The sequence below is a fragment of the Microbacterium sp. ZW CA_36 genome (assembly GCF_044987475.1).
GTDB lineage: Bacteria > Actinomycetota > Actinomycetes > Actinomycetales > Microbacteriaceae > Microbacterium.
On the sequence record NZ_JBJDRL010000009.1, the window covers coordinates 1 to 100,348 of the forward strand.

The window sequence follows — 100,348 nt, forward strand, 5'->3', positions numbered from 1 at the left end:
CACCGCGCGCGAGCTCGAGGTGCTGCGGCTGGTGTCGACGGGCCTCACGAACCGGGGCATCGGCGCAAAGCTGTCCCTGAGCGAGAAGACCGTCGCGCGGCACCTCGCCAACATCTTCGGCAAGCTCGGCATCTCGACCCGAGCCGCGGCGACCGCCTACGCGTACGAGAACGGGCTGGTCTGACCGGTCGCGCGTGGAGGGCGTCTACACACAATGACCCATGCGCGGCGCCCACAGAACATGGGCTCTTCGCCCGACGCGGCGCGCGGGCGGGTGCACCTACCGTGGCGATATGGACATCCCGCTGATCGCAGGCACGGTATCGACCGTCGTCTTCGCGGTCAGCAACCTGCCCATGCTCCGCAAGGCCCTGCGCACCGGCGACGTCTCGTCGTACAGCCTGGCGAGCATCGCGATGATCAACGTCGCGAACGTCGTCTACTCGCTCTACGTGTTCAGCCTGCCGCTCGGCCCGATCTGGGCGCTGCACACGTTCTACCTCGTCTCGTGCGCCATCATGCTGGTGCTGTGCCTCGTGCAGCGCCGCGTCGCAGCGAGGAGGGAGGCGCCGAGCCGCGTGCCGGTGCCCGCCGTCACGGAGGGTCTGGAGCCGGTCACTCGCGTCCCCGAAGGCGATCGATCTCCCGGCGCTCGCGCTTGGTCGGGCGCCCCGCGCCGCGGTCGCGCTGCGCCATGATCGGCGTGGGATCGCGTGGCGGGGTGCGGTCCTCCATCGCGGTGGGGACCAGCGGGGCGCCGACCCGCTTGGAGATCGGCTGCTTCACGACGAGCATCCGGTCGAACCCGTCGATGCGCACGCGGATCTCGTCGCCGATCCGCACCGGCTGGGCCGCCTTCGCGCGCTCGCCGCCGACGCGCACGTGTCCGGCTCGGCAGGCGGTGGTCGCGGCCGAGCGGGTCTTGTAGATGCGCACCGCCCAGAGCCAGGCGTCCACGCGCACTGCTTTGCCGGCGGTCGAGGCATCCGTCATCTCGTCACCGCCGGTTCCTCCGCCGGGCGCCGCGCGCGGACGCCGACGAGCACGCCTGCGGCGATGAGGCTCTGGCCGACGCAGTACGTGAGCATGACGAGGGGGCTCGTCCAGTCCGGCATCGCGTCGGGAAGGAACAGCCGGAACGCGAGCACCGAGTCGGACGCGAGGAAGAACACGCCTCCCCACACGATGAGCGGGTGGCACCGGGATGCCGCGACCGCCGTGCCGCCCAGCACGAGCCCGTAGAGCGCGACGGCGACGGCGAGGCCGCCGAGATGCGGCCACAGCACCGCGAGGAGCGCGAGCCACCAGACGGCGTAGACGGCCGCCCACGGCGGCACGCGCCGGACCGCGAGCATCCGCCAGAACAGCCAGATGTAGCAGAGGTGGGCGAGTCCGAAGAAGAGCAGCATCATCGGCACGGTCGGCAGCCACGGCACGAACGTGCCCGCGCCGTCGCCCAGCCACGAGAGCCCGATCGCGACCACGAACAGGGTGTGGGCGCGCGTCCAGCCGGATCCGCGCGCGCCCCAGACGACCGCGAGGGCGAGGAGCGGCATGAGTGCGAGCTTGGTCGGCGGTGCGACCGCGGTCGAGCCGACCGCGAGCGCCGCCACATGCACGATCGACACCGCGATGTAGGGCACGAACCCGATCCACAGCCGACGCATGATCCTCCTCGACGCGCAGGGCAACCATAATCGTCGCATGACCGATGTGCTGGCCCGGATGGGGCTCGTTCGCATGTCCGCCCGCGACACCGGGGCGGCGCACCGCGCGTCGACGCCGCTCGAGCTGCTGTTCGACCTCGTGTTCGTCGTCGCCGTGTCGCAGGCGTCGCAGAACCTGCATCACCTCATCAGTGAGGATCATGTCGGTCAGGGCGTGCTCTCGTACCTGATGGTGTTCTTCGCGATCTGGTGGGCGTGGATGAACTTCACGTGGTTCTCGTCCGCGTTCGACACCGACGACTGGCTGTACCGCGTGCTGACGATCGTGCAGATGGGCGGCGTGCTGGTGCTTGCGGCCGGCGTGCACGACGCGATGGTCGAGTTCGACTACGTCGTGGTGACATGGGGCTACGTCATCATGCGACTGGCGATGGTGGTGCAGTGGCTGCGGGCTGCGGCATCCGATCCGCAGTCCCGCCGCACGGCGCTGCGGATGGCTCTCGGTGTGACGGTGGTGCAGGTGCTGTGGGTTGCGCGCATCTACCTGCTCGACCCGGAGTGGCAGTTCTGGACCTTCTTCGTGCTGGTATTGCTCGAGCTGCTGCTGCCGGTGTGGGGCGAGTCCGCCGGCCGCACGCGCTGGCACCCGCATCACATCGCCGAGCGCTACGGGCTCTTCACGCTGCTGCTGCTCGGCGAGAGCCTGCTGGCATCGGCCAACGCGATCTTCGATGCGCTCGGCGAGGGCGAGCATGTGTCGGAGCTCGTGACGCTCGCGATCTCGGGGATCGTGGTGACGGCCGGCATCTGGTGGGTCTACTTCGCCCGCGAGCAGCAGAGCCGGCTCGACAGCATGCGGTCCGGGTTCCGGTTCGGGTACCTCCATTACGTGATCTTCGCGGCGGTGGGCGCCGTGTCGGCGGGTGTCGAGGTCGAGATCGACGAGATCACCGGCCACACCGAGGTGTCGCCCGAGATCGCGGGCCTCGCCCTGACGCTGCCGATCGCGATCGTGGTGGCGGCGTCGTGGCTCGTGCTGCTGCGCGGCGCGCTGTCGCGCTGGGCCTCCGCGGCCGTCCTCACCGGGGCGGTGCTGATCGGGCTGAGCGGCCTGCTGCCGTCGTCGGAGTACGTCGTGGCGGCGGTTCTTCTCGCCGGAGTGGTCGTCGTGCTCGAGGTGGATCGCATCCGCCGGGAACGCGTCGCCGCCGGCTGACCGCGCCGGATGCCGCGAGCCGCCGTCAGCTCGCGAGTTCGAGGGAGACGATCGCGAGGTGGGGCTGCGGTCGGGCGACCTCGCGGAAGCCGGCCTCCTCGAACGTGGACAGCACGCCGTGGTACAGGTCGTTGACCGGGATCTTCTTGCCTGCGCCGGGATCCAGTGGGTAGGCCTCGATGACGCGTGCTCCGCCGGTGCGGGCGTAGTCGATCGCCGCGTCGAGGAGGCGCGCATTGAGGCCCTGCTTGCGGTGGTCTTTGCGGACCACGAAGCAGCTCACCGTCCACACCGAGTCGTCATCCCACGGCTCTTCGGAGTGTGCGGTGAAATTGCGTGTGCGGCCGATGCGCACCTGGCGCGTGCGGGGACCGACCCGCACCCAGCCCGCGGCCTCGCCGTCGACGTAGGCGATGAGGGCCGGTGGCGGCCCGGCGTCGATCTCGTCGCGCAGCCGCCCCTCGCGCTCCGGCCGCGACGTCTTCTGCCACTCGCTGTTCGGCATCATCCACCACTGGCACTGGCAGCCGTACCCGTCGCCGCCGCCGCTCAGCGCGTGCTGCGCGTCGTCGAAGCGATCTGCGGTGGCCGGCTCGATGGTGATCGTGGTCATCCCGTGACGGTAGTCCGTCCCGCCGACACCGGCAACGGACGGACGGATGCCACGCCCGGGCGCACGCCGGTTCGCGGGGTGTCCGCAGAGCGGGTAGGATGGGGGAGTTGTCCGCGCGCAAGCGGGGGCATCGGGATGTGGCGCAGCTTGGTAGCGCACTTGACTGGGGGTCAAGGGGTCGCAGGTTCAAATCCTGTCATCCCGACAGATAGCCCTGATGAGGATTCGCTCCTCATCAGGGCTTCGTCGTTTCCGGCTTCCGTCCGGGCGTGGTCAGAGCACGCTGGCCAGCTGGTCGAGGTCGTCGTCGGGCAGTTCGTCGGCGACGGCGGCGACCGATGTGCTCACGAGGTCGGCCCGGCCCGAGATGACGTTGAGGAACGCGGTGTCGGCGGCATCCCTGCCGGTCGCGATCCTCACGAGGGTCGAGCGCGGCGCAAGCGTCGTCGCATCGACCGCCCGCCACGCACCGTCCACCCACGCCTCGGCGACCGCGTGGAAGTCCATCGGGTCGAGCCCGGGCGCGTATACCGCGACCGACCGTGCCGGCACCCCCTGTGCGCGCAGCAGCGCGACGCACAGGTGGGAGTAGTCGCGGCAGACGCCTCGTCGCGCGAGCAGCGTCCGCACCGCGCCGTCGGTCGGAAGGGAGGAGCCCGGCACATAGCTCAGGCGCGTGCCGACCCACGAGGACACCGCCGTCAGAAGCTCGGCGGCGCCCCGGATGCCGCGGAACTCGGCGGCAGAGGTCTCGGCGAGCGCGTCCGACTCGGAGTACCTGCTGGGGCGCAGGTAGGTGAGGAGCTCCACGTCGTCGCGGGCCGTCGGCGTCGCCGCCCCCTCGATGGTCGCGTCGTAGCTCATCACCATCTCGCCGATGCCGCTCTCCACCCGATGCAGCCGCGTGGAGTGGACGTCGGTCAGCTCGGTGATGGAGACGGGTGCGCCGTCCAGAGTCGCGGTGACGCGCTCCCTGCTCAGCTCGTAGACGCCGGCCGCCGCGATCGAGAAGACCAGGTCGGCGGGCTCGGTGATGTCGAGGACGATGGTGCTGGTGACCGTGCGCTGCATCTGCCCAAGCCTGCCCTGAACGTCGCGAGAAAGCGAAAGTGACGGCGAACGCTCAGGTCCAGGCGGTGTCGATCGGGATGTCGTGGCCGAGGACGGCGGCCGCCGCGCGGTGGCCGGAGGCCAGCGCCGCGGTCACGGTGGCCGGGTCATCGGTCCAGGTCGCCTCGCCGGCGAGATGCAGGACGCCGCCGACCGGCGTCGCGAGATCGTCGTGGTCGGAGGTCGTCGAGCCCACGGTCATGTAGGCGTAGGACCCGTGCGACCACGGGTCGTCCTGCCAGTCGGTGACGTGCACGGATGTCGGGTTCTCGACGCGGTCGCCGTAGAGACGCCGCAGCTGCACGAGGATCGACTCGACGATCTCCTCCTCGGTCCAGTCGCGCGTCTCGACGGCCGCAGGTCCCGCGGCGAACGTCAGCAGCGTCGGGGTGTCGTGCAGCGCGGTCAGGTCGTACCACGAGTGCCACCACCGGCTCTCGGGCCCCTGCTGCCGGATCGCGTAGACGCCGTCGTCCCAGAACCGGGTGGGAAAACGCAGGAAGACCTTCTCGAAGGCGTTCATGCGCAGCCGGCTCAGCGCGCCGGCGACCGGCTCGGGGAGCGCACGCTCGATGACGAAGTCATCGGACTGCAGCACGCCGACCGGCACGGTGACGACGGCGGTGTCGGCCGAGAAGGCTCCGTGGTCGGTGGTCACGACGACCCCCTCCGCCGACCACTGCACGCGGGAGACGACGTGGATGAGGCGGATGTCGATGCCCTCGGCCAGTCGCCGCGGGAGGCGGTCGTACCCGTCGGGGAACACGACCTCGTCGCCGTCGATCGAGTCGTCGTCCAGGCCGTGGGCGGCGAGGTCCTCGATCCAGGCGCCGTACTGCTCCTCGGAGCGGTGCTCCAGGTACTCGCGCACGCGCTCGGCGCGTTCGGCGTCCCAGCCCTGCGCGGCGAGAGCGGTCTCGGTGACGTCGCGGTAGGAGGCGTCGGGGGCGGATGCCGCGACCACGTCGAGCAGGGCGGCGTCGAGCGCGTGGATGTCGTCGACGAACGCCTGCGCGGCGGCATCCGTCAATCGAACGCCGTCGGGTCCGTAGTACGCGATCGGACGACTGTCGGGCTGGTAGCCGCCGACGGTGAACTCGACGGTGCGCATGCCGAACGCCTCGGCCGCGGCGGCGACCGGCGAGCCGGTGATCCCGTGGATCCAGGACGCACCCATGTCGGTGACGAGCCCGAAGCGGCGGTCGGTCGACACCCGGCCGCCGACGCGGTCGCGCGCCTCGAGCACGACGACATCGCGCCCGGCCTCGACGAGCAGCCGGGCCGCGGTGAGCCCCGCGACCCCCGCGCCGACGACGATCGTGTCGAAGTGATCCATGTGCACCGTCCTCCTGCGCGCGCAGCACCGCGCGCTCCGACGCTATCGCAGGGGTGCCGATGTATCACCGTGCCGTCGGCGTGCTCTGGAGTGTCATCGCATCAACACCCTGGGGGAAATCATGCGCCTCGCATACCGCATCATCTCGTTCACCATCTGCGCGCTCGTCGCGCTGCAGGCGGCGTCCCACGCGTGGGCGTCCGCCGGGCTCGGCCTCTACATCGCCGAAGGCGGAGTGGTCGACGCGTCGGCCCAGGAGGGCCCGCCGCCGTTCCCGGAGGTCATGGGCTTCATGATCCACGGCATGAACGGCATGTTCGTCATCCCGCTCCTCGCGCTCGTCCTGCTGATCGTCTCGTTCTTCGCCAAGGTTCCGCGCGGCGTCGCGTTCGCGGTCGGCGTGCTCGTGCTCGTCGTTCTGCAGGTGACGCTCGGCCTGCTCGGCCATGGCATCCCGTTCCTCGGATTCCTGCACGGCATGAACGCGCTGCTGCTGTTCGCCGCCGCCCTGATCGCGGGGCTGCGCGCGTCGAAGAACCGGGTGTCGGCTGCTCAGGCGGCGACCACCACCACAGCCGGTGCCACCGTCTAGGACTGACCCTGCGCCGAGCCGGTGGGCGTGGTTCGCCCGCCGGCTCGCCGTGGTGGTCGCGGCGATCGCGCTCGCCGGCGTCGGCTGGGCATGGTGGGCCAGCATCCTGCCGGGGACGTACTCCGCGATGGATATGGGCGTGCCGGACTACGGCGGCGGACCCGGCTCGGCCGCGCTGCACGCGGGAGCGCACAGCGGCCGCACCGCCGACGACGCCGCGGCCGGTGCCGCGCCCGCGGCCGTCACCGGGACCGCGAACGACCCGGCCGCGATGAGCGTGACAGACCTCGTCGCCGATCCGGAGCGGCCGGCGGATGTCCGTGTCGAGCTGGTCGCGCGCGCCGAACGCATCACGCCCGACGGTGGTGAGCCGTTCGACGGCTTCACCCTCAACGGCGAGTCACCGGGTCCGGCCATCCGTGCGACGGAGGGGCAGCTGGTCGAGGTCGTGCTGCGCAACGACGACGTGCCGGACGGCGTCACGCTGCACTGGCACGGCGTCGACGTGCCGGCCGCGATGGACGGCGTCGCCGGCGTCACGCAGGACGCCGTGCGCGCTGGTGAGAGCTTCACCTATCGGTTCGTCGCCGAGCAGTCGGGCACGTTCTGGTACCACTCGCACCAGGTCTCCCACCCGCAGGTGGTCGGCGGTCTGTTCGGCGCCGTGATCCTCGAGCCCGCAGCGGGGACGATGGATGCCGCAGCCGACGTGGTCGCGGCGATCCACACGTATCCGGGCGGGCAGCGCACCCTCAACGGCGCGACCGGCGACGGGCACCACCGGGCGGAGCCCGGAGCGACCGTGCGCGTGCGGCTGATCAACACCGACAGCACGCCGACATCGGCGTGGGTGACCGGCTCGGCCTTCCGGGTGCTCGCGATCGACGGGCAGGATCTCCACGGTCCCGGCGAGGTGGAGGGGCGTGCGGTCGAGCTCACCGCCGGTGCGCGCGCCGACCTCGAAGTGCGCGTGCCCGTCGAGGGTGCGGTGCGCGTGCAGGTGCCGGGCGCGTCGCTGCTCGTCGGACCCGACGGGGCGCAGGCCGACACCTCGTCGGCGCCGCGCGAGCCGGTCGACGTCCTCGCGTACGGCGAGCCCGCCGACGCGGGCATCGACCCGGCCGACGCCGACCGCACCTTCACGTACGACATCGGACGACTGCCGGGGTTCCTCGACGGCCTGCCGGGGTACTGGTGGACGATCAACGGCGGCATCCTGCCCGCCGTCCCGATGTACATGGTCGACGAGGGCGACATCGTCGTGATGCGCATCGCGAACAACAGCGGCGAGGTGCATCCGATGCATCTGCACGGCCACCATCTGCTGGTGCTGTCGAGGGATGGGCAGCCGTCGACGGGCAGCCCGTGGTGGGTGGATTCTCTGGATGTCGAGCACGGCGAGTCGTACGAGGTGGCGTTCATCGCCGACAATCCCGGCATCTGGATGGACCATTGCCACAACCTGCCTCACGCGTCGGAGGGTCTGATGACGCATCTGGCGTACACCGGCATCACGACGCCGTTCCGGCTCGGTCGCGACTCGGGCAATGACCCCGAGTGAGCGATCCTCACCGATCTACCCCTCGTCGAGGCCGAGTGGGACGATGAACCATGACGCCTGGGGCCGAGCATCGCGAAGACACCGGCGATGCCCGCAGCGACGCGGCGCTCGCCCGGCGACTGCAGATCCTCGCGACCGAGCACTGGGGCCTGCTCGCCGCGCGCAGCACAGCGCAGAACGAGGTGCTCACCCGCATCAGCATCTACCTCACGCTCGTCTCGGCGGGCCTTGTCACCATCGGCCTGCTCGGGCAGGCGACGCAGTTCGGATCCTGGTTCCCGGTCGCCGCGCTGGCGATCCTCGGGTTCCTGATGCTGGTCGGTCTGCTCACGCTGATCCGCGTCCTCACGGTCTCGGAGGAGGACATGATGTACGTCCTCGCGATGAACCGGATCCGCGGCGGCTACGCCGATGTCGACCCGACGGCGGCCGAGTACTTTCTCGCCTCCACCCACGACGACTTCGTCGGAATGGCCGCCACCTATTCGTTCCTGCGGCATCGCGGCGGATTCGAGCAGGTGCTCGGCTCCTCGCTGATCATGAGCGGACTGGTCACGGGGTCGGTGGGAGGGATGTTCGCCGGCGGTCTGTGCGCCGCGCTGGGCATGCCCACGGGCGGAGCGGTGACCATCGGCGTCGTCGTGGGGCTGGCGATCGTCGCCGCCACCGCCTGGTACGGCGGGTATCGCTTCAGGGGGGCGTGGCAGACCTACACGCCGCGGCGACCGAGCGCGGGGCCGCCGGCGCAATGGGGACCGCGCTGACGCCACCGTCTCGAGGTCGTGAGAGTGTGGTGCCCGTGGCATCGCCTGCACTGCTCCCGTCGCACGGCCCGGCGCTCGTCATCCGCCAGGAGGAGCGAGCGGGTGCCGAGGCCGACCTCGAGCGATCCGTCGAGCTCCTGCGGGCCGTGGCCATGGGCGTGATCGCGCACGATCGCGTGGTGCGGCTGTACGCGCCCGCGCCGACGGTCGCGATGAGCCGCCGCGAGAGCCGCCTGCCCGGGTTCGCCACGGCGAGCCGCGCGTCGATCGCGCACGGCTTCGCGCCGGTCATCCGTCCCACCGGCGGCCGCGCGGTCGCCTACGACGAGACGTGCATCGTGTTCGACGTGATCCACCGCGAGGAGGACGGCGCCATCGACCAGACGCGGTTCTTCACGGAGATCGGCGATGCGCTCGCCGCAGCGATGCGCGGGCTCGGCGTCGACGCGCGGGTCGGCGACGTGCCGGGGGAGTACTGCCCGGGCGAGTTCAGCATCAACGCGCGGGGCGCTGTCAAGCTGATCGGCACGTCGCAGCGGGCGGTGCGCGGCGCGCGGCTGCTCAGCGGGATGCTGCCGCTCGACGGCGTCGAGCGGTTCACCGAGGTGCTCGTCGCCGTGAACGAGGCTCTCGGACTCGACTGGGATCCGGCGACCTTCGGCAGTCTCGGCGCGGAGACGACGCGGATCCCACGCGCGACGGCGGAGGATGCCCTGATCGCGGCGCTCGCCGGGGGCTGATCCGGTCAGCCGCCCGTCGAGCCGACCGGCTGCGGGATGCCGCCGCCGGCGGGACGCAGCGTCCGGGCGTAGTCCTCCTTGAGGACGGCGAGGTGGAACCAGGCCTCGACGTTCGCGACGCCGGGGATCGCCCGGATGCGCTCGAGGCTCGCGTACAGGGCGCCGGCGGAGGGCTCGACCAGCGTCGTGACGACGTCGAAGCGGCCGAGCGTGCGCGCGGCGAAGTCCACGCCGCGCCAGGTGCGGAGCGCTTCCGTCACGCGGTCGTCGGACCCCGCGAGGTTGAGGCCGACGCCCATCGAGAGCTGCCGGTGCGCGAGTCCGCGGGCCTCCACGGCGCTGATCTTGATCACTCCGCCGTCGACGAGCCGCTGCACCCGCGTCGTCACGGCCGAGGGGGACAGGCGCACGGCCTCGCCGAGCGCCCGGTAGCTCTTGCGGCCATCGCGCTGCAGCTGCTCGATGAGCGCGGTGTCGATGGCGTCGATGGTGACGTCACCGTGGTACTCCGAGACGAAGAACCCCTTGACCACGTCGGTGTAGATGAGGGTGTTGATGTCGGCCACTCCCGGCAGAGCCCGGATCTGCGCGAGCAGGTCGTGCAGGGCGGGCATCGATCCGAGCCGCACCTCGGTCACGAGGTCGTGGGCGCCCCCGACCGCCGACACGAGCACCGTCTCGCCGAGTCCGCGCAGGTGCAGCGCGACGGGCTCGACGCCGCCGCGGGTGCGGATGGAGACGTGTGCGAGCACGTGCTGGCCGAGGAACACCGGATCGACGGCGGCGACGACCCGCACGGTGCCGTCGGCCAGCATCGCGTTCAGGCGCGTCGAGACCGCAGCCCGTGACTGGCCGAGCCGGCCGGCCAGGGAGTGGATGCTGGCGCGGCCGTCGACCTGCAGCTCGCGGATGAGCTCGGCGTCGAAATCCATACCGATCCTCGATTCGTCGATTTTCCCGAGATCGCGCGCAGTGAGTCGCAGAAGTCGAGTCTAGGGCGGAACTCACCGGACGGGGCGTGTTGATCTGCGTGTTAGAGCCCTCAGAACGCCAGTCCGAAGCGCTCAGTGCTGGAGTTCTGCCCTTGCCACCGGCATCCGTTCGTCCCTACCATCCAATCCATCCCGACACATCCGCAAAGGAGCGGCCATGACTACGACCAGCAGCAGGGCGCGGCGCGCAGGAATCGCCGCGTTCGTCGGCACCACCATCGAGTGGTACGACTTCTACGTCTACGCGACCGCCGCCGCGCTCGTCTTCGGACCGCTGTTCTTCCCCAGTGGTGACCCTCTCGCCGAGACGGCGGCGGCGTTCGCGACGTTCGCCGTGGCGTTCCTCGTCCGACCCCTCGGCGGCATCATCTTCGGGCACATCGGCGACAAGCTCGGGCGGCGCGTGTCGCTCGTGATCACGCTGCTGCTGATGGGCATCTCGACCGTGCTCGTGGGATGCCTTCCGACCTACGAGACGATCGGCATCGTCGCGCCGATCCTGCTCATCCTCCTGCGGGCGATGCAGGGCCTCGCCGTCGGCGGCGAGTGGGGCGGCGCGGTGCTGATGAGCGTCGAGCACGCACCGGCCGGCAAGAAGACCTTCTACGGCGGCTTCACGCAGCTGGGCAACCCCGCCGGCGCGCTGCTGGCCTCGGGCATCTTCGCGATCATGTCGCGCTTCGGCGACGACTTCATCATGAACGGCGGCTGGCGCATCCCGTTCCTCCTGTCGATCGTGCTCATCGCCGTCGGCTTCTGGGTGCGCTACCGCGTCGAGGAATCGCCGGTGTTCGAGCAGAAGATCGAGGGCCGCAAGCAGAGCATGCCGCTCGCCTTCGCGCTGCGCGTCAACTGGAAGCCGATCCTCCTCGGCATCGGCGTGCTGCCGATCTCGACCGGCGGCTACTACCTCGCGACGACGTTCGCGACCGCCTACGCCACCGGCGAGCCGATCAGCATGAGCCCGCAGCTGATCCTCGACGCCATGACGATCGCGTCGTTCATCGAGTTCGTCGTGACGCTCCCCGTCGCCTGGCTCGGCGACAAGTGGGGGCGCAAGAACGTCATGTACATCGGCCTGGTGACCTCGGTGCTCACGTTCGTGCCCTTCATGCTGGTGCTGCCGGGCAAGGTCGAGCCGGTGATCTTCCTGATGGCGTCGCTCGTGCGCATCGCCATGAGCGCCACCTACGCGCCGATCGCCGCGATCCTCGCGCAGATGTTCCGCCCGCAGGCGCGTTACACGTCGATCGCGCTGTCGTACGGCGTCGGTGCGGCGATCTGGGCCGGATTCTCGCCCTGGTTCGCGACGCAGCTCATCGCATGGACGGGGAGCATCTGGTCGGTCATCGCGATGTTCACCGGCATGGCCGTGCTCGCCGGCATCTGCACGTGGCTCGCGCCGCAGCACTCCGACGAGGCGCCCGTGACGGACTCCTTCACGCCGCGCACCGACACCACGACGGCCCGCACCTCCTGAGCCCGACGCGGCCCCGCCCCGGCACGACCCACCACTGAGGTAGACATGCGAAAGCTCGCCCCCTTCGACCGCCCCGCGCAGCAGACCCCGCGCCTGCTGACGGCCGCCGCGATCCACACCGTCGACGCGCTCGACCGCACCGCCACGGCGATGCTCACCGATCACGGCCGGATCGTCGCGATCGGCACGGCGGCACAGTGCCGCGAGGCCGCAGTCGCCGCCGGCCTCGAACCCGAGGTCGTCGACCTCGGCGACGCGGTGGTCGTACCGGGGTTCGTCGACGCGCACGCGCACCCGCTCATGTACGGGCAGCTCATGACGTGGGTCGACTGCGGACCAGAGAAGGCGGGCAGCATCCCCGAGATCGTGGCGCTGCTGCAGGCCGCCGCGGCAGACCTGCCCGAGGGACGGCCGGTCCGCGGGTACGGCTACGAGCACCGCAATCTGGCGGAGCAGCGGCATCCCACCCGGTTCGAGCTCGACGAGGTCGCGAGCGATCGCGAGGTCTACCTCATGAACGCGTCGGGGCACGGCGGGGTCGTGAACTCGTACACGTTCGCGCAGAACGGCATCGATCGCGACACCGCGAACCCCGATGGCGGCGAGATCTTCCGCGACGCCGACGGGGAGCTGACCGGAGAGATCTCGGATGCCGCGTGCAACATGCTCACCGGCGTGCACGGCGTGAAGATCGGCCATCACGGTCCGAACTTCCATCTCGCCGATGAGCCGGAGGAGCACCTCCGTCAGCTCGATGCCGCGACGCAGCGCTTCCTGGCCGGGGGAGTGACGACGCTCGGCGACGCGCAGGTGTCGCGCCGCGAGTTCGACATGTACCTGCGGCTCGCCGAGGCCGGACGGCTGGACCTGCGCGTGTCGATGTACCTGCTGTCGCACCTGCTCGACGAGGCGCTCGAGATGGGGCTGGTCGGGCAGTTCGGCAACGCGCACCTGAGCTTCGCGGGCATCAAGCTGTACGCCGACGGCACGCTCGGCGGGTGGACGGCGTACTTCCCCGACGGCTACGTCGGCGACCCGTGCCGCACCGGGCAGCTGTACCACGAGCCCGCCGAGTACGCCGAGCTCATCCGCAAGGCGCACGCGGCGGGCCTGCAGACGGCGACGCACGCGCAGTCCCCGACCGCGATCGAGATGGTCGTCTCGGCGATCGAGGCGGCGCTCGCCGAGCGCCCCGACGACGACGCACGCCACCGGATCGAGCACTGCGGGCTGCCGACACCCGAGCAGATCCAGCGGATGGCGGCCGCCGGCATCCGTCCGGTGAACCAGACGCAGCACTACTTCAACTGGGGCGAGGGAGTCGAGCAGGCGATCGGCACACCGGGTGAGCGCTTCAACCCGCTCGGCGAGTTCGAGGCGGCGGGGGTGCCGTTCACGATCTCGTCGGACGCGCCCGTCGCCGAGCCGATCCCGCTCGAAGCGATCCAGACGGCCGTGACGCGCGTCACCCGCCGCGGGCACAAGCTCGGACCCGACGGCCTGCGCGTCTCGGCACTGGCTGCACTCCGCGGACACACGATCGAGGGGGCGGTGTCGCTCGGTCGCGAGGACGACCTCGGCTCGCTCGAGGTCGGCAAGCATGCGGACTTCGCGGTGCTCGGCGGCGACCCGCTGGCCGTGGACGCGTCGGCGATCTCAGAGATCCCGGTGCTCGAGACCTGGGTCGGCGGCGTGCGCCGATTCGCGGCATCCTGAGGCGGGGGGCTGACATGGACGCATACGACGAGATCGCGGCGCGGTACGCCGACACCACCGGCCGGGCCGTGCTCGAGACGATCCGCGCCTATGGCGTGACGGCGGTCTTCGGCATCCCGGGGACGCACAATCTCGAGCTGTACCGGCCGCTCGCCGACCTGGGCCTGCGCGCGGTGACCAATCGCCACGAGCAGGGCTCGGGGTACGGCGCCGACGGCTGGGCCCAGCAGACAGGCCTGCCGGGCGTGGTGATCACGACGTCGGGTCCGGGGCTGCAGAACGCGATGAGCGCCATCGGCACCGCGTTCTGCGAGTCGCGGCCGCTGCTGGTGATCTCGCCGGGCGTGCCGCTCGGCGCCGAGTTCCAGGACGTCGGCACGTTGCACGAGACGAAGGACGCGACAGCCATGGTCGGCGCGATCGCCGAGTGGTCGCGGCGCGTGACGAGCGGGACGGATGCCGTCGACGCCGTGCACGACGCCTTCGCGCTGTTCCGCACCGGGCGCCCGCGCCCGGTGCACATCGAGATCCCGCTGGACGTCCTGGAGGCGCCTGCCGGCGTCCCCGCGGCGGCACGGGCGGCGCGCCCGGTGCCGGCACCGGTGCGCGGCGACGCTGCCGCGGTGCGCGAGGCGATCGCCCTCCTGAGGTCGGCTCAGCGGCCGGTGATCGTCGCGGGCGGCGGGTCCACCCGCGCCGGCCGGCAGGTGACCGCGCTCGCGGAGCGGCTCGGGGCGCCGGTCGTCACGACCCTCAACGGCAAGGCGGCCGTCGACGAGCACCACCCCCTCTCGCTCGGATCGAACCTGCGGCTGGAGTCCGCCCGCCGCGTCGCCGAAGATGCCGATGTGCTCCTGGTGCTGGGGTCGAAGCTCGGCGAGGCCGAGCTGTGGACGCCCGGGCTCGAGGCGCGCGGAGCGGTCGTGCGCGTCGACATCTCGGCCGCGCAGCTGCACAAGAACCTCGATGCCACGGTCGGCATCGTCGGGGACTGCGCCGCAGTCGTCGAGGAGCTGCTCTCGGGGCTTCCTGCGGAACCGCGGCCGCCCCGAGACCTCGCGGACGAACGCGCCGCGATCGCCGAGGAGACCTGCGGCGTGCTCCCCGAAACTGTCGCCTTGGCGCAGGCGATCGCCGCGGCGCTGCCGCATGACGCCATCGTGGCGGGGGACTCGTCGCAGATTGTCTACATGGCGCTCGCGAACGTGCTGAGGCAGTCGGCGCCGCACTCGCTGCTCTACACGCCCACCTACGCCACGCTGGGCTACGGCCTTCCCGCGGCGATCGGCGCGCGCGTGGCGCAGCCGGCCGAGGGTGGGCGACCCGTCGTCGCGGTGGTCGGCGACGGCGCGCTCATGTTCAGCGTCAACGAGCTCGCCACCGCCGTCGAGCAGCGGCTCGATCTCACCGTGGTGTGCGTCGACAACGGCGGGTACGCCGAGATCAAGCAGAACGAGGTGGATCGTGGCATCCGCCCGGTCGGCGTCGATCTCGTGCAGCCCGACTGGGTCGCGCTCGCCCACGCGTTCGGCGCGACGGGGCGACGCGCCGAGAGCCACGACGACGTCGCGCCGGCGCTCGCCGCGGCGAGCGAAGCCGGCGGCGTGCAGCTGGTCCACATTCCGCAGACGCGCAGCGCCGCGAGCGCGACGCCGCCCACTCCGAAGGATGAGTCATGACCGAGCACCACGAGCCCGTCGGCCCCGTCGACGCGTCCGTCCACCCCCGCTACGCCGGCATCGCGACGTTCGCGCGACTGCCGCGCATCGAAGACGTGCCGCGCGCCGACATCGCGATCGTCGGCATCCCGTTCGACACCGGCGTCAGCTACCGCCCCGGCGCCCGCTTCGGCCCGTCGCACGTCCGCGAGTCGTCACGGCTGCTGCGGCCCTACAACCCGGCGCAGGACGTGTCGCCGTTCGCCGAGGCGCAGGTCGTCGACGCCGGCGATATCCCGGCGAATCCGTTCGACATCGGTGCGGCGGTCGCTGAGATCGAGCAGGCCGCCCTCGACCTGGGCTCCCGGGTCGAGCGCATCGTCACGGTGGGCGGCGATCACACGATCGCCCTGCCGCTGCTGCGGGCCGTGAACCGGAAGCACGGGCCCGTCGCGGTGCTGCACTTCGACGCGCACCTGGACACGTGGGACACCTACTTCGGCGCGCCCATCACGCATGGCACACCCTTCCGGCGCGCGAGCGAGGAGGGGCTGATCGACCTCACCGCGAGCTGCCATGTCGGCACGCGCGGGCCGCTGTACTCGAAGCAGGATCTCGACGACGACGAGCGGCTCGGGTTCTCGATCGTCTCGAGCGTCGACATCGAGGAACGTGGCATCGAGGCGGCGATCGAGCGGGTGCGGCGCCGCGTCGGCGACCGGCCGCTGTACATCTCGATCGACATCGATGTGCTCGACCCTGCGCACGCTCCCGGCACCGGAACGCCCGAGGCCGGCGGCATGACGAGCCGGGAGCTGCTCCGGATGCTGCGTGCCCTGAGCGACCTCGACATCGTGGGCGCCGACGTGGTCGAGGTGTCGCCGGCGTACGACCATGCGCAGCTGACCGGCATCGCGGCGAGTCATGTCGTCTACGAGCTCGTCACGTTGATGGCCGCCCGGATCGGCGCCGCGCGGACCGGCGGAGAGCAGGGCTAGCGCGCTCGCACCCCGTCTGCAACCCCCTGCACGGGCGGCGCCGCACGCCGCAGTGTGGAAGCAGATGCAGAGGAGGACGCCATGAGCGGCTATGCAGATGATGCGCGGAACCCGGAGCAGACGACAGGCGCCGGCGACGCGATGACCGGTGCGACGACAGACGCGACCACGGGTGCGACGCCAGGCGGGACGCCAGGTGCGATGCCGGGCGCGGCGGCGGAGGCCCACGAGTACAACGCCACGACGGATCACGAGGTGATCCGCAGGTGGGCAGAGGACCGTCACGCCACACCGGCGACGGTCGGAGGCTCCGAAGGCGACGGCATCGTCGGAGAGCTCCGTCTGGACTTCGACTTCGGCAACGACCTCGAAGACCTGCGGGCGGTCACCTGGGACGAGTGGTTCGTGGCCTTCGACGAGCGCGGCGACCAGTTCGTCTACCAGGAAACCACGCGCCCCGACGGGTCGCGTTCGAACGACTTCCACCTCGAGGAGCGGCGAGCGCGCTGAGCCGGACCGGGGCTGCGCGGGACAGACGCGCGGCCCCGGTGCGCGAGACTGGGCGCATGGGTTTGACTCGCGAGGCGGCCACGGTGTCGCGAGCGCGGCCGGGCACCCGCCGGCGCGTGCTCGCGGCGGTGCTGCTGGTCCTCACCATCGGCGCAGGGCTGGTCGTCCACGCGGCGCTGCCCGACAGCAGCGCGACCGATATCGTCGGAGACGCGCTGTACGCCGTCGCCGCCTACCTGGCGGTCGTGCTGATCGCTCCCCGGCTGCCCGCGCTCGCCGTGGGCGGCATTGCGATGCTCTGGTGCGTCGGCGTCGAGCTGTTCCAGCTCACCGGCCTGCCGCTCGCATGGGGCGCCGAGTTCGCCCCCGCGATGCTCGTGCTGGGGACGGTCTTCGACGCGCGCGACCTCGTCGTGTACATCGCGACCATCGCGGTCGCCACCGCGCTCGACGGCGTCGTCCGCTCCCGCACCCGAGCCGCGCGCTGACGGACGTCGGCGTGCCGGCCCCTCACGATGCAACGGGACGGATGCTGCGACCTCAGGCGCCGGCATCCGCTTGTGTGTCCGTGGCCCGGGCGCGGGCGACGACGATCCCGCGCTGCGATGCGGGGAACCGGTCGAGCATCGCACGCAGTTCGGCACCGTCGACGTCGGCGCCGAACGCCTCGGCGCCCGGCTCGAGCATGACGCCGGCGGCGAGCGGACCGGCGACCACCGGGTCGAATCCGAGATCGTCGACGAGCCGGGCCACGAGCGCCACGTCGTCGGCGTCGTCGCCGGCGACGGCGATCGCCTTGCGCCCAGGAGTGCCGGCGGGCCGGGCCTCTTCGTCGAGGTCGCGGTAGCCCATGTGGTTGAAGGCCTTGACCACCCGTGAGGCCGGAAGAAAACGCTGCACGGTCTCGCTGGTCGAGGTGCGCAGGTCGCCGAAGTCGGCCCGCAGCCCGTCGACCTCCCACCAGTAGTTCATGGCGTCGATGACGAGGGCGCCGTCCAGCCCATCGACCGGAAGGGCGCGGTGCTGGGGGAGCGGCAGCGCGAGGACGACCGCGTCGGCGTCGCGTGCGACGACGGACGCCGCGGCGGCGACCGCGCCCGGAGCCGCAGCGGCGAGGGTGGCGGCGATCCGAGACGGATCGCCCGAACCGGCGACGAGCACCTCGTACCCGGCAGCGACGGCGAGGCGCGCGAGCACCTGACCGACGCGTCCTGCGCCGATGATGCCGAGGACGCGGATCGCCCGGTCGGCCTCGCGGCGGTCCGGCGCCTGCCGCTGATCTGGGCCGTCACTGCTCACCGGCCCAGGCTAGTCATCGGCGTGGAGTTGCGGCATCCGTCCTCGCAACAGACCATGGGGGGATGGGGGATGCCGAGACAGACGGCCCGGCTGCGGTCGAGCCCGCCGCGCCGGACGCACGGCCGACGACGCCGACCACGGCGCGTCGCCCGCTGCGCGTCTGGCTGCTCGTGGCGCTCGCCGCAGTGGTCGTCGCCGGCGGGCTGGCGGCGGCGTGGCTGCTGCAGCCGCCTATGACCGACGCATCCGCTCCGCCGTCGCCCTCGCCGACCCGGACGGCGACCACTCAACCCAGCCCGACGCCCACGCCGACACCCACGCCCGCCGGCTTCCCGGCGAACACGGCGGGGTACGACGTGACGACCCTGCCGCAGGTGAACGTCTTCGCCGTCATCCCCGGGCTGGCCGTCGACGACGCGGCGTTCACCGCTCCGCTGCCCCTGCGCGCGGTCGCGCTCGGGGTCGGTGCGCCCGTGTGGGCCGATCCGACCGCGCAGCCGGTCGCGTACCTGCCGCACGAGTTCCCATTCGACGGCACAGCCGTGCCGGTCGTCGAGGAGCAGGAGCACTGGGTGAAGGTGCTGCTGACCGGGCGCCAGGCGGTGCCGTCGCAGGGCAGCCCCGCCCAGGTCGCCGGCTGGCTGCGCAAGAGCGACGTCGAAGTGGCGCCGAGCGACACGAGCGTCGTGGTGAGCATCTCGGGCCGCACGGTCGACATCGTCCGCGGCGGAGTGGCCGAGCGGATCGCGACGGACTTCGCGTGGGGCACCGACCGCACCCCCACGCCGATGGGACGCGCGTTCATCATGACGACCCGCGTCGTGCCCGAGTACGGGTACACGCGTGGACACCCGATCGTCTACCTGTCGGTGCAGTCGCCGACGCTCGACGGCTTCGGGGGAGCGGATGTCGCGGTCACGGCCTTCCACTACCACGACGACCGTTCGGGGCCGATCTCGAACGGATGCCTCCGCGTCGATCCGACGGCGATCACGAAGCTCTCGGAGCTGCCGCTCGGAACGCCCGTGATCGTCAACCCCTGAGCGGAACGCTCCGGGAATCGCGGGACGCAAAGGGGGAGCCGATCAGACGAACGGTCGGGTGACGTCGATGATGCGGCGCAGGCACAGTTCAACTGCCGCGCCTGCGGCCATCTCCGCCCGGCCTCCCGGCTCCGGGGCGCCCAGCGCGCTCTGATAGTCGGCGAGGGCCTCGCTCGCGCCCCGGAACCGGTCGGACGCCGCGGGGTCGCCGAGAGGGGTGGCGATCAGGTCGGCGGATTGCCGGATCGCGTGGGCGAGGCGCTCGCGCACGGCACCGGTCAGCGCGACGTCGTCGGACGCCTCCAGCTCGACCAGCAGGTCGATGAGCTCGCGGGTGAGGAACGCCGTGCGCTCGAGCGCGGCCATGCGGCGGGCGTTCTCCTCCCGCTCCTCCTGGTGACGTCGGCGGCGCGGATTCGCGCGGGCGCTCTCGTCGGCTTCGTCGACGACCTCGGTGACCGCCGACCGCGTCTCACCGAGGTCGTCCAGCGCCGCACGGAAGCGCTCGGGATCCAGCTGGTCGTCGGCAACGGCGTCCGCAGCGTCTCGCAACACCCCCGTGACGGCGTCGCGCAGCGCCGACAGCCGCTCGCTCGCACGGCGGAGGTACAGGGGAGGCACGATGATGAGGTTGACCGCGATGCCCACCACCACGCCGAACGCCGTCGTGCCGAGGTACGAGATCGAGAAGCCCTCGGGATCGCCGCCGGCGGCCAGCAGCACGAAGAGCGCTGCGAGGGCGACCCAGTCGCCGCCGGCGCCGAGCAGCCGCCACGCGCCGAGCAGCACGCCGACGCCGATGACCACTCCCAGCACCACACCGCCGGGTACCCCCAGTCGGAGGGCCGCGATGCCGCAGAGGCTGAGGGCGATGCCCAGCGCGAGTCCCATCAGCACCTGCCCGCCCACCTGAGCGGAACGGGCGATGGTCGGGTGCATGGTGACGAGCGCGCCGAGCGGGGCGTAGTAGGAGTACTGGTCCTCGGTGAACGGGATGAGCGGCGCCAGGTACCACGCCAGCACTGCCGCCAGCGAGGTCTTGATCGCCAGCAGCAGGCGCGGCTGATCGGCGAGGCGCGCGGTGTACGAGACGGCGCGGCGCAACGGCCGGGTGTGCTCGGCGATGGCGACCTCCCTCCCCGTCGGTCGCAGGCAAACGTACTCGCTCGACATGCCGTGCACACCGGGCTTGCGTGCGCCGGGGTCCGCCGGTAGCCGATCGAAGAGGGGTCCCTTGACGCCGCACCCCGTGGGATGCTGGGAAACACCCATCGTTCGATCCGGAGGATCCTCATGCAGCAGCGCGCACTCGGCCGCACCGGACGCTCGGTCTCGGCGATCGGGCTCGGCACCTGGCAGCTGGGCGCCGATTGGGGCGCGGTCTCTGAGGAGGACGCGACGGCGGTGCTCGCGGCATCCGTCGACAACGGCGTCACCCTCTTCGACACCGCCGATGTGTATGGCGACGGCCGCAGCGAGTCGATCATCGGGCGCTTCCTCGCCGCCCGGCCCGGCCACGGCATCACCGTCGCCACCAAGATGGGCCGGCGCCTGGCGCAGGAGCCCGAGAACTACACGCCCGAGAACTTCCGCGCGTGGACGGAAAGGTCCCGCCGCAATCTGGGTGTCGACACGCTCGATCTCGTGCAGCTGCACTGCCCGCCGACCGCGGTGATCGAGGACGACGCCACCTACGGCGCCCTCGACGACCTCGTCGCCGGTGGAGCGATCGCCGCGTACGGCGTATCCGTCGAGACGTGCGCACAGGCGCTCGCCGCCATCGCGCGGCCCAACGTGACCAACGTGCAGATCATCTTCAACCCGTTCCGGCTCAAGCCGCTCGACGAGGTGCTGCCGGCGGCCGAGGCGGCGGGCGTCGCCGTCTTCGCCCGTGTGCCGCTCGCGTCGGGACTGCTGTCCGGGAAGTACACGGCAGACACGACGTTCGCCGCCGATGACCACCGCACGTACAACCGGCACGGCGAGGCGTTCGACCGGGGCGAGACGTTCTCAGGCGTCGAGTTCGAGACCGGCGTCCAGGCGGCCGCCGAGCTCGCGGAAGCCCTGCCCGACGGTGTGACGCTGCCCGCCGCGACCCTCGCGTGGATCGCCTCGCGGCCCGGCGTCACCAGCGTCATCCCGGGCGCCCGCAACGTGCGCCAGGCGTCATCGAACGCGGATGCCGCAGCCCTCCTCGACGGTGCGCAGCAGGAGACCGGGTTCGACGTCGCCGCGTTCGACCGTGTCGTGCACGAGGTCTACGACCGCGATCTGCGGGACGCCATCCACCCGCTCTGGTGACCCGGGGCGTTTCGTCTCGCTTCGCTCGCTCAACGACAGGGTGCGTGCATGAGTTGCGGTCGTTGAGCGAGCGAGGAACGAGCGAGACGAAACGCCTCGAGTGTCCGCGAAGGGGGCGGGCGTGTTTCGTCGCTTCGCTTGCTCAACCATCGGCGCGGGACAGGCGGATGCCTCGGGCCGGCGTGAATCGCCGGGCCGAGGCATCCGTTCGCGCTCCGGCTTCTCCGCGTGTCAGGTGCGCTTCAGCTCCCGGCCGTGGACGATCAGCGCGTAGATCACGATGATGTCGAGCAGGATCATGATGAGGGACCACAGGGGCTGCACGGCGAGGAGTCCCATCTGGCTGATCGCGTTGATCGACACCAGGACGACACCGACGATGCGCGCCCAGGTGGCGCCCCGCAGCACGAAGATGCCGACCACGACAATGGCGGCGCCGATGATCAGATGCCACCAGCCCCAGCCCGCCGCGTCGAGCAGGATCACTGCTTCATCCGTGAGGAACAGATACTCGTTCGAAGGCAGCAGGATCGCCGTCAGTCCCAGGAGGGCGTCGAACGCGCCCGCGATGATCATGACGATCCCGGCGAACACCACCCATCCGGTCCAGCTCTGCTCTTGCGGATCGGTCATGGCGTTCTCCTTGCCCGAAGGCCCGCGCGGCTCTGCGTGGGCGGTTGCTCGAATGGTAGATCCGAACCACCGCGCCGCAAAGGATGAAGGACGCCCCGGCCCTCGCGTGTCGCGTGAGGCGAGGCATCCGGTCCGGTCGTTGAGCGAGCGAGGAACGAGACGAAACGCCTGGGCTTGCGAGAGTCGCTTGCCGCGTTTCGTCTCGCTTCGCTCGCTCAACGACCGAGAGGGTTACGGCAGCGGGTAGTCGACCACGAACTGCGGCGTGCCGGTGTTCGTGTTGTCGGCCTGCCCGCCCACGCCGTTCACGACGTGCTGGACCGTGCCTGCCGACAGGTTCACCGTCATGATGTGGTGCAGCTGCACGCCGGGCGCCTCGGGCACCTCGAACCCGTTGGCCGTCAGGATCGACGGGTTGTTCTGGTTGAAGACGTACACGCCTGCGCCGTCGAGGCGGTGCGTGGTGACGTCGTCGGCGACCTTGTACCCGGGGTAGCCGAGCGTGCCGTTCGGCTGCGTCCAGTCGGCCTGCGTCGGCGGGTCGTACGGCAGCTCGTTCTGGTACAGCACGACGCGGCCGTTCTCGCCGTTCCAGACCGTGTTGTACGTCTGGAAGTGCTCGACGAACAGGCCGGTCGCGGTCACGTCGTCGCCGTTGACGACCACGCCGACGGTGCCGGTGTTGGTCTGCCACCGGTCCGTGTCACCGTTGACGCCGTTCGTGAAGCCTTCGACGCCGTGGTCGCCGCGCCACACCCAGGTGTGGTCGATGAGCACGTCGTCGGCGTTCACCTCGAGCGCCGTGGTCGTCTTGCCGATGTGGGGCCCGCCGACGCGGAAGTACACGTCGCTGAGCGTGATCGGGTTCGCCGGGTCGAGCGCCTTGTCGCTGTCGGCGGCGCCCACGCGCAGCAGCACCGGCGAGAGCTCGGTGCCCGCGTCGATCGTGACGCCCGCGACGACGATGCCGTCGGCATCCTTCACCTCGAGCGGCACCGCACCGCCGACCGCGGTGAGGGTCGCATGCCCGAGCCCGAGCACGACGGTGTTCGCGCGCTTGACCTTGATCGTCTGGGCGATGTCGTACACGCCGGGCGTCAGGATCAGGTGCTGGCCGCGTGCGAGCGCGTTGTTGATGTCCTTCACCGAGTCGGCCGGGGTGGCGATGTAGAAGTCGGTGATCGGGATGCTGCGCCCCGCCGTCTCGCCGTCGGCCCAGGTGACGCCGCTCGACTCGTGCTGCGCCGCGGGCACCCGCACGTTGTAGCGACCGTCGTCGTCGACGTACAGGTACGGCTTCTCGCGGCTGACCGGCGTCGTGTCGAGCGTCGTGTACGGCGGGTCCGGGAATCCGGCGTCGTCGGGTGCGCCCACGACGCCCGAGAAGACCTGGTTCCAGACGGCGTTCGACCAGCCCGCGACCTCGCTGTTGCGGATCAGCCACTGCTGCTGCGAGCCGTTGATCACGTTGGGCAGGCGCGAATCGGCGATGAAGCCGCCGCTGGCGTACTGCGGACCGGCGGTGCAGTAGTCCATGAGCGACAGGTTGCCGCCCGCGACGTCGAGACGTCGCATCGAGACCGCCTGCGACACCGCCCAGAAGTCGGTGCCGGTGCGGCAGCCGCGGTCCGCGGCCTGGATGTCGATCGACAGGTTCGAGATCGTGCGCCAGAAGTTGACGAGCGCGAGGCAGTTGCCCGTGCCGCCGTCGGCGAGGCAGCGGTTGTAGACCTCGACGGCACCGTGGACGGTGACGTCCTCGGGCGACGCGCCCAGGCCTGCGATCTCGGTGTAGTAGCCGACCTTCACCTGCAGCGGATCCGCCGCCGACCCGTACTCGCCGGGCAGGAAGTAGACCGCCTGGCGTTCGGTGCTCATCTCGGCATCGACCTGCTGGGCGTGCAGGGCGTCGAGATCGGCGCGGATGTCGGCGACGGGCGTGTCGGGGGAGTAGATCGTCACGTTCGGCCCGAAGTCGGGGTGGAACGGGTCGACCGTGCGGGGCGGCGCCGCGGTGGCGGGCGTCGCCAGCAGCGCGCTCGCGATCAGCGCGGTGCCGGTGGCGACAGCCGCGATGCGCGCGGCGCGTGCCGTGCGTGCGGGCGGCGCCGTGAGGCGGGGAACGGGGGCGGGCATGGGGAGTCCTCTCCGTTGAGGGTGTGAGTGGCGGCGGGAATGCCGATTACTTACTGGAATGTAACCAACCATGGGAGCGGTCTCAAGCATCAATGTCGGAGAGCGTTTGCTCGTCCCGTCAGAAGTCGAGGCGCATCACGAGCCGTCGCTTCGTCGGATGCGACACCTCGCGGAAACCGGCAGCGAGGAACGGACCGACGGGTCCGACGTTGAGCTCGTCCCAGATGACGCTCGCGCCGCCGGTCAGCATCGGGTAGCCCTCGATGGCCGCCGCGCCGCGAGAACGGGCGTGTTCCGCGGCCGCGGCGACGAGCGCGTACGTGAGTCCCTGGCGGCGATAGCCCTTGCGCACGATCATGCAGGCGATCGCCCAGACGGTGTCGTCGTCGGGGTCTTCGTCGCGCCCCTGCCACGGCACGGGCGACCCGCGGACCCGCCCGTAGACGCCGCGCCGGTCCACCGCACACCAGGCGACGGGCTCGTCGTCGTGATAGGCGACGATGCCGATCGTCTCGGTCGCGCGCGGGTCGTCGCAGTGGGTCTCGGCGCGCAGGATCGCGGCGCGTTCCGATTCGGGCATGTACCACCAGTCGTGATCGCCCAGGCGCTGGCGCTGGCATTGGCAGCGCCCGGCGACGCCCGTGAGGATCGCCTGCAGGTCGTCCCACGACGCCTCATTGGCGGGCACGACGCGCAGTCCGCTCATGTCGGCAGGCTAGCGCCGCCTGCCGACACGGCGGGAGTAGGGTGGCGCTTGTGCCCCTCGCCCCTCGCGTCGCCGTGGTCATCCCGTGCCGGAACGACGCGGCATATCTGGATGCATGCCTCGCCGCGCTCGCGGCGCAGACGCACCCCGCCGACGTGTTGATCGTCGTCGACAACGCCAGCACGGATGCCTCGGCCGCCGTCGCGCGTGTCTACGATGCGGTCGTCGTGGAGGAGTCGTCGATCGGCATCTGGCCGGCCGCGGCGCGCGGCTACGACGAGGCGCTGGAGCAGGCCGACATCATCGCGCGGCTCGACGCCGACTCGCGGCCGCATCCCGACTGGATCGCAAGGCTGGTGCGCGCATTCGTGTCCGACCCGACACTTGGCGTGCTCACCGGCGGGGCCGAGTTCTACGGCGGGACGCCGCTGCAGAACTATCTCGGCGAGCGCTGGTACATCGGCGGCGGCCACTACTGGATCAAGAAGTGGCTCGGCATCCCGCTCGTCTTCGGGTCGAACTTCGCGATGCGTGCGCAGGTGTGGGAGCGCGTGCGCGACCACGTCGATCGTGACAACGCCCGCATCCACGACGACCTCGACCTGACCATCCGCCTGCGGCCGTCCGACGGCGTCCGCTACGACCCGCAGCTGCGCATGCCGGTGTCGGCGCGTCCGGTGCAGACCCTGTCGGGCCTGTCGCGCCGGGTGTTCAAGGTCGCGTCGACCTTCGCGGTGAGCTGGCCCGAGGGTGCAAAGTGGCGCCGCGCACAGCCGTCGGCAGGTTCCGCATCAGCCGCCGAGTGGGTTCCCGACGGCGACGACTGGGCCGCCGGCTACGGCCGCTGACGCCGTCCGCGTCCGCGCGCTGTCCCCACCTCCGTCGGCGCACATTTGTCAACCCCCAAGCGTCGCCGCTCGACGCGGTCTTAACCTTCGGCGTGGGAGGGGTTTTCGGCGTTGACGAATCCACCCCGACGCGAGAGAGACGGCGACCCGAGGATGGAGCAACCCGAATGCTCCGCCCCCGGGTCGCTTCTCGCGACACTGCGCGCCAGCACACCGGCGGGACGTCAGAACAGGGGCGTGCCGGCGACGACATACACGGCGGCCGCCAGCACGAGGATGTTCACCCCGACCGTGCCCCAGAACGCCCGGCGGAACGAGCGCTTGCGCGTCTTGTGCCGGAACAGCTGCTGCGCGACGATCGCTCCGGGCCAGCCGCCGACGAGTCCGAGCAGGAGCAGCGTCTGCTCCGGGACGCGCCCTGCGCTGCGGCGGGCCGCCGACTTGTCGATCCCGTAGGCGGCGAACGTGATGAGGCTCGCGGCGCCGTAGAGCGCCGGCACCCACCACGCGAGTCCGAACAGGAAGTACGCGACGGTGAACGCCGCGGCGAAGACGAGCAGCGTGATCCAGCTGAGCGCCGGGGGAAGCGGCTTCGAGAGGTCGCGGCCCGGCCGGTCCGGCGTGGCGAGTGGTGGCCGGGGGCGCGCGTTCGACATGCGCTTGATCCTATGGGGGAGGCCCGGCGTACGGTGTCAGCATGCATGAGCTCACCGAAGAAGCGCTGGTGGCGGCATCCGTCGATGTCGTGTGGCGCGAGTTCACCGTGGCGGGCCTTCTCGCCGAGTGGTTCTGGCCGCCCCGCTTCGAGACGACCGCGGTCGTCGAGGTGCGCGAGTTGGGTCGCTGGGAGGTGCGGTCGGCGCCGGCCGGCATCGCCGTCGAGGCGACAGTGCTCACGTTCGAAGCGCGGCGCGCGCTTCGGCTCGCGTGGCGGTGGGCGGGGGAGGAGCACGCGACCGATGTCGAGGTCGTGCTGGAGCCGGCAGCGGATGCCGCGACCCGCGTCATCGTGCGCCAGTCAGGTTTCGCGAGCGGCGAGGAGCGCGATCAGCACATCGACGGCTGGTCGAGCTGCCTGCAAAGGCTGGTGGACCGCCACGGTGGGCCTCCCGGCGAGCACTTGTGACGCGTGTCCCCGGCCGACGGTAGCGTCGGTGGCGTGATCATCGAGTTCGACAGCGATGTGTTCCGCTGGGCTGCACGGGAGGACTCCTCGTGGTTCTTCACGGTGGTTCCGCCTGAGCTGAGCGAGGAGATCCGCGAGATCCCGCGGCCGTACCGCGGATTCGGCTCCGTGCGCGTGCGCGCGCGGATCGGCGGCAGCGAGTGGACGACGTCGATCTTCCCGTCGTCGGACTCGGGTTCGTACGTGCTGCCGCTGAAGAAGGCGGTCAGGGATGCCGAGCAGCTCGTCGACGGCGGCCCCGTGACCGTGCGACTCGAGGTGCTGGACGGCTGAGCCCGTGAGCGGGCGTGGGTGTTCGTCCGTGGAGCGGTCGCCTCTCGGTAGATGATGCTCGCCGGTGAGGCATGGCCGGCGCGGGGTAGCAGCGGTGGCGTGCTCGCTGTTCCACGTTCACACTGGACATGAGGTGACAAGCAGAGCTATGGCACTCGCAGTCCCATCGGTCCGGTATGTTGGCCGCAGCGAGAATCATTCTGCTGGGGAGCATGATGTCGGACGGGTCTCAGGGGGGACCGCCGCCCGGGTGGTACGCGGACACGTCGCGCACCGACCGCCTGCGGTGGTGGGACGGTGCTGCCTGGACGGGCCAGTTCCGTCTTCCGGAATCGGATGCCGCAGCCCCGGCTGACCCGCCCGTCGACGCTGCCGCACCGATGAGTCGGGCGCAGCTGCGCGCATCGCGTTCGATCCCTGCACGCGAGGGGACGACTGCGAACGAGGTGCCCGCGGGCGGGGCATCGGTGGACGATGTGCCTCCCGTCGGAGCATCGGGCGGCGAGGGGCCGGTCGATGCGCCGGGTTCGGCACCGGTGTGGCCGGCCCCGTCGTCGCTGGCCGCCCCTGCGCCGGCACGGGATGCGACTCCGGTGCCGATGGACGCCGCGCCCGCGGCATCCGATTCCGCACCGGTCGTGCCGCCTGCTGCCACGGAGCCTCCGTCGCCCGGTCGACCGACGACCACCGAGGCGCGCGTGCCGCGAGCAGGCGGCATTCCCGACCAGATCGCGCCGCGCCGCACCGCGCCCGGCGACGATCGGATGCCGACGCCGATCGTGTACGAGCCTGTCTCGAGCTCGTACGTGGGTGGGATGCGGCCGCCGATTCCGGAGGCCGCGCCCGCGAACATCCCTGCTCGTGCGGCGATCGTGCTGATCGCGCTCGCGGCGATCGGCGGCGTGGCGGTGGTCGCGTGGCTCGCGAGCCGCGATCAGGCGATTGCCGGCATGGTGAGCCTGGTCAGCGTGGCGCTCGCAGCCGGCGCGTTCTTCCTCGCGATCGGCGGACTCATCGTCGCCCGGCAGCGGGGGACGAGTCGTGTCATGTCCGTGGTCGCCCTGGCAGTATCGGTCGTGCTCGTGGCATGGCTCGTCTTCGTCGCGACCGAGTTGGCGCTCGCGATTCTGGCCTGACGGATTCTGCGCTGCGGCGTGATGCAGGCGCTACGGCGTGATGCAGGCGCTGCTGCCTGATCCAGGCGCGTCGGCGATCCAGCCGCTACGGCGTGCTCCGGGCACGACGGAGTGAACCGGGCGCTGCTGCGTGATCCGGGTATAACGGCGTGATCCGGGCGCTGCTGCGTGATCCGGGCGCTACGGCGTGATCAGGCGCGTCGGCGAGCCAGCCGCTACGACGTGCTCCGGGCACGACGGTGCGACCCAGGAGCTAAGGCGTGATCCAGGCGCTACGGCGTGATGGAGGCGAGACGGCGTGATCCCGGCTCGGTTTGCGCGGCGTCGATGGGCGGTGTCACCAGGGCGCTGGTTCGGTGGGCACGGTGAGGGCCGTGGGGGAGACCCACCATGTTGCTCCGGTCACGTCGTCTCTGTAGAGCGTCCATTTGCTCTTCGACTTGAGTACGTGGTGCCCCTCGCAGAGTGGCGCGAGGTTGGTGTCGACCGTGGCGCCGCCGTGTTGCCATTCGAGTCGATGATCGATGTCGCAGTCGCGGGCGGCGCGTCTGCAGCCCGGTCCGATGCAGACCGTGTCGCGCACGCCGAGCCATCTTCGCAGTGCCTTCGGAACCCGGTAGGTGGTGCGGTCGACGTCGAGGACGGTGCCGTTGATCGGGTGCGTGAGGATCCGTACCCAGCTGGATGCCTCCCCGGCGAGCCGACGGGCGGTCTCGATGTCGATAGGGCCGTACCCGTCGAGGGTGGCGGGTTCGTCGTCGAGACCGAGCAGCGTCATCACCGGCACGGTGATCGCGACGGACGGGCGAGGCGCACGTGTGTCTGATCCGGCGAGCGCCACGGTCGTCATGAGGTCGAGAAGGGCGTCGGCGCGGAGCTGCGCGAGGGTTCGTTCCTCACCCGGCTGAACGCTCTGGTGGCGCGCGTGGGCGTCGGCGTGACCGTACATGGCGAACACCCGGTCGGCGGGGCCGAGCACCGTGAGCGTCGCCATGCCGTCGTGCTCGGCCTCGAACCACGCGTTGCGATCCTTTGCCGCCCGCTGGTGGCGCACTTCGAGGGACTCAGGGTGAACGCGCTCGCGGACCACGCGGGCGCGCAGCCGGAACTTGCCGGGCGGCAGCTTCTGCGCCGCCGTCTCGAGGGTCTCGTCGAACCGTTCGCAGGCTTCGGCGGCGTCATCGGGGAGCGAGGCCGCCAGCTGGGCCGCGGTGGCCGCATTCTGCGCTGGCAAGCGCCCGGCGCGAAATGCGTCCCAGATCCGAGGGCATCGCTCGCGGAGCGTGTCGGCGTGTGCGGCGCGGGTGCGAACCGCCTTTTCGGACATCCCCAACCGCGTCGCGACGTCGAGCGCTGCCGCACGCACGGCGATGTTGCGGCGTTCCGCGCGCACCGCGGCGACCGAGCGACCCTGCGGGTCACGCCAGTCGGGGTCGTGGGTCGGATCGGCTCCGACCCAGGGGTCGGGGCAGGCCGCGGCATCCGTCAGAATCAGCGCGATGGCGGCGTACTCGTCGGCGATGAGCACGCGGGCACGAACACTCAGACCCTCGAGCGCGGTGACCGCCGCGGTGTGGGCCTCGCCATTCGCGTAGAGCGCCGCGACGGCGACATCGGGGGGAGTCAGCGCCGGATCCTCAGGGTCGTCAGGCGCCCAGAACCAGTCGTCGGCATAGTCAGCGCGCCACTCCAGATCGTCGACGATGTTCGCTGAGATATCCACATGTAAAGGATACCAAGGTGCCCGCAAAATAGAAAGTATGTTCTAACGCCCACTTCCCGAAACGTCACGCTGTGGTGGCCGTCACACCTCTCCCGTGTCGGCGAGGCGCGCCGCGACTCACGATCACCCACGCGATCGTGACCGACGTGTAGACCAGCGCGCACACGGGCTTCGCGCTTGCCTGTCGGGCGCTGCACGGCGCCGACAATCGGACGCAGGAACGCGGCGATCGTCGTGAGAATCCCGACCGCAGACAGTGGGCTGAGGCGCCGCAAGTATCTCCCTACCGCCGGCATCGCACTCGGAGATGTGGTGAAGCGTCTTGAGGAAGTCCTGAGGCAACACTGCATGCGCTCGCGTTGACATGAAGGGGCTGAGTCTGACACCGTCGACGGCGGGAGGGGACCCGCGTTTGGGCGCGTGTCTCGAACCCAGCTCTGACAGAGTCTGGGAGTTCGTTACTGGGGTTACATGTGAACCGGTACTTGCTGTGCCGGCGGTCAGAGCTGACCAATCAATTCACACACTGGGGAGACACTGCGCCATGCGTGCACTTATCAAGAACTACATTGAGGCTGAGAAGGCCCGCCGCGAGGAAGATGGCGAGAAGGGCTTCTCGCTTATCGAACTGATCGTTGTCGTCGTGATCCTTGGGATCCTGGTCGCCGTGGCGGTGCCGATCTTCCTGAACATTCAGCAGTCAGCAAAGGACAATTCCCTGGACGCTGCTGCGTCGGACGGCGCCGTCATTGTCGCTGCAGCCATCGCTGATGCTGACTCGGATACACCCGTCGCCACTGCGGTGAACGCCGCCATCACCGCCAACAACGGTTCGCCCGATTCGGAATCCGATCTGGCCGTGACTGCGCCGACCGACCTCACCACCATCACCCTGACTAACTTCTGTGTCTCGGCAACAGCCGTAGCGGGTGGCCCCCTTGCAGGCGGTGCCCCGCAGACGGCCGGTCCCGGTTGCACAGCTCCCGCTGCTCCTCCCGCCGAGGAGGAGTGAGCTTCAGGTTCACCCGCACCCCGACGGGTGTTACTCGGATGGGTGTTTGAACGAGTTGTTCGCTCACGAGGGCCAGATGACGCGAGTCGCTGGCCCTCGTGGGATCATTAGCTTGGGGTTCTGCCACTTGGGGAGGTGGGCGGATGAGGGTTCGTGGGCGGTGTGATACTGCGGGATTCAGCCTTGTCGAAGTCATCATCGCGATGTTCCTGTTGGGCATCGTCGCGGTGGCGATCTTACCTGCGCTGTGGCAGGGCATAATCGCGTCATCACAGCAATCGTCGACTGCCACAGCAACGCGCTATATGAACTCCGTCATCGACGATGCGCGAGCGACGCCGACTTGCCCCTACCTCGAGTCGATCGCCTCACTCCCTGCCGTTACCGACGGGCGTGGAGTGCTGCTCTCGACCTCCACTAGCTCCGTCATCGGTTGTGCTGCCGGCGCCACCGCCACTCTCACCGTCACCATCGTCGGTGAAGGTCGCACACTTGCCACGAGCACGGCACTCATCTACATCCCATGACATTTCACACCGGTAGCGACGACGACGGACTCAGCATGGTCGAGCTGATCGTCGCCATCGTCGTGAGCGGAATCGTCATCATCGCGATCGCGACAATCTTCGTCAACTCGTGGCGCACGCAGGAACAGGTGACCAGCGTGACCCAGGCGACCAACCGCGGGCAGCTCGTCTCTTCGACGATCGAGCGGGCGATGCGCAACGCTCTGTTCTTCGACGTCACCGAAAGCGGCACGGTTCTGCGGGTGAGCACCTCGCTCACGGGTGATCTCAAATGCCAGGCCTTCCGCCTCACCGATCCGGGGGCTCAGCTCACCACCGATTCCGGCACGCTGTCGTCCCCCAGCACCGCGTGGCCGACCTGGCACACAGGTATCAAGAAGGAGGGCACAACGCCCTACTTCGTCCGCACGACAGCGAACTCACTGACCTACACGTTCAAGATCACGACCGACGCAGCGCCGGTCACGTTCTCGGCCGACATTGCGCCCCGGTCGATTCAAGAAGCAGGGAGCGACGGATGCTGGTGATCGAGAGGCCGCGCAGGACTCAACAGCGCACGGATGCACGTCCCGACGACGACGGGGCCGTGCTGGTGACCGTGGTGGTCGTGATGTTCGTCGGCTTCATCATCGCGGCGACCATCGCCGCGTCCGTGGTCTTCACGATCGGCGCGAACGTCGACAATAAGGACCGCACGCAGGCGTTCATCGCCGCCGAGTCGGGCCGCGATGTAGCTGTGGATTCGCTGGCGTCGGCGATCACCTCGACCGGACTCAACTGCGGTGCCGTGACCATGTCGGCGAACTCGACCGCCGGTGCCGCGCCGACGTACACCTACTCGATCCGATCCTCAGAAGCCGCCGACAGGCCCGACGCATGGGACGCGGCGGGTGTGACCGCAACCTGCCCGATACCCACGACGAAGTGGGTGGTCATCCGGTCCACGGGGACCGGTACCGATGACGCGCAGACCACCATCGACTCGGTCTACCCGTGGTACCACGGCCCGGCGACTCAGCCTGCGGGGACGCTCGCCTTCTTCGAAGGCGAGTTCACCGCCACCAAGTCGACCTACCAGGGCGACCTGGTGATTCGGGACGACGGCGACTACACCTGCAACAACGCGGACGGCGTCTCGATCCAAGGTGACCTGTGGGTGCTGAAAGGTGGCCTGTCGATCACGAAGGACTGCGTGATCACCGGAAGCGTCTACACCCGCGGGCTGATCGACACCAAGAACCACAAGCTGACCGTCGGCGGCGATCTCGTCTCGTTGGACGGATCGATTCTCCTGACAGCCAATGACATCAAGATCGGCGGCGACGTCTACGCGAAGGGCACGATCTCGACGAAGAACGGCTCGGGGAGCGTGAACGGCTCGTTCAAGACCGCAGCAACGGTGACCGATCACAAACCCGCTGACTGGAAGCGACTCGACGGCACAGCCGTGCCGGTACTGGAGAATCAGACGGTGCCGACGGTCACCCCGACGCTGGATCAGGTGTTCGCAGCGACGGCCTGGATCGAACTCACCAACACCGTGCCGTGGAGTACCGACTCGACCGTTTACACCGGATTGTGCTCGGCCGCCGAGCTGCAGACCGTGCTCACGGTGCCCGGAACCCGCGCCTTCATCGACATGACCAGTTGCACGGCTGGCGCCAGTCCGAACGAGATCACTGTCGCGCCCGGGAACTTCGCGCTCGCGCGCGATGCAATCCTGTATGTTCCCGCTACGAAGGGGATGAATCTCGACTTGACGGGCACGATCACGAAGGCGGCAGGTGACCCGCAGCTGTTCGTCGTTCACGCGGACGCGAACGGCAGTGACAGCAAGCCCACCTGCACCACGGGCTCCGACAAATTCACCGCGACTTCCACGATCGGTGTGCGCACCATGGTCTACAGTGCCTGCGGCATCACCAACTCCATGGCACTGACGATGACCGGACAGCTCTACATGGGCAATCTCGGCATCCACCTCAACGGCGGCACCTTCACGTGCACCCCCATGGAGTGGAAGCCCCAGATCGGCAAGCTCAGCTGCGGCGTCAAGGGGAGCGGCGGCATCTTCGACCCGACGAACACGGTGACGCGACTCGACAACCGCGCGTATCAGACAGAGCGCTAGCCGATGACAGAATTCACCATCTTCCTCGCCATCGTCGCAGGGGTCTTCGGCCTTCTCATCGGGTCGTTCCTCAACGTCGTCGCGTACCGCGTGCCGGCGCACATCTCGCTGATGCGCGAGAGCAGGTGTCCGCACTGCGACGTGCCGATCAAGCCGTGGCAGAACGTGCCCGTCGTGTCGTGGATCGCTCTGCGCGGGAAGTGCGCGAACTGCAAGGCGCCGATCTCGGCGCGCTACCCGATCGTCGAAGCGGTGACGGGAATCGCTTTCGCGCTGGTCACCTGGTGGGGCGTGGCGGTATACGAGGGGCTCCTCGGATCGACGCTGCTGACGTACCTCGCCTCACCGGCGTGGGACGGAGTGGTCCGACCCGGCGACGTGTGGGCTGCCGTTCTCGTCATCCTCGCGTTCCTCTACTTCGCGGCGATCTCGATCGTGCTGACGCTCATCGACCTCGACACCCACCGTCTGCCGAACAGCATCGTGCTGCCGAGCTACCTGGTGGCCGGCATCCTGTTCACCGTCTCGGCCTGGCTCACGGGCGACTGGGAACTGTTGCTGCGAGCCGCGATCGGCATGGCCGTGCTGTACGTGTTCTACTTCCTGCTGCGGTCGGTGCGACGCGGCGGGATGGGCGGGGGCGACGTCAAGCTCGCCGGAGTCATCGGCATCTACCTCGGCTGGCTGGGCTGGGGAGCCCTGGCCGTGGGCGCGTTCGCCGCATTCCTCTACGGGGGACTGTTCGGCATCGCACTGCTGCTGCTCCGGCGTGCCGGGCGCAAGACCGCCATCCCGTTCGGCCCGTGGATGATCCTCGGCGCCTGGACGGGAATGTTCGCCGGCGAAGCCGTCGGACGGTGGTACGTGAATCTCTTCGTCGGCGCGTAAGCCCGACGGACTTGGGGAAGGGAAGAACATGGCGAAGACGATCGTGGGGCTGGAGGTGACCGAAGAGAGCGTGCGCGCTGCGGAGCTCTCACTCGGTCGCAAACCCCAGCTCATCGCATACGGCGAAGTGCCGCTGCCGCCCGACGCTGCGAAGGACTCGGAGGTGCTCGACCCGGGCGCCGTCGCCGTCGCACTCCGGCAGCTGTGGACCGGCGCGAAGTTCAAGAGCAAGGATGCCGTGCTCGGCGTCGCCAGCCGCCGCATCCTGGTGCGCGAGTACACGACGCAGGCGATGCGGCCCGACCTGCTGCGCGAGGCCCTGCCCTACCAGGTGCAGGACCTGCTGCCGGTGCCCGCGAGTCAGGCGGTGCTGGACTTCTTCCCGCTCGCCCAGAACGGCGACCAGGTGTCGGGTCTGCTGGTGGCGGCCGTGTCGGACAGCATCGAGCAGATCATCTCGACCCTGTCGAAGGTCAAGGTGCGCGCGCAGGCAGTCGACCTGGCGGCCTTCGGACTCGCCCGTGCGACCGCCGCACTCGCGGCACCGGACGAGACTGTGGCGACAGTCGGCATCGGCGACCACACCACGCAGGTCGTGATCTCGCGCGGCGGGGTGCCGCTCTTCGTACGACTCCTGCCCATCGACGTCGCAACCGCAGCGGTTCGCCGGCACAGCGCGGAGATCGCCGAGCCGGAACTCGAGCTCGCCGCCGCAGGCGGGAACGGCCTCGGCTCCGCCGTCGCCGCCGGCCGCACGCGCGGTGCCATGCGCGCGGCGACGCCGCCGGGAGCATCCGACCTCGCCGCACGCGTCCGCAGCACGCTGGCGTTCTTCGGCAGCCGGCCGAGCGCCGCGCCGCTGACGCGCCTCTTCGTCACGGGCGCCGGCGCGGCGGTCGAAGGCGTGATGGCCGCACTCACCGCCGCCATCGACACGCCGATGACCATCGTGTCGGCCGGCGACGTCGTCTCGATCGTGACTCCGCCGCCCGCCGGCGACGTCTCGCTCAACCTCGTCGGCACCATCGGCATCGCACTCGGGGAGGCCGGCCGATGACCGCCATCCCGGCTCCGTTCGCGGGAGTGCCCCGCGTCAACCTGATGCCGCGCAGCGAGGTCGTGCGTCGCGAACGTGACAAGCTCGTGCGCCTCTGGGTGTGGGTCGTGCTCGGCGCCATCGTCGTCGCACTCCTCATCATCGCCGGCGCCTTCGCGTTCAAGTTCTTCGCCGACCAGCGCCTCGCCGCGGAGCAGGCCGAGACCAACGCGCTCCTCGTCGAGATCTCGTCGCTCTCGGAAGTGAGCCAGGCGCTCGCGACCGAGGCCGAGCTCACCGACTACCGCACCGAGGCCATGGCCGTCGACCTCGCCTGGACGCCGGTGATCGCCAAGATCTCCGGCATCCTGCCCGCCGAGACCACTCTCACCGCCTTCGACTTCGCCGCCGGCGGCGCGGCGCAGGGCGACGACCCGACCGCCGAGCAGGGTGTCGTCGGGACGGTCACGATCGACAGCCCGACACCGCTCGACATCGTCGCGATCATCCGGTCGCTGCGCGGTGTCGAGGGCGTGCTGTACGCCGACGGCCAATCCGTCACGTCGAGCCAGGTGTCGGAGGGGCGCTACGCGTACCTGCTCGACGTCGAGTTCGACCAGACCGTGTACTCCAATCAGTACGCGGCCGAAGAAGGGAGCGAGTGATGCCCAAGCACCTCGTCACCGCGCTCGGACTCATCGTCTCGCTCGGCGTCATCGCGCTCGGCGTGTTCCTGGTCGCCCTGCCGCTGTACTTCCAGGCGGTCGGCGTCGACGGGCAGACCGCCACCGTCGCGAACACCAACGCGATATACCAGGCCCAGGTCGACCATCTCACCGCCGAGGAGGAGAACCTCGAGCAGATCAACGCGGAGGTCTCCGGGCTCCGTTCGCAGATTCCCGCCACCGCGCAACTCGACGACGTCTTCGAGGTCGTCGGACGAGCGGCCGAGGCATCCGGAGTCTCCCTCACCTCCGTGACCGCCGGAGAGCAGGTGCTCTTCACGACACGCACCGGCGTCATCGACGGTGACGCCGCCGCCGCTGCGGTCGCGCCGGCGCCGGCACCCGACCCGACGCCGTCGGCGACCGAGGGCGCCGCCGACACCACCGCCGGAGCGACGACGGATGCCGCCGCCGGCGGAGGCATCGCGGCCGCGGCGGGACGTCAGCAGGTCGACTTCGTGATCAGCGCCAGCGCGACCGACATGGCGCAGGCGACCGCGTTCCTCGACGCGCTGCGCGCGGGCCCGCGCCTGCTCAACAGCATCACGGCGACCACGACGCAGAGCGGTGAGGGCACGTTCGACGTGCAGATCACCGCCCTGACCTTCATGGACGCGGAAGGGTGACGGCCATGGACGAGCTGGACTTCGAGACGCTCCTGGCACGCGGCGCGCGCTACCGGGCCTCCGATGTGCACATCACTGCCGGCGCGCCGCCGCTGCTGCGCGTGGACGGCGACCTGGTGCCGGTGCCCGGGTACCCCGAGGTGCTGTCGGACGAGTGGGTCGAGCGCACCGCGTTCGCCCTCATGAGCGAGGGGCAGAAGCGGGAGTTCCTGGAGCACGGTGAGGTCGACCTCGCCCACGCGACAGCGGGCATCGGTCGCTTCCGCACCAACGTGTACCGGCAGCTCGGGTCGATCGCGATCGCGCTGCGCTACATCCCCGACCGCGTGTACACCCTCGAAGAGCTCGGTGCTCCGCCGATCGCGCGCGACCTCGCACTGCGCCCCCGTGGGCTCGTGCTCCTGACCGGGCCGACAGGTTCGGGCAAATCGACGACCCTCACGGCCATGGTCGACATCGTCAACCAGCTGGTGGCGGCGCACATCATCACGATCGAGGACCCGATCGAGTTCCATCACCAGTCCAAGCGCGCGCTCATCCACCAGCGCGAGGTCGGCCGTGACACCAACTCGTTCGCCGAAGCGCTCCGGCGCGTGCTTCGCCAGGACCCCGACGTGATCCTCATCGGCGAGCTGCGCGACCCCGAGTCCATCTCGACGGCCCTGTCAGCGGCCGAGACCGGACACCTGGTGCTGTCGACGCTGCACACGCAGGGCGCCGCGAAGAGCATCAACCGCATCATCGACGTGTTCCCCGCCGACCAGCAGCATCAGATCCGCACGCAGCTGGGCGACACGCTGCAGGGCATCATCAGCCAGACGCTGCTGCCGCTCGCGCAGGTGAACGGCCGCACGATCGCAACCGAGGTGCTCATCAACACGCCTGCGGTGGCCAACATGATCCGCGAGGGTCAGGTCGCGCAGATCTACTCGGCGATGCAGGCGGGCTCCGAGATCGGCATGCACACGCTCGATCAGGATCTTCGCCGCCTCGTCGCCGACGGCACGATCGCCCGCAACGTCGCGATGGACTTCGCGGTCGACCCGAAGAGCCTCGACGGCGTCTACGTCAAGCCGCGCGACCTCGACGCCGAGGAGTGGGCGCACCACGCCGGCGAATGGCGGCAGGCGGATGCCGCGGCATCCGTCCCCGCGAATGCCGCCGCGGGAACGGGCGTCGGCATGGGCTCGCGCTTCGGTTCGCCGACGGTGGGCGGCCGCGTCGACCCGACGGCACGCGACGTCGAGTGGGGCGCTGCCGACGACACGTATCTGAACGACGCCGACTCGTGGGCCGAACTGGGCCTGCCGGCGCCCGAGAAGGGGGCCTGACATGGCCGTCGTACAGGAATTCGTCTACCGGGCCGTCGATCCGCGCGGCGGATCGGTCGTCAAGGGCACGATCGAGGCGGCGAGCGAGTCCGCCGTAACCGGCAAGCTCAAGGCGCAGGGGCTCACGCCTCTCGAGGTCACGCTCAAGTCGAACACCGGCCTGAACCGCGACATCAAGCTGCCGGGAGCCACCAAGACCGTCTCGGCGCGCACCCTCGCGGTGTTCTCGCGACAGATGGCCGGTCTCATCAACGCCGGCCTGCCGCTGATGCGGACGCTCGCGATCCTCATCGAGCAGACCGACGACAAGCGCCTGCAGCCCGCCCTCGTGCAGGTGCAGGCCGATGTCGAGTCAGGCTCGTCGTTCTCGGCGGCGCTCGCGCGGCATCCGCAGACCTTCCCGCCGCTGATGCTCAGCATCGTGAAGGTGGGTGAGGCCGGCGGCTTCCTCGGCAGCGCCCTGACGTCGATCGCCGATAACTACCAGCGCGACGCCGAGCTGCAGAACAAGATCCGCGCGGCCATCACCTACCCCGCGATCGTGCTCTTCATCGCGATCGTCGGCGTGCTCGTCATGGTGACGTTCGTCGTGCCGATCTTCGAGGGCATGTTCAAGGGGCTGGGCAGCTCGCTGCCGCTGCCGACGCAGATCCTCGTCACGATCTCGAACAACATGTGGTGGATGATTCCCGCCATCGTGCTCGTCGTGATCGTCGCGGTGATCTGGTGGCGCACCAATCGCCACACGCTGCAGTACCGGAAGGTCGTCGACCCGATCAAGCTGAAGATGCCCGTCTTCGGCAAGCTGACCACCAAGATCGCGGTCGCCCGATTCGCACGCAACCTGTCGATGATGCTGAACGCGGGCGTTCCGATCATCCAGGCGCTCTCGATCGTCGGCCAGGCGTCGAACAACTGGAAGATCGAGGAGGCCGTGCGCGACGTGCAGGAGTCGATCCGTCAGGGTCGCTCGTTCGCCGCACCGCTCGCGAAGGCCGAGGTCTTCCCGGCGATGGTGCCGCAGATGGTCTCGGTCGGCGAGGAGTCGGGCACGCTCGTCGACATGCTCTCGTCGATCGCCGACTTCTACGAGGACGAGGTCGAGACGGCGACTGCCCAGCTGTCGTCGACCATCGAGCCGATCCTCATCGTCGGTCTCGGCATCGTGATCGGCGGCATGGTGATCTCGCTCTACCTGCCGATCTTCACGCTCTACGGGGAGCTCGCACAGCAGTAGGCACGCGTTTCGTCTCGCTCGTTCCTCGCTCGCTCAGCGACCGGGGGTCGGAGCGGTGGGGTGCTTCGACGGGCACAGCGGCTGAGCAGAGGTGCCGGTCGTTGAGCGAGCGAGCGCCAGCGACCGAGACGAAACGGGTCGAGCCGCTCGGATGCGCCGGGAGCTGGCGGGCGCGTCATACGGTGACGCGGAGGACCTCTTCGATCGTCGTCAGGCCTTGCGCGACCTTGGACCAGCCGTCCTCGCGCAGCGAGATCATGCCCTGCTGCAGCGCAACCTGACGGATCTCGCTGCCCGTCGCTCGGGTCACGACGAGCGACTCGATCTCGTCGCTCAGCGTCATGATCTCGTGGAGCGCGACGCGGCCGCGGTAGCCGGTGTTCGAGCAGGCGGGGCACCCGGCTGCCCGGTACAGCTGCGGCAGATCGCCGGGGTCGTGCGGGAAGCCCAGCGACGTGAGCACCTCGCTCGTCTCGACGAGCGGCTCACGGCAGCGCATGCACAGCCGGCGTGAGAGGCGCTGCGCGATGACCGCCGACAGCGCCGTGGCGACGAGGAACGGCTCGCAGCCGATCTCGGTCAGGCGGGTCAGCGCGGACGGCGCGTCGTTGGTGTGCAGCGTCGACAGCACGAGGTGACCGGTGAGCGCCGCCTCGATGGAGATGTTCGCGGTCTCGAAGTCGCGGATCTCACCGACGAGCACGACGTCGGGGTCGGAGCGGAGGATCGACCGCAGCGCGGTCGAGAACGTCAGGCCGGCGCGGTTGTTCACCTGCACCTGGTTGATGCCGGCGATGCGGTACTCCACCGGGTCTTCGACGGTGATGACGTTGATCTTGGGGTTCGCGATCGCGCGCAAGGCGGTGTACAGACTGGTCGACTTGCCCGAACCGGTCGGCCCGGTCGCGAGGATCATGCCGTGCGGCTTCGTGATCGCCTCGCGGAACCGCTTCTCGTTGGTGCTCGAGAACAGGAGGTCGCGCATCGTCATGACCTGGCCGGTGTTGTCGAGGATGCGCATCACGATCTTCTCGCCCCACACCGTGGGCAGCGTCGCCACACGCAGGTCGACCGAGCGGTTCTCGTGCGTCACCGACAGGCGGCCGTCCTGCGGCTTGCGTTTCTCGGCGATGTCGATCGACGACATGATCTTCAGACGCGAGATGATGCCGTCCTGGATAGCCCGGTCGGCCTTCTGCATCTCGTGCAGCACGCCGTCGATGCGGAACCGCACGGTGAGCTGCTTCTCGCCCGGCTCGACGTGGATGTCGCTGGCACGGTCGTTGATGGCCTGCGCGATGAGCAGGTTCACGAAGCGGACGATGGGGGCGTCGTTGTCCTGCTCCTCGAGGGTCTCGGTGAACGCGGCCTGGTTCGACTCGCTGGACTCCTCGATCGTCATCGACAGCTCGCTGAGCTCTTCGTCGGAGCGGAGGAACCGCTCGAACATCTGCGTCAGCGCGTCTTCGGCGACGACGACCGGCTCGACGAAGAGGTCGGTGATGCTCGCGACGTCGTCGAGCGCGACGATGTCGGTCGGGTCGAGCACGCCCACGGTCAGACGTTCGCCCCGAAGGTCTACCGGGATGAGGCCGTACTTGCGGCACAGGTTGCCCGGCACGAGCGCGACCACATTCGGGTCGAGCGGCATGCTCGCGAGGTCGACGTACCGATGGCCGGTGTGCAGGGCGATCGCCTCGGCGACCTGCCCCTCGGTCACGAGCTTCGAGCTCACCAGCAATCGCTGCAGCTCGGGCCCGTCAGCGCCCCCCGCCTGCGCGATGGCGGCTGACATGTCGGCGGCTCGTACGGCTCCGGTGAGCACGAGCGTCTGTGCAAGACCTCTCACGGCAATTCCCCAATCCCCATGGACATACTATGTGGCCCGCGTCAAGCCTGGGCAGGGTCCCCGCGCGCACTCGATAAGGTGGCGCCATGGCGGACCTGATCGCGAAGGTGACGGCCTGGGCGCTGTCACTGCGGCTCGTACGGGTGTGGCTGCACTACGCCGAGCGGCGCGGCCCGATGCTCTCGGACAGCATCACCTACCGTTCCCTGTTCTCGGTGTTCGCGGGTGTGCTGCTGGGCTTCTCGTTCGCGGCCGTCTGGCTGAGCGACAACCCTGCGGCATGGAAGTCGCTCGTGGACGCGGTGGATGCCGCGATCCCTGGCCTCGTCGGCGAGGGCGGGATCGTCGACGTCTCCGACATCCAGGCGCCCGCTGGATTCACCGTCGCCGGGATCATCGCGCTCGTCGCGCTCGTCGGAGCGGCGATCGGCGCGATCGGGTCGCTGCGCGTGGCGATCCGCACCCTGGCCGACCGGGTGCACGACGACGTCTTCTTCGTCTGGGTGCTGCTGCGAAACCTGCTGCTCGCGATCGCGATCGGCGGCGGGTTCGTCCTGTCAGCGGGTGCGACCTTCGTGGGCACCTCGTTCATCGGAACCGTCCTCGACTGGCTGGGGATCACGCAGGACGACTTCGCGGCGATCGCCACGCGCAGCGTCTCGATCGTGGTCGTCTTCCTGCTGGACATGGCCGTCGTCGCCCTCGCCTTCGTCAGCTTGAGCGGCGTGCGCGCGCGTCCTCGTGCGCTGTGGTCGGGAGCCTTCCTCGGCGCGCTCGGGCTCACCGTCCTCCAACAGCTGTCGGGACTGTTCGTCGCCGGCGCCGGCTCGAACCCCCTCCTCGCCACCTTCGCCAGCCTCATCGCCCTGCTGCTGTGGCTGAACCTGTCGGCCCAGGTGATCCTGCTCGCGTCGACCTGGATCATCGTCAGCGAGCGCGAGCACGTCGACCGCGTCCGCGAGCGGTTCGGCTCGCCGACGTTCGCCCTGCGCCGGGTGCGTCAGGCGGAGGATGCCGTGCGCGTCGCCACCGAGGAGCTCGCGCACGCGCGCGCCGACGCCGACCGGGAACGGCTCGCCGCTCAGAAGAAGAAGGCGGACGAGCAGCCGGCCGCTCCGGCGGAACAGGAACGCGTCGGGGCCGGAAAAGAGCAGTCGTGAGCCACCAGGTGCCGACCTACACCGCCGAGCAGGTCCGCGCAGCCGAACGCCCGCTCCTCGACGCCGGTACGCCGCTCATGCGCCGCGCAGCACGCGCTCTCGCGGACGTCATCCGCGCGGAGCTGTCGTCGTCGCAGACCCCCACCACCATGACCAGCGCTCTGGAACCCGTGACTCTCGATCACCCCGACACGCCGCGCCCGCGGGTGCTCGTGCTCGTGGGCAGCGGCGACAACGGCGGAGACGCGCTCTACGCCGCGGCGCAGATCGCCGCTGTCGCCGACGTCGACGCGCTGCTGGTCTCCGACCGCTTCCACGAGTCAGCCCTCGCGGCCGCCGTCGGCGCCGGCGTGAGGAGGGTCGACCTCGCTGAGCTGGCCGACACCGCCCACCGCTACGGACTCATCGTGGACGGCATCCTCGGCATCGGCGCCTCGCAGGACCCGGCGCTGCGCGGCACCGCGCGCGAGGCGGTCACCGTGCTCCTCTCGACCGTCCCGCGCGCCGGGCGCCGGCAGCGCGTCGTGGCCGTCGACATCCCGAGCGGCCTGCACCCCGACACCGGGACCGCGGATGACGCCGTGCTCCCGGCATCCGTCACCGTCACCTTCGGTGCGGTCAAGGCAGGACTCGTCACCGGACGCGGCGCGGAGCTCGCCGGCGAGATCGTGCTCGTCGACATCGGACTCGGCCCGGCGCTGGAGACCGCTGAGCCGGCGGGGGAGGCATCCGTCTCGCGCGTCGTGCTGGCTCAGCCGGACTGATCAACCCGGGGGAGCGCCCGGGAACCGGTCAGAGACTCAGTCGTCCGAGTCGTCGTGCCCGCGGCCGTTGTTGCCGGGGAAGTCGGGGGAGTCCTTGTCGTGACCGAACGCATTGCCGTCGCCGCCCCTGTCACCGTCGCCGCGGTTGCCGTTGCCGGGGAAGTCGGGGGAGTCCTTGTCGTGACCGAACGCGTTGCCGCGGCCGTGGTCGTCCTTGTCACCGTCCCCGCGGTTGCCGTTGCCGGGGAAGTCGGGGGAGTCCTTGTCGTGACCGAACGCGTTGCCGTCGCCGCCCCTGTCACCGTCGCCGCGGTTGCCGTTGCCGGGGAAGTCGGGGGAGTCCTTGTCGTGACCGAACGCGTTGCCGCGGCCGTTCTCGCCGGGGCCGTCATCCGGCGCCACCGCGAAGGTCGCCGGCAGCAGCGCCGGGAGCGGGGCTCCGGTCGCGACGCTCGGCACCAGGATCGCGGCCGCCACGACGACGGCGATCGCGGCGCCCGTGAGGAGCAGCTTCTTGGAACCCATGACGCACCTCGGTCTCGGGCGGCGGAGGCAGCCGGTGCGGGGAGCGTACCACCGCCGAGGCGCGGTGCGAAGGTCCGACTCAGCGCGCGTAGCGGGTGACGAACGTGCGCAGCATGCGGCTCGGATGCGAGACCGCCGCGCGCCGCACCGCGGCGAGAGTGAGCTCGAGCTCGTCGGCGGCGAAGTAGCCGTAGTCGGCGTACGCGTGGATGCGCGTCGTGATGCCCTCGACGTCGAGTTCGGGGTGGAACTGCGTCGCGTAGACGTTCTCGCCGACCCGGAACATCTGCACCGGGCAGCCCGGCGACGACGCCAGCAGGGTCGCCGCGGCGGGCAGCTGCGAGATCGCCTCCTTGTGTCCGACGAACGCGTCGAAGGTCGTCGGCATCCCCTCGAGCAGCGGATCGGATGCCCCGGCCTCGGTGACCGTCACCGGCACGACGCTGATCGGCTCGGGGTAGGTGCGGTCGATCACCGCGTGCTGGTGGGCGCCGAGCGTGCCGATGCCGTAGCAGGCGCCGAGGAACGGGAAGTCGCGGTCCACGACCTCGTCGAGCAGGGTCGCGAACTCCGCCTCGACCCGCCGCTGCACCGCCGACTTCTTCTCGAGGGGATCGGAAGCGTTGAACGGTCCGCCGCCCACGAAGATGCCCGAGAGCGCATCGAGATCGAACCGCGGCATCGGCTCCGCCTCGAGCCGCACCCGCACGAGCTCATCGGGGGAGAGGCCGGAATAGCGCAGGAACAGCGCGTACTCCTCGTCGGCGGGCACGTCCTCGGCACGGGTGGCGAGGAGGACGAACGGCTTCACCGCACCAGCCTACGTGGGCCGGGGGCGCGTTTCGTCTCGCTGCGCTCGCTCAACGACCGTTCCTTTGACCCGGTCGTCAAGCGAGGAAGCGCCAGCGAGCGAGACGAAACGTCCCGTGCTCTGACCCGGTCGTCGAGCGAGGGAGCGCCAGCGAGCGAGACGAAACGCCACGAGTCGACGCGCAGCCTCGAGGAAGGACGACGGATGCCTCGATCCGGCGCAGCACGCCGGATCGAGGCATCCGTGATCAGTGTCCTACGAGGCGTACGTGACGAAGCCGAGCTCCACGGGCGACACGAGCTGCGGGTGCGCCGGCCGCACGCGGACGGTGTACCCGAACGTGCCCGTGACGCTGAGCGGCAGCGTGCCGGTGAAGGCTCGCACTCCGTCCACGCCCTCGCCGGTGGGGGAGAGGCGGTACACCGAGTGGTCGCGCGCGAGCGCGTCGTCCTCGTCGGTGCTGCCGTAGAGCAGCTCGACGGCGACGTCGTCGGGCGAGAGGCCGTCGAGCCGCACGTCGGCGCGCACCTCGAGAGCGTCGCCGGCCTGCGCCTGCGCCGGGATGCCGGAGCTGTCGACGCTCGCGATCGAGATCCGGCCCCAAGCGCCCTTGATGCGTCCGACGAACGCGGCGACCTCGCGGGCCAGGGCGAACCCGTTCGCGCGCAGCGCCACGTCGTGGGCGGCCGCCGGCACGTATAGCCGCTGGACGTAGTCGCGCACCATGCGGTCGCTCGTCGCCTTCTTGCCGAGATCGGTCATGGTGTGCCGCACCATGCCCAGCCACGCGGTGGGGATGCCGCCCTCGCGCTCGTAGAACTTCGGCACGAGCTGGTGCTCGATGAGGTCGTACAGGGCCGCGGCCTCGGCGTCGTCGCGCTCCTCGTCGTTCGACGCGGTGTCGGCGGTCGGGATCGCCCAGCCGTTCTCGCCGTCGAACCACTCGTCCCACCAGCCGTCGAGGATCGAGAGGTTGAGCGCGCCGTTGAGCGCGGCCTTCATGCCGCTCGTGCCGCACGCCTCGAGGGGGCGCAGCGGGTTGTTGAGCCACACGTCGCAGCCGGGGTACAGGTCTTTGGCGAGGGTGATGTCGTAGTCCGGCAGGAACACGATCCGCCCGCGCACCTTCGGATCGCGGCTGAAGCGCACGAGCTGCTGGATGAGGATCTTGCCCGAGTCGTCGGCCGGGTGCGACTTGCCGCCGATCACGATCTGCACCGGCCGCTCGGGGTCGGTGAGCAGAGCGGTCAGCCGCTCGGGATCGCGCAGCATCAGCGTGAGCCGCTTGTACGTGGGCACGCGTCGGGCGAAGCCGATGGTGAGCACATCGGGATCGAGCAGATCCTCCACCCACGAGGGCGTGTGGCCGTTGCCCGTGGACACGGATGCCGCCACCCGCCGCCGCGCCTCGGCGATGAGCCCGCCCTTCATCTGCTGACGAACACCCCAGAGCTCGGCATCCGTCACGGCAGCCCGGTCGGTCCAGTCGTGGGCGTCGGTGCGCGCGTCGCCCCACGCCCGCTCGCTCACGGCCTTGAGAGCGGGGTGCACCCAGGTCGGAGCGTGGACGCCGTTCGTGATGGACGTGATCGGCACCTCGTCGGCGTCGACGCCCGGCCACAGCATGCCGAACATGCCGCGGCTCACCTCGCCGTGCAGCACCGAGACGCCGTTCGCGTGCTGCCCGAGGTGCAGGCCGAGCACGGCCATGTTGAAGACGCCCTGGTCGCCGCCGTTCCAGGTCTCGAGGCCGAGCGCGATGGCACGCCCCGCGTCGAGGTTCTGGAAGAGACCGCTGGCGAGATAGTCCGCGATGAGGTCGCGCGAGAAGCGATCGATGCCGGCGGGCACCGGGGTGTGCGTCGTGAAGACGGTGCCCGCGCGCACCTGGGCGAGGGCCTCGTCGAAGCTGAGGGCGTCCTGCGTGATGAGCTCCGACATCCGCTCGAGTCCCTGGAACCCGGCGTGGCCCTCGTTCGTGTGATAGACGTCGGGGGCGGGGCGACCGTTCAGCTCGGACCACGCCCGCACCGCGCGCACGCCGCCGACGCCGAGCAGCAGCTCCTGCAGCAGACGGTGCTCGCCGCCGCCGCCGTACAGGCGATCGGTGACGCGGCGCATGTCGTCGGTGTTCGACGGTGTCTCGGAGTCGAGGAGCAGCAGCGGGATGCGCCCGATGTCGGCGATCCACACCCTCGCGTACAGGCGGCGGTCGCCCGGCAGATCGAGCGCGATCTCGACCGGTGCGCCGGCGCGGTCGCGCAGCAGCGTCAGGCCGAGGCCGTACGGATCGAGCAGGGGATAGGCCTCGCGCTGCCACCCGTCGTCGCCGATCGACTGGCGGAAGTAGCCCGCGCGATAGAAGAGCCCGACGCCGGTCAGCGGCACGCCCAGGTCGGACGCGCTCTTGAGATGGTCACCGGCGAGGATGCCGAGCCCGCCCGAGTACTGCGGCAGCGACCCGTCGACGCCGAACTCGGGGGAGAAGTAGGCGATGTGCGCCGGCTTGTCGCCCTCGAGCTGCTGGAACCAGCGGTCGCCCTCGAGGTAGGCGGTGAGCCGCTCGTCCTCTTCGCGGACCCGAGCGACGAACTCCTCGTCGTGCGAGAGCTCGTCGAGGCGGGATTGACCCAGCGCGCCGAGCATGCGGGCGGGGTTCGCGCCGATGTCGTCCCACAGGGCCGGATCCATCGAGGCGAACAATGCGTGCGTCGCGCGACTCCACGACCAGCGCCAGTTCGAGGCGAGGCGATCGAGCGGGGCGAGGGTGTCGGCCAGCACAGGGCGGACCGTGAACGTTCGGATGGCCTTCACGCTCGCGATTCTAGAGGCAGAATCTGGAAGCGCTTGCACCACGATCGCCGCCTCAGCGGAACGCCGGGCGTCGCGGCGGTGAACGTCGGCGGCACGGAGACACGTCGGCCGGCAGAGCGCAAGGGTGCGGATGGCGTCGGGCGCCGGGTCTACGCTGGGGGCATGGCCATCGCACGACTGCACGGAGGCCCGCTCGACGGGCAGCTCCTGCCCCTCGAAGACCCCCAGCTGGACCGCTTGATCGTCCCCTACAGCGAGACGCAGGTCGTCTACGAGCGCAAGGGGTCGCCCGAGAACACGGGCGACGGCGATGGGCCGACCGAAGCCGAGTTCTGGTTCATCGAGTCCGAGGACGACATCGATCCGTACAGCGACACCGCACGTGATCGGCGCTGACGAGCACCCTGCCGAACCGACCCGCCCGAGCCATTCGGTCGAGATCGAGCTGAAATTCGACGTCGACGACGACACCGCGCTCCCCGACTGGTCTGGTCTGCCCGGGGTGTCCTCGGTCGGCGCGGCCGAGCCGCGCGCCCTCGACGCCGTCTACCTCGACAGCGACGACCTCGCCCTCGCGCACGCCGGCTACGCGGTGCGCCGCCGCACCGGCGGCCCCGACGAGGGCTGGCATATCAAGGGCCCCCGTGACGCGGAGGGCGGCCGGGTGGAGCTGCACTGGCCGCTCGGCACCGACGACACGATTCCGGATGCCGTCGCCGACGCCCTCGCGGCCGTCGCCGCGACGTCGCACCTGGCGCCGATCGCCCGCATCCGCAACCAGCGCACGGCGTATGCCCTCTGCGACGCCGAGGGCGGCGTCGTCGCCGAGTTCGTCGACGACCACGTGATCGCCACCGACGAGCGGGACGGTGTGCAGCGCACCTGGCGGGAGTGGGAGTTCGAGCTCGGCCCCGCCGCACCCGGTTCCGCGGACGACCGCGCGGCGCTCTTCGCCGCCGCCGCACAAGCCGTGCAGGCGGTCGGCGGCCGGGAAGCGGCATCCGATTCCAAGCTCGCCCGCACGCTCGGCGACTGAGGAGTCGTAGCGGGTTTCGTCTCGCTCCGCTCGATCAACGACCGGTGGAGAGGCGTTTCGTCTCGCTTCGCGCGCGCGTCCGAACCAGCCCCCGGTCGTTGAGCGAGGAGCGCCAGCGACGAGACGAAACGCCCCGGACCTTTCGAGAAGGTCCGGGGCGTTTCCGCGTCAGCTGATCAGAGGTTGATCATGTGGCCGGCCAGGCCGTGGAAGGCCTCCTGCACGGCCTCCGACAGCGTCGGGTGCGTGTGGACGTTGCGCGCGGCCTCGAGAGCGGTGAGGTCCCACTTCTGGGCGAGCGTCAGCTCGGGCAGGAGCTCCGAGACGTCGGGGCCGATGAGGTGACCGCCGAGCAGCTCGAGGTGCTCGCCGTCCGCGATGAGCTTGACGAAGCCGATGGGCTCGCCCAGGCCGTTCGCCTTGCCGTTCGCCGAGAACGGGAACTTCGCGACCTTGACGTCGTAGCCGGCGTCGCGCGCCTGCTGCTCGGTGAGGCCGAACGAGGCGACCTGGGGCGAGCAGAACGTCGCGCGCGGCATCATGCGGTAGTCGCCGAGGGGCATCGTCTCGGCCTTGCCGATCGTCTCGGCGGCCACGACGCCCTGCGCCTCGGCCACGTGGGCCAGCTGCAGCTTGGCGGTGACATCGCCGATGGCGTAGATGTGCGGCACGTTGGTGCGCATGTGGTCGTCGATGTCGATGGCGCCGCGGTCGGTGAGCTTCACGCCGGTGTTCTCGAGCCCGAAGCCCTCGACGTTGGCGGCGAAGCCGATCGACATCATGACCTTGTCGGCGTCGATCGAGCCGGTGGAGCCGTCCTTGGCGGTGTAGGCGACCGTGACCTTGTCGCCGTGGTCCGTGACCGTCTCGACCTTGGTCGAGGTGAGGATGTCGACGCCGTAGCCCTTGTACTGGCGCGCGATCTCCTTGGAGACGTCGGCGTCCTCGTTGGGCAGCGCACGGTCGAGGAACTCGATGATCGTGACCTTGACGCCGTAGTTCACCATGACGAAGGCGAACTCCATGCCGATGGCGCCGGCGCCGACGATGACGATCGACTGCGGCAGGTCGCGGGCGAGGATCTGCTCCTCGTACGTGACGATGTTGCCGCCGATCTGCACGCCGGGAAGCAGGCGGACCTTGGAGCCGGTGGAGATGATCGCGTTGTCGAAGGTGACGTCCTCGGTGGAGCCGTCGGCCTTGGTCACGCGGATCGCGTTCGGACCGGTGAACGATCCGCGCCCCTCGTACTCGTCGACCTTGTTCTTCTTCATCAGGTAGTGGATGCCCTTGACGTGGGTATCGGCCACCTTGCGGCTGCGATCCCATGCGACCCCGAAGTCGAAGTGCACGTCACCCGAGATGCCGAAGAGATCGGCCTTGTGGTGGAACTGGTGCGCGAGGTCGGCGTTCTTGAGCAGAGCCTTCGAGGGGATGCAGCCGACGTTGAGGCAGACACCGCCCCAGTACTTCTCTTCGATGATCGCGACCTTGAGGCCGAGCTGAGAAGCACGGACGGCCGCGACGTACCCGCCGGGCCCCGCGCCGAGGATGGCGACGTCGTAGTGAGGCATGCTTCCAGCCTAGTGGTCGGCCGGAGGCTCGGAGCCGGGCTGCGAGGGGGCGACCGGAGCGCTCGCGGACGAGGCGGCGAGGGCCTTCTCGCGCCGCGAACGCGACACCAGCAGGTAGACCACGGCGGCCACCAGCGCGAGCGCCAGCACCCCTGCGATGACCCACGGCCACGCGCTCGGTGCGTCGTCGGAGGCAGGAGCGCTCGTCGCCGTCGGGGTGGGCTCGACGGTCTCCGTCGGCGCAGCGGTCGCCGTCTCGGACGGCGTCGGCGCCGTGGTCTCCGTGGGCGCCGGCGTGGGCGCCGGCGCACCCGCGACCGTGAACGAGAACTCGCCCGAGATGGGATGCCCGTCGCTCGAGACGACCTTCCACAGCACCGTGACCGCACCGGACGCCTCACCCGCGAGCGGCTGCGTCAGCACGTTGTCGTTCACGACCGGGGCGCCGGCGGTGAGCGCGGTGCCCGCGGCATCCGTCACCTCCACGACCGATGCCCCCTCGTCGTCGGCGATCTCGGCGCTGAACGTGAGCGTGAGCTGCGCGGGAAGAGCATCGAGACTGCTGTCGGCGGCGGGATCGCTGCCGAGCAGCTCATCGTGCGCCTGAGCGGGGGACGCCGTGCCCAGCACGACGGCGAAGGCGACCAGCAGGGCGGCGACGAGCGCCGAGACGGGGGCTGAGAGCCGCTTGTGAACTCTGTGTGACATCACGCGATCGAGCCTATCCGGCCCTTCGATCCGGGCGTTCCGAGGTCTAGCATGGCCGCAAGGCGGGGGATCTGCCCGCCGACCCGGTGACGGAAGGATGGCGGCGATGGACTCCATGATGATGGACGCCATGTCGAAGGACATGATGTCGATGCCCGGCATGGACACCATGGACATGTCGGTGATGCAGGCCTGTATGGACGCCTGCTCGGCCTGCGAGCAGGCGTGCACGGTGTGCTCCACGCAGATGATGTCGTGCGCGCCCGCGTGCATGAACTGCGCGGACATGTGCAACACGATGATGCGCGCCATGATGCGCATGCAGGGCATGACCCCGGCGGCGATGATGTCGATGCTCGACGCGTGCATCGCGATGTGCCAGGTCTGCATGGACGAGTGCATGGAGCACGCGGACCACAGCGAGGTCTGCAAGATGTGCGCTCAGGCCTGCCAGGCGTGCATGGACGCCTGCATGGCGATGAAGAACTCGATGATGGCGATGGGCTGAGGCCCGTCGCCTTTCTCATTCCTCCTGCGCGAAACCCCGCGCTGGAGACCGCAGGATCGCGGCAGGGCCGGTCAGGCTTCGGCGAGCTCCGCGCGGAGGACGTTGAAGCGCGCCCCGCCGACGGCGAGCACGTGGTAGCGCTCATGCAGCGCGACGGGCGTGCCCGGGGTCGCGGTCACCGCGGCGCCCACGCCGTTCCACAGCACGATCGACGTGGCGTCGGCCAGCGTCCGGACGATCACGAAACCGGAGCGCTCGTCGGACTCCTCGACGATGGCATCCGCCCACTCCGACGGCGTCGCCGACGCCAGGCGCGCCTGGATCAGGTGCAGTGCGTGGCCGGGAGCGAACGAGGAGCAGCTGCCGCCGTGGTCGCACATGCACGCCGCACGCTCACGCACCTGGAGGGGCGGGATGTGGCTGTGCGGGCTGGACACGGTGGTCTCCTTCTCGTTCGACGAATCGTCTACGGTCCTGCCAGGCTAGGCGGGCACGTGTTCCGGGGCATCTCGCGCGACACGCGGCGAAACATTGCAGTACGAGCGCTTTTCCGGGTGCGCCGAGGCTCCGCCTCACCCCGCGGACGCGCCGGAGCTCTCGGGAGTGCCGGTGGCGGTGATCGGGTGAAATGGGGCGCAACGACCTCGTCGCAGCCGAGGTCGATCGGATAGGCTGAACGGATAGAGGAGGAAACCGTGGAGCACGACCGCCGACCCGATCAGGGCGACATCCGCCGCGCAGCAGGGGCCGACGCACACGAGTCCGACCGTGCCGCCGACACCACGCAGACGTTCGGCCACGATTCCGATCTCTCGTTCGTGCCGTTCGGCAGCGAGCTCGGCGATGCGGAGCTCGACGCGATCGATGCCCTCCCCTCCGGTGCTGCACTGCTGCTCGTCCGTTCCGGACCCACCGCAGGCGCCCGCTACCTGCTGGACTCCGACGTGACGACCGTGGGGCGGCATCCCGAAGCCGACATCTTCTTCGACGACGTCACCGTCTCGCGCCGCCATGCCGAGATCACGCGCTCCGGCACGACCTTCGAGCTGGTCGACCAGCGCTCCCTCAACGGTACCTACGTGAACGGCGAGCGGGTCGACAGGGCCACGCTCACCAATGGCGCCGAGGTGCGCGTCGGAAAGTTCCGCCTCAACTTCTTCGTCTCGCCGGCCGACCTCGCCCGGGCGGCGGACGCCTGATGCCCGCGGCTTCCGCCCACGAAAGGGCGTCGTCCGCGGGTCTTCTCAGCATCGGGCAGGTTCTCGCACGCCTGTCACCGGAGTTCCCGTCCCTGACCTCGAGCAAGCTGCGCTTCCTCGAGGTGCAGGGGATCGTCACGCCGCTGCGCACCGAGTCGGGGTACCGCAAGTTCTCTCAGGACGACCTGGAGCGGCTGCGCCTCGCGCTGACGCTGCAGCGCGACCACTACCTGCCGCTGTCGGTCATCCGCGACTATCTCGAGGACGTCGACGCCGGTCGCGACCCAGCCACGCCGACCGCAGTGCCGCCTCCGTCGATCGTGCCCGCGCCGCGCCGCTACCGCCGCGACGAGATGCTCGCCGCCGCCGGTGCCGCCCCGCAGCTGCTCAACGACGCCATCAGCACGGGCATCATCGCCGGCGCCGAGTCGTACACGGAGCAATCCGTCACGCTCCTGCGCGCGCTCGTCGCCCTCGACCGGCACGGCATCGAGCCGCGTCACGTGCGTGCGCTGCGACAGAGCGCCGAGCGCGATGTCGCCCTCGTGGAGTCGGCACTCGCCCCGCTCCTGCGACGGACGGATGCCTCGTCCCGCGGTCGTGCCGGCGAGCTCGCGCCCGAATTGACCCGGCGTCTCGACGACGTTCGGGCGATCTTCGTGCGCGCCGCGCTCGACCGCATGCTCGCCTGATCAGCCCGTCAAACCGGGCGATCCGAACAGCGGGTGCCGAGCCCAGAACCGGTCGCGGAGCCCGTCCAGGCGTGCGACACGCCGACCTGCGAACAGCGGATGTCATTGCCGCGAGGGGGAGGCTGATCTAGCGTTGAGGTATTCGATTCCGGAGGGGGGAACGAGCATGACCGGAGACGTGGCTGCAGGTGAGCCATTCGGTGCCGAACTCCTCTTCACCGACGGACTTCCTGCGATGGACGACGAGGTCGGCTATCGCGGTGCCGTGGCGGCGAAGGCCGCCGGCATCACCTATCGTCAGCTCGACTACTGGGCTCGCACCGAGCTCGTGGAGCCGACCGTGCGGGGCGCCAGCGGATCGGGCTCCCAGCGGCTGTACGGCTTCCGCGACATCCTGGTGCTGAAGCTCGTCAAGCGACTGCTCGACACCGGGATCTCGCTGCAGCAGATCCGCACCGCCGTCGACCAGCTCCGTGCCGCCGGCATCCGCGATCTCGCCGGCACCACGCTCATGAGCGATGGCGCGTCCGTCTACCTCTGCACGTCGAACGACGAGGTCATCGACCTCGTCAGCCGCGGCCAGGGCGTCTTCGGCATCGCCGTCGGCAAGGTGCTGCGCGAGGTCGAGTCCGAGCTCGTCGAGTTCGAGTTCGAGCGGCCCGACCCCATGGACGAGCTCGCGGTGCGCCGCGCCGCCCGCTCCGCCTGACTCACGCGAGCGCCGGCTCGACCCGTCCTGGCTCCACTGTGGTGGCGCTGAAGGCCTGAGCCAGGTCGGCGATCAGGTCGGCCGGGTCCTCGAGGCCGATCGACAGGCGCACCAGCGCGTCCGAGGGCTTCGCGTCCGACGCCACCGGGCGATGTGTGAGAGCGGCCGGGTGCTGGACGAGCGAATCGACGCTGCCCAGCGACACCGCGTGCGTGAACAGCTCGACCGCCGCCGTCAGCGACGATGCGGCGTCGAAGCCGCCGGCCAGCTCGATCGCGATCATCGCGCCCGGACCCGACTGCTGAGTGCCCACGAGCCCGCGCGGGTCGCTCGCCGCGAAGCCGGGGAAGTGCACGTGCGCGACCTCGGGCCGCGTGGTGAGCCACTCTGCGACGACGCGGGCGCCCTCCTGCTGCGCCCGCATGCGCACCGGCAGCGTCGCGAGACCGCGGTGCAGCAGGTACGCGGAGAGCGGGTGCATGATCGCACCGGTGATGGCGCGCGTGCGGCGGAGCGCCGCGGCGAGCCGTGCGTCGCAGGCGACCACTCCGCCGACGACGTCACCGTGACCGCCGAGGTACTTCGTGGCGCTGTGCAGCGACAGTGCGGCACCGAGATCGAGCGGATGCTGCAGCACGGGCGTGGCGAACGTGTTGTCGACGAGCACGGGCACGTCGCCGGCCGCAGCGACGACGGCGCGGATGTCGACGAGTTCGAGCGTCGGGTTGGCCGGCGTCTCGAGCACGACGAGCGCCGTGTCGTCACGCATCGCCGCGGCGACCGCGTCGGGGGCGCAGAACGAGGTCTCGACGCCGAGCAGCCCCGATGCGAGCAGATGGTCGGTGCCGCCGTACAGAGGACGCACCGCCACGACGTGGCGGCGCTGGGACTCGTGCGTCAGCGCGAGCAGCACCGCGGTGACCGCGGCCATGCCCGACGAGAACGCCACCGCCTCCTCGGCGTGTTCGAGGCGCGCGAGGGCGTCTTCGAACCGGGCGACCGTCGGGTTCCACAGCCGCGCGTAGACGTTCGAGCCTCCTTCGAACGGGTGGCCGCCGGTCGCCAGCACCTCGTACGACATGCCGCCGAGCTCGATGCCGGGCAGCGGATTGGTCGACGAGAGGTCGAGGGGGAGTGCGTGGACGCCCAGCGCTGCGAGATCGTCGCGGCCGGCGTGCACGGCAAGGCTGTCAGGGTGCAGCGTCATCGATGCCATGGCGATATGGTCAGTGATCGAGAGCCGAATAGCAAGTCCTGATCACTCACTCGTGCACAAAGTGCGCAAAGTGTTCATCGAGTGAGCAGACTGGTCACCCGCGCGGATGCCGGGATGCCGGCATCCGTCGCCGTCAGGAGCGCGTGTCTTCGGGAACCGGGATGCGGCCGGTGCGCATGACGCGGTCGAGCAGCGAGTCGAAGTCGGCCGCGAGCTCCTGGGCGGAGTCGCCGGGCCAGATGTGCAGGGGCTTCGCAGCGCCCTGCGCCTGCTGCAGCGAGGTGCGCTCGGGAAGCTGCGGGCTCAGCACGAGGGGGCCGAACATGTCGCGCAGCTCCTTGATGCGGAACTGGTGCTCGATCGACTGGGGGCGCACGCGGTTGACGACGATGCCCAGCGGCTGCAGGCGAGGGGAGAGGCCGCGGCGGATCTCCTCGATGGCGCGGAGGGCGCGGTCGGCTGCGGCGACCGAGAAGAGGCCGGGCTCGGTGACGACGATGACGCGGTCGGATGCCGCCCACGCGGTGCGCGTGAGGGCGTTCAGCGACGGCGCGCAGTCGATGAGGACGAGGTCGTAGTCGGCCTCGATGGTGGCGAGCGCCTCTTCCATCTTCCAGACGTCGCGCACGCTCGGGTGCGGGCCGTCGAAGTTGATCGCGGACGGGCTGCCGATCATGACGTCGATGGTGCCCGGATGCACCTTCGCCCAGCCGCTGGAGGTGATGGCCTGGCGGACCGTCTTCTCCTTCGGATTGGCGAGGACATCGGCGACATTCAGTCGACCGGCGACTTGGATGTCCATGCCCGTCGATACGTCGGACTGCGGGTCGAGGTCGACGACGAGCGTGCGGACACCGCGGGCGAAGGCCGCCGACGCGAGTCCGAGAGTCACGGTCGTCTTGCCGACGCCACCCTTGAGCGAGCTGACGGATAGGACGTGCACAAGGCACCACGTTACCGTCCCCTAGGCTGTGAGCACACTCAGCCTGTTTCCAGAGGCCCACCCGCGCCGCCGCTCACGGAGGTCGAATGTTCCGCAAGATCCTGGTCGCGAACCGAGGCGAGATCGCCATCCGGGCTTTCCGCGCCGCGTATGAGCTGGGGGCCCGCACCGTCGCGGTGTTCCCGTACGAGGACCGCGGCTCGCTGCACCGGCAGAAGGCAGACGAGTCGTACGAGATCGGCGAGAAGGGCCATCCGGTCCGCGCGTACCTCGATGTGGACGAGATCGTGCGCGTCGCGAAAGAGGCCGGCGCGGACGCGATCTACCCGGGCTACGGCTTCCTGTCCGAGAACCCGGAGCTCGCCGAGAAGGCGGCCGCGAACGGCATCGCCTTCATCGGCCCGCCCGCGAAGGTGCTCGAGATGGCCGGCAACAAGGTCACCGCGAAGCACCACGCGGTCGCGGCGGGCGTGCCCGTTCTGCGCTCGACGGAGGCCTCGGACGACGTCGACGCCCTGCTCGGCCAGGCCGACGAGATCGGCTTCCCGATCTTCGTCAAGGCCGTCGCCGGCGGGGGCGGACGCGGGATGCGGCGCGTCGAGCGCAGCGAGGAGCTCGCCCCGGCACTCGCCGAGGCGATGCGCGAGGCAGGGAGCGCCTTCGGCGACGCCCGCGTCTTCCTCGAGCAGGCCGTGCAGCGCCCGCGCCACGTCGAGGTGCAGATCCTCGCCGACGCGACGGGCGAGACCGTGCACCTGTTCGAGCGCGACTGCTCGGTGCAGCGTCGCCATCAGAAGGTGATCGAGATCGCCCCGGCGCCCAACCTCGACCCCGCCGTCCGCGACGCGCTGCACGGCTACGCCGTCGCGTTCGCCCGGTCGATCGGCTACGAGAACGCGGGAACGGTCGAGTTCCTCCTCGAGACGGCCGGTCCTCGCACCGGGGAGGTCGTCTTCATCGAGATGAATCCCCGCATCCAGGTCGAGCACACCGTCACCGAGGAGGTGACGGATGTCGACCTCGTGCAGTCGCAGATGCGCATCGCCGCCGGGCAGACCATCGCCGAGCTCGGCCTCACGCAGGACCGCATCCAGCTGCGCGGAGCCGCGCTGCAGTGCCGCATCACGACGGAGGACCCGTCGCAGGGGTTCCGGCCCGACACCGGCCGCATCACGACTTACCGCTCCCCGGGCGGCGCCGGCATCCGGCTGGACGGCGGCACCACCGCCGCCGGCTCGCAGATCAGCCCGCACTTCGACTCGATGCTGGCCAAACTCACCTGCCGCGGCCGCGACTTCCCGGCCGCCGTCGCCCGCGCCCGCCGAGCACTCGCGGAGTTCCGCATCCGCGGCGTCTCCACCAACATCCCGTTCCTGCGCGCCGTCCTCGACGATCCCGCGTTCATCGCGGGCGACGTGAGCACGTCGTTCATCGACGAGCGCCCCGAGCTGCTCACCAGCAACCCGTCGCGCGACCGGGCGACCAAGCTGCTGAACTGGCTCGGCGACATCACCGTCAACCGCCCCTACGGCGACAAGCCCCTGTCGGTCTCGCCGGGCAGCAAGCTGCCCGAGATCGACCTCGCGGCGGCGCCGCCCGCCGGCGCGCTCGCCCGGCTGCGCGAGCTCGGCCCCGAGGGGTTCGCCCGCGCGCTGCGCGAGCAGAGCGCCCTCGCCGTCACCGAGACGACCTTCCGCGACGCCCACCAGTCGCTGCTGGCCACCCGGGTGCGCACGCGCGACCTCGTGCGGGTCGGTCCGCACGTCTCGCGGATGACGCCCGAGCTGCTGTCGGTCGAAGCGTGGGGCGGTGCGACCTACGACGTCGCACTGCGCTTCCTCGCCGAGGACCCGTGGGAGCGTCTCGAGGCGCTGCGCGGGGCGATGCCGAACATCCCGATCCAGATGCTGCTGCGCGGCCGCAACACGGTCGGCTACACACCGCGCCCGGTGGAGGTGACGGACGCGTTCGTGCGCGAGGCCGCGGCCACCGGCGTCGACATCTTCCGCATCTTCGACGCGCTGAACGACGTGTCGCAGATGCGTCCGGCGATCGACGCGGTGCGCTCGACCGGCACGGCGATCGCAGAGGTGGCGCTCTGCTACACCGCAGACCTGCTGGACCCGGCGGAGCAGCTCTACACGCTCGACTACTACCTGCGCCTCGCCGAGCAGATCGTCGACTCGGGCGCGCACATCCTGGCGATCAAGGACATGGCAGGGCTGGTGCGCCCGGCCGCCGCCGCGAAGCTCGTCACGGCGCTCCGCGAGAACTTCGACCTGCCGGTGCACCTGCACACGCACGACACCGCAGGCGGCCAGCTCGCGACCCTCCTCGCGGCCAGTGCCGCCGGTGTCGATGCCGTGGATGCCGCGGCGGCGCCGATGTCGGGAACCACCAGCCAGCCGTCGCTCTCGGCGCTCGTCGCCGCCCTCGCGCACACCGACCGCGACACCGGCCTGAGCCTGCAGGCGGTGAGCGACCTGGAACCGTACTGGGAGGCCGTGCGCCACCTGTACCGCCCGTTCGAGTCGGGACTGGCCTCGCCGACGGGCCGCGTCTATCACCACGAGATCCCGGGCGGACAGCTCTCGAACCTCCGCCAGCAGGCGATCGCGCTCGGCCTCGCCGACGACTTCGAGCTCATCGAGGACATGTACGCCGCCGCCGACCGGATCCTGGGCCGCATCCCGAAGGTGACGCCGTCGTCGAAGGTCGTCGGCGATCTCGCGCTGGCGCTGGTCGCGGTGCGCGCCGATCCCGCCGACTTCGAGGCGAACCCGCAGAACTACGACATCCCCGACTCGGTGGTGGGCTTCATGGCGGGCGAGCTGGGTGATCTGCCGGGCGGGTGGCCGGAGCCGTTCCGCACCAAGGTGCTCGAGGGTCGCACGATCTCGATCGACGTGCCCGAGCTGACCGCCGACGAGCGCGAGGGCCTCGGCGGCGACACGGCGCTGCGCCGTCGCACGCTGAACCGGCTGCTCTTCCCTGGCCCGGCACGCGAGTTCGAGAAGAACCGCGAGGCGTACGGCGACCTGACCGCGCTCGGCACGCCCGACTACCTCTACGGCCTCAAGCCGGGGGAGGAGCACGTCGCCGAGATCGACCCGGGCGTCCAGCTGTACGTCGGGCTCGAGGCGATCGGCGAGGCCGATCCCAAGGGCATCCGGACGGTGATGACGACCCTCAACGGCCAGCTGCGCCCGGTGTTCGTGCGCGATCGCAGCATCACGGTCGAGGCGCGCCAGGTAGAGCGCGCCGACACCACGAAGCCCGGGCAGGTCGCGGCACCGTTCTCGGGCGTCGTCACGCTCAAGGCGGCCGTCGGCGACACCGTGACAGCGGGACAGCCGGTGGCGTCGATCGAGGCCATGAAGATGGAGGCCGCCATCACCGCACCCGTCGACGGCGTCGTCGAACGCCTCGCGATCGCCGCGACCGCGCAGGTCGATGCGGGCGACCTTTTGGTCGTCATCCGTCCCGCCCAGTAGCCTGGAGGGCGGCATACGCCCGATATGCGCCCCGGCACCGGCACAGGCGCCGTCTTCCCAGGAGAACTTCGCAGTGACGCCCGATCGCACCGAACACACGCCCGACGAGCCCGAGAACGGGGTGCTCTCCGAGACGGGCAGCATCGACACGACCGGTCTCGGCATCCTGGGTGGTGCGACGGCGCAGGTGAACGTCGAGCTGCCGTCCGAGTCCGACGACGACCTCGCCGATGACGACGTCATCGACGACGAGGTGCCCTTCATCATCGAGATCCCCGCCGACGCGGACCTTCCCGTCATCGCGCCGACGCCGGCCGCGGAGTATCCGGCCGACACGACCGAGGCGGAGATCATCGAGACGAACGCCGACCTCGAGGAGTGGACCATCGAGGGCGACGGCTTCGCGGCCGCGCCCCCGGAGGAGGACATCGCCGACGCCGACGAGGTGCTCGAGGTGCTCGAGGCCGCCGAGACGGTCCAGGCCGAGGAGTACCAGCCCGCGGAGCAGGCTGCTCCCCCCGTGGCCGCCGAGGACGCGGACGCGTACGCCGTCGAGCACGAGCCGGGCGTCGCAGCGGAGAGCATCGAGCCCGCGTTCGAAGCCGCTGAGCCCGAGTCCCACGAATCCGAGCCTGCCGGCGACCAGCCGGCCGCGGCGGTCGTCGCCGCCGAGCCCACCGCCGCCGAGCCTGCCGTCGATGAGTTCGAGGTCGTCGACTTCGACGCCGTCGAGTTCGAGGACGCGGACTTCGATGAAGAGTTCGATCCCGCCGAGTTCGACATCGTCCTCGCCGAGGAAGAGGTCGAAGCCGCTCTGGCGGAGAACGCCGCAACGGGAGACGATGTCATCGCGACCGACGACACCGCGGAGGAGCCTATGAGCGCGAAGACCCCGGCCGACAACGGCGAGGACGCCGGCACGACGGATGCCGCGGCCGCGGCATCCGCGCCCCCGACGTCGCCCGCACCGCCGTCGGTCTCGGCCGCCGCCGCTGCCGCGAAGACCGCCACAGGCCCGACGCCCGCGACACGCCGCGCAGCGAACCACACCGGGGCGCAGCCCGTCGTCGAGCGCTCGGCCGTCGAGCGCGCCGCATTCCCGCGCGCAGACGTCACCCTGTCGTCGAAGCGCCTGGGTGAGTTCGAAGCCGACCGCGAGACCGCCGACCTGCTCACCGCCGACCGGCTGCTCGACCCCCACCAGGTCGTGCGGCCAGAGCCCGAGGGCGCCTGGCAGCATTTCGTCTACTCGATCTCGGGTCGGCGCATCAACCTCGGCGACAGCAAACGCGCGAAGGCCCGCAAGGATCTCGACCGTCGCATCGCAGCGCCGCTGACCGGCGGCGCGCGATTCGTGCCGGTGCTGTCCCGCAAGGGCGGCGTCGGCAAGACGACCGTCACCGCGCTGCTCGGCCAGGCGCTGGCGGACGCACGCGACGACCGCGTCATCGCGATGGACGCCAACCCGGACCGGGGGACCCTCGCCGAGCGGATCTCGAGGGACAGCGGCAAGACCGTCCGCGACCTGGTGCGCATCAGCCCCGAGGTCGTCGGCTTCAACGACCTGTCGAACATCGTCGCGCGCGACGAGACCCGGCTCGACGTCGTCGCCTCCGATGCCGACCCGCGCGTTTCGGAGGCGTTCAACGACGCCGACTACCGGAACGTCGCGGCACTCGCGGCCCACTACTACTCGGTCGTGCTCACCGACACCGGCACCGGCATCGTGCACTCGGTGATGGGCGCCACGCTCGATCTCGCCGACCAGCTCGTGATCGTCGCCGGGCTGAGCGTCGACGAGGCGCGCCTCGCGTCGGAGACGCTCACGTGGCTCGAGACGAACGGGTACGCGGACAAGGTGCGCAGCGCCGTCGTGGTGCTCAACAACGCACGCCCCGGGCAGCCGCTCGTACAGCTCGACGAGCTGGACTCGCACTTCCGCTCCCGCGTGCGCGCCGTGGTGCGCGTCCCCTACGACGCCCACATCGCGGCCGGCAGCGCCATCGTGTTCCGCGAGCTGCAGCCCGCGACGCGGGATGCCGCACGCGCTCTCGCGGCGACCGTGGTCGAAGGCCTCCGTTCGCTCGCTCCGGCGGCCTGAGGCGCCCGATGGCTGTTCGTCCCATCCGTGTCTTCGGCGACCCCGTTCTCACGGCGGTCAGCGCGCCCATCGAGAAGATCGACGACGGCGTGCGCGCCCTCGTCCGCGATCTCCTCGACACCGTCGAGCTCCCCGGCCGCGCCGGTGTGGCGGCACCCCAGATCGGCGTCGGCCTGCGGGCCTTCAGCTACAACATCGACGGCGACATCGGGTACGTCCTCAACCCCGTGCTGGTGGAGGTGTCGGGCGAGCCCGAGGCCATCGGCGAGGGATGCCTGTCGGTGCCGGGACTCTGGCACGACGCGGTCCGCTACCCCTGGGCGAAGGTCGTGGGCATGGACCTCGACGGCAACGAGCTCGTCCTGGAGGGGGAGGGGCTGCTCGCCCAGGCGCTGCAGCACGAGACCGACCACCTGGACGGCATGCTCTACCTGAAGCGGCTCACCCCGGAGGAGCGCCGCATCGCGATGCGCGAGATCCGCGAGTCCGACTGGTTCTGACGCCGGCCGGATGAACAGAAGCCCCGGGCCCTGAAGGGCCCGGGGCTTCGGCATCCGTCGCCGGAGTTACGAGAGCGAGACGTTCGTGGTGTTCACCGGCACGGCGTAGATCTCCTCGATGTCGCCGGCGAAGTCGGCGAGGATCACGTTGCGCTTGATGCTCATCTTGGGCGTCAGGTGACCGCTGGCCTCGGTCCATTCGCTCGGAAGGATCGTGAACTTGCGGATCGACTCCGCGCGGGACACCGTCGTGTTGGCGCGATCGATCGCACGCTGCACCTCGGCGCGCACCGCGTCGTTCTTCGCGGCATCGGCGAGGGACATGTCGGCGGACAGGCCGTTGTTCGACAGCCACGTCGGCAGCATCTCGGGGTCGAGCGTCACCAGCGCGGCGATGAACGGCTTCTGGTCGCCGACGACGACGACCTGGCCGACGATCGGATTGGCGCGGATCGGGTCCTCCAGAGCGGCGGGCGCGACGTTCTTGCCGCCGGCGGTGACGATGATCTCCTTCTTGCGACCGGTGATCGTGAGGAAGCCCTCGTCGTCGAACGCCCCGATGTCGCCCGTCTTGAACCAGTCGCCGTCGAAGGCGTCGGCCGTCGCCTCGGGGTTGCGCCAGTACTCCTTGAACACGTTGATGCCGCGCACCTGGATCTCGCCGTCATCGCCGAGACGGATGCCGACGCCGGGGATCACGGGGCCGACCGTGCCGATCTTCGACTTGCGGGCCTGGTTGACGGTCGCCGGCGCCGTGGTCTCGGTCAGGCCGTAGCCCTCGAGGATGGTGACGCCGAGGCTGTGGAAGAAGTGTCCGAGGCGGGGGCCGAGCGGCGCGGAGCCCGAGACCGCGAAGGCGATGTTGCCGCCCATGGCCGTGCGGAGCTTGCTGTAGACGAGCCGATCGAACAGCGCGAACTTGATCTTCGTGCCCAGCGGGACCTTCTTGCCCTCCTGCTTCAGACGGGAGTGCTCGACCGCCGTGTGCGCAGCGGCGCGGAAGATCTTGCCCTTTCCGCCGGCCTCGGCCTTCTGCTCGGCGGAGTTGTACACCTTCTCGAAGACGCGCGGCACGGCGAGGAGGAACGTCGGCTTGAAGGAGCCGAGCGCGGGCAGCAGCTGCTTGGTGTCGGGCTGGTGCCCGGTCTTCACACCGGCGTGGATGTCGAGGATGGAGATGAACCGCGCGAACACATGCGCGGTCGTGATGAACAGCAGGGTCGACGCACCCGGGGTGGCGAACACCTCCTGGTTGGACAGCGTCGCGTTGCGGGTGAGCTCGACGAAGTTGCTGTGCGTGAGGACGCACCCCTTGGGGCGCCCGGTCGAGCCCGACGTGTAGATGAGCGTGGCGATGTCGGCGCCGTTGGCGATGTTGCGCCGGCGCTCGATCTCGTCGTCGGAGACGCCGGTGCCCTCGGCGATGAGCCGGTCGAGGTCGCCGCTGTGCATCTCCCACGCGACGCGGATGAGCGGCAGCTCGTCGCGCGCCGCGGCGAAGCGGGCGGTGTGATCGGAGGATTCGGTGATGATCGCGATCGCGCCGGAGTCGGTCAGGTTCCACGCGATCTGCGCCGTCGAGCTGGTCTCATAGATCGGCACCATCACGGCACCGGCATAGAACAGCGCGAAGTCGACCAGCGTCCAGTCGTACGTGGTGCGGGCGATGAAGCCGACCTTGTCTCCGGGCTCGATGCCTCCGGCGACGAAGCCCTTGGCGAGCGCGATGACCTGCTTCTGGAACTCGGCCGCGGTGATGTCGCGCCAGCCGTCGCCATCGGGCACGGCGAACAGCGCGCGGTCGGGCGTCGCCTTCACGCGCTCGACCAGCAGGTCGGTGACGTTTGCCTGCGGATCGGCGGGGACGATGGCAGGGACTTCGAACTGAACCACGGCAGCTCCTTCGGTACCGGACGGATGAATCTCGGGTGGATCTCATCCGAGTCTAATCGGCCGTCACATCCCGGACAGTGGCGGGTGTGGACGAAGACCGCCTGGATAGACTTCAAGGCGCTGTCGTACGTGCGGCGGCCGGAGAGGGAGATCGTGCTCAAGGTCGGTATCGACATCGGCGGAACCAAGATCGCGGGAGGCGTCGTCGACTCCGACGGCGGCATCGTCGAACAGCTCCGCGTCGACACCCCGACCGACACGGCCGCGCTCGCGCAGGCCGTGGTCGACATGGCCCGGTACTTCCGCGCGACCCACCAGGTCGCCGCCGTCGGCGTGGCGGCCGCCGGCTTCATCGACCGCGACCGCGCCACCGTCATCCACGCGCCGAACATCGCCTGGCACAACGAGCCGCTGAAGGCGACGCTCGAAGACGGCATCGGCCTGCCGGTCACGATCGAGAACGACGCGAATGCCGCCGGCTGGGCCGAGTTCCGCTTCGGCGCCGGACGCGACGTCGACCACATGGTCATGCTCACCATGGGCACGGGCGTCGGCGGGGCCATCGTCCTCGACGGCAAGCTGTTCCGCGGCGGCCACGGCATCGCCGCAGAGCTCGGCCACACGCGCTTCATCCGGGACGGCCTGCTCTGCGGGTGCGGACAGCACGGCTGCCTCGAGCAGTACGCCTCCGGCCGCGCGCTCCAGCGCGAGGCCGGTGAGATCGCCGACGCCGGCGGGATCGGCGCGGCCCTGGCCGCCCACCGCGCCGAGCACGGCTCGATCAGCGGCCCGGCCGTCTCGCGACTTGTGCTCGCCGGGGACGCCGGCGCCGCAGAGGCCCTGCGCCGCGTCGCGACCGCGCTCGGCGAGGCGTGCGGCGGCTTCCAGGCGGTGCTGGACCCCGAGCTGTTCGTCATCGGCGGCGGCGTCGCCCAGCTCGGCGATGCGCTGCTCGAGCCGATGCGCCTGGCGTACGAGCGGTCGCTGCCCGGCTACGGCGACCGGCCGATCGCGACCTTCGCCATCGCGAGGCTCGTCAACGACGCCGGCCTGATCGGCGCCGCCGACCTCGCCGGCACAGAGGCGTAGCGGGATGTTCTACTGGCTGATGAAGTACGTGGTCATCGGGCCGATCGTCAAGGCGATCTGGCGCCCGTGGATCGTCGGCCGGCGCAACGTCCCCGCAGAGGGCGCCGCGATCCTCGCCAGCAACCACCTGTCGTTCGTCGACTCGATCTTCCTGCCGCTGATGCTCGACCGTCCGGTGTCGTTCCTCGCCAAGAGCGACTACTTCACGGGCAAGGGCCTCAAGGGCTGGGCGACGCGCATGTTCTTCAAGGGCACGGGTCAGCTTCCGATCGACCGCTCCGGCGGCAAAGCCTCGGAGGCCTCGCTCAACACCGGCCTGCAGGTGCTGGGCCGCGGGGATCTGCTCGGCATCTACCCCGAGGGCACGCGCAGCCCCGATGGCAAGCTGTACCGCGGCCGCACCGGCATCGCGCGCATGGCGCTCGAGGCGCACGTCCCGGTGGTGCCGGTGCTGATGGTCGACACCGACACGATGATGCCGATCGGCACCACGATCCCGCGCATCGTGCGGGTGGGCATCGTCGTCGGCGAGCCCCTCGACTTCTCGCGGTTCGCGGGTATGGAGGGCGATCGCTACATCCTGCGCTCGATCACCGACGAGATCATGGTGGCGCTGCAGCGGCTGGGCGAGCAGGAGTACGAGGACGTCTACGCGTCGACGGTCAAGGACCGCCTCAAGAAGAAGACTCGCTGACCGCCCGGCGAACGGGCGTCACGCGGCGCCGGCGCCGACCTCGTCACGGCTAGACTCGAGGGATGCTTCAGCAGCTCGACGCACTCGACCACTGGCGGACCCTGCCCATCAAGCAGCAGCCCCAGTGGTATGACGCCGAGGCGGCGGTCGCGGCATCCGCTGAGCTGGCCACACTGCCCCCGCTGGTGTTCGCGGGCGAGGTCGACAACCTGCGTGACCGCCTCGCCCGTGCCGCGTCGGGCCGCGCGTTCCTGCTGCAGGGCGGCGACTGCGCCGAGACCTTCGCAGGGGCGACCGCCGAGCAGATCCGCAACCGCATCAAGACGGTGCTCCAGATGGCCGTCGTGCTCACGTACGGCGCATCGATGCCGATCGTGAAGATGGGTCGCATGGCGGGTCAGTTCGCCAAGCCGCGCTCGAGCGACACCGAGACGCGCGGCGATGTCACGCTGCCGGCCTACCGCGGCGACATCGTCAACGGCTACGACTTCACCGAAGGCTCGCGCCAGGCGGACCCGCAGCGACTGCTGAAGGGCTACCACACGGCGGCGTCGACCATCAATCTGATCCGCGCGTTCACGCAGGGCGGCTTCGCCGACCTCCGCGAGGTGCACTCCTGGAACAAGGGCTTCGCACAGAACCCGGCGAACCAGCAGTACGAGCGTCTCGCGACCGAGATCGACCGTGCGATCAGGTTCATGGAGGCCGCCGGCGCGGACTTCGACGAGCTCAAGCGCGTCGAGTTCTACACCGGTCACGAGGGCCTGCTCATGGACTACGAGCGGCCGATGACGCGGATCGACTCGCGCACCGACACGCCGTACAACACGTCGGCGCACTTCCTGTGGATCGGTGAGCGCACCCGTGATCTCGACGGCGCGCACGTCGACTACTTCTCGAAGATCCGCAACCCCATCGGCGTGAAGCTCGGGCCGACGACGACGCCCGAGACGGCGCTGGCGCTCATCGACAAGCTCGACCCGAACCGAGAGCCCGGCCGTCTCACGTTCATCACGCGCATGGGCGCGGGCAAGATCCGCGACGCGCTGCCGCCGCTCCTGCAGGCCGTGCGCGATTCCGGCGCCACCCCGCTGTGGGTCACCGACCCCATGCACGGCAACGGCATCACCACGCCCACCGGCTACAAGACGCGTCGCTTCGACGACGTCGTCGACGAGGTGCGCGGCTTCTTCGAGGCGCACCGCGCGGTCGGCACCTTCCCGGGCGGCATCCACGTCGAGCTCACCGGCGACGACGTCACCGAGTGCCTGGGCGGCTCCGAGCACATCGATGAGGCCACCCTCGCCACGCGGTACGAGTCGCTCTGCGACCCGCGCCTGAACCACATGCAGTCGCTCGAGCTGGCCTTCCTCGTCGCCGAAGAGCTCGAGAAGCTCACCGCCCGCGCCTGACACACGCAGAAGATCCCGGATGCCTCGGCCGAGGCATCCGGGATCTTCGCTGTATCTGCGGTCAGAGCGCAGCGGCGATGCGCAGGGAGATCACGGTGCCGCGGGGCTCCAGGTCCTCGGCGTCGGGCTTCTGCGATTCGACCTGCGTGAACGGGTCGGGGAAGGCATCCCAGCGGGCGTCGTAGTCGATGGTGAAGCCGGCATCGGTGGCCGCGTTGCGGGCTTCGGCGAGCGTCATGCCGACGAGATCCGGCACGGCGAACAACGGGGGACCCGTCGACACCACGAGGGTCACGGTGTCGCCCGGGGCGAGCCAGCCGCCGTCCTCCTTGCCGATGACTCGGATGACGCGGCCCTCGTCGACCGAGTCGCTCGCCTCGGTCTGGCTCGGGTCCGCGACGACCAGCTCAAGGCCCTCGAGGGTGCTGCGGGCCTTGCCCTCGCTCTCGCCCGAGACGTCGGGCAGAGGGCCGAGCGACACCTGGAGCCGGGCGCTGTCACCCTGGTGCACGGTGCACCCGTCGATGCACGGGACGTCCTGCGAACCGTCGTCGGGTGCGCCGACGGGCCGGACGAAGGCGCCGATGACGGTCCCGGCGGCGGCATCCGTGAAGAACGCGGCGCTGTCGTCGGCGACCGAGACGGACTGCGCCGTGAAGGCCGATCGGGCGTCGGCCTCCGACATGCCGGCGAACGACGCGAAGGTGGCCTCGGCCGGACCGAGCGAGACGAAGACGTTCACCTCGGTGTCCTTGTCGACGCGTGTGCCCTGCGGGGGGTTCGTGCGGATGACCTGCCCCGCGGCGACCTCGAGGCTGTTCTCGCCCTGCTGCACGGCGACGAGGGAGTCCGCAGCGAGGATCTCGGATGCCTCGTCGAACGTCTTCCCCGTGACATCGGCGACAGCCACCAGGGATCCGGGTCCCGAGCCGAACCACCACCCGAGGCCGCCCGCGAGAGCCGCGAGCAGCAGCACGAGCACGATGAGCCAGGCGCCTCGCGAGCGGCGGCGCTGCGTGGCGCGGCGAAGGCGGCCGGCGTTGTCGACCTCTTCCATCGCGGCGGTGGGCCCGGTCGGCGTGCCCGGCAGCACGGCGGTGAGTTCACCCGTGGCCGTGGCGTCGTCGCGCACGATGCCGATCGGACCGGTGCGCGCGACGACGGGGGAGATGCCGAGCTCGCGCTCGATGTCGCGCAGGCGCTGCAGCATCTCGCGCGCGTCGAGCGGGCGCTCATCCGGCGACTTCTCGGTCGCCCACAGCACGAGTTCGTCGAGGGGTTCGGGCACGCCGGGGTTCTTGACGCTCGGCCGCGGCACGGAGTCGGTCGCGTGCTGGAAGGCGATCTGCATCGGCTGCTCGCCCTTGTAGGGCTGCTCACCGGTGAGCATCTCGTAGAGCATGATGCCGATGGCGTAGATGTCGCTGCGGGCGTCCGCGGTGCCGCGCGTGACGAGCTCGGGAGCGAGGTAGGCGATCGTGCCGAGCAGCTGCGCGCCCGACGCGGTGTTCGCGGTCGTGGCGCGGGCCAGCCCGAAGTCGCCGATCTTGATGCGGCCGTCCTCGGCGAGGAGCACGTTCTCGGGCTTGACGTCACGGTGCACGATGCCGGCCTTGTGCGCGGCGGCGAGCCCCGACAGCACGGCGTCGAGGATCGACACCGCCTGCGGCACGGTCAGCCGCCGCTGCTCGCGCACCAGCTCACGCAGTGTGATGCCCGGCAGGTACTCCATGACGAGGTACGCCATGTCGCCGTCCTGACCCTGGTCGAACACGTTCACCACGTTCGGGTCGGCCAGCCGGGCCGCCGCGCGGGCCTCCTGGATGAACCGGCTCTGGAACACGGTGTCGTCGCTCAGGTGGCCGTGCATGACCTTGAGGGCGACGCGCCGCTCGAGGCGCAGATCTGTGGCGACGTACACGGTCGCCATCCCGCCGCGGGCGATGCGAGCACGCACCCGGTACCGGCCGTCGACGAGACGGCCGATCAGCGGGTCCGTCTGCTGACTCGTGCTCACGCTGAGAGTCTACGGACGCGGGCCTGCGAGGAAGCGGAGCGCCTCACCCCGCGAGATCGTAATGTGACGCTTCCGGATCAGCCGAGCGCAGCGAGCCACGAGTGCGCCGGCGCCTCCCACTTCGCGTACGCGTCGGGATAGGCCGAGATCTGCACCGCCTGGGCGGCCTGCGTGAACGTCAGGCCCTCCCATCCGGCGATGTCGAGGAGACCGCGCGTGCGGGGTCCGTTCGGGTCGCCCGGGCCGCCGAAGAAGGCGCGGGTCGCGCGCGCGGCATCCTGCACCTCCGCCTCGGCGCCCCAGCCGTAGCTCGGGCGCTGCTGGAAGAGGCCGAGCGAGTCGCGATCGCCCCACGTGACGTTGCGCAGCGACGACTCCTGCATCGCCGTGCCGAGGGCGATCGCGATGCCGCGGTCGGACACCCCGAGTTCGCGGCCGATGCGCACGATCAGCTGCGCGTTGGCCACCTGCTCCGAGGTCAGCCCCGGCACGGAGGAAGCGGATGCCGGGATCCGGAGAGTCTGGCCGGGGTAGATGATCGAGGACCGATCGAGCCCGTTGGCCGACAGCACGGCATCGATGCTCACGCCGTACCGCTTCGCGATCGCGCTGACCGTGTCGCCCGCCGAGATCGTGTGCGTGCCGGCGGCCGGCGCGCTCGGAGCGGGAGCCGGCACGGGCGCCGGGGCCGGCGCAGGGGCGGATGCGGCGGGCGCCGCGGCGCCGGGAATCGTGAGCGTCTGGCCGGGGTAGATGATGGACGACCAGCCGAGCCCGTTGGCCGACAGCACGGCGTCGGTGGTGACGCCGTGGCGCTTCGCGATCGCGCCGACCGTGTCGCCCCCTTGCACGGTGTACGAGCCGTCGGCGGGTGCCGCTGCAGGGCTCGCCGGCGCGGGTGCGGCGACGGCGCTCGCGGCCAGCTTCAGTACCTGCCCCGGGTAGATGGTCGAGGACCAGCCCAGGCCGTTGAGCGCGAGCACGTCGGCGGTGCGCAGCCCGAAGCGGGCGGCGATGCGGCTCACGGTGTCGCCGCGCTGCACGGTGTACGTCGCGGGTGCGGCCTCAGCGGTCACGCGGGCGACGGCGGGAGCGGCGATGACCGCCGCGTGCGCGGCGATCCCCTCCGCAGGTCCGGCGAGCGCGCTGGGCACCGAGACGGTCGCCACTGCGGGGCCTGCGGAGCGGATGCCGCGCAGCACGTGGTCGGCGCTCTGAGCGGCGGCATCCGTCGGCGCGGCATGCGCGGGAACGGCCGAGAGCGTCAGCGCGATCGAGCCGGCGACGGCCGCCGGGACCCCGGCCACGAGCATCCGCGAGGCGGCGCTCCGATGGACATTCTTCCTGGTACTCCGCACCTGTCGCACGAGTTTTCCCCCCTCAGTCGACTCCGAAAACCGTGTCACGGAAGTCATATGGTGTCAACGCCTGTTATAAGAAGAGGCCTGTGTGACAGAAGTGGCTGAAGTGCGATGGGCTCGGCCTCGCTGCGATCTGAGATAGTTGCTTTCGTGACCTCTGACGCGCCCCGCTTCGAGACCGACTGGCTCACCCTTCCCGACCTCGTGGAGGTGCTCGGCGAACCCCTCGGTCGCGTGCGCCGGCTGCTGGACGAGTTCCACCTCGTCGGATCCAAGCGCGACGGCGTCCTGAAGGTCCCGGCCGTCTTCATCGTCGACGGGCACCCGCTGCCGTCGCTGCGGGGCACCGTGTTCGTGCTCCATGACGTGGGGTTCTCGGACGACGAGGTGATCGACTGGCTGCTGAGCCCCGAGGAGTCGATCGGAATGTCGCCGATCGAGGCTCTGCTCGCCGGTCGCAAGAGCGAGGTCCGTCGGGTCGCGCGCACCGTGGTCTGAGCGGCAGCGTCAGCCGCACCGCTCCGGGGTGCCGAAGGGCCGGTGCTCAGGTGGTGCGGACGGTCGCCGCACGAGCCAGATCCCGCAGCTCGCCGACGGCAGCATTGCCGAGCCGTGCTCCCGACAGGGCGCGATCGGCCTCGTGCGCGTAGTCGGCGATGAGGCGCTCGATTCGGTCGAGCGCGCCGGTCTCGACGATCGTCTGCTGCAGCGACGCGATCTGCCCGGCATCCAGGCCGGGATCGCCGATCAGCTCGTCGACGAGGCGGCGCGCGCCGGGAGCGAGAGCCTCGCGCGCATACGCGATGAGCACCGTGCGCTTGCCCTCTCGCAGGTCGTCGCCCGAGGGCTTGCCGGTGGCGGCCTCGTCGCCGAACACGCCCAGCACATCGTCGCGCAGCTGGAACGCCATGCCGAGGGGGTGCCCGAACGCGGCGAGCGCGGCTGCCTGCGCGGCGTCCGCTCCCGCGAGCGCCGCGCCGATCGCGAGCGGCTGCTGCACGCTGTACCGGGCGGACTTGAACGAGGCCACGCGCAGCGCCCGCTCGGCGTGGCGCTCGTCGGGCTCCGTGACGAAGGCGGACTCCTCGGCGATGTCGAGGAACTGACCGAGCGTGACCTCGCGACGCATCAGGGCGTACTCGCGGCGGGCGGCCGCCGCGCGGTCGGGCGACGTCTCGGCGAGCCCCTCTTCGAGGAGGTCATCGCTCCAGGCGACGAGGAGGTCGCCGAGCAGGATCGCACCCGACCGGCCGAATGCGTCGGCATCGCCGCGCCACCCGGACTCGCGGTGCCCCGCCTCGAGGGCACGGTGCGCCGCAGGGCGGCCGCGCCGCGTGTCCGAATTGTCGATGACGTCGTCGTGCACGAGGGCGGCGGCGTGGAAGACCTCGAGCGCCGCGGCCGCTGCCACGACCGGGTCGGGAGCGTCGCCGGCACGGGCCGACGCTTCCTCCACAGCCCTCCACCCGGCGATGCAGAAGCGCCCGCGGAGCCGTTTGCCGCCCGTCGCCGCATCGGCCGCGGCCGAGACGAACCGCGCCGCCTCGGCGCCGGCATCCGTCACGGACTCCCGCTGAGCCGAGATGAAGATGTCCACTCGCTGGGAAATGGCTTCGATCGGTTCTGCGGGTGCGGACACGGGCCTAGCCTAGTGAGGAACGGCACGCGTACAATCGAGCCACCGAAGTACAGAGGGGGATGCATGCCACTCTCCGAACAGGAGCAGCGCCTGCTGGACGAGATGGAACGCCATCTCATGCGCAACGACGCGGATGTCGTCAGCGCGCCCCGCGACGGACGCACCCTGAGCTATCGCAACATCGTCTACGGCACGGTCCTCGTGCTGCTGGGGCTCGGCGGTCTGATCGTCGGGGTCTCGCAGCAATTGATCGTCGTCGGTGTGATCGGCTTCGTCGTGATGCTGGGCGGAGTCCTCCTCGCCGTCACGCCGGGTCGCGGCCCCGGCAAGATACCGGCCGAGCCCGACCGACCCGCAAAACCACAGAATGCCTCCTCGTTCATGGACCGCATGAACGACCGATGGGACAAGCGGCAAGGGGAGCGCTGAGCGCCGCCGCCGGCTGAGTCCGCACGAGAAGCACCGACCTTCGGGTCGGTGCTTTTTTTGTTGCCCGGAAGCCGTGTCGAGGACCGCGGCAAGGGGGCGCGGGGGAGCGTCGGGCGATCCATTAGTAGCAAAGTGGAGGAGAGTGGAGTAAAGTGGCGAACAACCCGGGGGGGCCGGACGAAGGGGGTGTGATGTACCGATGCTGTTGGGCACGCACACACCCAAGCTCGATGACAAAGGACGCGTCATCCTCCCGGCCAAGTTCCGCGATGACCTTGGTGGGGGTGTCGTCGTGACGCGCGGACAGGATCGCTGCCTGTACGTGTTCAGCGAGAAGGAGTTCGAACGGGTGCACGACCGCATCCGTGAGGCCCCGCTCGCGAACAAGCAGGCGCGCGACTTCCTGCGCATGTTCCTCTCGGGTGCCAGTGCCGAGAAGCCCGACAGTCAGAACCGCATCACGATCCCCCCTCCGCTGCGCGCATACGCCGGCCTGGAGCGCGACCTCGTCGTCACCGGCGTCGGCGCTCACGCCGAGATCTGGGACGCCACGGCATGGAACACCTATGCCGAGGCCAACGAAGAGACATACGCCGAGCTGGAGCAGGAGGTGATTCCGGGCCTGTTCTGACGCGCCCTGTCGCCTGGACCCCGACTCCCAGCCGCTCCCGCCCTGTCGCCACTTCCCCGGTGCCAGGTCAGAGCGGATGGGGATCAGGATCCAGGGGGCGGAGCCCGCAGAGGCCCCGACGATCATGAACCTGCGCGACATCCACACCCCGGTCATGCTCGAGCGCTGCATAGAGCTGCTCGCACCCGCCCTCCAGCACGACGGCGCCGTCTTCGTCGATGCCACGCTCGGCATGGGCGGCCACTCCGAGGCATTCCTCGAGCGCTTCCCGAACCTCCACCTCGTCGGTCTCGACCGCGACACCGATGCGCTGCGCATCGCGGGGGAGCGGCTGGCGCGCTTCGGCGATCGCATCACGCTCGTCCACACCGTCTACGACGGGATCGCGGATGCCGTCACCTCGAGCGGCTTCGCCGCGGCCGACGGCATCCTGTTCGATCTCGGGGTCTCGTCGCTGCAGCTCGATGTCGCCGATCGCGGCTTCGCGTACGCGCAGGATGCCCCGCTGGACATGCGCATGGACCAGTCGGCGGGCACGACGGCGGCCGACATCCTCGCCACCTACGGCGAGGGGGATCTCCGCCGCATCTTCGAGCGGTACGGCGAGGAGAAGCTGGCCGGCCGATATGCCCGCGCGATCATCGCCGCCCGGGCGCAGGAGCCGATCGAGCGCTCCGGCCGGCTGGTCGAGATCCTCCAGGCGGCGACGCCCGCGGCCGTGCAGCGCACGGGGCATCCCGCCAAGCGCGTGTTCCAGGCGCTGCGCATCGAGGTGAACCGCGAGCTGTCGGTGCTCGAGCGCGCCATTCCTTCGGCCCTCGGCATCCTGCCGGTCGGCGGCCGCATGGTCGTCCTGTCATACCAGTCCCTCGAGGACCGGCTGATCAAGCGCGCCCTCGCTGAGGCATCGGCGTCCACGGCGCCGGCGGGTCTTCCCGTGGAACTCCCCGAGCACGCCCCGAGATTCCGACTGCTCGTCAAAGGTGCCGAGCTCGCCACCGACGAGGAGCGCGCGGTCAACCCGCGTGCGACGCCGGTGCGCCTCCGCGCCGCTGAGCGCGTGAGGCCCGAGCACGCGGAGGGTGCCGCATGAGCACGATCGCGAACGCCATGACAGCGGCCGGGCTCTCGGGCTCCGCCGCGCGCCGACCGGTCGGCAGTGCCGCCCCGGATCGATCGGATGCCCCGCGCCGGCGCCTGCAGGTCGTCGACGCGCCCGCCCGCCGGCGTCGACCCAAGCTCTTCTACGGGATCGTCGCCGTGATGGGGGCGTTCCTCATCGCCGCCGCGCAGATGTCGCTGTCGATCATGACGACGCAGAGCACCTACGAGCTCGCCGCTCTGTCGAAGGAGCAGCGTGACCTCACCTACGAGAAGCAGATCCTCTACGACGATGTCGCCGGGCTCAGCTCGCCCCAGTATCTGGCGGCGAACGCCGCCGCCCTCGGCATGGTGATCAACGAGGCGCCGAGCTACCTGCGGCTGAGCGACGGCGCGATCCTCGGTCCGTCCGAAGTGGCCATGGGGTCGTCGTCGGTGGACGCGATCGGTCGCGGCGCGGTGGCGAACGCCCTCATCACCGACACGCCCCTCGTCACCGTCCCCGACGCGACCATCGACGGTGTGCCCGTCGAGATCGCCGAGACGCCGGACGGCGGAGTCGGCAACACTCCGCCGCCGCTCACAGACGGACTGCCCACCCCGAGCACACACTGAACCGACGGCATCGCCGGCGGTCGACACGAGAACGCGAGACCAGAGCACGAGACGCACATGACGACACGAAGCACGAGAAGTCCCCGCCGCCGCACCGTCGTGGCCCTCGCCGTCGTCCTCGCCGTCCTCGCCGGATTCATCATCCGCCTCGTCGACATCCAGGTCGTGAACGCCGACGACCACATCAAGGACTCGCTCGACACCGCGTTCGCGGGCAAGCAGACGCTGTACGGCACCCGTGGCTCGATCGTCGACGAGACGGGGCAGACGCTGGCCGGCAGCATCCTGCGGTACGACTGCCAGCTCGATCCGCTGCTCATCACGCAGACCGACGCGGATGTGCTGGAGGAGAAGTCGGAGTCGCGGCTGTGGGCCGACGTGTCGAACGACGTCGCCGAGATCACCGGGCAGACGCCCGAGGACGTCCGCGCGATCGTCGGCACCGCGCTCGCGGATGACCCGGACACCCAGTACGCCGAGCTCAAGAACGGCGTGTCGACCGAGCAGTTCCGCGCCCTGGCCGACCTGAAGATGCCCTACATCACCTGCGTCTCCCACCCGGCGCGCGCATACCCCGACGGGGCCGTGGCAGGAAACCTCGTCGGGTTCATGGGCACGGACGGCGAAGCGCTGGAAGGTCTCGAACTGTCGCAGAACGACTGCCTCGCGGCAACCGACGGCGAGCGCCTCTACGAGCGGGGCAAGGACGGCGTCGTCATCCCCGGCACCGAGACCGAGGTGCCGGCGGCTGACGGCGGCACGCTGCAGCTCACCATCGACCGTGACCTGAACTGGTATCTGCAGCAGCTGATCGCCGAGCAGACGCAGAACATGGCCGCGCAGCACGGCTCGATCCTCGTGTACGAGGTGAAGACCGGAAAGGTGCGCGCGGCGGCCGAGTACCCGACCGTCGACCCGAACAACGTGGATGCCACTCCGGCCGACGATCGCACCAGCCAGATCCTGCGCGGCACCTTCGAGCCCGGTTCGACGTTCAAGGGCCTGACCGCCGCGACCGTCATCGACGCCGGCGGGCAGACGCCCGATTCGACCGTCGTGGCATCGGGGCTGGAGAACTTCCCGAACGGCGCGCGCGTGCGCGACTCGTTCCAGCACCCGGCATACACCTACACGCTCACCGGCGTGCTGATCGACTCGTCGAACGCCGGCATCTCGAAATTCAGCGAGAAGGTCGACAAGAAGACGCGCTACGACTACTTCAAGCAGTTCGGGATCGGTGACGGCACCTCGAGCGGGTACCCGCTCGAGGCGAACGGCCTGATCCATCCCGTCGAGGAGTGGGGCGCTCAGACCGCCTACAACACCGCGTTCGGGCAGGGTGTGACCACCACGATGCCCGAGCTCGCCCGCGCGTACGGCGCGATCGTGAACGGCGGCGTCAAGATGCCGCTGCAGATCATCGAATCCTGCACCAAGCCCGATGGGACCGTCGTCGAGCCAGAACTGGCCGAGCCCGAGCGTGTCATCAGCGAGAGCACCTCGGCGCAGATGCGAGAGATGCTCGAGAACGTGTTCCTGCAGGCTCCGTACGCCAAGACCGTGGAGATCCCCGGGTACCGCATCGGCGGCAAGACGGGCACCGGCGAGAAGGCGGACCTGGTCAACGGCGGTTACAAGGCCGGCGTGTACTACACGACGATGGTCGGCTTCGCTCCGGCCGACGACCCGCAGTACGTGGTGGTCGTCACCCTCGACGAGCCGACGAAGGTAACATCGTCTGCGGCCAACGCGACCGCGTTCCAGAAGGCCATGACCCAGGTGCTCAAGACCTACCGCGTCATGCCCTCGACGACGTCGCCGGAGCTGCTGCCCAAGTTCGGGTAGTCTCCCCACCCGACGGAGAGTTCCCTGATGATCGCGCTCACCATCGCCCAGATCGCCCACGCCGTCTCGGGCGAGACGCACCTCGCCGACGGCGACACGCCCGACACGCTGATCGAAGGCGCCGTCGACACCGATTCCCGACTGATCGGTCCGGGCGGCGTGTTCGTCGCGAAGCCCGGCGAGGAGACGGACGGCCACCTGTTCGTCGACGCCGCCGTCGGCAACGGCGCGGCGCTCGCGATCGTCGAGCGCCGGGTCGAGGCCGGCGTCAGCCAGATCGTCGTGCCCGACGTCGTCGCCGCCCTCGCGGACCTCGCACGCGAGGTCGTCTCGCGCGTGCGGGATGCCGGCGCGCTGCGGGTGGTCGGCATCACGGGCTCGAACGGCAAGACCACCACGAAGAACCTGCTCGCCCGCATCCTCGAGGGCGAAGGCGAGACCGTCTCACCGAAGGCGTCGTTCAACAACGAGGTCGGTGCGCCGCTCACGATGCTGCGCGTCACCGAGACCACGAAGTTCCTCGTGAGCGAGTTCGGCGCGAGCGCCCCCGGCGAGATCGCGCGCCTCGCGGGTCTGGTCGACCCCGATGTCGGCGTGGTCCTCATGGTCGGCATGGCGCACGCCGGCGGCTTCGGCGGCATCGAGGCCACCTTCCACGCCAAGTCCGAGCTCGTGCGAGCGCTGAGCGCCGGGGGAGTGGCGGTGCTCAACGCCGACGACGCCCGCGTCGCCGCGATGGCGCCGATCGCCGCCGAGCAGGGCGCGTCGGTGCGCTGGTTCGGCCGCGGCGCCGCTGCCGCCGACGTGCGCGCCGACGACGTCGTGGTGACGGCATCCGGAACAACCTTCACGGTGACCGCCGACGGCGCCTCGCTGCCGGTGCGCCTGCGGGTGCTGGGCGAGCACCACGTCATGAACGCCCTCGCCGCCCTCGCCGCCGCCACGACCCTCGGGGTGTCACTCACCGACGCGGTCACGCGGCTGGAGACTGTCGAGATCGCCGAGCGCTGGCGCATGCAGCCGCTCGGATCGGACCGCGTCCGCATCATCAACGACGCCTACAACGCCAGCCCCGACTCGATGTCGGCTGCGCTGCGCACCCTCGCGCAGATCACCGCTCCCGGCGAGCGCACCGTCGTCGTGCTCGGCGCGATGAGCGAGCTGGGCGAGTACGCCGAGGAGGAGCACGACCGGATCGGCCTGCTTGCGGTGCGGCTCGGCATCCAGCGCATCGTGATCGTCGGCGACGCCGCGCGCCGCATGTACCTCGAGGCCGTCGCGCAGGGCTCGTGGGACAACGAGGCCGTCTTCTTCTCGACCGCCGACGAGGCGTTCGCCTACCTGCAGGGCGAGCTGCGCGACGGCGACCGCGTGCTGGTGAAGTCGTCGAACTCGGCCGGGCTCCGGTTCCTCGGTGATCGTCTGGGAGAATCGTTCTCGTGAGATCTCTCCTTACCGCGGCGGCGATCTCGCTGGCATTCACGCTCTTCCTCACCCCCGTCTTCCTGCGGCTCTTCCGCAAGTGGGGATGGGGTCAGGTCATCCGCACGCCTGAAGACATCCGCAACCCCAATCACCAGACGAAGCGCGGCACGCCCACGATGGGCGGCACGATCTTCATCGTCGGCACGATCGTGGGCTACCTCATCGGCTGCTACGTCGGAAACAACCCTCCGACGATCTCCGGCCTGCTCGTGATCTGGATGATGGTCGGCCTCGGGGCCGTCGGCTTCATCGACGACTACATGAAGGTGCGCCAGCAGAAGTTCATGGGCCTGAGCGGCTGGCGCAAGGTCGCCGGTCAGGTCGCGGTCACGGTGCCCTTCGGCGTCGTCGCGCTCAACTTCCCGAACCAGTTCGACCAGACCCCGGCCTCGCCGTACATCTCGGTGTTCCGAGACGTGCCGGTGCTCGGCTTCATGACGCTCGGCCTCATCATCGGGTGGATCCTCTACCTCGCGTGGGTGACGTTCATCGGCGTGGCGTTCTCGAACAGCACCAATGTGACCGACGGGCTCGACGGCATGGCCGCCGGCGCCGGCATCTTCGTGATCGGCGCCTACAGCCTGATCGCGTTCTGGCAGTTCAACCAGGCGTGCTGGGGCGGTGAGGGTCTCTCCGCGGCGGCCAAGGCCGCGTGCTATCCGACCCGCGACCCGTTCGACCTCGCGATCATCTCGGCCTCGTTCGTCGGCGCGCTGGTCGGATTCCTCTGGTGGAACGCCCCGAAGGCCAAGGTCTTCATGGGCGACGTCGGATCCATGGCCATCGGCGGCGTCATCGCCGCGATGGCGATCCTCACCCGCACCGAGCTGCTCGCCGTGCTCGTCGCCGGCGTCTTCATCATCGGCCCCGGCTCGGTCATCCTCCAGCGCCTCTACTTCAAGATCACCCGCGGCAAACGGCTGTTCCTGATGAGCCCGTTCCACCACCACCTCGAGCTGCGCGGCTGGTCCGAGGTCACGATCGTGGTGCGCATGTGGATCATCGCCGGCCTCCTCGCCGTCTCGGGTGTCGGATTCTTCTACGTCGAATGGCTCTCTCGCACATGACCTCGGAACGCCTGTCCACCCTCACCAGCTGGAACGCAGACTGGAAGGGCCTGCGGGTCGCCGTGCTCGGACTGTCGGTCACCGGCTTCTCGGTCGCCGACACGCTGGCGGAGCTGGGCGCAGAGGTGCTCGTGGTGACGGAGAAGGCCGACGAGGAGTACGCGCGCCTGCTGCCGGTCATCGGCGCGCGGCTCTGGACCGGGAGCCTCGACGCCGTGCCCGCTGAGCTCGCCGAGTTCGCGCCCGAGGTCGTCGTGGCGTCGCCGGGCTTCGCGCCGCGGCATCCGCTCGTCTCCTGGGCGCGTGAGAACGACATCGCGCTGTGGGGGGATGTCGAGCTCGCCTGGCGCGTGCGCGACAAGGTGGTGCGGGCCGACGGCACGCCGGCCGACTGGATCCTCGTCACCGGCACCAACGGCAAGACCACGACCACGCGCCTCGCGGCGACGATGCTCGTCGCGGGCGGCCTGAGGGCGGCGCCCGTCGGCAACATCGGCACGCCCGTGCTCGACGCCGTGCGCGATCCTTCGGGGTTCGACGCCCTGGTCGTGGAGCTGTCGAGCCACCAGCTCTGGTACCTGGGGCTGCAGGACTCGCCGGACCCGGTCTCGCCGTGGGCCGCGGTCTGCCTCAACCTCGCCGACGACCACCTCGAGTGGCACGGCTCGTTCGAGGAGTACCGGGCCGCGAAGGCGCACGTGTACGACAGCACCCGCGTCGCGTGCGTCTACAACAAGGCGGATGCCGCCACCCAGCGCATGGTCGAGGACGCCGAGGTCATCGAGGGCGCGCGCGCCATCGGGTTCGACCTGGGGACACCGGGGCCCAGCGACCTCGGAGTCGTCGAGGGCATCGTCGTCGACCGCGCGTTCCTGGAGGACCGGCGCACCAGCGCGCTGGAGCTCACCACGGTGGACGAGCTCGCCTCGCTCGGCCTCGCGGCGCCGCACATCGTCTCCAACATCCTGGCCGCCGCCGCACTGGCGCGGTCGCTGGATGTTGCGCCCGCCGCGATCCGCGAGGCGCTACGGGGCTTCCGCCTGGACCCGCACCGGATCGAGGTCGTCGCGCGGCACGCCGGCGTCACCTGGGTCGACGACTCGAAGGCCACCAACCCGCACGCGGCCGCCTCATCGCTCGCGGCATACCCGGGCGCCGTGTGGGTGGTCGGCGGACTGCTCAAGGGCGTCGACATCTCCGAGCTCGTCTCGGGCCGCGGTGCGGGCGCCAAAGCCGCCATCGTGATCGGCGTCGACCGCGCGGCCGTCGTCGCCGCGTTCGAGCGACACGCCCCGGCGGTGCCGGTGTTCGAGGTCGAGGCCGATGAGACTGAAGGGGTCATGGCGCAGGTCGTCGAACTGGCGGCAGGGGTGGCGCGTGACGGGGACGTGGTTCTGCTCGCTCCCGCTGCGGCATCCTTCGACCAGTTCGCGTCGTACGCGGACCGCGGGCGGCGATTCGCCGCAGCGGTGAGGGAGCGGATCGGAACGGGGGACCCGGGTGACCACGACACAACCGCCGCGGGCCCGGCAGACCCCGACTCCGCCTGAACCACCGGCCCGCCGCGGACTCGCCGCGCGCGTGTCGCTGGGCCGGGTGTTCGCGCCCGTGCCGAGCGAGTTCCTGCTCATCGCCTCGACGGCGCTCCTGCTCACGGTCTTCGGGCTCGTCATGGTGCTGTCGGCGACGTCCGCCACCGCCACTGCGGCCGGCGAGGCGCCGTGGGAGATGGTGATCAAGCAGGTCGTCTTCGCCGTGATCGGCATCCCGCTGATGTTCATCGCGAGCCGTCTGCCCGTCGCGTTCTGGAAGAAGATGGCCTGGCCGGCGCTCATCTTCGGCGTCGCGTTCCAGCTGCTGGTGTTCACGCCCCTCGGCCACGGTGCCGACGGCAACCGCAACTGGATCACGATCGCCGGCTTCCAGGCGCAGCCGTCGGAGTTCCTCAAGCTGGGGCTCGCGCTCTGGGTCGCCTACGTGCTGTTCCGCAAGCGGTCGCTGCTGACGAAGTGGCAGCACGTGTTCATCCCGCTCGTCCCGGTGGCAGGGCTGGCGATCGCGACAGTCCTCGCCGGCGACGACCTCGGCACGGCGATGATCCTCGTCCTCATCGTGCTCGGCGCCCTGTTCTTCTCGGGCGTGAAGCTGCGCATCTTCGTCCTCCCCGCGATCGGCGCGGCGGCGGCGGTGGCGTACCTCGCCGTCACCAGCCCCGACCGCATGCGGCGGTTCATGAGCTTCCTCAACCCGAACTGTCTCGACGACTACTTCAACGACTGCTACCAGCCGCTGCACGGCATCTGGGGCCTCGCGAGCGGAGGCATCTTCGGGCTGGGGCTCGGAAACTCGCGCGAGAAGTACGACTGGCTCCCCGCCGCGGCGAACGACTACATCTTCGCCATCGTCGGCGAAGAGCTCGGGCTCATCGGGTGCGCGGTCGTGCTCAGTCTCTTCGCCCTCTTCGCGGTCGGCGCCTTCCACGTCATCCGCAAGACCGACGACGCCTTCGTACGGATCGCCGCCGGTGGCATCACGGTGTGGATCGTCGGACAGGCGCTCATCAACGTCGGCGTCGTGCTGCGCGTCTTCCCGGTGCTCGGCGTGCCGCTGCCGTTCATGTCGCAGGGCGGCACGTCGCTGCTGTCGGTCCTGATCGCCTCCGGCGTGCTGCTGGCGTTCGCGCGCTCGCTCCCGGCATCCATCGCCCGTCGTGAAGCGGCGATCGCCTCCGCCCGCGCGGCGCGCGAGCGGGCGAAGCTGCGCGCCGTCCGCTGAGCCGGGGCTGAGCGGGGCTGAGCCGAAGCGTCCCGTTCCGCGCCGTCAGCTGTTCTGCGGTTCCCGGGTTTGGGGCGCGGCGCGAGCGTTCGGGGCGCACGGCGTGCGCCCCGAACGTCCGCCGTGCGCCCCAAACCCGATGGAGGTCGGCCGGGTAGGCTCGGGGAGTGACGACGTACCTCCTGGCCGGCGGCGGCACCGCCGGACATGTCAACCCGCTCCTGGCGGTCGCCGATGCGCTGCGCGCCCGCGATCCGGAGGCCGTGGTGCTCGTGCTCGGCACTCGAGAGGGGCTCGAGGCCCGGCTCGTGCCCGAGCGCGGCTACGAGCTGCTGTTCGTCGACAAGGTCCCGTTCCCGCGCCGCCCCGACAAGGCCGCCGCCGCCTTCCCGGCGCGCTTCCCGCGCGCGATCGCACAGGTGCGTGCCCACATCTCCGGGCGCCACGTCGATGTCGTCGTCGGCTTCGGCGGCTACGCCTCAGCCCCCGCCTACGTGGCAGCCCGCCGTGAGCGCGTGCCGTTCGTCGTCCACGAGGCGAACGCGCGCCCCGGCCTGGCGAACGTCCTGGGCGCCCGTCGGGCCGCGGGTGTCGGCGTCGCCTTCGAAGGCACCCCGCTGAAACGGTCGACGGTCGTCGGGATGCCGCTGCGCCGCGAGATCGTCACCCTCGACCGCGATGCACTCCGCGCCGAGGCGGCCGCGCACTTCGGTCTCGATCCCGCGAAGCCGGTGCTCCTGGTGTTCGGCGGATCGCTCGGCGCGCAGCGCCTGAACGCCGCCTTCGGCGAGGGGCACCGCGCCGCGTGGCGCGACGTGCTCGACGCCGGCTGGCAGCTGCTGCACATCACGGGGGAGCGGTCCGAGCTGGTCGATCCCGGGGTCGCCGGCTACGCGCTGCGCCGTTACGTCGACCGCATGGACCTCGCGTTCGCGCTCGCAGACCTCATCGTGTCCCGCTCCGGCGCCGCGACCGTCAGCGAGATCAGCGCGCTCGGCATCCCGACGGTCTACGTGCCGTACGCCGTCGGCAACGGCGAGCAGGCTCTGAACGCCTCGTCCGCCGTCCGCGCCGGCGCGGCTCTGCTGATCTCGGATGCCGACTTCACGGGCGATCGCGTGCGCTCCGAGGTCGTCCCGCTCCTGGCCGACGACGCCCGGCGCACGGCGATGGCGGCGGCTGCGGCATCCGTCGGCACGCGCACCGGAACCGAGAACGTCGTCGCGATGATCGACGACGCGCTGCGGGCTTCAGGACGCGGGTGACGCCTCTCCGCCGCGCAGCGCGGCGGTGACGATCGCGAGCGCCTCGTCGGCGTCGAGGCGGAGGTCGCGCACCTGTGCGGCGAATGCGGCGGCGGCGCGCTGAAGCTGCTGCCGCGCAGGGTCGGCGTCGAAGGCGACGAACGTGCCGTTGCGGCCACGGGTCTCGATCATGCCGGATGCCTCGAGCTCGCGGTACGCGCGCGCGACTGTGCCGGGCGCGACGCCCAGATCCTCGGCGAGGCGGCGCACGGTGGGCAGTCGCTCCCCAGGACCGAGCTCGCCCGAAGCCACGGCGTCGACGAGGCCGGATCGCAGCTGCTCGAACGGCGGGACGGGGGAGGACGGGTCGATGACGATCATGCGGGACCTCCCACAGCGGCGGGGCGGCGCAGCCACTCCGGATAGAGGTCGGCGCGGAGGCGCCGACCAGTGCTCGGGTAGATGAATGTGAGGGCGATGAGCCCCCACGTGGGCACCTGACTCGCGAACGTGCTGAACAGTCCGTCTGCCCCCAGCCACAGGGCACCCAGCGCAAGTGCGCACGACAACCAGGCGGACAGCGCCGCCGAAAGTCGAAGCGCGCTGAGCGCCGTGGTGCGGAAGGCGTCGTCCCATGCGAGTTCGAGTGTGTCCGTGGCGGGCTGCGGCTGCGCCAGCACGAGTCGCTCCACAGGAGGCAACGCGACGAACACGACGACGGTGACGACCAGGGCGAAGAGCGCAGCGGCAGCGAACGCGTCGTCGACGCGGGAGGGCTGGCGGACCCATTGCAGGGCGAGCGCTGTGAACGCGAGCACCGCGGCGGCGGCGAGGACCCAGGGGAGCACGAGCCTGAAGCGATCGAGATAGTCGACCGCGCTGAGCGCACGGGCGCGGGCGACTCGCAGTGCGTCCGGTGCGGGCCGGAACAATCGCTCCCGGACGTTGACGACGGCCGAGGCGAACCCGGTCGCCACGAGCAACGGGATGACGACGATGATCGGAAACGCCGGGTTGGCGGCAACCGGAGTGAGCAGCAGCGGCGAGAGGATCACGGTCGTCGCCAGCATCGTGACGGCGGTCGTGAGGCTGCTGACGCGACTACGCCGAGCAACCGAGTCCCGCGTCGTCGTGCTTCCGTACGGAAGACGCACGCGCATGGAGAATCGGTCCGCGCGCGCGTAGGCGGACGTCTTCGACGACATCGCGACGACGAGTCCGATGCACAGCATCAGCATCACGAGGAGGAACGCTCCGTTGAGGGTGCGTGCGAGCTCTGGATCGATGTTCACACCTTCTTTGTACGCGTTCTGTATCAATGTGTCAACACAAAAGATGCCAGGGCTGAGGATGGTCCAGCGCGCCGGGGCCGCGGTCACCGCCGCCCAACTTAGGATTGACGGGCCATGATCAGACCCGATCTCAGTCTTCCCATCCCCGACGACATCGCCGCCGCCCACTTCATCGGAATCGGCGGATCCGGCATGTCGGGGCTCGCCCGCATGTTCCTGGAGCGCGGCATCCGCGTGTCCGGGTCCGATCGCGCCGACAGCAAGGGGCTCCGCGAACTCGCCGAGCTCGGGGCGACGGTCTACGTCGGCCACGACGCATCGAACCTCGCCGACGATGTCGACACGGTCGTGCACACCGGTGCGATCTGGCCCGAGAACCCCGAGTTCGTGCTGGCCAAGGAGCGCGGCCTGCACGTGATCCACCGTTCGCAGGCGCTGTACTGGCTCATCGGCGGGCGCCGGCTCGTGTCGGTCGCCGGTGCGCACGGCAAGACGACGTCGACGGGCATGATCGTGACGGCGCTGCGCGACCTGGATGTCGACCCCACGTTCGTCAACGGCGGGGTGATCGCGCAGCTCGGCGTCTCGAGCGGCAGCGGCCGCGACGACCTCTTCGTCATCGAGGCCGACGAGTCCGACGGCACGTTCCTGCTCTACGACACGTCGATCGCCCTCATCACGAACGTGGACCCCGACCACCTCGATCACTGGGGCACTCGCGACGCGTTCTATGCGGCGTTCGCCCGGTTCGCGAACGAGGCGCGCGAGGCGGTCGTGATCTCGTCCGATGACGCCGGTGCCCGACTCGTGGCCGCGCAGCTCACCCATCCGCACGTCGTCACCTTCGGCGAGGCCGAGGATGCGACGGTACGGGTGAGCGACATCGTCACCGAAGGCCCGGTCGCCTTCCGCATCAGCCACGGCGGGGCCTCCGTGGACGCGCAGCTGCCGATCCCCGGCGCGCACAACGCGATCAACGCCGCGGGAGCCGTGGCCGTGCTCCTGACGCTCGGCCACGAGCTCGAGCCGGCGGTGCGCGCCGTCGAAGGCTTCGCGGGCACCGTGCGGCGCTTCGAGCTGCACGGGGTCGAGCGCGGAGTGAGCGTCTTCGACGACTACGCCCACCACCCGACCGAGGTCGCGGCGGCCCTGGCGGCCGCCCGCACCGTCGTCGGCGACGGGCGCATCATCGCGATCCAGCAGCCCCACACATACTCCCGCACGAAGGACATGTACCAGGAGTTCGCCGACGTGCTCGAGCGCTACGCCGACCACACGGTCATGCTCGACGTGTACGGCGCCCGCGAGGATCCCGTTCCGGGAGTCACCGGCGAGCTCGTGAGCGACGCCTTCGCCGACCCGTCCCACGTGCACTTCGTGCCCGACTGGCAGGAGGCCGCCGACTATACGGCGTCGGTCGCCCGCGACGGCGACTACGTCATCACGCTCGGCTGCGGCAACGTGAACCTCATCATCCCGCAGGTCCTCGAGTCGCTCGCCCGCCCGGGCAGCGGCACGACGAGTCACGAGCCCACGAGCACGACGGAGTAGGACCCATGCGCCGTCCGTCGCCGTTGCCGCAGTCGCCGGTCGCCTCGCGCGGCACGGCGGATGCTGCCGCGCCGTCGCACCGCGCGCCGCGGCGAGGCACGGCGACGTCGGTCGTCACGGAACCCGCCGAGTCCGTCGAAGCGCCGCTGACGGAGAACGACGACACCACGGCGCCGGTCATCCCGCTCGCGCTTCCCACGGATCCTCCCGCGCCCGCCTCCGCTGCGGAGACCGTAAGCGCCGGGACGGATGCCGGCGACGTCGGTTTCCGCGAGGTCTGGAAGGCGTCGCGGGCCCGGCGCAAGGCGCTGCGCGCCGAGATCCGCCGCTTCACCGTGCGGCAGCGACGGCGGCGGGCGATCTGGCTCGGAGCTGCGGCATCCGTCCTCCTGCTCGCGCTGGGCACGCTCGGCGCCGCGTACAGCCCGCTGTTCGGCGTGGAGAAGATCTCGGTGGTGGGTGCGCAGCAGGTCTCGGCGGATGCCGTCTCGGATGCGCTGGCGGGACAGCTCGGCACCCCGCTGCCCCTGATCGACGAGAGTGCGGTCAAGGCGGAGCTCGTCGCCTTCCCGCTCATAGAGACCTACGCGCTCGAGGCCCGGCCGCCGCACGAGCTGGTGGTGCGCATCGTGGAGCGCACGCCGATCGGCCTCATCGAGACCCGCGCCGGCTACACGCTCGTAGACGCGGCGGGCGTGGCCCTGTCGACCACCGGCACACCCAGCCCGGGGACGCCGCTGCTCACGATCACCGGCGGCGTCGATTCCGATGCCTTCGCGGCCGCCGGCCAGGTGATGCGGTCGCTGCCCGAAGACATCCGGGCCCAGGTGACCGAGGTGGCCGCCTCGACGCCCGACGATGTCACACTCACGCTCGGCGGGTCGAACGCGCAGGTGGTGTGGGGGAGCGCGGACCAGTCCGCCAGGAAGGCGATGGTGCTGGCGACCGCCATGGCGGCGCGTCCGCCCGCGGACGTCCTCAGCTACGACGTGTCCTCGCCCGACGCGATCGTCATCCGCTGACCGCAGGCCTTCCGCCACGGCTTCCGGCACCGGATGCCGCGACACGCCGTCTCGGTCCGCACGCTGGCGCGGCATCCGCTTACTTTCGAGTCAAGGAATTGCATACCGGGCAATTCTTTATACCTCTACTAGAGGTTGAAGGTTTAGAAGGTCCAGGGCTACGGAGGCCGGCATGAGCCAGAACCAGAACTACCTCGCCGTGATCAAGGTCGTCGGCGTCGGCGGCGGCGGCGTCAACGCGGTCAACCGCATGATCGAGCTCGGGCTGCGGGGCGTCGAGTTCATCGCCATCAACACCGACGCCCAGGCGCTGCTGATGAGCGACGCCGACGTCAAGCTCGACGTGGGGCGCGAACTGACCCGAGGGCTCGGCGCAGGTGCCGACCCCGAGGTGGGTCGGCGCGCCGCCGAAGACCATGCCGAAGAGATCGAGGAGGCGCTGCGCGGCGCCGACATGGTCTTCGTCACGGCCGGCGAGGGCGGCGGCACCGGCACGGGTGGTGCCCCGGTGGTCGCGAAGATCGCCAAGTCGATCGGCGCCCTCACCATCGGTGTCGTGACCAAGCCGTTCTCGTTCGAAGGCCGCCGTCGTCAGCAGCAGGCCGAGACCGGCGTCGCGAAGCTCAAGGAAGAAGTCGACACCCTGATCGTGGTGCCGAACGACCGCCTCCTCGAGATCAGCGACCGCGGCATCTCGATGATCGAGGCGTTCGCGACCGCCGACCAGGTGCTCCTCGCCGGTGTGCAGGGCATCACCGACCTCATCACGACGCCGGGTCTCATCAACCTCGACTTCGCCGACGTCAAGTCGGTCATGCAAGGGGCCGGATCCGCCCTCATGGGCATCGGCTCGGCGAGGGGGGCCGATCGCGCCATCAAGGCCGCCGAGCTCGCCGTCGAGTCGCCGCTGCTCGAAGCGTCGATCGAGGGTGCGCACGGCGTGCTGCTGTCGATCCAGGGCGGGTCGAACCTCGGCATCTTCGAGATCAACGACGCGGCCCAGCTCGTCAAGGAGGCCGCGCACCCCGAGGCCAACATCATCTTCGGAACGGTGATCGACGACACCCTCGGCGACGAGGTGCGCGTCACGGTCATCGCGGCAGGCTTCGACGGCGGCGAGCCTCAGACGCGCATCGAGCCGATCACGGCCTCGCGCATCGTCTCGACGCCCGCCGTGCCGGCGACGCCCGCCGACGAGGCGGCGAAGGACCGCGACGTCGTCGAGCAGTCGGTCGTGCCCGTGTCGGTCGGCGCCGTCACCGAGTCCTCGTACGACACGGCCTTCGGCGACGACGACCTCGACATCCCCGACTTCCTCAAGTAAGCCCATCGGCACGCTCGCGGACCGCCCTTCGACAAGACCGGAAACCGTGGGAGATCTACGTTCACGCCTCGCGGCGATCGATGAGCGGATCGCGGATGCCGCACGCGCGGCGGGCCGCGATCCTTCGGAGCTCACCCGCATCGTCGTGACGAAGTTCCACCCCGCATCGCTCGTGCAGGAGCTCTACGAGCTCGGCGTGCGCAATGTGGGGGAGAACCGGCAGCAGGAGTTCAGCCGGAAGGTCGTGGAGACCGGCGAGCTCGCGGGCCTGCGGTGGCATTTCATCGGGCAGGCGCAGACCAACAAGGCGCGCGCGATCCGGGCCGCGGCATCCGTCGTCCACTCGCTCGATCGCGCCCGCCTCGCCGACGCGCTGGATGCGGCGGCCGAGCCCGGTGAACCGGCGCTCGACGTGCTGCTGCAGGTCAACCTCACCGCCGACCCCGGTCGCGGCGGCGTGGCGCCTGCGGAGCTCGAGGCCCTCGCCGCACACGCGGCAGCGCTGCCCTCGCTGCGGGTGCGCGGCGTGATGGCGGTCGCGCCGCTCGACGAGCCGCCGGCGCCGGCGTTCGCGCGCCTGAACGCCCTCGCGGGCGTCGTGCGCGCCGTCGTGCCCGACGCCGACTGGATCTCGGCCGGCATGACCGCGGACTTCCCCGAAGCGATCGCGGCCGGCGCGACACACCTTCGGATCGGTTCGGCAATCACGGGCCCCAGACCAGAACCCGGTTAACCTCGGAACAGATGAGCACTACGGAGGATCAGATGTCGAACCCGCTCAAGAAGACCATGGTGTACCTCGGACTCGCCGACGAGGAAGAGGTCTACGAAGAGCCGGCGCCCCAGCCGCGTGCTCGCAAGTCGGAGCAAGTCGTCGATAAGCCGGCCGCACCCGTGACCCCCATCCACCGGCCCGCGGTCGTCCGTCAGCCGGCGCCGGCGACGATCAACGAGATCCTCACGGTGCACCCCAAGCAGTACCGCGACGCCCAGGTCATCGCCGAGAACTTCCGTGACGGCATCCCCGTCATCATCAACCTCTCGCAGATGAGCGATGCCGACGCGCGCCGCCTGATCGACTTCGCCAGCGGCCTGTCGCTGGGCCTGTACGGACGCATCGAGCGCGTCACGAGCAAGGTCTTCCTGCTCTCGCCCGAGAACGTCGCCGTATCGGGCGATGGAGCCGTCGCGCAGGCCGATCCGGAGTCGGTCCCCTTCACTCAGCCGTAGTCTGGCTACGTGGCCGTCGTTCAACTCATCGCAGCGATCCTCAACCTCGCGCTGCTGCTCTATGTCTTCGTGTTGCTCTCGCGGCTGATCCTCGACTGGATCCCGTTCTTCAACCGCGAATGGCGTCCGCGCGGCGCCGGGCTCGTCGTTGCGGAGCTCATCTACACCGTCACCGATCCGCCCATCAAGCTGTTCCGGCGCTTCATCCCGCCGCTGCGGGTGGGCGCCATCGCGATCGACTTCGGGTTCGCGCTGACGATGCTGGGATGCTTCATCCTGCTCAGCATCACGCGCACGCTCGCCGGCTGAACCGGCGACGCGCCGCGACCCGGGCGTCGCCTTCGACACTCTCAGAACCGATGACTATGCTTTGCTGATACGAACGGCCGCCAGCCGGCGGCCGCCCCGACATCGGCCAGCGACCAGACGCTCGAAAGAGGAATCACCATGGCATTGTCCCCCGATGACGTCGTCACCAAGCAGTTCCAGCACGTCCGCTTCAAGGAGGGCTTCGACCCCGACGAGGTGGACGATTTCCTCGACGAGATCGTCGTGGAGTGGCGCAAGGCTCTCACCGAGAACGAGGAGCTGAAGGCCAAGCTGGCGGCGTACGAGTCGGGTGCCGCTCCCGCACGTGCCGCCGAGCCCGCTCCCGCGCCGGTCGCCGAGGCCGCCCCGGTCACCGGTGCCGCCCCCGCGGCGAGCGCAGGCATCATCGAGCTGGCCCAGCGCCTGCACGACGAGCACGTCGCCGAGGGCATCGCGCAGCGCGACCAGCTCATCTCCGACGCCAAGTCGCAGGCGGCCTCCATCGTGTCCGAGGCCGAGACCCGCGGCCGCGAGGAGCTCGCGAAGCTCGACCGCGAGCGCACCACGCTCGAGGGCCGCATCACCGAGCTGCGCAACTTCGAGCGCGACTACCGCGCTCAGCTGCGCAGCTACATCGAGGGCAAACTGCGCGACCTCGAGACCTCGGCGACGACGTCCGGCGCACAGCCGGTCTCGGCGCTGGGCCTCTAGGCCTTGACGCGTCGACCTCCCCTTCGTCAGGCGGCGGCCGGCATCATCATCGCGAGTCTCGCGGTGCTGGTGCTGGCCGCCGACCAGTTGGCGAAGTATCTCGCTCTCGAGAACCTGCCGTACCAGGAGCCCGTCGAGGTCCTCGGCGACTTCCTGAGCTTCTACCTGACACGCAATCCGGGTGCCGCGTTCTCGCTCGGCGCTGAGGTCACGTGGATCTTCACCATCGCGCTGGCCGTCGTGGCCGGCGTCATCGCCTGGCTCGCCGCGACACGGGTGCGTTCCCGGCTGTGGGCCGTCGCGCTCGGACTCCTTCTCGGCGGCGTACTGGGCAATCTGACCGACCGGCTCTTCCGCGACCCCGGGTTCGCGGTCGGACATGTCGTCGACTTCATCAACACGCCGTGGATGTGGTTCTTCCCCGGCATGTCGCCGGCGATCTACAACATCGCCGACATCTTCATCGTGTGCGACATGATCGCGATCGCACTGCTGGTACTCGTGGGGGTGCACATGGACGGATCGCGCGACCGCGGCCGCAATGACGAAGAGGAAACCGAGACCCTGCTGGGTGCCGAGGGCGATCAGTTCGCGCCGGGCGGCGCGGTGGCAGGCTTCGGGAGCGAGTTCCCGGTGGCGGATGCCGATGCCGGCGTCCCCGCCGACGAGCGCGGGCTCCCGCCGCTGAGCGAGAGCGAGCAGCTCGAGGTCGAGGCGGAGGCCGAGCGCGAGGCGGAGGAGTACGAGGCCGAGCCCGAGCACCGCCGCCCTGGGCGCGACGCCGAGATCTGACGTGGAGTCGCGGAGCCTTCCCGTGCCCGACGGGCTCGACGGCACGCGCGTCGACGCGGCGCTCGCGAAGATGCTCGGGTTCTCGCGCACCTTCGCGGCCGACGTAGCCGATGCCGGGGGCGTGTCGATGGACGGGCGGACGCTCGCGAAGTCCGACAAGCTGCGCGGCGGCGCGTGGCTGGACGTGTCGTGGGCGCCCAAGGAGGAGCCGCGCGTCATCCCCGTCGAGGTGCCCGACCTCGGCATCGTCTACGACGACGACGACATCGTGGTGGTCGACAAGCCCAGCGGGGTCGCCGCCCACCCGTCGCTCGGATGGGAGGGGCCGACCGTGCTCGGCGCCCTCGCCGCCGGCGGCTACCGCATCGCGACGACCGGCGCAGCGGAGCGCCAGGGCGTGGTCCACCGCCTCGACGTCGGCACGAGCGGTCTCATGGTGGTCGCCAAGACCGAGAGCGCGTACGTCGCGCTCAAGCGCGCGTTCAAGGAGCGCGAGGTCGAGAAGATCTACCACGCGGTCGTGCAGGGCCACCCCGACCCCCTCGCCGGCACGATCGACGCGCCCATCGGGCGGCATCCGTCGCACTCGTGGAAGTTCGCCGTGACGCCCGACGGCAAGGACTCCGTCACGCACTACGAGACGCTCGAGGCCTTCCCGGGCGCCTCGCTGCTCGAGATCCACCTCGAGACCGGCCGCACGCACCAGATCCGCGTGCACATGGCCGCGCACCGGCATCCCTGTGTCGGGGATCCCCTGTACGGCGCCGATCCGACGCTGTCGGCCCGGCTCGGCCTCACGCGCCAGTGGCTGCACGCGCATGAGCTCTCGTTCACCCACCCGAGCACGGGGGAGTGGGTCACCTTCACGTCGGCGTACCCGGCCGATCTCGCCCACGCGCTCGCGATCCTGCGCGGCGACTGAGCCCGACGCCGCCCGTCGTCACGGGGCTACGAGGGCTCACATCGATCAGCGACCGCCCTCGAAACGGGCGACGCCCTCGTCGCGCAGGGCGGCCTGGATGCGTCCGCGCATATCGTCCGAGAGCTGCAGGGCGGGCAGCGCAGCGAGGTCGTACCAGCCGACCTCGCTCATCTCCCCGTCCGCCGGGTAGGGGTCTCCCGACACGAAGGCGCACCGGAAGGTCAGGTCGAGGTAGTCGCTCTGGTCGCCGTTCTCGTACGTGACCCGCGGGATCTGATGCACCCATGCGAGGCGCTCGGCGCGGCAGGTCACACCCGCCTCCTCGAGCGTCTCGCGCACCGCCGCGTCAGCCGGCTCCTCTCCCGGATCGACGATGCCGGTGACCGGCGTGAGGGCGCCGTTGTCGCTGCGGCGGCCGAGCAGCACGTGGTCGCCGCGCAGGACGACGGCAGTCACGCCGACGAGCGGCAGCGGCCGGGTGCCGACGAATCGGCGCAGGTCGAGGACGAAGTCGGGCGTCGGCATGACATCACCCTAGAGCGACGCGCGCGGAGGCGGCGGGAACGGTGGACGATGTCGGATGCCGGGGGCACAGTGGTCGCATGACGATCGAGGTGCGGCCGGCCACGGTGTTCGAAGACGTCGCCGCTCTGGTGGGGCCGAAGAATCCGGCGTCCAACGTGTGCTTCTGCCTGAGCTATCGCATCCCCGCGAAGGAGGCGACCGCCCTGCGCGGACCCGAGCGGGCCGAGCGTGTGCGCCGGCTCATGGACGAGGAGGGACCGATCGGGGTGCTGGCGTACGACGGCGACGAGCCCGTCGGCTGGGCGGCGGTGGCGCCTCGCACCCGGACGCATTTCGCCACCTTCCGCAAGATCCCCCATGTCGACGACCTCGATGTGTGGTCGCTGTGGTGTTTCCGCGTTCGGCCGGGTCATCGCAAGCAGGGGGTGATGCACGCTCTGGTCGACGGTGCGGTGGACTTCGCGCGCACCAGCGGAGCCCCCGCGATCGAGGGGTACCCGGTCGACAACGGCGATGCCAGGGTGGATCTCACGATGGCCTACGTCGGCACGCAGCGCCTTTTCGAGCAGGCGGGCTTCGTCAAGGCGGCCGACACGACGTCGGTTCTCTCCGGATTCCCCCGTGTGCTCATGCGGCTCGAGCTCTAGCGTGGACGCGTGAACGACCTTCTGCGACGCCGCTTCACGCGGTCCACCACCCTGTACGTCGACCTCGTGGACGCGCTCACCGCCGAGCAGCTCGGATCACGGCTCGCCGTGCCGTCCGACACCGTCGGCCATCAGCTGTGGTGCGTGCTCGGCGCGCGCGAGAGCTATCCTCGCGCGACCCAGGCGGGGGAGTGGCAGGGGTTCACGAGTCCCGTCTCGGTGGAGCAGACGACGGATGCCGCGGCCCTGCGCTCCGCCTTCGTCCAGACGGCGTCCGATGTCGACGAGTGGATCGCGGGCCTCGACGCCGAGGACGAGGCTGCTCTCACCTACGCCCTCGCGCTGCTCGAGCACGAGACCCAGCATCACGGTCAGCTGATCCGCTTCCTGTACGGCCTCGGCATCGATCGGCCTCACTCCTGGCAGCAGCAGTACGCGCTCGACGAGGACTTCTGAAAGCGCTTCGACCTTCACTCTCCACGTGAGGGTGAGCAGGCGCAGTTCGCCAGACCTTCACCTTCGACTCGAGGGTGAATCGACCTCGCCGCGTGAGTCCGCGACTCACGCGATCGCCCGCGGCCGGTGTCGGCGGCCGAACCTAGACTCGATCCGTGGCATCCGACTCCTTCGTTCATCTGCACGTGCACAGCGAGTACTCGATGCTGGACGGTGCCGCCAAGATCGGCGCCATGACGCAGGCCGCGGCCGAGTACGGCATGCCGGCGATCGCGGTCACCGACCACGGCAACACCTTCGCGGCGTTCGAGTTCTACAACGCGGCCAAAGCCGCGGGCGTCAATCCGATCATCGGGCTCGAGGCGTACGTCACCCCCGGCACGCATCGCAGCGACAAATCCCGCGTCGCGTGGGGCTCGCCCGAGCAGAAGAGCGATGACGTCTCGGGCTCCGGCGCCTACACGCACATGACGATGTGGAGCCAGACCACGGAGGGGATGCACAACCTCTTCCGGCTGAGCTCGCTCTCGAGCATGGAGGGCTACTACTTCAAGCCCCGCATGGACCGCGAGCTGCTCGAGACCTATGGCAAGGGGCTCATCGCGACGACGGGGTGCCCGTCCGGGGAAGTGCAGACGCGCCTCCGCCTGGGTCAGTACGACGCCGCCCGCGCGGCGGCCGCGGAGTTCCAGGACATCTTCGGCAAGGAGAACTACTTCGCCGAGATCATGGACCACGGGCTCTCGATCGAGCGCCGCGTCATGACCGACCTGATCCGTCTGTCCAAGGACCTGAACATCCCGCTCGTTGCGACCAACGACTCCCACTACACGCACCAGCACGAGGCCGACGCGCACGCGGCGCTCCTCTGCGTGCAGTCCGGTTCCACGCTCGACGACCCGAACCGGTTCAAGTTCGACGGGGACGGCTACTACATCAAGACCGCGCAGGAGATGCGGCAGATCTTCCGCGACCACCCCGAGGCCTGCGACAACACCCTGCTCATCGCCGAGCGGTGCGAGGTGGAGTTCAACACGAGCGCGAACTACATGCCGCGCTTCCCGGTCCCCGACGGCGAGACCGAGGACAGCTGGCTCGTCAAAGAGGTCGAGGCGGGCCTGCACTACCGCTACCCCGGCGGCATCCCCGACCGGGTGCGAAAGCAGGCAGAGTACGAGACCGGGATCATCCTCCAGATGGGGTTCCCCGGCTACTTCCTCGTCGTCGCCGACTTCATCAACTGGGCCAAGAACAACGGCATCCGCGTCGGCCCCGGCCGCGGCTCGGGCGCCGGCTCCATGGTGGCCTACGCGATGCGCATCACCGACCTCGATCCGCTCGAGCACGGCCTCATCTTCGAGCGATTCCTCAACCCCGACCGCGTCTCGATGCCCGACTTCGACGTCGACTTCGACGACCGCCGCCGCGGCGAGGTCATCGACTACGTCACGGAGAAGTACGGTTCCGAGCGCGTCGCGCAGATCGTCACCTACGGCACGATCAAATCGAAGCAGGCGCTGAAAGACGCGGGGCGCGTGCTCGGCTTCCCGTTCAGCATGGGCGAGCGGCTCACCAAGGCCATGCCGCCGGCCGTCATGGGCAAGGACATGCCCCTGAGCGGAATGTTCGACTCGCAGCATCCCCGGTTCAAAGAGGCCAGCGAGTTCCGCGCGCTCATCGACACCGACCCCGACGCGAAGACGGTGTTCGATCGCGCGCTGGGGCTGGAGGGCCTCAAGCGTCAGTGGGGCGTGCACGCCGCGGGCGTCATCATGTCGAGCGAGCCGCTGCTCGACATCATCCCGATCATGCGCCGCGAGCAGGACGGCCAGATCGTCACGCAGTTCGACTATCCGTCGTGCGAGACGCTCGGTCTCATCAAGATGGACTTCCTGGGGCTGCGCAACCTCACGATCATCTCGGACGCCCTCGACAACATCCGCATGAACCGGGGCGAGGAGCTCGACCTCGAGCACCTCGAACTCGACGACCGCCCCGCCTACGACCTGCTCACGCGCGGCGACACCCTCGGCGTTTTCCAGCTCGACGGCGGCCCGATGCGGTCGCTCCTGCGCCTGATGAAGCCCGACAACTTCGAGGACGTCTCGGCCGTCATCGCGCTGTACCGCCCGGGGCCGATGGGCGCGAACTCGCACATCAACTACGCGCTGCGCAAGAACGGGCAGCAGGAGGTCACGCCGATCCACCCCGAGCTCGAAGAGCCGCTCCGGGACATCCTCGACATCAGCTACGGCCTGATCATCTATCAGGAGCAGGTCATGGCGATCGCGCAGAAGGTCGCCGGGTTCTCGCTCGGACAGGCCGACATCCTCCGACGCGCGATGGGCAAGAAGAAGAAGTCCGAGCTCGACAAGCAGTACGAGGGCTTCTCGGGCGGCATGAAGGAGCGCGGGTTCGGCGATGACGCCATCAAGGCGCTGTGGGACATCCTTCTGCCGTTCTCCGACTACGCGTTCAACAAGGCGCACTCGGCGGCGTACGGCCTCGTCTCGTACTGGACCGCATACCTGAAGGCCCACTATCCGGCCGAGTACATGGCGGCACTGCTCACCAGCGTCGGGGACTCGAAGGACAAGATGGCGGTCTACCTCAACGAGTGCCGCCGCATGGGCATCAAGGTGCTGCCGCCCGACGTGGGGGAGTCGATCCGGTACTTCGCCGCCGTCGGCGAAGACATCCGGTTCGGGCTGGGTGCCGTCCGCAACGTGGGCGCCAACGTCGTCGACGGGATCGTGGCGGCACGCAAGGACGCGAAGTTCACGTCGTTCCACGACTTCCTGGTCCAGGTCCCGATGCACGTGGCGAACAAGCGGACCATCGAGTCCCTGATCAAGGCCGGCGCGTTCGACTCGATGGGCGACACCCGTCGAGCGCTCCTGGAGGTCCACGAGGACGCCACCGAGGCAGCGGTCGATCGCAAGCGCAACGAGGCTCAGGGAGCCATCGGGTTCGACTTCGACAGTCTCTACGACGCGGTCGAGGAGGTCGTGCCGCCGAAGGTCCCGGTACGGCCGGAGTGGACCAAGAAGGACAAGCTCGCCTTCGAACGCGAGATGCTCGGCCTCTACGTGTCGGATCACCCGCTCGCCGGCCTCGAGATCCCGCTCGCCAAGCACGCGTCGACCAGCATCCACGACCTGCTCGCCTCGGAGGACGTCGGCGACGGCGACCAGGTGACGATCGCCGGCCTCGTGACGAGCGTGCAGCACCGCGTCGCCAAGCAGAGCGGCAATCCCTACGGCATGATCACGGTCGAGGACTTCGACGGCGAGATCACGGTCATGTTCATGGGCAAGACCTACACCGAGTTCCAGCACATGCTGCAGGCCGACTCGATCCTCGTCGTGCGAGGACGCGTGTCTCGACGCGACGACGGGATGAACCTGCACGCGCAGTCGGCGTTCACGCCCGATCTGGGCACGACGGACGACTCCAGCTCGCTGGTGCTGATGATGCCGGAGCGCCGAGCGAGCGAGGCCCTCATCGGCGAGCTGCTGCAGACGCTGAACCGCCACGCGGGCGACACCGAGGTCTCTTTGAAGCTCCACAGCGGCACGGTGGCGAAGGTCTTCGAGGTGCCGCATACGGTGCGGATCACCCCCGACCTCTATGGCGAACTGAAGGGTCTGCTCGGGCCGCAATGCCTGGGATGATGCGTGACACGCGGGCGGCAACGGATGCGGCGGACCCCGCGCGTGGTCTCATCGGCGTCTCATACGCCGTGGGTAATATCGGGTCGACGCGGGCTTCAGGCCCGCCGGAAGGGACGATCGTGACGGACGAGAAGCAGGACGGGAACATCGACGAGGCGGTCGCGACCGAAGAGCCGCCGCAGTACGGAGTAGGGCCCTTCTCGATCCGCGAGGTCGCCCTCGCCGGCACGTGGCTCGTCGCTTTCGTGGTGTCGTTCTTCCCGATCTACGGCGATCTGGGTGAAGGTCCGTCGGTCTGGAGCAGCGGCATCGACTGGGTGCTGACCGTCGGAGTGCCCACCGTGGCGGTATTCCTCATCGTGCTGCGCCGGCTCTCGCCGCAGGGCATCCGCCGCGTCGGCTCGCTCGGCATCGACCAGTTCGCGTCGGTCGCGTTCTCGGTGGCCACCGTGCTGTGGCTGACGATCATCTGGAACTCCTTCATCCAGCTCGCGAGCGGACGCGTCTTCGTCGCGACCTGGGTCGTCTGGGTCGAGTTCTTCCTCATGCTCGCCGGCGTGGTTCTGACCGTCCTGGCGCCGTTCATCGCGCCGTTCGCGCAGGACTTCCGAGGGCGCCCCGAGGTCCCGGCGCACCGCAACGCGCGTCCGGTGCTGCCAGTGGCGCCCCGCCCCGCGTACGTCCGCCCGGAGCCCGCAGCCGACGCCGACGACTCCGCGTACGCCGACGACTCCGCCTACGCCGCGGAGGCCGCGTACGCCGCCGAGGCTGCCCCCGAGGTGACTGCAGCGCCCTACGCGTCGGCCGGCGACGCGGAGGCGCCGCGCGGGTACGACCTCGACGAGACCCCCCGCGCGACGACGGACGACGCCGCGACCACGGTGATCCCGCTCGACGAGCAGGACGCCGGCGCAGCGGACGAGTCGGTCTCCGCGGAGACTGCGGCGACCGAGCCCGCCGCGACCGAGCCCGCCCACGCACGTGAGTCGTTCGAACCCGTCGACAACCCGTCGTCGACGGTCGAGCCCGCTGCCGCCACCGCGCCGCAGCACCAGGCGTTCTGGGCGCTCGTTCCCGAGGAGCGCGACATCGTCGACGAGATCGGCATCCCGGTGTTCCGCATCGGTCCGACCGCGTGGGCGCTCGTGATCGAGGACCGCGGCGAGGTCTTCGTGGTGCGCCACGAGGACGGTCGCATCGGCTACCTGCACGACGTCTCCGGCGTCACGCGCGGCTGATCCCGATACGCGACGCCGGGCTTTCGCCCGGCGTCGCCGGGCGATCCGGCGAAGCCCCTCCTATCGGCGCGGTACCGTAGACGGATGCTCCGGACGATCGACCTGCGCGGGCGCACGCTCTCGCCCGCCGAACTGCTCGCGACCGTTCCCCGTGCCGCTGCGGCACGGGAAGAGGCCCTGGCGACGGCCGCCCGCATCGTGGACGACGTCGCCGCCCGCGGCGAGGACGCGCTGCGCGAGCAGGCGGAGAAGTTCGACGGAGCGACGGGCCACGACATCCGTGTGCCGGCCGCCCACCTCGACGAGGCCCTCGCGGCGCTCGACCCCGCGGTGCGCTCTGCGCTGGAAGAGGCGATCGCACGCGTGCGCGAAGCCTCTGCCGCACAGGTGCCCGCGCCGACGGTGACCGAGCTCGGACCCGGCGCCCGCGTCACCCAGCGCTGGCAGCCGGTGCGCCGCGTCGGTCTCTACGTCCCCGGTGGCAAGGCCGTCTACCCCTCCAGCGTTGTGATGAACGTGGTGCCCGCGCAGGTCGCCGGGGTGCGCGAGATCGCGCTCGCCTCGCCGCCCCAGCGGGAGTTCGGCGGCCGTGTGCACCCGGTGATCCTCGGGGCCGCCCGGCTCCTCGGCGTCACGGAGGTGTACGCGATGGGCGGGGCGGGGGCGATCGGCGCGCTTGCTCACGGCGTCGCCTCCCTGGGCCTCGAGCCGGTGGACGTCGTCACCGGTCCGGGCAACAACTTCGTGGCGGCGGCCAAGCGGGCCGTCGCCGGCCAGGTCGGGACGGATGCCGAGGCCGGCGCCACCGAGATCCTCGTCGTCGCCGACGACAGCGCCGACGCGCGCCTGGTCGCCGTCGACCTCATCAGCCAGGCCGAGCACGACGAGCAGGCCTCGGCTGTGCTCGTGACGACTTCGGAGCAGCTCGCCGACGACGTGCGGGAGGCGATCGCCCCGCGCGCCGCCGCGACCCGGCACGCCGAGCGCGTCGCGGCTGCCCTTGCC

96 protein-coding genes, 1 tRNA gene and 1 pseudogene are annotated in these 100,348 nt (G+C 70.1%); 69 read left to right on the forward strand and 29 right to left on the reverse strand.

Annotated elements, in window-relative coordinates; all coding sequences use genetic code 11:
* Window positions 1-184, forward strand: a 184-nt coding sequence (locus tag ACI3KX_RS06195; protein ID WP_404908721.1) for a response regulator transcription factor, incomplete at its 5' end; no start/stop codon positions are given.
* Between the two features lie 109 nt (window positions 185-293).
* Window positions 294-698, forward strand: a complete 405-nt coding sequence (locus ACI3KX_RS06200) for a hypothetical protein (protein ID WP_404908724.1) — start codon at window positions 294-296, stop codon at window positions 696-698.
* On the opposite strand, the gene ACI3KX_RS06205 is transcribed toward ACI3KX_RS06200, so the two are convergent.
* Both ACI3KX_RS06205 and ACI3KX_RS06210 read right to left on the reverse strand, forming a co-directional pair.
* On the reverse strand, window positions 616-993 hold the full coding sequence (locus tag ACI3KX_RS06205; protein WP_349427848.1) for a S4 domain-containing protein: 378 nt from the start codon (window positions 991-993) through the stop codon (window positions 616-618). The two genes, ACI3KX_RS06200 and ACI3KX_RS06205, sit on opposite strands and share 83 nt — an antisense overlap.
* Complete coding sequence (locus tag ACI3KX_RS06210) at window positions 990-1,667, reverse strand: lysoplasmalogenase (protein ID WP_404908728.1); 678 nt, start codon at window positions 1,665-1,667, stop codon at window positions 990-992. The genes ACI3KX_RS06205 and ACI3KX_RS06210 overlap by 4 nt, the downstream gene beginning before the upstream one ends.
* A gap of 37 nt (window positions 1,668-1,704) precedes the next feature.
* Here ACI3KX_RS06210 and ACI3KX_RS06215 point away from each other — a divergent pair, with 37 nt between their 5' ends.
* Window positions 1,705-2,883: a low temperature requirement protein A gene (locus ACI3KX_RS06215; protein WP_404908731.1), complete on the forward strand. Its 1,179-nt coding sequence runs from the start codon at window positions 1,705-1,707 to the stop codon at window positions 2,881-2,883.
* A gap of 25 nt (window positions 2,884-2,908) precedes the next feature.
* Here ACI3KX_RS06215 and ACI3KX_RS06220 read toward each other — a convergent pair whose 3' ends face one another.
* The gene (locus ACI3KX_RS06220) at window positions 2,909-3,496 is read right to left on the reverse strand and encodes a GNAT family N-acetyltransferase (RefSeq protein ID WP_404908734.1); all 588 of its coding nucleotides are present in this window, start codon (window positions 3,494-3,496) and stop codon (window positions 2,909-2,911) included.
* A 131-nt stretch (window positions 3,497-3,627) separates the two neighbouring features.
* Between ACI3KX_RS06220 and ACI3KX_RS06225 the strand changes: the two genes are divergently transcribed.
* A tRNA-Pro gene (locus ACI3KX_RS06225) sits at window positions 3,628-3,701 on the forward strand.
* A gap of 68 nt (window positions 3,702-3,769) precedes the next feature.
* Here the strand turns inward: ACI3KX_RS06225 and ACI3KX_RS06230 are convergent.
* Window positions 3,770-4,567: a transglutaminase family protein gene (locus ACI3KX_RS06230; RefSeq protein WP_404908737.1), complete on the reverse strand. Its 798-nt coding sequence runs from the start codon at window positions 4,565-4,567 to the stop codon at window positions 3,770-3,772.
* A 52-nt stretch (window positions 4,568-4,619) separates the two neighbouring features.
* Window positions 4,620-5,942: a flavin monoamine oxidase family protein gene (locus ACI3KX_RS06235; protein ID WP_404908740.1), complete on the reverse strand. Its 1,323-nt coding sequence runs from the start codon at window positions 5,940-5,942 to the stop codon at window positions 4,620-4,622.
* 121 nt (window positions 5,943-6,063) lie between these two features.
* On the opposite strand from ACI3KX_RS06235, the gene ACI3KX_RS06240 reads away from it, so the two are divergent.
* From ACI3KX_RS06240 to ACI3KX_RS06255, 4 genes are read left to right on the forward strand one after another with little or no spacing between them, the layout of a single operon-like run.
* Complete coding sequence (locus tag ACI3KX_RS06240) at window positions 6,064-6,534, forward strand: hypothetical protein (RefSeq protein ID WP_363357597.1); 471 nt, start codon at window positions 6,064-6,066, stop codon at window positions 6,532-6,534.
* 52 nt (window positions 6,535-6,586) lie between these two features.
* Window positions 6,587-8,095 carry a multicopper oxidase family protein gene (locus ACI3KX_RS06245; RefSeq protein WP_404908743.1) on the forward strand — a complete coding sequence of 503 codons (1,509 nt, stop codon included), beginning with the start codon at window positions 6,587-6,589 and terminating at the stop codon, window positions 8,093-8,095.
* A 50-nt stretch (window positions 8,096-8,145) separates the two neighbouring features.
* Window positions 8,146-8,859 (forward strand): hypothetical protein, encoded by a 714-nt coding sequence (locus ACI3KX_RS06250; RefSeq protein WP_404908746.1) that lies wholly within the window; start codon window positions 8,146-8,148, stop codon window positions 8,857-8,859.
* A gap of 35 nt (window positions 8,860-8,894) precedes the next feature.
* Window positions 8,895-9,599, forward strand: a complete 705-nt coding sequence (locus ACI3KX_RS06255; RefSeq protein WP_404908749.1) for a biotin/lipoate A/B protein ligase family protein — start codon at window positions 8,895-8,897, stop codon at window positions 9,597-9,599.
* Between the two features lie 5 nt (window positions 9,600-9,604).
* Here the strand turns inward: ACI3KX_RS06255 and ACI3KX_RS06260 are convergent, their stop codons facing one another.
* Window positions 9,605-10,531 (reverse strand): Lrp/AsnC family transcriptional regulator, encoded by a 927-nt coding sequence (locus ACI3KX_RS06260; protein WP_404908752.1) that lies wholly within the window; start codon window positions 10,529-10,531, stop codon window positions 9,605-9,607.
* A gap of 217 nt (window positions 10,532-10,748) precedes the next feature.
* Here ACI3KX_RS06260 and ACI3KX_RS06265 point away from each other — a divergent pair, with 217 nt between their 5' ends.
* The 6 genes from ACI3KX_RS06265 (at window position 10,749) to ACI3KX_RS06290 (ending at window position 17,441) form a co-directional block, all read left to right on the forward strand.
* Window positions 10,749-12,071: an MFS transporter gene (locus tag ACI3KX_RS06265; protein ID WP_349427802.1), complete on the forward strand. Its 1,323-nt coding sequence runs from the start codon at window positions 10,749-10,751 to the stop codon at window positions 12,069-12,071.
* A gap of 45 nt (window positions 12,072-12,116) precedes the next feature.
* On the forward strand, window positions 12,117-13,787 hold the full coding sequence (locus ACI3KX_RS06270; RefSeq protein ID WP_404908756.1) for an amidohydrolase: 1,671 nt from the start codon (window positions 12,117-12,119) through the stop codon (window positions 13,785-13,787).
* 14 nt (window positions 13,788-13,801) lie between these two features.
* On the forward strand, window positions 13,802-15,466 hold the full coding sequence (locus ACI3KX_RS06275) for a thiamine pyrophosphate-binding protein (protein ID WP_404908759.1): 1,665 nt from the start codon (window positions 13,802-13,804) through the stop codon (window positions 15,464-15,466).
* Window positions 15,463-16,443 carry an agmatinase gene (speB, locus tag ACI3KX_RS06280; RefSeq protein WP_404908762.1) on the forward strand — a complete coding sequence of 327 codons (981 nt, stop codon included), beginning with the start codon at window positions 15,463-15,465 and terminating at the stop codon, window positions 16,441-16,443. Before ACI3KX_RS06275 ends, speB begins: the two co-directional genes overlap by 4 nt.
* A gap of 81 nt (window positions 16,444-16,524) precedes the next feature.
* Entirely contained in the window at window positions 16,525-16,953 is a 429-nt protein-coding gene (locus tag ACI3KX_RS06285) for a hypothetical protein (protein ID WP_404908765.1), read from the forward strand.
* A 56-nt stretch (window positions 16,954-17,009) separates the two neighbouring features.
* Window positions 17,010-17,441: a DUF2809 domain-containing protein gene (locus tag ACI3KX_RS06290; RefSeq protein WP_404908768.1), complete on the forward strand. Its 432-nt coding sequence runs from the start codon at window positions 17,010-17,012 to the stop codon at window positions 17,439-17,441.
* A gap of 52 nt (window positions 17,442-17,493) precedes the next feature.
* Here the strand turns inward: ACI3KX_RS06290 and ACI3KX_RS06295 are convergent, their stop codons facing one another.
* Window positions 17,494-18,252 (reverse strand): NADPH-dependent F420 reductase, encoded by a 759-nt coding sequence (locus ACI3KX_RS06295; RefSeq protein WP_404908771.1) that lies wholly within the window; start codon window positions 18,250-18,252, stop codon window positions 17,494-17,496.
* 62 nt (window positions 18,253-18,314) lie between these two features.
* Here ACI3KX_RS06295 and ACI3KX_RS06300 point away from each other — a divergent pair, with 62 nt between their 5' ends.
* Window positions 18,315-19,295 carry a L,D-transpeptidase gene (locus ACI3KX_RS06300; RefSeq protein WP_404908774.1) on the forward strand — a complete coding sequence of 327 codons (981 nt, stop codon included), beginning with the start codon at window positions 18,315-18,317 and terminating at the stop codon, window positions 19,293-19,295.
* A 42-nt stretch (window positions 19,296-19,337) separates the two neighbouring features.
* Here the strand turns inward: ACI3KX_RS06300 and ACI3KX_RS06305 are convergent, their stop codons facing one another.
* Entirely contained in the window at window positions 19,338-20,567 is a 1,230-nt protein-coding gene (locus ACI3KX_RS06305; RefSeq protein WP_404908777.1) for an FUSC family protein, read from the reverse strand.
* A gap of 21 nt (window positions 20,568-20,588) precedes the next feature.
* Between ACI3KX_RS06305 and ACI3KX_RS06310 the strand changes: the two genes are divergently transcribed.
* A complete protein-coding gene (locus ACI3KX_RS06310; protein ID WP_404908780.1) occupies window positions 20,589-21,596 on the forward strand; it encodes an aldo/keto reductase in 1,008 nt (335 codons plus the stop codon).
* Between the two features lie 231 nt (window positions 21,597-21,827).
* Here ACI3KX_RS06310 and ACI3KX_RS06315 read toward each other — a convergent pair whose 3' ends face one another.
* The 3 genes from ACI3KX_RS06315 to ACI3KX_RS06325 all read right to left on the reverse strand — a co-directional run bounded on the left by ACI3KX_RS06315 (window position 21,828) and on the right by ACI3KX_RS06325 (window position 25,071).
* Window positions 21,828-22,229: a hypothetical protein gene (locus ACI3KX_RS06315; protein ID WP_349427792.1), complete on the reverse strand. Its 402-nt coding sequence runs from the start codon at window positions 22,227-22,229 to the stop codon at window positions 21,828-21,830.
* Window positions 22,230-22,460: 231 nt separating this feature from the next.
* The gene (locus ACI3KX_RS06320) at window positions 22,461-24,365 is read right to left on the reverse strand and encodes a glycosyl hydrolase family 28-related protein (protein WP_404908783.1); all 1,905 of its coding nucleotides are present in this window, start codon (window positions 24,363-24,365) and stop codon (window positions 22,461-22,463) included.
* A 118-nt stretch (window positions 24,366-24,483) separates the two neighbouring features.
* Window positions 24,484-25,071 (reverse strand): GNAT family N-acetyltransferase, encoded by a 588-nt coding sequence (locus ACI3KX_RS06325; protein ID WP_349427790.1) that lies wholly within the window; start codon window positions 25,069-25,071, stop codon window positions 24,484-24,486.
* A gap of 50 nt (window positions 25,072-25,121) precedes the next feature.
* On the opposite strand from ACI3KX_RS06325, the gene ACI3KX_RS06330 reads away from it, so the two are divergent.
* A complete protein-coding gene (locus ACI3KX_RS06330; protein ID WP_363357581.1) occupies window positions 25,122-25,919 on the forward strand; it encodes a glycosyltransferase family A protein in 798 nt (265 codons plus the stop codon).
* A 224-nt stretch (window positions 25,920-26,143) separates the two neighbouring features.
* Here ACI3KX_RS06330 and ACI3KX_RS06335 read toward each other — a convergent pair whose 3' ends face one another.
* Window positions 26,144-26,575, reverse strand: a complete 432-nt coding sequence (locus ACI3KX_RS06335; protein WP_404908786.1) for a DUF1294 domain-containing protein — start codon at window positions 26,573-26,575, stop codon at window positions 26,144-26,146.
* Window positions 26,576-26,616: 41 nt separating this feature from the next.
* Here ACI3KX_RS06335 and ACI3KX_RS06340 point away from each other — a divergent pair, with 41 nt between their 5' ends.
* The 4 genes and pseudogenes from ACI3KX_RS06340 (at window position 26,617) to ACI3KX_RS06355 (ending at window position 28,514) form a co-directional block, all read left to right on the forward strand.
* Window positions 26,617-27,045 (forward strand): SRPBCC domain-containing protein, encoded by a 429-nt coding sequence (locus ACI3KX_RS06340; RefSeq protein WP_363357579.1) that lies wholly within the window; start codon window positions 26,617-26,619, stop codon window positions 27,043-27,045.
* Window positions 27,046-27,078: 33 nt separating this feature from the next.
* A complete protein-coding gene (locus tag ACI3KX_RS06345) occupies window positions 27,079-27,378 on the forward strand; it encodes a DUF1905 domain-containing protein (RefSeq protein WP_404908789.1) in 300 nt (99 codons plus the stop codon).
* Window positions 27,379-27,593: 215 nt separating this feature from the next.
* Window positions 27,594-27,710 (forward strand): annotated as a pseudogene (locus ACI3KX_RS06350) (DUF2510 domain-containing protein); the annotation flags it as partial.
* Window positions 27,711-27,845: 135 nt separating this feature from the next.
* Window positions 27,846-28,514: a hypothetical protein gene (locus ACI3KX_RS06355; protein WP_404908921.1), complete on the forward strand. Its 669-nt coding sequence runs from the start codon at window positions 27,846-27,848 to the stop codon at window positions 28,512-28,514.
* 337 nt (window positions 28,515-28,851) lie between these two features.
* On the opposite strand, the gene ACI3KX_RS06360 is transcribed toward ACI3KX_RS06355, so the two are convergent.
* On the reverse strand, window positions 28,852-30,237 hold the full coding sequence (locus ACI3KX_RS06360) for a DUF222 domain-containing protein (RefSeq protein WP_404908792.1): 1,386 nt from the start codon (window positions 30,235-30,237) through the stop codon (window positions 28,852-28,854).
* 544 nt (window positions 30,238-30,781) lie between these two features.
* Here ACI3KX_RS06360 and ACI3KX_RS06365 point away from each other — a divergent pair.
* From ACI3KX_RS06365 to ACI3KX_RS06405, 9 genes are all read left to right on the forward strand, one after another.
* Window positions 30,782-31,249, forward strand: coding sequence for a prepilin-type N-terminal cleavage/methylation domain-containing protein (locus ACI3KX_RS06365; RefSeq protein ID WP_404908795.1), 468 nt, complete (start codon window positions 30,782-30,784; stop codon window positions 31,247-31,249).
* A 143-nt stretch (window positions 31,250-31,392) separates the two neighbouring features.
* Entirely contained in the window at window positions 31,393-31,776 is a 384-nt protein-coding gene (locus tag ACI3KX_RS06370; RefSeq protein ID WP_404908798.1) for a prepilin-type N-terminal cleavage/methylation domain-containing protein, read from the forward strand.
* Between the two features lie 349 nt (window positions 31,777-32,125).
* Window positions 32,126-33,907, forward strand: a complete 1,782-nt coding sequence (locus ACI3KX_RS06375) for a hypothetical protein (RefSeq protein ID WP_404908801.1) — start codon at window positions 32,126-32,128, stop codon at window positions 33,905-33,907.
* Window positions 33,908-33,910: 3 nt separating this feature from the next.
* Window positions 33,911-34,795 carry a prepilin peptidase gene (locus tag ACI3KX_RS06380; protein ID WP_404908804.1) on the forward strand — a complete coding sequence of 295 codons (885 nt, stop codon included), beginning with the start codon at window positions 33,911-33,913 and terminating at the stop codon, window positions 34,793-34,795.
* A 28-nt stretch (window positions 34,796-34,823) separates the two neighbouring features.
* Complete coding sequence (gene pilM / locus ACI3KX_RS06385) at window positions 34,824-35,852, forward strand: pilus assembly protein PilM (protein WP_404908807.1); 1,029 nt, start codon at window positions 34,824-34,826, stop codon at window positions 35,850-35,852.
* Window positions 35,849-36,496: a hypothetical protein gene (locus tag ACI3KX_RS06390; RefSeq protein WP_404908810.1), complete on the forward strand. Its 648-nt coding sequence runs from the start codon at window positions 35,849-35,851 to the stop codon at window positions 36,494-36,496. The genes pilM and ACI3KX_RS06390 overlap by 4 nt, the downstream gene beginning before the upstream one ends.
* Entirely contained in the window at window positions 36,496-37,182 is a 687-nt protein-coding gene (locus ACI3KX_RS06395) for a hypothetical protein (RefSeq protein WP_404908813.1), read from the forward strand. The genes ACI3KX_RS06390 and ACI3KX_RS06395 overlap by 1 nt, the downstream gene beginning before the upstream one ends.
* A gap of 5 nt (window positions 37,183-37,187) precedes the next feature.
* Window positions 37,188-38,513, forward strand: coding sequence for a type IV pilus twitching motility protein PilT (locus ACI3KX_RS06400; RefSeq protein ID WP_363357571.1), 1,326 nt, complete (start codon window positions 37,188-37,190; stop codon window positions 38,511-38,513).
* Between the two features lies 1 nt (window position 38,514).
* A complete protein-coding gene (locus ACI3KX_RS06405; protein ID WP_349427773.1) occupies window positions 38,515-39,750 on the forward strand; it encodes a type II secretion system F family protein in 1,236 nt (411 codons plus the stop codon).
* A gap of 175 nt (window positions 39,751-39,925) precedes the next feature.
* On the opposite strand, the gene ACI3KX_RS06410 is transcribed toward ACI3KX_RS06405, so the two are convergent.
* Window positions 39,926-41,599, reverse strand: a complete 1,674-nt coding sequence (locus ACI3KX_RS06410) for a GspE/PulE family protein (protein WP_404908817.1) — start codon at window positions 41,597-41,599, stop codon at window positions 39,926-39,928.
* 86 nt (window positions 41,600-41,685) lie between these two features.
* Here ACI3KX_RS06410 and ACI3KX_RS06415 point away from each other — a divergent pair, with 86 nt between their 5' ends.
* Window positions 41,686-42,759 carry a YihY/virulence factor BrkB family protein gene (locus tag ACI3KX_RS06415; protein ID WP_404908820.1) on the forward strand — a complete coding sequence of 358 codons (1,074 nt, stop codon included), beginning with the start codon at window positions 41,686-41,688 and terminating at the stop codon, window positions 42,757-42,759.
* Window positions 42,756-43,523 (forward strand): NAD(P)H-hydrate epimerase, encoded by a 768-nt coding sequence (locus ACI3KX_RS06420; protein ID WP_404908823.1) that lies wholly within the window; start codon window positions 42,756-42,758, stop codon window positions 43,521-43,523. Before ACI3KX_RS06415 ends, ACI3KX_RS06420 begins: the two co-directional genes overlap by 4 nt.
* Before the next feature lie 36 nt (window positions 43,524-43,559).
* On the opposite strand, the gene ACI3KX_RS06425 is transcribed toward ACI3KX_RS06420, so the two are convergent.
* From ACI3KX_RS06425 to glgP, 3 genes are all read right to left on the reverse strand, one after another.
* The gene (locus tag ACI3KX_RS06425; protein WP_404908826.1) at window positions 43,560-44,048 is read right to left on the reverse strand and encodes a hypothetical protein; all 489 of its coding nucleotides are present in this window, start codon (window positions 44,046-44,048) and stop codon (window positions 43,560-43,562) included.
* A 79-nt stretch (window positions 44,049-44,127) separates the two neighbouring features.
* Entirely contained in the window at window positions 44,128-44,859 is a 732-nt protein-coding gene (locus ACI3KX_RS06430) for a glutamine amidotransferase (protein WP_349427768.1), read from the reverse strand.
* A 255-nt stretch (window positions 44,860-45,114) separates the two neighbouring features.
* On the reverse strand, window positions 45,115-47,673 hold the full coding sequence (glgP, locus tag ACI3KX_RS06435) for an alpha-glucan family phosphorylase (protein ID WP_404908829.1): 2,559 nt from the start codon (window positions 47,671-47,673) through the stop codon (window positions 45,115-45,117).
* Window positions 47,674-47,835: 162 nt separating this feature from the next.
* Here glgP and ACI3KX_RS06440 point away from each other — a divergent pair, with 162 nt between their 5' ends.
* Both ACI3KX_RS06440 and ACI3KX_RS06445 read left to right on the forward strand, forming a co-directional pair.
* Window positions 47,836-48,069 carry a response regulator gene (locus ACI3KX_RS06440; protein ID WP_349427766.1) on the forward strand — a complete coding sequence of 78 codons (234 nt, stop codon included), beginning with the start codon at window positions 47,836-47,838 and terminating at the stop codon, window positions 48,067-48,069.
* The gene (locus ACI3KX_RS06445; protein WP_404908832.1) at window positions 48,056-48,709 is read left to right on the forward strand and encodes a CYTH domain-containing protein; all 654 of its coding nucleotides are present in this window, start codon (window positions 48,056-48,058) and stop codon (window positions 48,707-48,709) included. The genes ACI3KX_RS06440 and ACI3KX_RS06445 overlap by 14 nt, the downstream gene beginning before the upstream one ends.
* A gap of 176 nt (window positions 48,710-48,885) precedes the next feature.
* Here the strand turns inward: ACI3KX_RS06445 and lpdA are convergent, their stop codons facing one another.
* Entirely contained in the window at window positions 48,886-50,283 is a 1,398-nt protein-coding gene (gene lpdA / locus ACI3KX_RS06450; RefSeq protein ID WP_404908835.1) for a dihydrolipoyl dehydrogenase, read from the reverse strand.
* Window positions 50,284-50,292: 9 nt separating this feature from the next.
* Window positions 50,293-50,991, reverse strand: coding sequence for a copper resistance protein CopC (locus ACI3KX_RS06455; RefSeq protein WP_404908838.1), 699 nt, complete (start codon window positions 50,989-50,991; stop codon window positions 50,293-50,295).
* Window positions 50,992-51,097: 106 nt separating this feature from the next.
* On the opposite strand from ACI3KX_RS06455, the gene ACI3KX_RS06460 reads away from it, so the two are divergent.
* Window positions 51,098-51,499: a hypothetical protein gene (locus ACI3KX_RS06460; RefSeq protein ID WP_194415860.1), complete on the forward strand. Its 402-nt coding sequence runs from the start codon at window positions 51,098-51,100 to the stop codon at window positions 51,497-51,499.
* 71 nt (window positions 51,500-51,570) lie between these two features.
* On the opposite strand, the gene ACI3KX_RS06465 is transcribed toward ACI3KX_RS06460, so the two are convergent.
* Entirely contained in the window at window positions 51,571-51,936 is a 366-nt protein-coding gene (locus ACI3KX_RS06465; RefSeq protein WP_349427761.1) for a hypothetical protein, read from the reverse strand.
* Between the two features lie 258 nt (window positions 51,937-52,194).
* Between ACI3KX_RS06465 and ACI3KX_RS06470 the strand changes: the two genes are divergently transcribed.
* The 3 genes from ACI3KX_RS06470 to ACI3KX_RS06480 all read left to right on the forward strand — a co-directional run bounded on the left by ACI3KX_RS06470 (window position 52,195) and on the right by ACI3KX_RS06480 (window position 54,099).
* Window positions 52,195-52,698, forward strand: a complete 504-nt coding sequence (locus ACI3KX_RS06470) for an FHA domain-containing protein (protein ID WP_331910068.1) — start codon at window positions 52,195-52,197, stop codon at window positions 52,696-52,698.
* Window positions 52,698-53,390 (forward strand): MerR family transcriptional regulator, encoded by a 693-nt coding sequence (locus ACI3KX_RS06475; RefSeq protein ID WP_349427760.1) that lies wholly within the window; start codon window positions 52,698-52,700, stop codon window positions 53,388-53,390. The genes ACI3KX_RS06470 and ACI3KX_RS06475 overlap by 1 nt, the downstream gene beginning before the upstream one ends.
* Window positions 53,391-53,556: 166 nt before the next feature.
* A complete protein-coding gene (locus tag ACI3KX_RS06480) occupies window positions 53,557-54,099 on the forward strand; it encodes a MerR family transcriptional regulator (RefSeq protein WP_308867592.1) in 543 nt (180 codons plus the stop codon).
* A 1-nt stretch (window position 54,100) separates the two neighbouring features.
* On the opposite strand, the gene ACI3KX_RS06485 is transcribed toward ACI3KX_RS06480, so the two are convergent.
* Together ACI3KX_RS06485 and ACI3KX_RS06490 are read right to left on the reverse strand one after the other, a co-directional pair.
* Window positions 54,101-55,315, reverse strand: coding sequence for a trans-sulfuration enzyme family protein (locus ACI3KX_RS06485; protein WP_404908844.1), 1,215 nt, complete (start codon window positions 55,313-55,315; stop codon window positions 54,101-54,103).
* Between the two features lie 133 nt (window positions 55,316-55,448).
* Window positions 55,449-56,258, reverse strand: coding sequence for a ParA family protein (locus ACI3KX_RS06490; protein WP_308867590.1), 810 nt, complete (start codon window positions 56,256-56,258; stop codon window positions 55,449-55,451).
* A gap of 86 nt (window positions 56,259-56,344) precedes the next feature.
* Between ACI3KX_RS06490 and ACI3KX_RS06495 the strand changes: the two genes are divergently transcribed.
* The 3 genes from ACI3KX_RS06495 to ACI3KX_RS06505 all read left to right on the forward strand — a co-directional run bounded on the left by ACI3KX_RS06495 (window position 56,345) and on the right by ACI3KX_RS06505 (window position 62,353).
* On the forward strand, window positions 56,345-59,752 hold the full coding sequence (locus ACI3KX_RS06495; RefSeq protein ID WP_404908848.1) for a pyruvate carboxylase: 3,408 nt from the start codon (window positions 56,345-56,347) through the stop codon (window positions 59,750-59,752).
* A 73-nt stretch (window positions 59,753-59,825) separates the two neighbouring features.
* A complete protein-coding gene (locus tag ACI3KX_RS06500) occupies window positions 59,826-61,853 on the forward strand; it encodes a MinD/ParA family protein (protein WP_404908851.1) in 2,028 nt (675 codons plus the stop codon).
* Between the two features lie 8 nt (window positions 61,854-61,861).
* Window positions 61,862-62,353, forward strand: coding sequence for a peptide deformylase (locus ACI3KX_RS06505; RefSeq protein ID WP_349427756.1), 492 nt, complete (start codon window positions 61,862-61,864; stop codon window positions 62,351-62,353).
* Window positions 62,354-62,419: 66 nt separating this feature from the next.
* Here the strand turns inward: ACI3KX_RS06505 and ACI3KX_RS06510 are convergent, their stop codons facing one another.
* Entirely contained in the window at window positions 62,420-64,246 is a 1,827-nt protein-coding gene (locus ACI3KX_RS06510) for an AMP-dependent synthetase/ligase (RefSeq protein WP_404908855.1), read from the reverse strand.
* Window positions 64,247-64,399: 153 nt separating this feature from the next.
* On the opposite strand from ACI3KX_RS06510, the gene ACI3KX_RS06515 reads away from it, so the two are divergent.
* The 3 genes from ACI3KX_RS06515 (at window position 64,400) to ACI3KX_RS06525 (ending at window position 67,441) form a co-directional block, all read left to right on the forward strand.
* Window positions 64,400-65,335, forward strand: coding sequence for an ROK family protein (locus ACI3KX_RS06515; protein ID WP_404908914.1), 936 nt, complete (start codon window positions 64,400-64,402; stop codon window positions 65,333-65,335).
* 4 nt (window positions 65,336-65,339) lie between these two features.
* Window positions 65,340-66,029, forward strand: coding sequence for a lysophospholipid acyltransferase family protein (locus tag ACI3KX_RS06520; RefSeq protein ID WP_308867579.1), 690 nt, complete (start codon window positions 65,340-65,342; stop codon window positions 66,027-66,029).
* Window positions 66,030-66,091: 62 nt separating this feature from the next.
* Window positions 66,092-67,441, forward strand: coding sequence for a class II 3-deoxy-7-phosphoheptulonate synthase (locus tag ACI3KX_RS06525; RefSeq protein WP_349427753.1), 1,350 nt, complete (start codon window positions 66,092-66,094; stop codon window positions 67,439-67,441).
* A 61-nt stretch (window positions 67,442-67,502) separates the two neighbouring features.
* Here the strand turns inward: ACI3KX_RS06525 and pknB are convergent, their stop codons facing one another.
* Both pknB and ACI3KX_RS06535 read right to left on the reverse strand, forming a co-directional pair.
* Window positions 67,503-69,458 carry a Stk1 family PASTA domain-containing Ser/Thr kinase gene (pknB, locus tag ACI3KX_RS06530; RefSeq protein WP_404908858.1) on the reverse strand — a complete coding sequence of 652 codons (1,956 nt, stop codon included), beginning with the start codon at window positions 69,456-69,458 and terminating at the stop codon, window positions 67,503-67,505.
* A 77-nt stretch (window positions 69,459-69,535) separates the two neighbouring features.
* Window positions 69,536-70,771 carry a LysM peptidoglycan-binding domain-containing protein gene (locus ACI3KX_RS06535; RefSeq protein ID WP_404908861.1) on the reverse strand — a complete coding sequence of 412 codons (1,236 nt, stop codon included), beginning with the start codon at window positions 70,769-70,771 and terminating at the stop codon, window positions 69,536-69,538.
* Between the two features lie 159 nt (window positions 70,772-70,930).
* Here ACI3KX_RS06535 and ACI3KX_RS06540 point away from each other — a divergent pair, with 159 nt between their 5' ends.
* On the forward strand, window positions 70,931-71,317 hold the full coding sequence (locus tag ACI3KX_RS06540; protein ID WP_349427750.1) for an Rv2175c family DNA-binding protein: 387 nt from the start codon (window positions 70,931-70,933) through the stop codon (window positions 71,315-71,317).
* 46 nt (window positions 71,318-71,363) lie between these two features.
* Here the strand turns inward: ACI3KX_RS06540 and ACI3KX_RS06545 are convergent, their stop codons facing one another.
* Window positions 71,364-72,458: a polyprenyl synthetase family protein gene (locus tag ACI3KX_RS06545; protein ID WP_404908865.1), complete on the reverse strand. Its 1,095-nt coding sequence runs from the start codon at window positions 72,456-72,458 to the stop codon at window positions 71,364-71,366.
* A gap of 63 nt (window positions 72,459-72,521) precedes the next feature.
* On the opposite strand from ACI3KX_RS06545, the gene ACI3KX_RS06550 reads away from it, so the two are divergent.
* The 10 genes from ACI3KX_RS06550 (at window position 72,522) to ACI3KX_RS06595 (ending at window position 83,671) form a co-directional block, all read left to right on the forward strand.
* The gene (locus tag ACI3KX_RS06550; RefSeq protein WP_363357554.1) at window positions 72,522-72,887 is read left to right on the forward strand and encodes a DUF3040 domain-containing protein; all 366 of its coding nucleotides are present in this window, start codon (window positions 72,522-72,524) and stop codon (window positions 72,885-72,887) included.
* Window positions 72,888-73,086: 199 nt separating this feature from the next.
* Window positions 73,087-73,518 (forward strand): division/cell wall cluster transcriptional repressor MraZ, encoded by a 432-nt coding sequence (mraZ, locus tag ACI3KX_RS06555; RefSeq protein WP_163620259.1) that lies wholly within the window; start codon window positions 73,087-73,089, stop codon window positions 73,516-73,518.
* 124 nt (window positions 73,519-73,642) lie between these two features.
* Complete coding sequence (gene rsmH, locus ACI3KX_RS06560) at window positions 73,643-74,611, forward strand: 16S rRNA (cytosine(1402)-N(4))-methyltransferase RsmH (RefSeq protein WP_349428978.1); 969 nt, start codon at window positions 73,643-73,645, stop codon at window positions 74,609-74,611.
* Window positions 74,608-75,234, forward strand: coding sequence for a hypothetical protein (locus ACI3KX_RS06565; protein WP_404908870.1), 627 nt, complete (start codon window positions 74,608-74,610; stop codon window positions 75,232-75,234). The genes rsmH and ACI3KX_RS06565 overlap by 4 nt, the downstream gene beginning before the upstream one ends.
* Window positions 75,235-75,291: 57 nt before the next feature.
* On the forward strand, window positions 75,292-77,079 hold the full coding sequence (locus tag ACI3KX_RS06570) for a peptidoglycan D,D-transpeptidase FtsI family protein (protein ID WP_404908873.1): 1,788 nt from the start codon (window positions 75,292-75,294) through the stop codon (window positions 77,077-77,079).
* Between the two features lie 27 nt (window positions 77,080-77,106).
* Window positions 77,107-78,522, forward strand: coding sequence for a UDP-N-acetylmuramoyl-tripeptide--D-alanyl-D-alanine ligase (murF, locus tag ACI3KX_RS06575; protein WP_404908876.1), 1,416 nt, complete (start codon window positions 77,107-77,109; stop codon window positions 78,520-78,522).
* Entirely contained in the window at window positions 78,519-79,631 is a 1,113-nt protein-coding gene (mraY, locus tag ACI3KX_RS06580) for a phospho-N-acetylmuramoyl-pentapeptide-transferase (RefSeq protein WP_363357549.1), read from the forward strand. The genes murF and mraY overlap by 4 nt, the downstream gene beginning before the upstream one ends.
* A complete protein-coding gene (gene murD / locus ACI3KX_RS06585) occupies window positions 79,628-81,181 on the forward strand; it encodes a UDP-N-acetylmuramoyl-L-alanine--D-glutamate ligase (RefSeq protein WP_404908879.1) in 1,554 nt (517 codons plus the stop codon). The genes mraY and murD overlap by 4 nt, the downstream gene beginning before the upstream one ends.
* On the forward strand, window positions 81,132-82,406 hold the full coding sequence (ftsW, locus tag ACI3KX_RS06590; protein ID WP_404908882.1) for a putative lipid II flippase FtsW: 1,275 nt from the start codon (window positions 81,132-81,134) through the stop codon (window positions 82,404-82,406). The genes murD and ftsW overlap by 50 nt, the downstream gene beginning before the upstream one ends.
* Before the next feature lie 167 nt (window positions 82,407-82,573).
* Window positions 82,574-83,671 (forward strand): UDP-N-acetylglucosamine--N-acetylmuramyl-(pentapeptide) pyrophosphoryl-undecaprenol N-acetylglucosamine transferase, encoded by a 1,098-nt coding sequence (locus tag ACI3KX_RS06595; RefSeq protein WP_404908885.1) that lies wholly within the window; start codon window positions 82,574-82,576, stop codon window positions 83,669-83,671.
* Here the strand turns inward: ACI3KX_RS06595 and ACI3KX_RS06600 are convergent.
* Complete coding sequence (locus tag ACI3KX_RS06600) at window positions 83,657-84,031, reverse strand: GntR family transcriptional regulator (protein ID WP_349427740.1); 375 nt, start codon at window positions 84,029-84,031, stop codon at window positions 83,657-83,659. The two genes, ACI3KX_RS06595 and ACI3KX_RS06600, sit on opposite strands and share 15 nt — an antisense overlap.
* The gene (locus tag ACI3KX_RS06605) at window positions 84,028-84,942 is read right to left on the reverse strand and encodes a hypothetical protein (protein WP_404908889.1); all 915 of its coding nucleotides are present in this window, start codon (window positions 84,940-84,942) and stop codon (window positions 84,028-84,030) included. Before ACI3KX_RS06605 ends, ACI3KX_RS06600 begins: the two co-directional genes overlap by 4 nt.
* Window positions 84,943-85,056: 114 nt before the next feature.
* On the opposite strand from ACI3KX_RS06605, the gene murC reads away from it, so the two are divergent.
* The 9 genes from murC (at window position 85,057) to ACI3KX_RS06650 (ending at window position 92,803) form a co-directional block, all read left to right on the forward strand.
* Complete coding sequence (murC, locus tag ACI3KX_RS06610) at window positions 85,057-86,493, forward strand: UDP-N-acetylmuramate--L-alanine ligase (protein ID WP_363357544.1); 1,437 nt, start codon at window positions 85,057-85,059, stop codon at window positions 86,491-86,493.
* 5 nt (window positions 86,494-86,498) lie between these two features.
* Window positions 86,499-87,515, forward strand: a complete 1,017-nt coding sequence (locus ACI3KX_RS06615; RefSeq protein ID WP_404908892.1) for an FtsQ-type POTRA domain-containing protein — start codon at window positions 86,499-86,501, stop codon at window positions 87,513-87,515.
* A gap of 172 nt (window positions 87,516-87,687) precedes the next feature.
* Window positions 87,688-88,839, forward strand: coding sequence for a cell division protein FtsZ (gene ftsZ, locus ACI3KX_RS06620; RefSeq protein ID WP_363357542.1), 1,152 nt, complete (start codon window positions 87,688-87,690; stop codon window positions 88,837-88,839).
* Window positions 88,840-88,885: 46 nt separating this feature from the next.
* A complete protein-coding gene (locus tag ACI3KX_RS06625) occupies window positions 88,886-89,572 on the forward strand; it encodes a YggS family pyridoxal phosphate-dependent enzyme (protein WP_404908896.1) in 687 nt (228 codons plus the stop codon).
* 32 nt (window positions 89,573-89,604) lie between these two features.
* On the forward strand, window positions 89,605-90,069 hold the full coding sequence (locus ACI3KX_RS06630; protein ID WP_308867697.1) for a cell division protein SepF: 465 nt from the start codon (window positions 89,605-89,607) through the stop codon (window positions 90,067-90,069).
* 9 nt (window positions 90,070-90,078) lie between these two features.
* A complete protein-coding gene (locus ACI3KX_RS06635; RefSeq protein ID WP_308867539.1) occupies window positions 90,079-90,378 on the forward strand; it encodes a YggT family protein in 300 nt (99 codons plus the stop codon).
* A 138-nt stretch (window positions 90,379-90,516) separates the two neighbouring features.
* Window positions 90,517-91,089: a DivIVA domain-containing protein gene (locus tag ACI3KX_RS06640; RefSeq protein WP_349427735.1), complete on the forward strand. Its 573-nt coding sequence runs from the start codon at window positions 90,517-90,519 to the stop codon at window positions 91,087-91,089.
* Window positions 91,090-91,092: 3 nt separating this feature from the next.
* Window positions 91,093-91,881: a signal peptidase II gene (gene lspA / locus ACI3KX_RS06645; RefSeq protein ID WP_363357540.1), complete on the forward strand. Its 789-nt coding sequence runs from the start codon at window positions 91,093-91,095 to the stop codon at window positions 91,879-91,881.
* Between the two features lies 1 nt (window position 91,882).
* Window positions 91,883-92,803, forward strand: a complete 921-nt coding sequence (locus tag ACI3KX_RS06650; RefSeq protein WP_404908901.1) for an RluA family pseudouridine synthase — start codon at window positions 91,883-91,885, stop codon at window positions 92,801-92,803.
* Between the two features lie 45 nt (window positions 92,804-92,848).
* Here ACI3KX_RS06650 and ACI3KX_RS06655 read toward each other — a convergent pair whose 3' ends face one another.
* The gene (locus ACI3KX_RS06655; protein WP_349427733.1) at window positions 92,849-93,328 is read right to left on the reverse strand and encodes an NUDIX domain-containing protein; all 480 of its coding nucleotides are present in this window, start codon (window positions 93,326-93,328) and stop codon (window positions 92,849-92,851) included.
* 77 nt (window positions 93,329-93,405) lie between these two features.
* Here ACI3KX_RS06655 and ACI3KX_RS06660 point away from each other — a divergent pair, with 77 nt between their 5' ends.
* The 5 genes from ACI3KX_RS06660 to hisD all read left to right on the forward strand — a co-directional run.
* The gene (locus tag ACI3KX_RS06660) at window positions 93,406-93,975 is read left to right on the forward strand and encodes a GNAT family N-acetyltransferase (protein WP_404908904.1); all 570 of its coding nucleotides are present in this window, start codon (window positions 93,406-93,408) and stop codon (window positions 93,973-93,975) included.
* 9 nt (window positions 93,976-93,984) lie between these two features.
* Window positions 93,985-94,431, forward strand: coding sequence for a hypothetical protein (locus tag ACI3KX_RS06665; protein WP_404908907.1), 447 nt, complete (start codon window positions 93,985-93,987; stop codon window positions 94,429-94,431).
* A 203-nt stretch (window positions 94,432-94,634) separates the two neighbouring features.
* Window positions 94,635-98,105: a DNA polymerase III subunit alpha gene (gene dnaE / locus ACI3KX_RS06670; RefSeq protein ID WP_404908918.1), complete on the forward strand. Its 3,471-nt coding sequence runs from the start codon at window positions 94,635-94,637 to the stop codon at window positions 98,103-98,105.
* A gap of 119 nt (window positions 98,106-98,224) precedes the next feature.
* Window positions 98,225-99,343: a hypothetical protein gene (locus ACI3KX_RS06675; protein ID WP_404908909.1), complete on the forward strand. Its 1,119-nt coding sequence runs from the start codon at window positions 98,225-98,227 to the stop codon at window positions 99,341-99,343.
* An 84-nt stretch (window positions 99,344-99,427) separates the two neighbouring features.
* Window positions 99,428-100,348, forward strand: a 921-nt coding sequence (gene hisD, locus ACI3KX_RS06680) for a histidinol dehydrogenase (protein ID WP_404908912.1), incomplete at its 3' end; no start/stop codon positions are given.

Excerpts from the sequence above, each read along its gene's own strand:
- ACI3KX_RS06630 (WP_308867697.1), top strand. The coding sequence starts at position 89,605 with ATGTCGAACCCGCTCAAGAAGACCATGGTGTACCTCGGACTCGCCGAC.
- rsmH (WP_349428978.1), top strand. The coding sequence starts at position 73,643 with ATGAACCTGCGCGACATCCACACCCCGGTCATGCTCGAGCGCTGCATA.
- murF (WP_404908876.1), top strand. The coding sequence starts at position 77,107 with ATGATCGCGCTCACCATCGCCCAGATCGCCCACGCCGTCTCGGGCGAG.
- ACI3KX_RS06235 (WP_404908740.1), bottom strand. The coding sequence starts at position 5,942 with ATGGATCACTTCGACACGATCGTCGTCGGCGCGGGGGTCGCGGGGCTC.
- ACI3KX_RS06285 (WP_404908765.1), top strand. The coding sequence starts at position 16,525 with ATGAGCGGCTATGCAGATGATGCGCGGAACCCGGAGCAGACGACAGGC.
- ACI3KX_RS06250 (WP_404908746.1), top strand. The coding sequence starts at position 8,146 with ATGACGCCTGGGGCCGAGCATCGCGAAGACACCGGCGATGCCCGCAGC.
- mraZ (WP_163620259.1), top strand. The coding sequence starts at position 73,087 with ATGCTGTTGGGCACGCACACACCCAAGCTCGATGACAAAGGACGCGTC.
- ACI3KX_RS06325 (WP_349427790.1), bottom strand. The coding sequence starts at position 25,071 with ATGAGCGGACTGCGCGTCGTGCCCGCCAATGAGGCGTCGTGGGACGAC.
- ACI3KX_RS06570 (WP_404908873.1), top strand. The coding sequence starts at position 75,292 with ATGACGACACGAAGCACGAGAAGTCCCCGCCGCCGCACCGTCGTGGCC.
- ACI3KX_RS06370 (WP_404908798.1), top strand. The coding sequence starts at position 31,393 with ATGAGGGTTCGTGGGCGGTGTGATACTGCGGGATTCAGCCTTGTCGAA.
- ACI3KX_RS06540 (WP_349427750.1), top strand. The coding sequence starts at position 70,931 with ATGGGCTCGGCCTCGCTGCGATCTGAGATAGTTGCTTTCGTGACCTCT.
- ACI3KX_RS06270 (WP_404908756.1), top strand. The coding sequence starts at position 12,117 with ATGCGAAAGCTCGCCCCCTTCGACCGCCCCGCGCAGCAGACCCCGCGC.
- ACI3KX_RS06340 (WP_363357579.1), top strand. The coding sequence starts at position 26,617 with ATGCATGAGCTCACCGAAGAAGCGCTGGTGGCGGCATCCGTCGATGTC.
- ACI3KX_RS06275 (WP_404908759.1), top strand. The coding sequence starts at position 13,802 with ATGGACGCATACGACGAGATCGCGGCGCGGTACGCCGACACCACCGGC.
- ACI3KX_RS06640 (WP_349427735.1), top strand. The coding sequence starts at position 90,517 with ATGGCATTGTCCCCCGATGACGTCGTCACCAAGCAGTTCCAGCACGTC.
- ACI3KX_RS06220 (WP_404908734.1), bottom strand. The coding sequence starts at position 3,496 with ATGACCACGATCACCATCGAGCCGGCCACCGCAGATCGCTTCGACGAC.
- ACI3KX_RS06425 (WP_404908826.1), bottom strand. The coding sequence starts at position 44,048 with ATGGGTTCCAAGAAGCTGCTCCTCACGGGCGCCGCGATCGCCGTCGTC.
- ACI3KX_RS06315 (WP_349427792.1), bottom strand. The coding sequence starts at position 22,229 with ATGACCGATCCGCAAGAGCAGAGCTGGACCGGATGGGTGGTGTTCGCC.
- ACI3KX_RS06480 (WP_308867592.1), top strand. The coding sequence starts at position 53,557 with ATGACCGGAGACGTGGCTGCAGGTGAGCCATTCGGTGCCGAACTCCTC.
- ACI3KX_RS06485 (WP_404908844.1), bottom strand. The coding sequence starts at position 55,315 with ATGGCATCGATGACGCTGCACCCTGACAGCCTTGCCGTGCACGCCGGC.
- ACI3KX_RS06455 (WP_404908838.1), bottom strand. The coding sequence starts at position 50,991 with ATGTCACACAGAGTTCACAAGCGGCTCTCAGCCCCCGTCTCGGCGCTC.
- ACI3KX_RS06215 (WP_404908731.1), top strand. The coding sequence starts at position 1,705 with ATGACCGATGTGCTGGCCCGGATGGGGCTCGTTCGCATGTCCGCCCGC.
- ACI3KX_RS06495 (WP_404908848.1), top strand. The coding sequence starts at position 56,345 with ATGTTCCGCAAGATCCTGGTCGCGAACCGAGGCGAGATCGCCATCCGG.
- pilM (WP_404908807.1), top strand. The coding sequence starts at position 34,824 with ATGGCGAAGACGATCGTGGGGCTGGAGGTGACCGAAGAGAGCGTGCGC.
- ftsZ (WP_363357542.1), top strand. The coding sequence starts at position 87,688 with ATGAGCCAGAACCAGAACTACCTCGCCGTGATCAAGGTCGTCGGCGTC.
- ACI3KX_RS06230 (WP_404908737.1), bottom strand. The coding sequence starts at position 4,567 with ATGCAGCGCACGGTCACCAGCACCATCGTCCTCGACATCACCGAGCCC.
- ACI3KX_RS06300 (WP_404908774.1), top strand. The coding sequence starts at position 18,315 with ATGGGGGATGCCGAGACAGACGGCCCGGCTGCGGTCGAGCCCGCCGCG.
- ACI3KX_RS06615 (WP_404908892.1), top strand. The coding sequence starts at position 86,499 with ATGCGCCGTCCGTCGCCGTTGCCGCAGTCGCCGGTCGCCTCGCGCGGC.
- ACI3KX_RS06305 (WP_404908777.1), bottom strand. The coding sequence starts at position 20,567 with ATGGGTGTTTCCCAGCATCCCACGGGGTGCGGCGTCAAGGGACCCCTC.
- ACI3KX_RS06520 (WP_308867579.1), top strand. The coding sequence starts at position 65,340 with ATGTTCTACTGGCTGATGAAGTACGTGGTCATCGGGCCGATCGTCAAG.
- ACI3KX_RS06460 (WP_194415860.1), top strand. The coding sequence starts at position 51,098 with ATGGACTCCATGATGATGGACGCCATGTCGAAGGACATGATGTCGATG.
- murD (WP_404908879.1), top strand. The coding sequence starts at position 79,628 with ATGACCTCGGAACGCCTGTCCACCCTCACCAGCTGGAACGCAGACTGG.
- speB (WP_404908762.1), top strand. The coding sequence starts at position 15,463 with ATGACCGAGCACCACGAGCCCGTCGGCCCCGTCGACGCGTCCGTCCAC.
- ACI3KX_RS06395 (WP_404908813.1), top strand. The coding sequence starts at position 36,496 with ATGCCCAAGCACCTCGTCACCGCGCTCGGACTCATCGTCTCGCTCGGC.
- ACI3KX_RS06200 (WP_404908724.1), top strand. The coding sequence starts at position 294 with ATGGACATCCCGCTGATCGCAGGCACGGTATCGACCGTCGTCTTCGCG.
- ACI3KX_RS06550 (WP_363357554.1), top strand. The coding sequence starts at position 72,522 with ATGCCACTCTCCGAACAGGAGCAGCGCCTGCTGGACGAGATGGAACGC.
- ACI3KX_RS06475 (WP_349427760.1), top strand. The coding sequence starts at position 52,698 with ATGCCCGCGGCTTCCGCCCACGAAAGGGCGTCGTCCGCGGGTCTTCTC.
- ACI3KX_RS06600 (WP_349427740.1), bottom strand. The coding sequence starts at position 84,031 with ATGATCGTCATCGACCCGTCCTCCCCCGTCCCGCCGTTCGAGCAGCTG.
- dnaE (WP_404908918.1), top strand. The coding sequence starts at position 94,635 with ATGCTGGACGGTGCCGCCAAGATCGGCGCCATGACGCAGGCCGCGGCC.
- ACI3KX_RS06240 (WP_363357597.1), top strand. The coding sequence starts at position 6,064 with ATGCGCCTCGCATACCGCATCATCTCGTTCACCATCTGCGCGCTCGTC.
- ACI3KX_RS06535 (WP_404908861.1), bottom strand. The coding sequence starts at position 70,771 with ATGCTCGTGGCCGGGGTCCCGGCGGCCGTCGCCGGCTCGATCGCGCTG.
- ACI3KX_RS06440 (WP_349427766.1), top strand. The coding sequence starts at position 47,836 with ATGGCCATCGCACGACTGCACGGAGGCCCGCTCGACGGGCAGCTCCTG.
- ACI3KX_RS06390 (WP_404908810.1), top strand. The coding sequence starts at position 35,849 with ATGACCGCCATCCCGGCTCCGTTCGCGGGAGTGCCCCGCGTCAACCTG.
- ACI3KX_RS06565 (WP_404908870.1), top strand. The coding sequence starts at position 74,608 with ATGAGCACGATCGCGAACGCCATGACAGCGGCCGGGCTCTCGGGCTCC.
- ACI3KX_RS06380 (WP_404908804.1), top strand. The coding sequence starts at position 33,911 with ATGACAGAATTCACCATCTTCCTCGCCATCGTCGCAGGGGTCTTCGGC.
- ACI3KX_RS06205 (WP_349427848.1), bottom strand. The coding sequence starts at position 993 with ATGACGGATGCCTCGACCGCCGGCAAAGCAGTGCGCGTGGACGCCTGG.
- ACI3KX_RS06655 (WP_349427733.1), bottom strand. The coding sequence starts at position 93,328 with ATGCCGACGCCCGACTTCGTCCTCGACCTGCGCCGATTCGTCGGCACC.
- ACI3KX_RS06400 (WP_363357571.1), top strand. The coding sequence starts at position 37,188 with ATGGACGAGCTGGACTTCGAGACGCTCCTGGCACGCGGCGCGCGCTAC.
- lpdA (WP_404908835.1), bottom strand. The coding sequence starts at position 50,283 with ATGCCTCACTACGACGTCGCCATCCTCGGCGCGGGGCCCGGCGGGTAC.
- ACI3KX_RS06260 (WP_404908752.1), bottom strand. The coding sequence starts at position 10,531 with ATGGATTTCGACGCCGAGCTCATCCGCGAGCTGCAGGTCGACGGCCGC.
- murC (WP_363357544.1), top strand. The coding sequence starts at position 85,057 with ATGATCAGACCCGATCTCAGTCTTCCCATCCCCGACGACATCGCCGCC.
- ACI3KX_RS06335 (WP_404908786.1), bottom strand. The coding sequence starts at position 26,575 with ATGTCGAACGCGCGCCCCCGGCCACCACTCGCCACGCCGGACCGGCCG.
- ACI3KX_RS06505 (WP_349427756.1), top strand. The coding sequence starts at position 61,862 with ATGGCTGTTCGTCCCATCCGTGTCTTCGGCGACCCCGTTCTCACGGCG.
- ACI3KX_RS06405 (WP_349427773.1), top strand. The coding sequence starts at position 38,515 with ATGGCCGTCGTACAGGAATTCGTCTACCGGGCCGTCGATCCGCGCGGC.
- ACI3KX_RS06310 (WP_404908780.1), top strand. The coding sequence starts at position 20,589 with ATGCAGCAGCGCGCACTCGGCCGCACCGGACGCTCGGTCTCGGCGATC.
- ACI3KX_RS06290 (WP_404908768.1), top strand. The coding sequence starts at position 17,010 with ATGGGTTTGACTCGCGAGGCGGCCACGGTGTCGCGAGCGCGGCCGGGC.
- ACI3KX_RS06525 (WP_349427753.1), top strand. The coding sequence starts at position 66,092 with ATGCTTCAGCAGCTCGACGCACTCGACCACTGGCGGACCCTGCCCATC.
- ACI3KX_RS06210 (WP_404908728.1), bottom strand. The coding sequence starts at position 1,667 with ATGCGTCGGCTGTGGATCGGGTTCGTGCCCTACATCGCGGTGTCGATC.
- ACI3KX_RS06660 (WP_404908904.1), top strand. The coding sequence starts at position 93,406 with ATGACGATCGAGGTGCGGCCGGCCACGGTGTTCGAAGACGTCGCCGCT.
- ACI3KX_RS06365 (WP_404908795.1), top strand. The coding sequence starts at position 30,782 with ATGCGTGCACTTATCAAGAACTACATTGAGGCTGAGAAGGCCCGCCGC.
- ACI3KX_RS06265 (WP_349427802.1), top strand. The coding sequence starts at position 10,749 with ATGACTACGACCAGCAGCAGGGCGCGGCGCGCAGGAATCGCCGCGTTC.
- ACI3KX_RS06320 (WP_404908783.1), bottom strand. The coding sequence starts at position 24,365 with ATGCCCGCCCCCGTTCCCCGCCTCACGGCGCCGCCCGCACGCACGGCA.
- ACI3KX_RS06415 (WP_404908820.1), top strand. The coding sequence starts at position 41,686 with ATGGCGGACCTGATCGCGAAGGTGACGGCCTGGGCGCTGTCACTGCGG.